General features: G+C 39.1%; 96 protein-coding genes and 2 pseudogenes. 28 read left to right on the top strand and 70 right to left on the bottom strand.

The window, feature by feature from the left end; genetic code table 11:
- Positions 1 to 153: 153 nt before the first annotated feature.
- The 7 genes from ppiC to AN213_RS16340 form a co-directional block, all read right to left on the bottom strand.
- Positions 154 to 432: a peptidylprolyl isomerase PpiC gene (ppiC, locus tag AN213_RS16370; protein WP_055021968.1), complete on the bottom strand. Its 279-nt coding sequence runs from the start codon at positions 430 to 432 to the stop codon at positions 154 to 156.
- A gap of 63 nt (positions 433 to 495) precedes the next feature.
- Positions 496 to 1,128 (bottom strand): lysoplasmalogenase, encoded by a 633-nt coding sequence (locus AN213_RS16365; RefSeq protein ID WP_055199170.1) that lies wholly within the window; start codon positions 1,126 to 1,128, stop codon positions 496 to 498.
- Between the two features lie 58 nt (positions 1,129 to 1,186).
- Entirely contained in the window at positions 1,187 to 1,561 is a 375-nt protein-coding gene (locus tag AN213_RS16360) for a thiol-disulfide oxidoreductase DCC family protein (protein ID WP_236702934.1), read from the bottom strand.
- Positions 1,562 to 1,587: 26 nt separating this feature from the next.
- The gene (locus AN213_RS16355) at positions 1,588 to 2,610 is read right to left on the bottom strand and encodes a zinc-binding dehydrogenase (protein WP_055199168.1); all 1,023 of its coding nucleotides are present in this window, start codon (positions 2,608 to 2,610) and stop codon (positions 1,588 to 1,590) included.
- 13 nt (positions 2,611 to 2,623) lie between these two features.
- Positions 2,624 to 4,030, bottom strand: a complete 1,407-nt coding sequence (locus tag AN213_RS16350) for a TolC family protein (protein WP_055199176.1) — start codon at positions 4,028 to 4,030, stop codon at positions 2,624 to 2,626.
- Positions 4,023 to 7,169, bottom strand: coding sequence for an efflux RND transporter permease subunit (locus tag AN213_RS16345; RefSeq protein ID WP_055199167.1), 3,147 nt, complete (start codon positions 7,167 to 7,169; stop codon positions 4,023 to 4,025). The genes AN213_RS16350 and AN213_RS16345 overlap by 8 nt, the downstream gene beginning before the upstream one ends.
- Positions 7,170 to 7,175: 6 nt before the next feature.
- A complete protein-coding gene (locus AN213_RS16340) occupies positions 7,176 to 8,342 on the bottom strand; it encodes an efflux RND transporter periplasmic adaptor subunit (RefSeq protein ID WP_054563989.1) in 1,167 nt (388 codons plus the stop codon).
- Positions 8,343 to 8,460: 118 nt separating this feature from the next.
- Here AN213_RS16340 and AN213_RS16335 point away from each other — a divergent pair, with 118 nt between their 5' ends.
- Positions 8,461 to 9,405: a LysR family transcriptional regulator gene (locus AN213_RS16335; protein ID WP_055199166.1), complete on the top strand. Its 945-nt coding sequence runs from the start codon at positions 8,461 to 8,463 to the stop codon at positions 9,403 to 9,405.
- Between the two features lie 10 nt (positions 9,406 to 9,415).
- Here AN213_RS16335 and AN213_RS16330 read toward each other — a convergent pair whose 3' ends face one another.
- Complete coding sequence (locus AN213_RS16330) at positions 9,416 to 10,447, bottom strand: GGDEF domain-containing protein (RefSeq protein WP_095209784.1); 1,032 nt, start codon at positions 10,445 to 10,447, stop codon at positions 9,416 to 9,418.
- A gap of 198 nt (positions 10,448 to 10,645) precedes the next feature.
- Positions 10,646 to 11,494, bottom strand: a complete 849-nt coding sequence (locus AN213_RS16325) for a DUF6279 family lipoprotein (RefSeq protein WP_055199165.1) — start codon at positions 11,492 to 11,494, stop codon at positions 10,646 to 10,648.
- A gap of 546 nt (positions 11,495 to 12,040) precedes the next feature.
- Here AN213_RS16325 and AN213_RS16320 point away from each other — a divergent pair.
- Positions 12,041 to 12,763 carry a tetratricopeptide repeat protein gene (locus AN213_RS16320; RefSeq protein WP_054563984.1) on the top strand — a complete coding sequence of 241 codons (723 nt, stop codon included), beginning with the start codon at positions 12,041 to 12,043 and terminating at the stop codon, positions 12,761 to 12,763.
- An 18-nt stretch (positions 12,764 to 12,781) separates the two neighbouring features.
- Here the strand turns inward: AN213_RS16320 and AN213_RS16315 are convergent, their stop codons facing one another.
- The 13 genes from AN213_RS16315 to AN213_RS16255 all read right to left on the bottom strand — a co-directional run bounded on the left by AN213_RS16315 (position 12,782) and on the right by AN213_RS16255 (position 27,033).
- Entirely contained in the window at positions 12,782 to 14,137 is a 1,356-nt protein-coding gene (locus AN213_RS16315) for a coniferyl aldehyde dehydrogenase (RefSeq protein ID WP_095209787.1), read from the bottom strand.
- Between the two features lie 191 nt (positions 14,138 to 14,328).
- The gene (locus tag AN213_RS16310; protein WP_054563997.1) at positions 14,329 to 15,759 is read right to left on the bottom strand and encodes an SLC13 family permease; all 1,431 of its coding nucleotides are present in this window, start codon (positions 15,757 to 15,759) and stop codon (positions 14,329 to 14,331) included.
- Positions 15,760 to 15,816: 57 nt separating this feature from the next.
- Positions 15,817 to 16,776, bottom strand: a complete 960-nt coding sequence (locus tag AN213_RS16305; RefSeq protein ID WP_054563982.1) for a porin — start codon at positions 16,774 to 16,776, stop codon at positions 15,817 to 15,819.
- Between the two features lie 213 nt (positions 16,777 to 16,989).
- Positions 16,990 to 18,360, bottom strand: coding sequence for a sigma-54 dependent transcriptional regulator (locus AN213_RS16300; RefSeq protein ID WP_055199163.1), 1,371 nt, complete (start codon positions 18,358 to 18,360; stop codon positions 16,990 to 16,992).
- Entirely contained in the window at positions 18,357 to 20,096 is a 1,740-nt protein-coding gene (locus tag AN213_RS16295) for an ATP-binding protein (RefSeq protein WP_055199162.1), read from the bottom strand. Before AN213_RS16295 ends, AN213_RS16300 begins: the two co-directional genes overlap by 4 nt.
- Positions 20,097 to 20,119: 23 nt before the next feature.
- Positions 20,120 to 22,102, bottom strand: a complete 1,983-nt coding sequence (locus AN213_RS16290; RefSeq protein ID WP_055199161.1) for a TonB-dependent siderophore receptor — start codon at positions 22,100 to 22,102, stop codon at positions 20,120 to 20,122.
- A gap of 183 nt (positions 22,103 to 22,285) precedes the next feature.
- On the bottom strand, positions 22,286 to 22,555 hold the full coding sequence (locus AN213_RS16285; protein WP_054563978.1) for a CBU_0592 family membrane protein: 270 nt from the start codon (positions 22,553 to 22,555) through the stop codon (positions 22,286 to 22,288).
- 147 nt (positions 22,556 to 22,702) lie between these two features.
- Entirely contained in the window at positions 22,703 to 22,954 is a 252-nt protein-coding gene (locus tag AN213_RS16280) for a hypothetical protein (protein ID WP_054563976.1), read from the bottom strand.
- A gap of 39 nt (positions 22,955 to 22,993) precedes the next feature.
- Positions 22,994 to 23,398 (bottom strand): DUF1761 domain-containing protein, encoded by a 405-nt coding sequence (locus AN213_RS16275; RefSeq protein ID WP_054563975.1) that lies wholly within the window; start codon positions 23,396 to 23,398, stop codon positions 22,994 to 22,996.
- Between the two features lie 152 nt (positions 23,399 to 23,550).
- Positions 23,551 to 24,084 carry a response regulator transcription factor gene (locus AN213_RS16270; RefSeq protein WP_055199160.1) on the bottom strand — a complete coding sequence of 178 codons (534 nt, stop codon included), beginning with the start codon at positions 24,082 to 24,084 and terminating at the stop codon, positions 23,551 to 23,553.
- Complete coding sequence (locus AN213_RS16265; RefSeq protein WP_055199159.1) at positions 24,081 to 25,292, bottom strand: HAMP domain-containing sensor histidine kinase; 1,212 nt, start codon at positions 25,290 to 25,292, stop codon at positions 24,081 to 24,083. The genes AN213_RS16270 and AN213_RS16265 overlap by 4 nt, the downstream gene beginning before the upstream one ends.
- 17 nt (positions 25,293 to 25,309) lie before the next feature.
- Positions 25,310 to 25,714 (bottom strand): DUF4440 domain-containing protein, encoded by a 405-nt coding sequence (locus tag AN213_RS16260; RefSeq protein WP_054563972.1) that lies wholly within the window; start codon positions 25,712 to 25,714, stop codon positions 25,310 to 25,312.
- An 8-nt stretch (positions 25,715 to 25,722) separates the two neighbouring features.
- The gene (locus AN213_RS16255) at positions 25,723 to 27,033 is read right to left on the bottom strand and encodes an amidohydrolase family protein (protein ID WP_055199158.1); all 1,311 of its coding nucleotides are present in this window, start codon (positions 27,031 to 27,033) and stop codon (positions 25,723 to 25,725) included.
- Between the two features lie 151 nt (positions 27,034 to 27,184).
- Between AN213_RS16255 and AN213_RS16250 the strand changes: the two genes are divergently transcribed.
- Together AN213_RS16250 and AN213_RS16245 are read left to right on the top strand one after the other, a co-directional pair.
- A complete protein-coding gene (locus AN213_RS16250) occupies positions 27,185 to 28,258 on the top strand; it encodes a ketoacyl-ACP synthase III (protein WP_055199157.1) in 1,074 nt (357 codons plus the stop codon).
- Between the two features lie 71 nt (positions 28,259 to 28,329).
- Entirely contained in the window at positions 28,330 to 28,716 is a 387-nt protein-coding gene (locus tag AN213_RS16245; protein WP_055199156.1) for a VOC family protein, read from the top strand.
- 1 nt (position 28,717) lies between these two features.
- Here the strand turns inward: AN213_RS16245 and AN213_RS16240 are convergent, their stop codons facing one another.
- Together AN213_RS16240 and AN213_RS16235 are read right to left on the bottom strand one after the other, a co-directional pair.
- Positions 28,718 to 30,079, bottom strand: coding sequence for a M17 family metallopeptidase (locus AN213_RS16240; RefSeq protein ID WP_054563996.1), 1,362 nt, complete (start codon positions 30,077 to 30,079; stop codon positions 28,718 to 28,720).
- An 88-nt stretch (positions 30,080 to 30,167) separates the two neighbouring features.
- Positions 30,168 to 30,578 (bottom strand): hypothetical protein, encoded by a 411-nt coding sequence (locus AN213_RS16235; protein WP_054563995.1) that lies wholly within the window; start codon positions 30,576 to 30,578, stop codon positions 30,168 to 30,170.
- A 106-nt stretch (positions 30,579 to 30,684) separates the two neighbouring features.
- On the opposite strand from AN213_RS16235, the gene AN213_RS20105 reads away from it, so the two are divergent.
- From AN213_RS20105 to AN213_RS16225, 3 genes are all read left to right on the top strand, one after another.
- Positions 30,685 to 30,837 carry an oxidoreductase-like domain-containing protein gene (locus tag AN213_RS20105; protein WP_082401749.1) on the top strand — a complete coding sequence of 51 codons (153 nt, stop codon included), beginning with the start codon at positions 30,685 to 30,687 and terminating at the stop codon, positions 30,835 to 30,837.
- 297 nt (positions 30,838 to 31,134) lie between these two features.
- Positions 31,135 to 33,720, top strand: a complete 2,586-nt coding sequence (locus tag AN213_RS16230; RefSeq protein WP_055199155.1) for a TonB-dependent siderophore receptor — start codon at positions 31,135 to 31,137, stop codon at positions 33,718 to 33,720.
- Positions 33,721 to 33,865: 145 nt separating this feature from the next.
- Positions 33,866 to 35,320: a sulfotransferase gene (locus tag AN213_RS16225; RefSeq protein WP_055199154.1), complete on the top strand. Its 1,455-nt coding sequence runs from the start codon at positions 33,866 to 33,868 to the stop codon at positions 35,318 to 35,320.
- On the opposite strand, the gene AN213_RS16220 is transcribed toward AN213_RS16225, so the two are convergent.
- The 16 genes from AN213_RS16220 to AN213_RS16140 form a co-directional block, all read right to left on the bottom strand.
- Entirely contained in the window at positions 35,283 to 36,185 is a 903-nt protein-coding gene (locus AN213_RS16220; protein WP_055199153.1) for an alpha/beta fold hydrolase, read from the bottom strand. The two genes, AN213_RS16225 and AN213_RS16220, sit on opposite strands and share 38 nt — an antisense overlap.
- 1,030 nt (positions 36,186 to 37,215) lie before the next feature.
- The gene (locus tag AN213_RS16215) at positions 37,216 to 38,874 is read right to left on the bottom strand and encodes a P-loop NTPase fold protein (RefSeq protein ID WP_055199152.1); all 1,659 of its coding nucleotides are present in this window, start codon (positions 38,872 to 38,874) and stop codon (positions 37,216 to 37,218) included.
- 294 nt (positions 38,875 to 39,168) lie between these two features.
- A complete protein-coding gene (locus AN213_RS16210; protein WP_055199151.1) occupies positions 39,169 to 39,843 on the bottom strand; it encodes a hypothetical protein in 675 nt (224 codons plus the stop codon).
- Between the two features lie 497 nt (positions 39,844 to 40,340).
- Positions 40,341 to 40,853 (bottom strand): hypothetical protein, encoded by a 513-nt coding sequence (locus AN213_RS16205; RefSeq protein WP_055199150.1) that lies wholly within the window; start codon positions 40,851 to 40,853, stop codon positions 40,341 to 40,343.
- A 120-nt stretch (positions 40,854 to 40,973) separates the two neighbouring features.
- Positions 40,974 to 41,342 (bottom strand): hypothetical protein, encoded by a 369-nt coding sequence (locus AN213_RS16200; RefSeq protein WP_055199149.1) that lies wholly within the window; start codon positions 41,340 to 41,342, stop codon positions 40,974 to 40,976.
- Between the two features lie 108 nt (positions 41,343 to 41,450).
- A complete protein-coding gene (locus AN213_RS16195) occupies positions 41,451 to 41,810 on the bottom strand; it encodes a hypothetical protein (RefSeq protein ID WP_055199148.1) in 360 nt (119 codons plus the stop codon).
- Between the two features lie 68 nt (positions 41,811 to 41,878).
- Entirely contained in the window at positions 41,879 to 42,559 is a 681-nt protein-coding gene (locus tag AN213_RS16190; RefSeq protein ID WP_055199147.1) for a hypothetical protein, read from the bottom strand.
- Positions 42,560 to 42,701: 142 nt separating this feature from the next.
- Positions 42,702 to 43,040, bottom strand: coding sequence for a hypothetical protein (locus tag AN213_RS16185; RefSeq protein ID WP_055199146.1), 339 nt, complete (start codon positions 43,038 to 43,040; stop codon positions 42,702 to 42,704).
- Between the two features lie 113 nt (positions 43,041 to 43,153).
- The gene (locus AN213_RS16180) at positions 43,154 to 43,537 is read right to left on the bottom strand and encodes a hypothetical protein (RefSeq protein ID WP_063529928.1); all 384 of its coding nucleotides are present in this window, start codon (positions 43,535 to 43,537) and stop codon (positions 43,154 to 43,156) included.
- 563 nt (positions 43,538 to 44,100) lie between these two features.
- The gene (locus tag AN213_RS16170) at positions 44,101 to 44,457 is read right to left on the bottom strand and encodes a hypothetical protein (RefSeq protein ID WP_055199143.1); all 357 of its coding nucleotides are present in this window, start codon (positions 44,455 to 44,457) and stop codon (positions 44,101 to 44,103) included.
- Between the two features lie 118 nt (positions 44,458 to 44,575).
- Positions 44,576 to 46,441 carry an AAA family ATPase gene (locus AN213_RS16165; RefSeq protein ID WP_055199142.1) on the bottom strand — a complete coding sequence of 622 codons (1,866 nt, stop codon included), beginning with the start codon at positions 46,439 to 46,441 and terminating at the stop codon, positions 44,576 to 44,578.
- A gap of 142 nt (positions 46,442 to 46,583) precedes the next feature.
- Entirely contained in the window at positions 46,584 to 47,027 is a 444-nt protein-coding gene (locus AN213_RS16160; RefSeq protein WP_055199141.1) for a hypothetical protein, read from the bottom strand.
- A 120-nt stretch (positions 47,028 to 47,147) separates the two neighbouring features.
- Entirely contained in the window at positions 47,148 to 47,402 is a 255-nt protein-coding gene (locus tag AN213_RS16155; RefSeq protein WP_055199140.1) for a hypothetical protein, read from the bottom strand.
- A 282-nt stretch (positions 47,403 to 47,684) separates the two neighbouring features.
- Complete coding sequence (locus AN213_RS16150; RefSeq protein ID WP_055199139.1) at positions 47,685 to 48,182, bottom strand: hypothetical protein; 498 nt, start codon at positions 48,180 to 48,182, stop codon at positions 47,685 to 47,687.
- A 66-nt stretch (positions 48,183 to 48,248) separates the two neighbouring features.
- Positions 48,249 to 48,671, bottom strand: a complete 423-nt coding sequence (locus AN213_RS20590) for a DUF4262 domain-containing protein (protein ID WP_408002940.1) — start codon at positions 48,669 to 48,671, stop codon at positions 48,249 to 48,251.
- A 353-nt stretch (positions 48,672 to 49,024) separates the two neighbouring features.
- Complete coding sequence (locus AN213_RS16140) at positions 49,025 to 49,483, bottom strand: hypothetical protein (RefSeq protein ID WP_055021640.1); 459 nt, start codon at positions 49,481 to 49,483, stop codon at positions 49,025 to 49,027.
- Positions 49,484 to 49,812: 329 nt separating this feature from the next.
- On the opposite strand from AN213_RS16140, the gene rlmF reads away from it, so the two are divergent.
- Both rlmF and ltaE read left to right on the top strand, forming a co-directional pair.
- Positions 49,813 to 50,718: a 23S rRNA (adenine(1618)-N(6))-methyltransferase RlmF gene (gene rlmF / locus AN213_RS16135; RefSeq protein WP_055199137.1), complete on the top strand. Its 906-nt coding sequence runs from the start codon at positions 49,813 to 49,815 to the stop codon at positions 50,716 to 50,718.
- Between the two features lie 10 nt (positions 50,719 to 50,728).
- Positions 50,729 to 51,736, top strand: a complete 1,008-nt coding sequence (gene ltaE, locus AN213_RS16130) for a low-specificity L-threonine aldolase (protein ID WP_055199136.1) — start codon at positions 50,729 to 50,731, stop codon at positions 51,734 to 51,736.
- On the opposite strand, the gene AN213_RS16125 is transcribed toward ltaE, so the two are convergent.
- The 9 genes from AN213_RS16125 to AN213_RS16085 all read right to left on the bottom strand — a co-directional run bounded on the left by AN213_RS16125 (position 51,719) and on the right by AN213_RS16085 (position 60,858).
- A complete protein-coding gene (locus AN213_RS16125; protein ID WP_054552107.1) occupies positions 51,719 to 52,303 on the bottom strand; it encodes a thymidine kinase in 585 nt (194 codons plus the stop codon). The two genes, ltaE and AN213_RS16125, sit on opposite strands and share 18 nt — an antisense overlap.
- Positions 52,304 to 52,411: 108 nt before the next feature.
- Positions 52,412 to 52,879 carry a methylated-DNA--[protein]-cysteine S-methyltransferase gene (locus AN213_RS16120; protein ID WP_055199174.1) on the bottom strand — a complete coding sequence of 156 codons (468 nt, stop codon included), beginning with the start codon at positions 52,877 to 52,879 and terminating at the stop codon, positions 52,412 to 52,414.
- 2 nt (positions 52,880 to 52,881) lie between these two features.
- Entirely contained in the window at positions 52,882 to 54,231 is a 1,350-nt protein-coding gene (locus tag AN213_RS16115) for a DNA-3-methyladenine glycosylase 2 family protein (protein ID WP_055199135.1), read from the bottom strand.
- 75 nt (positions 54,232 to 54,306) lie between these two features.
- On the bottom strand, positions 54,307 to 54,918 hold the full coding sequence (locus AN213_RS16110) for a superoxide dismutase (RefSeq protein ID WP_055199134.1): 612 nt from the start codon (positions 54,916 to 54,918) through the stop codon (positions 54,307 to 54,309).
- Between the two features lie 15 nt (positions 54,919 to 54,933).
- Entirely contained in the window at positions 54,934 to 55,440 is a 507-nt protein-coding gene (locus AN213_RS16105) for a hypothetical protein (RefSeq protein ID WP_055199133.1), read from the bottom strand.
- A gap of 122 nt (positions 55,441 to 55,562) precedes the next feature.
- Entirely contained in the window at positions 55,563 to 56,048 is a 486-nt protein-coding gene (locus AN213_RS16100) for a GNAT family N-acetyltransferase (protein ID WP_054552102.1), read from the bottom strand.
- A 126-nt stretch (positions 56,049 to 56,174) separates the two neighbouring features.
- Positions 56,175 to 59,285: an efflux RND transporter permease subunit gene (locus AN213_RS16095; protein WP_055199132.1), complete on the bottom strand. Its 3,111-nt coding sequence runs from the start codon at positions 59,283 to 59,285 to the stop codon at positions 56,175 to 56,177.
- A 9-nt stretch (positions 59,286 to 59,294) separates the two neighbouring features.
- Complete coding sequence (locus AN213_RS16090) at positions 59,295 to 60,422, bottom strand: efflux RND transporter periplasmic adaptor subunit (protein WP_095209783.1); 1,128 nt, start codon at positions 60,420 to 60,422, stop codon at positions 59,295 to 59,297.
- Between the two features lie 58 nt (positions 60,423 to 60,480).
- Entirely contained in the window at positions 60,481 to 60,858 is a 378-nt protein-coding gene (locus tag AN213_RS16085) for a hypothetical protein (RefSeq protein ID WP_054563839.1), read from the bottom strand.
- A 169-nt stretch (positions 60,859 to 61,027) separates the two neighbouring features.
- Here AN213_RS16085 and AN213_RS16080 point away from each other — a divergent pair, with 169 nt between their 5' ends.
- The 6 genes from AN213_RS16080 to bfr (AN213_RS16055) all read left to right on the top strand — a co-directional run bounded on the left by AN213_RS16080 (position 61,028) and on the right by bfr (AN213_RS16055) (position 66,873).
- Entirely contained in the window at positions 61,028 to 61,888 is an 861-nt protein-coding gene (locus AN213_RS16080) for a cation diffusion facilitator family transporter (protein ID WP_055199131.1), read from the top strand.
- Positions 61,889 to 61,952: 64 nt separating this feature from the next.
- A complete protein-coding gene (locus AN213_RS16075) occupies positions 61,953 to 63,023 on the top strand; it encodes a PepSY domain-containing protein (protein ID WP_055199172.1) in 1,071 nt (356 codons plus the stop codon).
- A gap of 28 nt (positions 63,024 to 63,051) precedes the next feature.
- Positions 63,052 to 63,387 (top strand): DUF3703 domain-containing protein, encoded by a 336-nt coding sequence (locus AN213_RS16070; protein WP_055199130.1) that lies wholly within the window; start codon positions 63,052 to 63,054, stop codon positions 63,385 to 63,387.
- A gap of 190 nt (positions 63,388 to 63,577) precedes the next feature.
- Complete coding sequence (locus AN213_RS16065; protein ID WP_055199129.1) at positions 63,578 to 65,713, top strand: TonB-dependent receptor; 2,136 nt, start codon at positions 63,578 to 63,580, stop codon at positions 65,711 to 65,713.
- Positions 65,714 to 65,923: 210 nt separating this feature from the next.
- Positions 65,924 to 66,397: a bacterioferritin gene (bfr, locus tag AN213_RS16060; protein ID WP_054552096.1), complete on the top strand. Its 474-nt coding sequence runs from the start codon at positions 65,924 to 65,926 to the stop codon at positions 66,395 to 66,397.
- Between the two features lie 11 nt (positions 66,398 to 66,408).
- Positions 66,409 to 66,873 (top strand): bacterioferritin, encoded by a 465-nt coding sequence (gene bfr, locus AN213_RS16055; protein ID WP_054552095.1) that lies wholly within the window; start codon positions 66,409 to 66,411, stop codon positions 66,871 to 66,873.
- Positions 66,874 to 66,978: 105 nt separating this feature from the next.
- Here the strand turns inward: bfr (AN213_RS16055) and AN213_RS16050 are convergent, their stop codons facing one another.
- On the bottom strand, positions 66,979 to 67,434 hold the full coding sequence (locus AN213_RS16050) for a hypothetical protein (RefSeq protein ID WP_055199128.1): 456 nt from the start codon (positions 67,432 to 67,434) through the stop codon (positions 66,979 to 66,981).
- Positions 67,435 to 67,618: 184 nt separating this feature from the next.
- Here AN213_RS16050 and AN213_RS16045 point away from each other — a divergent pair, with 184 nt between their 5' ends.
- A complete protein-coding gene (locus AN213_RS16045) occupies positions 67,619 to 68,050 on the top strand; it encodes a hypothetical protein (RefSeq protein WP_055199127.1) in 432 nt (143 codons plus the stop codon).
- A gap of 864 nt (positions 68,051 to 68,914) precedes the next feature.
- Here the strand turns inward: AN213_RS16045 and AN213_RS16040 are convergent.
- The 5 genes from AN213_RS16040 to hutH all read right to left on the bottom strand — a co-directional run bounded on the left by AN213_RS16040 (position 68,915) and on the right by hutH (position 74,670).
- The gene (locus tag AN213_RS16040; RefSeq protein WP_054563834.1) at positions 68,915 to 69,472 is read right to left on the bottom strand and encodes a YbhB/YbcL family Raf kinase inhibitor-like protein; all 558 of its coding nucleotides are present in this window, start codon (positions 69,470 to 69,472) and stop codon (positions 68,915 to 68,917) included.
- A gap of 75 nt (positions 69,473 to 69,547) precedes the next feature.
- Positions 69,548 to 70,336, bottom strand: a complete 789-nt coding sequence (locus AN213_RS16035; protein ID WP_235575518.1) for a helix-turn-helix transcriptional regulator — start codon at positions 70,334 to 70,336, stop codon at positions 69,548 to 69,550.
- Between the two features lie 296 nt (positions 70,337 to 70,632).
- Complete coding sequence (locus tag AN213_RS16030) at positions 70,633 to 71,043, bottom strand: GFA family protein (RefSeq protein ID WP_055199126.1); 411 nt, start codon at positions 71,041 to 71,043, stop codon at positions 70,633 to 70,635.
- 121 nt (positions 71,044 to 71,164) lie between these two features.
- Positions 71,165 to 73,165 carry a urocanate hydratase gene (locus AN213_RS16025; RefSeq protein ID WP_055199125.1) on the bottom strand — a complete coding sequence of 667 codons (2,001 nt, stop codon included), beginning with the start codon at positions 73,163 to 73,165 and terminating at the stop codon, positions 71,165 to 71,167.
- Positions 73,166 to 73,176: 11 nt separating this feature from the next.
- Complete coding sequence (gene hutH, locus AN213_RS16020; protein ID WP_055199124.1) at positions 73,177 to 74,670, bottom strand: histidine ammonia-lyase; 1,494 nt, start codon at positions 74,668 to 74,670, stop codon at positions 73,177 to 73,179.
- Positions 74,671 to 74,790: 120 nt separating this feature from the next.
- Here hutH and AN213_RS16015 point away from each other — a divergent pair, with 120 nt between their 5' ends.
- Entirely contained in the window at positions 74,791 to 75,687 is an 897-nt protein-coding gene (locus AN213_RS16015; RefSeq protein WP_055199123.1) for a LysR family transcriptional regulator, read from the top strand.
- On the opposite strand, the gene AN213_RS16010 is transcribed toward AN213_RS16015, so the two are convergent.
- The 9 genes from AN213_RS16010 to AN213_RS15970 form a co-directional block, all read right to left on the bottom strand.
- Positions 75,665 to 76,057 (bottom strand): DoxX-like family protein, encoded by a 393-nt coding sequence (locus AN213_RS16010; RefSeq protein ID WP_055199122.1) that lies wholly within the window; start codon positions 76,055 to 76,057, stop codon positions 75,665 to 75,667. The two genes, AN213_RS16015 and AN213_RS16010, sit on opposite strands and share 23 nt — an antisense overlap.
- A gap of 47 nt (positions 76,058 to 76,104) precedes the next feature.
- Positions 76,105 to 76,521, bottom strand: coding sequence for a DUF805 domain-containing protein (locus AN213_RS16005; RefSeq protein ID WP_082665559.1), 417 nt, complete (start codon positions 76,519 to 76,521; stop codon positions 76,105 to 76,107).
- A 137-nt stretch (positions 76,522 to 76,658) separates the two neighbouring features.
- Complete coding sequence (locus AN213_RS16000; RefSeq protein ID WP_054563822.1) at positions 76,659 to 77,117, bottom strand: hypothetical protein; 459 nt, start codon at positions 77,115 to 77,117, stop codon at positions 76,659 to 76,661.
- Positions 77,118 to 77,132: 15 nt separating this feature from the next.
- Entirely contained in the window at positions 77,133 to 77,375 is a 243-nt protein-coding gene (locus AN213_RS15995; protein WP_054563821.1) for a hypothetical protein, read from the bottom strand.
- A 102-nt stretch (positions 77,376 to 77,477) separates the two neighbouring features.
- Positions 77,478 to 78,005: a DUF4240 domain-containing protein gene (locus AN213_RS15990; RefSeq protein ID WP_054563820.1), complete on the bottom strand. Its 528-nt coding sequence runs from the start codon at positions 78,003 to 78,005 to the stop codon at positions 77,478 to 77,480.
- On the bottom strand, positions 78,002 to 78,196 hold the full coding sequence (locus tag AN213_RS15985) for a YwbE family protein (protein ID WP_036971837.1): 195 nt from the start codon (positions 78,194 to 78,196) through the stop codon (positions 78,002 to 78,004). Before AN213_RS15985 ends, AN213_RS15990 begins: the two co-directional genes overlap by 4 nt.
- Positions 78,197 to 78,255: 59 nt before the next feature.
- Positions 78,256 to 78,702, bottom strand: coding sequence for a hypothetical protein (locus AN213_RS15980; RefSeq protein WP_054563819.1), 447 nt, complete (start codon positions 78,700 to 78,702; stop codon positions 78,256 to 78,258).
- A 2-nt stretch (positions 78,703 to 78,704) separates the two neighbouring features.
- A complete protein-coding gene (locus tag AN213_RS15975; RefSeq protein WP_055199120.1) occupies positions 78,705 to 78,977 on the bottom strand; it encodes a hypothetical protein in 273 nt (90 codons plus the stop codon).
- Entirely contained in the window at positions 78,970 to 79,176 is a 207-nt protein-coding gene (locus AN213_RS15970) for a hypothetical protein (protein ID WP_054563817.1), read from the bottom strand. Before AN213_RS15970 ends, AN213_RS15975 begins: the two co-directional genes overlap by 8 nt.
- 88 nt (positions 79,177 to 79,264) lie before the next feature.
- On the opposite strand from AN213_RS15970, the pseudogene AN213_RS15965 reads away from it, so the two are divergent.
- The 6 genes and pseudogenes from AN213_RS15965 to AN213_RS15940 form a co-directional block, all read left to right on the top strand.
- Positions 79,265 to 79,888: pseudogene (locus tag AN213_RS15965) on the top strand (ion transporter); the annotation flags it as partial.
- A 61-nt stretch (positions 79,889 to 79,949) separates the two neighbouring features.
- The gene (locus AN213_RS15960) at positions 79,950 to 81,077 is read left to right on the top strand and encodes a tyrosine-type recombinase/integrase (RefSeq protein ID WP_055199119.1); all 1,128 of its coding nucleotides are present in this window, start codon (positions 79,950 to 79,952) and stop codon (positions 81,075 to 81,077) included.
- Positions 81,074 to 83,173, top strand: a complete 2,100-nt coding sequence (locus AN213_RS15955) for a hypothetical protein (RefSeq protein ID WP_055199118.1) — start codon at positions 81,074 to 81,076, stop codon at positions 83,171 to 83,173. Before AN213_RS15960 ends, AN213_RS15955 begins: the two co-directional genes overlap by 4 nt.
- 8 nt (positions 83,174 to 83,181) lie before the next feature.
- The gene (locus AN213_RS15950; RefSeq protein ID WP_055199117.1) at positions 83,182 to 85,182 is read left to right on the top strand and encodes a hypothetical protein; all 2,001 of its coding nucleotides are present in this window, start codon (positions 83,182 to 83,184) and stop codon (positions 85,180 to 85,182) included.
- Positions 85,179 to 85,799: a hypothetical protein gene (locus tag AN213_RS15945; protein ID WP_055199116.1), complete on the top strand. Its 621-nt coding sequence runs from the start codon at positions 85,179 to 85,181 to the stop codon at positions 85,797 to 85,799. The genes AN213_RS15950 and AN213_RS15945 overlap by 4 nt, the downstream gene beginning before the upstream one ends.
- Positions 85,800 to 86,062: 263 nt before the next feature.
- Positions 86,063 to 86,869, top strand: coding sequence for an ion transporter (locus tag AN213_RS15940; RefSeq protein ID WP_055199115.1), 807 nt, complete (start codon positions 86,063 to 86,065; stop codon positions 86,867 to 86,869).
- A gap of 361 nt (positions 86,870 to 87,230) precedes the next feature.
- Here the strand turns inward: AN213_RS15940 and AN213_RS15935 are convergent, their stop codons facing one another.
- The 6 genes and pseudogenes from AN213_RS15935 to AN213_RS15910 all read right to left on the bottom strand — a co-directional run bounded on the left by AN213_RS15935 (position 87,231) and on the right by AN213_RS15910 (position 95,771).
- Positions 87,231 to 90,356 carry an AAA family ATPase gene (locus tag AN213_RS15935; protein WP_055199114.1) on the bottom strand — a complete coding sequence of 1,042 codons (3,126 nt, stop codon included), beginning with the start codon at positions 90,354 to 90,356 and terminating at the stop codon, positions 87,231 to 87,233.
- Complete coding sequence (locus AN213_RS15930) at positions 90,337 to 90,915, bottom strand: ABC-three component system middle component 1 (RefSeq protein ID WP_055199113.1); 579 nt, start codon at positions 90,913 to 90,915, stop codon at positions 90,337 to 90,339. The genes AN213_RS15935 and AN213_RS15930 overlap by 20 nt, the downstream gene beginning before the upstream one ends.
- Positions 90,912 to 92,258, bottom strand: a complete 1,347-nt coding sequence (locus AN213_RS15925) for an ABC-three component system protein (protein ID WP_055199112.1) — start codon at positions 92,256 to 92,258, stop codon at positions 90,912 to 90,914. Before AN213_RS15925 ends, AN213_RS15930 begins: the two co-directional genes overlap by 4 nt.
- Complete coding sequence (locus AN213_RS15920) at positions 92,251 to 93,327, bottom strand: ComEC/Rec2 family competence protein (protein WP_055199111.1); 1,077 nt, start codon at positions 93,325 to 93,327, stop codon at positions 92,251 to 92,253. Before AN213_RS15920 ends, AN213_RS15925 begins: the two co-directional genes overlap by 8 nt.
- 660 nt (positions 93,328 to 93,987) lie before the next feature.
- Positions 93,988 to 94,963, bottom strand: a pseudogene (locus tag AN213_RS20435) (transposase).
- A gap of 169 nt (positions 94,964 to 95,132) precedes the next feature.
- On the bottom strand, positions 95,133 to 95,771 hold the full coding sequence (locus AN213_RS15910; protein WP_055199110.1) for a hypothetical protein: 639 nt from the start codon (positions 95,769 to 95,771) through the stop codon (positions 95,133 to 95,135).
- A 606-nt stretch (positions 95,772 to 96,377) separates the two neighbouring features.
- Here AN213_RS15910 and AN213_RS15905 point away from each other — a divergent pair.
- The 5 genes from AN213_RS15905 to nhaA are packed head-to-tail and all read left to right on the top strand — an operon-like array spanning position 96,378 to position 102,025.
- Positions 96,378 to 97,574: a DUF1611 domain-containing protein gene (locus AN213_RS15905; RefSeq protein ID WP_055199109.1), complete on the top strand. Its 1,197-nt coding sequence runs from the start codon at positions 96,378 to 96,380 to the stop codon at positions 97,572 to 97,574.
- Positions 97,571 to 98,629, top strand: coding sequence for an alanine/ornithine racemase family PLP-dependent enzyme (locus AN213_RS15900; protein ID WP_095209782.1), 1,059 nt, complete (start codon positions 97,571 to 97,573; stop codon positions 98,627 to 98,629). Before AN213_RS15905 ends, AN213_RS15900 begins: the two co-directional genes overlap by 4 nt.
- A 36-nt stretch (positions 98,630 to 98,665) precedes the next feature.
- Positions 98,666 to 99,721: an FtsH protease activity modulator HflK gene (gene hflK, locus AN213_RS15895; protein WP_055199108.1), complete on the top strand. Its 1,056-nt coding sequence runs from the start codon at positions 98,666 to 98,668 to the stop codon at positions 99,719 to 99,721.
- Positions 99,718 to 100,716: a protease modulator HflC gene (hflC, locus tag AN213_RS15890; RefSeq protein WP_055199107.1), complete on the top strand. Its 999-nt coding sequence runs from the start codon at positions 99,718 to 99,720 to the stop codon at positions 100,714 to 100,716. Before hflK ends, hflC begins: the two co-directional genes overlap by 4 nt.
- The gene (gene nhaA, locus AN213_RS15885; protein ID WP_055199106.1) at positions 100,703 to 102,025 is read left to right on the top strand and encodes a Na+/H+ antiporter NhaA; all 1,323 of its coding nucleotides are present in this window, start codon (positions 100,703 to 100,705) and stop codon (positions 102,023 to 102,025) included. The genes hflC and nhaA overlap by 14 nt, the downstream gene beginning before the upstream one ends.
- The last annotated feature ends 374 nt before the right edge of the window (positions 102,026 to 102,399 follow it).

Genomic DNA, 102,399 nt, shown 5'->3' with positions numbered 1-102,399 from the left:
GGCTAACCGAACAGTACTTACTGACCCAGAGCCGCCCTTTAGCCCTAAATCATAATTGTCCAAAAATGAGTTAAAACCACAGGCTTCAACTCACTAATAATAAATATTTAGGGCTAACAACATGTCTTACACTATTTAGGCATGCTTTAAACTTTAAGTTCTGTATAGCACTTTGATTACATGCCAACCAAAGCGAGTTTTCACTAGATGTGGCTCTAAGATTTCGCCGCTGAAAGCTACTTTGTCAAACTGTGGCACCATTTGCCCACGTCTGAATTCACCCAAATCGCCGCCTTTTTTACCTGACGGGCAGGTTGAATGCTTTTTAGCCAAAGTCTGAAACTTAGCACCTTTTTTTAGTTGCTTGATGATGTCTTCAGCTTGTTCTTTATGCTTAACAAGAATGTGCAGTGCGTGCGCTGTATTTGCCATGGGAAATCTCGAAAATTAAAACGCGTGTATTTTATCACGGCAATCAACACTGAGCCACTGCGGCTATTTATGTTTAACTGTTGCTTGCAAAAACCCTGTCACCAAACAAAACTGTGCAATGTAATACGTTATCATTATTGCGATATCTGCATGCACTATTTCTAAATAAAAGCGGTTAAGGCCAAGAATAGAGTCTGATATTACAAACACTGCCCCACCTAACACTAAAAAGCCGTTCGATTTATCCGTCATCCAAGTAAGGCTTGCCATTATAGTAAGCACCAGCATGTAGAAAAGCACAGGAATGAGCATGTCATTTAAGTTTGGATAAAATAAGCAAAAAATTATGATGGCCAAAAATAGATAAAGAAGTAAAACGTCTAGTCGCCATTTTTTAATTGGCAACATGGTAATGATATAAAAAGCGTGGCTAACAAAAAATGCCGCTAAACCGCCTATAAACAGTTGCCCCGTATCAAGGGCTAACAACACATCACCTAGTGCTGAAAAACTAAGAGCGAATATTAAAGTGGTAAAAGTGCGATTTTGTAGCTGACTGCGCGCTTTTAACACCATCACAATCAACACACCGATTGGCAACGTTTTAAATAGCGCCATAAAAGGCTGAGGTAATGCTGGCTGGAAAAGCAATAAAGCAATGTAAACCGAACTTAGGATTAGAAAGAGAATGTTCATATTCTTATTATTGTTATTTGTTCCCAATAACGAGAATAGCAAGCTTTACTCTAAATGTTTATAAAAAATGCTGCTTTTGTTTTTCGGTCAGTAACTTACACTGTGTTTGCTTGCCAAAAAACCGATAACGATTACGACCAACCCAATCATACATACGATCGCGAAAACCTTTTGGCAGTAGCTTAAAAACGTTAGCCATAGAGAATGGAAAACCTAATTGAGTTGCGATAAATAACACAGCGTCACTTTGTTTATATAGCTGGTTTTTATCAATCACTAACATTGAGGATAGTGGATCGTCAATTTGATGCGCCTTTAGTAAACGTTCACCTTTATCGCTTTGCATGGGGCATAACTTAAAGGTTATTTGCTTATCAAAGCGAACAATAAACTGAACACAAAAATGGCACAGGTTGCACTGACCATCAAACAAGATGACTGGGCAGTGAGTTTGCAAAATCAACCGCTTACTTGCACTACTTGTTTTCCGGTAAAACCACCAGCAAGTTGTTTATTTAAAGCTGCTGAAACAGCCTCTGCGGAAAAATCAACGGCATGAATTTGTGGCAGTTTAATCTCGCCTCGGGCTGCATTATCGAGTAATAAGTTACCCATAAAGCTTAGCTTTTGCTGTGCACATAAGCTATTTGCAAGCCACGCTCCGCCTAACGATACAATGCCAATATTTGGTGCACGCCTAAACATTAGTTCTTGTTCAAATTTAGGTAATTCATTTAAACAGGCAATATGGCCACAAAAGCGCATTAGCTCAACATTACGAATGGTGGTATCGCCACCAATACAATCAAGCACTGCATCAAAACCTTGCGGACCTAATTCACGGCGAATTTTATCTTCAAGTTTTGGGTCTTTGTAATCAAACACCACATCAGCACCTAATTGCTTAAGTAACTTATGATTGTGTTTGCTGGCAGTGGTAAACACGGTGGCACCACGTTGCTTAGCAAATTGAATAGCGAATTGGCCAACGCCGCCTGCACCTGCATCAATAAACAGTGAATCCCCTTCGCTTAGCTGTAACTTATCAAGAGCAATTAATGCTGTCATACCTGAACAAGGTAAGGTTGCAGCGTCTGCCGGTGATACGTTATCTGGCACAACCGATACCGCATAGTTTGGTACCGTTGTGTATTCAGATAACACGCCTTGATCACCAAGGCTGGCGTGCCATACCACACGTGCCCCCACACCAGGGAATACACCTTTATTGGCTTGAACAACCACCCCAACAGCATCATGGCCTAATACATGAGGGTAATGCCATTTGCAAAAGCCTTGTTTTGCAAAGTTGGCATCACCATGATTTAAGCCCACATATTCAACTTTTATCAAGAGCTCATTGCCTTCAGGGCTCGGTACTGGCACAGAAAGCTCAGATAACGCAATCGCGTCATTTGGCTCAAGCAGTGCAAGCGCGCGCATTGTTGACGGAAGATCTGTAGTTTGTTGAATATGTGACATTTAATACTCTGGGTTAAAGGTTGTTTAGTTCAAAGCTCCAACGACCATTAAATGCTTGATAAGCACTTACTTTGGCCTGTAATGAAGCAATTGTTGAATCAACAGCGTTCTCTTGCGCTATTAAAACATCCTGTCTCGCATCTAACAACTCTAAGTAAGGAATTTGTCCTTCTTGATACATTGCTTGAGCTTGACCAAATGCTTTATTCGCATAATTAAAACGTTGGTCAGCATAACTTAACTGTTGCTGTTGTTTGACTAGCCTTTGTAAAGTAAGTTCACTATCGCTAATGGCTTTTAATACTTTACTTTGATAGTCACTGTAAGCGGCTTCACTTAAAAACTGCTGGGCATCACGCTGAGCTAATAATGCAGGATAGCTGAGTAATGACCATTCAACTTTTGGCGTTACTTGCCATTGTTGCACAGTATCTTCTAAGCCATTACTGGTTAAGCTCACCACACCTGCAAACCCTGCCAGACTAATATCTGGCAGTAATGCTTTTGAGGCGGCAACACTTAGCGAATAAGCCTGACTAAACTGATACAAAGCACTGGTGATATCTGGTCTCAGTGCCATTGCTTCACTGGCTTTATTAAACGACACGCTAAATTCGTGGCTTAATAACTCAGGCTCTTCAATCAGTGTTATATCGCTTGCAAGTCGACCAGTTAGTACCGCAAGGGTTGCGAGGTCACGATATTGCAAATAACTAAGCTCAGGAATAAGCGCTTGTTGCTGCTTTAACTGCGCAAGAGTACGGTTAAGATCAAGCTCATTCGCAACCCCCTCTTCTACTCGCGCTTTGAGCACATCAATACTTTGCTCGAGCGCCTCGATTTGCATTTCAATGATAGCTTGCTTTTGCACATTACCTTGATAGCTTACATAGCCTTGCACCACGGCTGAAACCACTTCAACCTGTAATGCTCTTAACTGCTCTGCTTGGTTTAGTGCACCTGCATTAGCAGCATCGACTAACGCTGTAATACGGCCAAACAAATCAAGCTGCCAATTAACATTAACACCAGCGTTTGATTGGCGCGTAATTGCCCCATCTAAGCTGCTGCGCTCTGCGCCCACGCTTAGGCTGCCCTGCGGATAATAATCCGCGCGGGCTGCACCTAAACGGGCAATGGCTGCATCAAGTTGAAGTTGACTGGTTTTTAGGTCGTGATTCATTGCTAATGCATCAGTCACTAAATTGTTTAACTGCGGCGAATCTAAACGGCGCCACCAGTTATTCTCGCTCGCACCTTCGTTTTGTTCACCAATTTGTGTATCGCTAACAAATTGTGTCAGGCTCACTTGCTGCTCTTGCATATCGACGCTTTGTGCGCAGCCTGCCAGTGCTCCGGCTAACAGCATTGCACTAACTAGTTTGCCGTGTTTAAAGATCGCTTGAAGAGGCTTATGCATCATGTTGCTCCTTCTGCGATTTTTTAGTTACTAACATATAAAACACCGGGGTGAACAATAAGCCAAACACGGTTACACCAATCATGCCTGAGAATACTGCGTTACCCATGGCATGACGCATCTCTGCACCTGCACCAGTTGCTAAAACAAGGGGGACAACACCTGCTGTAAAGGCAATTGACGTCATTAAAATTGGGCGAAGTCTTAAGCGACACGCTTTAATAATGGCTTCAAGGTGAGACAGCCCCGTTTTATGCTGATCTCGTGCAAATTCAACCATCAAGATGGCGTTTTTGCTTGCCAGTGCAACCAATACTATTAATGCGATTTGCGTGAAAATATTGTTGTCATCACCAACAAGCCACACACCTAACAAGGCCGAGAAAATCGTCATAGGTACAATCAAAATAATAGCCAGTGGTAATCTTAAGCTCTCGTATTGCGCAGCAAGTACCATGAACACAAGTAATACAACCAGTGGGAAAACATACACCATAGTATTACCTGCTAATATTTGCTGATAAGTTACTTCTGTCCATTCAAACTCGATACCATTTGGTAATGTATCGGCAAGGATTGCTTCAATCGCATGTTGCGCTTGGTCTGAGCTATAACCTGGCGCAGGGCTACCATTTAGTTCAGCTGTTGGATAACCGTTATAGTGCATTACACGATCTGGGCCTGTTGTTGGTGTGACCGTTAATACAGAACCGAGTGGCACCATCTCACCCATGCGGTTACGTACTTTAAGATTCAAAATTTGCTCAGGATCTTGCCGATAATCAGCATCAGCTTGTGCATTAACCTGATAGGTACGACCAAACAAGTTAAAGTCATTCACGTACACAGAACCTAAGTACACCTGTAAGGCATTAAATACTTCATCAAGTGGAATACCTTGAATAAGTGCTTGCTCGCGGTCAATGTCGATATCCATTTGTGGCACTTGAATTCTAAAGCTCGAGTAAAGGCCCATTAATGCAGGGTCTTGCTGCGCTTTAGCAATGGTTGCTTGTAAGCTATTAAAGAGTGCTTCAAAACCTTTATTAGCACGGTCTTCAATTTGTAGTTTAAAGCCACCCGTAGTACCTAAGCCTTGAATTGGCGGTGGCGGAAATACCGCAACAAACGCTTCATCAATACTAGCAAACTTTTGATTTAACTGAGCCGCAATAGCCATTGCCGACATACTCGGATCTTGACGCTCTTCAAAAGGAGCAAGCGGTGTAAATACAATGCCGCTATTAGGGCTATTTGTGAAACCATTCACCGATAAGCCAGGAAACGATACTGTATTTGCAACACCCGGTACTTGTAATGCAATTTGTTCCATTTCTTGCACAACTTCTTGGGTTCTGTCTAAACTTGCCGCATCGGGTAGCTGTGCCACAGCCACTAAATATTGCTTATCTTGCTGTGGGATAAAGCCGCCTGGTACAGCATCGAACAATTTAACTGTGCCACCAACAAGCGCAACATACGCAACTAATACAATAACACTCATACGAATTAGCTTTTGCACGAGCTTCTCGTAGCCATTAGCGCCTTTATCAAACAAGCGGTTAAAAGGTTTAAATAACCAGTTACCAAATACGCGGTTTAATAACTTAGTTAAACGGTCTGGTTTTGCATCATGACCTTTTAGTAACAGCGCTGATAATGCAGGTGATAGAGTTAACGAGTTAAACGCTGAGATAACCGTCGAAATTGTAATAGTTAAGGCAAATTGCTTATAAAATTGACCAGATAAACCCGTAATGAAAGCTGTAGGAATAAATACGGCACACAGTACGAGTGCAATGGCGATAATTGGCCCTGTTACTTCGGTCATCGCGACACGGGTTGCTTCAAGCGGTGATAAGCCCTGCTCGATATTACGCTCAACGTTTTCAACTACAACAATGGCATCATCAACAACAATACCAATGGCAAGTACCAAGCCGAATAACGATAAGGTATTAATCGACACCCCCAGCCATTGCATTACCGCAAACGTACCAATTAATGATACCGGTACCGCAATAAGCGGGATAACCGATGCACGCCACGTTTGTAAGAATACCACTACAACAATAACCACTAAAGCGATTGCCTCTAGTAGCGTTTTAATAACAGCATCAATTGAGCCGCGTACGAATACAGTTGGGTCATAAACAATGTCGTATTCAACACCTGCCGGAAAGTCTTTTGATAATACTTTCATGGTTTCACGCACTTGATCAGAAAGCTCTATCGCATTAGAACCAGGGCGTTGGAATACAGGCATAGCAAGTGCTGGTTGACCATCTAACATCGCTCTAAGTGCATAAGTGTCCTGGCCTAATTCTAGGCGTGCAACATCACTTAAACGTGTAAGCTGACCTTGCTCACCTACTTTGATGATCACATTTTCAAATTCTTCTTGTGAGCTTAAGCGCCCTTTTACATTCATCAGAATTTGAAATTGATTACTTTTCGAAGTTGGTTGTGCACCTAAACTACCCGCAGCAACCTGTTGGTTCTGCGCGCGTAATGCATTTACTACGTCCATGGCTGTTAAGTCACGTGCCGATAACGCATCAGGGTTAAGCCAAACACGCATTGAGTATTGACCACCACCAAACATACGAACATCACCCACACCCGGAAGACGTGCAATTTGGTCTTTGATATACAAATCAGCATAGTTCGCTAAGTAGGTCGTATCATGCGTTTTTTCTGGTGAATATAAATGCACCACCATGGTTAAATCTGGTGATGATTTTTCAGCTACAACACCTAAACGCTGAACTTCTTGCGGTAAGCGTGGAAGCGCACTGTTAACACGGTTTTGCACTTGGACTTGCGCACGGTCTAAATCAGTCCCTAATGCAAAGGTTACTGTTAAAGTCATACGGCCATCACTGGTCGCTTGCGAAAACATATACAACATGTTTTCAGTACCATTGATTTCTTGCTCAAGCGGCGTTGCTACCGTTTCGGCAATCACTGTTGGGTTTGCACCCGGGTAACTTGCCGTTACTACTACTGTTGGCGGCACCACCTCTGGGTACTCACTCACTGGCAATTGAAATAACGAGATTGCCCCTGCAATGAGAAAGATAAGCGACAGCATCGCTGCAAAGATGGGTCGCTGGATAAAAAAGTGTGAAAATTTCATTTTGACCTACTGTTTAGCAACCAAATCTGAGTGATTATTTGAAAGAGTGAATGCAATTCCATCGCTATTAATAGTGACTGTGTTTGGTGAAATAGGCATACCAGGGCCAACACGCGCCGGGCCATTCACAGCAATCACATCATTTTCATTTAGACCTGACGTAATCGCTCGTAAGCTGCCGTAACGCTCACCCACAGTCACTAATTTATATTCAAGAACATTGCCTTCACCTACGGTAAGTACAAAGCGATTCTTTAAATCAGTACCAATTGCACGTTCTGGCACGATTACTTTTTCGCTCACTTTATTGGCAGCAAGTTTGATACGAGCAAATGAACCTGCACGTAATTGTTGTTCATCGTTTTCAAACACTGCACGTACACGAAGAGTGCCGGTAGTTTCGTTGATTTGGTTATCAATGAAGTTGATTTTGCCATTGTAGTTAAAGCTGGTTTGACCCACTTTTTGCATCACAACAGCTTGTTCACTTTGCGCTGTCACATCAGCAAATGACCGATTCCACGTGCGTTCATCAATATCAAAATAAGCATACATTTGCTGGTTTGAAACAATGCTTGTTAATACACTTTGACCTGCAAGAACGTTGTTACCTTTGGTGATATTCGCGCGCGATACAACGCCATCAATTGGCGAGCGCACTTGCGTAAATGCTAAATCAAGCTCTGCGGCAGTAAGCTCAGCCTGAAGAGCTAACAATTGCGCTTCGCGTTGTCTTAGTGTTGATTTACGAGACTCAGCTTGCTCCGTTGAAATCGCTTTACGCTCAGTTAAGCGATCTGCGCGTTTTGCTTCGCTTTTAGCTTGCTCAAGTGCTGCCTTAGCACTTTCGATTTGCGCTTTTAAGCTATCTACTACGGCAGCAAATGGACGAGCATCAAGGGTGAAAAGCAAATCGCCTTCTTTAACGCTGTCACCTTCTTTAAAGTTAATTTTATCGATAACACCCGAAACACGCGGCATAAGCGCGACTTCTTGTGGTGCTTCTAAACGCGTTGTATAGGTGTGCCAATTTTGTACCGGCTTAACAAGCACTTGTGCTACATCGATTGGTTGTAAATGCTGTTGCTGCGCTGCTTGATTGGCTTCTGTGCCACACCCTGCAAGCGTTAAGCTCGCAATGGTCACTGCCACTGCAAGAATAGATTTGTTCATCACGACTCTCCTGTTAATAGATTGGAGACAATGTTACGGAACTAATTAGCGGATAAAAATGATAGATTTTTAAATTCATTAATGCCAGAATGGCACCAATAAAGTTTGAGGAACTGCTATGGATACCACCAGCCGCTTATTGATGTTGCTTGAAGTGATTGAACGAGGCTCATTTGCTAAAGCTGCTGAGTCTAGAAATATAGACCGCTCAGTCATTTCAAAACAAATTAGCCGTCTTGAAGATGAATTAGGAGTGCGTTTACTTAATCGTACCACGCGCTCTTTTTCGTTGACTGCTGCTGGCGCAGAAATGGTAAAAAAAGCAGCTGAACTCAGAGATTTGTTATCAGATACCGTAAGACTTGCAGAGAATTACCACCAAGAACCCCGTGGTACGTTAAAAATCACCTCATCAAGTATTATCGGTAAGCGTTATATTCAGCCAGTAATTAACGACTTTCAAAAACGCTTTCCACAAGTTGAAGTAGAGCTTCGTTTAGACGACAGACTGATTGATTTAGTATCAGAGGGCTATGATTTAGCGTTTCGTGTTGGCGAACCAAAAGACTCGTCATTCATTGCTCGTAAAATAGCCCGTAACCGTATGTTGCTGTTGGCTTCACCTGAGTTTATTGAAACATACGGTATGCCTAAACATGTTGAAGACTTAAAAGAACTACCTGCAGCTAGCTATTCAAGCCCAAGTAAACGCATTGGCGGTATTCGCTATCGTAATGCCGATGGCGATATTATTGAGCAAAATATCAAAAGCGTCTTTCGAGCGAACGATGCCGAAGTACTTTTGATGAAGGCAATTTCAGGCAATGCATATGTTCTAGCACCGGCATTTATTCTTGATGACGAAGTTAAACGTGGCGATCTCGTACCAATTTTAACCGATATGGAATTACTCGATTACAGCGCGGTGTATGCGGTTTACCCACACAGAGACTTGCCTGTAAGAACACGTTTATTCTTTGATGCTATGCGTGAATACATAGGCAAAGATATTCCAGTATGGGAAGCAAACATTCCTGACTTTGACACTATGTACAAAGGTTAAGTTTAAAACGTTAACTCGCTTTATTTTGTTGGCTTAACTCATACGCCGTTACCACTCTATTTCGACCTTGCTGTTTGGCTTGGTATAGCGCATCGTCAGCACGCTTAATAAAGTTTTTCAGGGTTTGATTTGGCATGTAGCAAGCAACACCAATACTAATGGTCAAATTAATAGCTTGCTCATCAATGTTGTGGATAGTTGTTGCTAAGTGGTCGCGCAGCATATCTGCAAATTCATAGGCACTTTGCGGGTCGCTGTCAGGTAAGAAGATAGCAAACTCCTCACCGCCGATACGAAATACGTAGCCTTTACTAATGCGTTGCCTAAAGAAACTGGTGACTTCAATTAAAATGCGATCGCCCACATCGTGGCCATACTGATCATTAATATTCTTAAAGTAATCAAGGTCGAGCATTAAGATGAACAAGCCGTTTTTGTTTTTTAGTTCAACTTCAAAATAATGGGTCATCGCCAAGCGGTTACCTGCCCCGGTTAAAGGATCAAGTAATGCTAAGTTTTCGAGCCGCTTACCATATTCAGCACGACTATTTTCAAAGGTATGAGACACTGCCCAAATACTTATGTAAGTAAATGAAAAATTAAGTAAAAAGTTGACACTATTGAGAGGTTCAAGACTTGGTTTGGTTAATAGAATAGCCCCTTGCAGTACTGCCACTAGAAGCGACAAAACTTTGCCGTATTGCTTACCTAATAACAGATAAAATAAAACCGGTAGTGAGCACGTCCAAATGAACAACAAACTTTTTATATTACTAAGGTAAGTACCTAACGTGATGAGTAACGTTAAAAACACGCATAAGGTAAGCGACTGCCAAAGATGACCATTGCGTTTTCGGGTATAAAAAAATATATAAAAACAAAACGACGCAAAAACGACTTCTAATGCTCCAAGGACATAAAAGTCATTAATAAAAAGATTGAAAACAGCGAATATTCCAGCCAGCACACCAAGACAAAAGCCCATCCATTTAAGAACGTTATTTCGTAATGCTTGAGTGCCTCTTAGCGCCCCAATATCCATCCAGTTTCTCGTTATTGTTATAGTTGCTTAATTTTAACGCGAAACAATAAATTTAGGAACAAGTTATTAAGTAATCTTGCATATCAATGCAAAATTTTACATAAAAACCCGAAAAAACAATACTTTTTAGTTTTTATTTTTAAATCATAATGTGCGAGGCAGCAGAGGTTTTATACGTCGCTTAGGCACACCTAGTACCTAATCTTCAATCAAGTCACTAACCTCTTCAATTAACTCATCAAACTCATCGCGTACGTTACGACGCTGTTTATCGGTTAATGTAGGTTTTAGCTCCAATAGTAAGTTAACGTAGTTATCGAGATTTTTATCATCGGCGGCAACTAACTCATCGCTCATAAATGCAAAACGGTCATTAATGATAACAGCGAGTTGACTATCAAAATCTGCTGGTTTTTGCTTTTGCATAAATAGCGCTTTTAATGCATCTAAACGCTTTTGCTTGTACTGCATCCACAGTAAGAATGTACTGACTCGAGTATTTGATGAGTTCTCTATCAGTGTTTGTTGCTGTGCAGATAGCTTGGTACCGAACCACTCTTTATAGTTTTCAAGGTTTTCTTCTAAACGTTCTTTTTTATGTTGCTCAGGCGATTTTTCTTCGTGTTCTTTGTACTCATCGTTAATGTTTTCTTGCAGTGCAGCAACAAACTCAACTCGCTGTTCATATGAAAGAGAGTTTGCTAAATCAATAAGTTCAGGCTCGATTTTATCAACCAGCGTTTGCCAATGCTGCTTTGCTTGTACGAAGTGTGCTTTAAGCTCGTTATGATCAACTTGCTTATCTAACATGGACTTTAAGCTTTCAAGATCACGTTTGTATAAAGGGAGTTGTGTTTCTCGATGCCAATCGCGGCTGGTTTTGACGATATGCTTAAATTTATCAGCTTGGTCACTGTTGAGGTCGACATAATCATCAATCCAAAATCCTGATAACCAACCTAAATTATTGTAAGTAAAACTAGGAGAACACCCCGCTACTGTAAACAATAAACTAAATACGATTAGATACTTTGATAGCTTTTTCATTGTAGTTTTTTCAAATCCTGTTTCAAAACAAAGTAAACATACCACCGAGAACAAATATTCAGCAACAGCAATTAAATGAAATTAATTATCATTTAGGTGTTGACGAACGATTAAACCTAAGTAATAATCGTTATCAACAACTTGGTTCGCTAAACTATTCTCACAGCAACATCATACTGTTAAAGGCTTTGATGCTGTTTAACCAAGTTAGTTCAAGACGTAACTCTTGATTGTCATCTGTTTCCTCGACCCAAACATAGACATAAAACGTTACACTTTACTTGCTACATTGCTCATATCGGTGACGGTAGATATGACACGAAAAAGCCCGCTACGGGCTTTTTTTATTTCTTTAATTTTTCTGTAAAATCTGTATCTTAAGCCTACTTGTTAATTGCAAAGCTTGCCGCTGTCTATTAATTGGGCATTTGCAGCTGTTGGGTCTAAACTAAAAGTGATGTTTTGCTCAGTGGCTGTTTGGCAATGCATTATATCAATAGCTCAATGCTTTGTTATTGATACCTAACACACATTTGGAGGCAGACTATGATCAAGCCTAATTTTAAATCACTATTGCTCGCTAGCACGTTAATCTTGTCACCTTTAGCAAATGCCAGTCTTGAAGATGCCCAATTAGCGGCAAATGAAGGTCGTTTTGAAGAAGCGCTTCATGAATTTAATTACCTTGCAGACAGAGGTTATGCCCCTGCAATGTATGAGCTTGCTAAAATGTACGAAGGTGGTTTTGGTGTGCAACGCGACTACCGTAAAGCAGCAGAGTTGTACGAGAAGGCAGTAAAAAAAGTACATGCTGATTCAATGTTTGCATTAGGTGTACTTTATCAAGAAGGTAAAGGTGTCAAACTTGATAAAGAAAAAGCAATTTCATTATATGAAATGGCATCACAAAAAAATCACCCGGCAGCTCAGTTTAATTTAGGGGTTATGTACGCCAATGGCGAAGGGGTAATTCAAGATTACCGCACAGCGCTTAGCTGGTACCAAAAAGCGGCAGCAAATAACTTTACTCTTGCTCAGTTTAATATGGCGTTGATGTATTACGAGGGTTTAGGTGTTCCTAAGAATCTCGAGAAATCATACATTTGGAATACCATTGCTGAATACAACGGCAACATGGATGCAAGCCATAGCCGTAAGCTTGATGAGCGCAATATGATGCCTGCAGAAATTGAAGCTGCAAAAGAAAAAGCAGACGCGATTTATGCAAAAATTCAGGCTGGTTTATACGCACCTGATGGGCGTCTATAACAAGCAGTGTACTTGCGCTTAACGGCGCAAGTACATCCATTTTAATAGTTTGATCAGCAACTTATTTTGCTTTAGCAACAAGCTGGTACGTGGATTAAACTTACCTGATACTAGGGTATTTCTTGCATGGCTAAAGGTTTTAAAGCCCTCAATACCATGATAGTGCCCCATCCCTGACTCACCAATACCACCAAATGGTAACTGATCGGCTGTTACCTGCATCAGTACATCGTTAATTGCCAATGTACCACTTCTGATTGATGAACTTAACTTACTTATTTTGTCTTTGTCATGACCCAAAATATACATGGCAAGAGGTGATGAATCGGCATTGATGGTGTCAATCACCTGTTGCAGTGATTCATAACTCATAATTGGCAGTAAAGGACCAAAGATCTCTTCTTGCATTACCCGCATATCGTCATTTAGTTGCGTTAAAATATGTAACCCCATGCGATGTTTGAGTTCATCAACTTGATGCCCTTCTATTGGCTCGAATACTTGAGCCCCTTTGTCTTTTGCATCCTGCAAAGTTGTAATTAAACGTTGATATTGCCTATCAGAGACAATAGACGTTAGATTCTTACCTTCAACACCTTGTTTAAAATGCTTTTTATACAATTCACTAAGTTGTAAGACTAACTGATGCTCAAGCTTTTTGGGCACAAACACATAATCAGGAGCAACACATATTTGCCCTGCGTTATTTAGCTTGCCGAATAACAGGGTTTTTGCAGCCTCTTTGATATTCACATCATCAAGAATAACAACCGGTGATTTACCACCTAACTCAAGGGTAACTGGGGTGAGGTTTTTACTGGCCGCTTGCATCACTCTACGCCCTACTGATGTTGAGCCAGTAAATAGTAAATGAGCAAAAGGTAAATCGCAAAACGCCGCCGCGGTGTCGGCTTCGCCTTCAACAATAATGCAGTGCTCAGCAAGTGCACCTTCCATTACCTGCTTAATAACAGCATTGGTATGTGGGGTGAATTCGCTCAGTTTTAACATCACACGGTTACCCGCCGCTAATGCGCTAATAGCCGGTACTAATGCTAATTGAATTGGGTAATTCCACGGCGCAATAACGCCCACGACTCCTTTAGGCTGATAATGAATGTGTGCCGATGAAGGCCATAAACTGATACCCACACTGCGTGACTCGTTTCGTGACCATTTGGGTAAGCGCTTGATGATGTCAGTTAATGATTTTACCGTTGGCAATAAGTCACCCAGTACCGTATCGAACTCGGTACGGTAACCAAAGTCTTTACTTGTTGCTGCAACTAAGGCTTGCTCATTTTCAATTAGGCGGGATTTAATCGTTTTTAAAAGCTTTATACGCTGATCAATAGCTAAATAAGGCTCGGCCATAAAAGCATCGTTGAGTTTTATAAATTCACTCTGTAATTGTGCGTGTATATCAGTCAAAACATCATCTCTTGATAAACGATTTTAGCCACTATAACTAGCTATATTTATCTGAGCAACTTAATAAATGTAAAAACAGCGCTCATAGTGAGCGCTGTTATTGGTTGGAATAGATTGAAAACTTAAAGGCTTAACTAAAAACCAAATACCACTGCGGCAATAGTCATAGTAACTACCGTGATCATCGCAATAGCAATTATGTTCAGTGCAAAGCCAGAGCGGATCATATCGCGCATTTGAATTTGCCCAGAGCCGAACACTATTGCATTAGGCGGTGTCGCAACTGGCATCATGAACGCACAGCTACACGCAATAGCCGCAGGAATTACCCATACCAGCGGTGTACCAAATACTGACTCAGCAACTGGGCCTAATAGTGGTAAGAAACCTGCCGCTGTAGCTGTGTTACTAGTGATCTCAGTTAAGAAAGTAATTAAGGTTGCCACTGCTAGAACACTTAACACCAATGGAATTGCACTCGCCCCTTCAATCATGTGAGCAATGTATTCAGCAAGACCAGATGATTTAATTTGCGCAGCCAGTGTTAAACCACCACCGAATAGTAGTAACACGCCCCACGGTACTTTAGCGGCACTTTCCCAATCAAGAATACGCTCACCATCACCTTTGTTTGCCGGTAACACGAACAATAATAATGCTGCAGCAATAGCAATACCGGTATCAGAGATTTTTAAGCCCGATAAGTCGGCAAGTACAGGTCTGAAGATCCAGCATACTGCCGCTAAAACGAACACGGCTGCTACGCCTTTTTCAGCGCGCTGCATTGCACCAAGCTCTTGTAACTGCGATAAGAATAACGATTTAGTATCTTTACTTGCTGCTTTGGCACAATCGGTATCTACTTTATAAGCAAACTTAGTTAACCAAACCCAACATAAAGCCAGCATAACAGTTGCAAGTGGTACACCTACTTTCATCCACTGTGCAAAGCCAATATCAATTTTGTAGCTGTCTGATAAATACGCAGCCATAAGTGCATTAGGTGGGGTACCAATTAAAGTAGCAATACCACCGATACTTGCACCATAAGCGATTGATAATAACAACGCTTTACCAAATTGATCATTTTCAGGGTTAGACTGTTTAACCAACATAGTAATCGACATAGCAATCGGTAACATCATCACAGCAGTTGCTGTATTTGACATCCACATTGATAAAAATGCCGTTACTAACATCATGGCTAAAATTTGTAGGCTTGGCTTAGTACCAGCACGAAGCATGGTATTAAGTGCAATACGCTTATGTAAACCCCAACGCTCCATCGCGATTGAGATCAAAAAGCCGCCTAAGAATAAAAAGATCAAAGGGTGTGCATAAGGTGATGCGACCCCTTTGATTGCTGCAATGCCAGCAAGAGGTGATATAACCAGTGGCAATAATGAAGTAGCAGGAATTGGCACAACTTCACTGACCCACCAAGTAGCCATCCAAAATGCAAGGCCTGCGGTACGTAATGCTGATACACTCATACCCGCTGGTGGATCGATTAAGCAAGTTAATAACATCACTAATGGGCCTAGCAGTAACATTACTGTGCTCATTAATGGGCGTGGCTGTGAGCCATCTTTTGTTTGATTTACTAATGACATACCGACTCCTTAGAACTTGTATTTAAGGCCAATTGCAACGCTGTTGTCTGATTCAAGTTCTAAATCTAAATCAGTATAGAATAAGTATGCTGTGGTTTGTTTATCAAAAACATAGTCTACACCTGCTGTCCATTGTTTACCTTCTTCAGCATGGCGAATTTTTGAGTCGTCTTTAACATATTGCAGCTTAGGTACCCATTTATCGATTGCATAGCTTGCGCTAAGTGCATAGCCATTGCCTTCTTTCGTACCGTCGGTTGATTCACTGCGCTGGAATAAACCCGCTAACTGTAGGTTATCAAGTTTCCATGCTGCAACAACGCGGCTTGCTGTTAACTTATTAAGTGCATCAACATGGCTGATAGCAACATAATAGTCTTTAGATTTTAATGCACGGTCACCATAAATAACCGTTGCCGCAAAACCATCTTCATCGTTGCTACTGTCATCTTTAGGTGCGTAAGTTAGCGCTAGAGATGCGCCACCGTATGTTTTTGAGCTGTAGGTAATGGTATCGCCGATACGGTCTTGACCAGGGATCAGCTGAGCGATATCAGCTTGGGTTTCGTTAAAACCGTCTACTTTACCTTCTGAGTATTTAAAACGGGTGTCGTTACGACCTACAACCACTTCACCAAAATCGCCTGCAAGGCCTAAGTAGGTATTACGAGCTGAAAATGGCTCACTGGTATCGTCATGCTCAAAGCCTTTTACTTGAACTTCGTATTTGAATACTGCTTTTAGCGACTCAGTTAGTTTGTGGCTACCTTTAATACCAATACGAGAAAAAGGTGCTTCGATTTGCGTACCTTCATCTGCATAGCGCATAACGCCTGTATCTGTGTTTGCTATTTGAACTTCTGCTTTACCGTATACCGCGTAGTCTGCTGCCATTGCTGAGCCTGCTGTGCTAGCTAAAATCACAGCCGCTGCTACGCGTGTTTTTGTATGAGTGAATATTGTTGTCATTATGCGCCCCTTATTAGGTTCAAATTGTTGTTCCTAACTATTAAGGCAAGTTGGTTGCCAACTTAGTTAATTTTAAAAAAGCTCTTAAATAACAGTAAATTAACTTTATTGACGTAAAAGGAGCAGTTTTTTATGGGTGGATATCCACACATTTTTAAAAATATGCTGTCACCAGTTCCACCCATTGGGAAGACTTTAATATGAGAGGGTTGCTTAGTCTTTGAACATTTCGCGATTAATACCGTACTTGGTCATCTTGTCATAAAGGGTTTTACGAGCAATTTGTAATGTAGCCATAGTCTCTTTTATGCTGCCGTTATTACGCTCGAGCGCTTCTTCGATAAGTGATTGCTCATAAAAACTAATTTTCTCGGCAAGGCTTAAGTCTTGAGCAAGCTCGTTGTCACTATTTGCATCGCTGTACGAGGCAAAGGCCAGATCAGAGCCTAGCAATACCGCACGTTCAGCCTGATTTCTAAGCTCTCGCACATTACCCGGCCAATCGTAGGCAAGAAGTCGTTGTTTTGCTTCACTACTTAGTGGTGCAGGTGGTTTATGAAAACGTGTTGCCGCTATCGAGCTAAAATGTTTAAACAACAGTGGAATATCGGCCTTTCTGTCTCGTAATGCCGGAATACTCACTTTAACTAAGTTTAATCGGTAATATAAATCGGCTCTAAACTCCCCTGCTTCGACTAGTGTCATTAAGTCTACTTTGGTGGCAGCAACAATACGCACGTCTAAATCAATGGCGTGGTTATCACCTACAGGCGTTACTTTACGCTCTTCAAGCACCCTTAATAACTTTACTTGTAAACTTGCAGGCGTTGACTCTATTTCATCTAAAAAGACAGTACCGCCTTTAGCAAATTCAAACTTACCTTGGCGAGATTGCGTAGCACCTGTATATGCGCCACTGGCTGCACCAAAAAGTTCGCTTTCGATAAGCTGTTCAGGGATTGCGCCGCAGTTTATGGCAACAAAATTAGCCGCTGATCTGTTACTTTGATCGTGCAAGTAACGGGCAACTAATTCTTTACCTGTGCCAGTTTCACCTTCTATTAAAACATCAGCGGGAGTGTCGATAACCGCATTGAGTAAATGCATCATTTGTTGCATTTGCTCAGTTTCACCTAAAATTCGCACACCGGGCGCAGAGGTTTTTTCTACTGCGATTTTTAAGGCGCGGTTTTCCATCACTAAAGCACGTTTTTCTGAAGCGCGGGCGATACAATCTAACAATTGCTCTGTGAGTGGCTTTTCGAATAAATCATAAGCGCCAAGTTGCATGGCTTTAACGGCAACAGATACATCGGCAAAGCCGGTAAGAAAAATAACCGGTAGCTCACTATCAAAGGCCTTAACTTGTTCTAAAAATGCCAAACCGTCCATTTTTGGCATGTTTATGTCACTTAAAACAATCCCTTCAAAACGACGACTCAATTTTGAAAGTGCCGCAGTTGGTTCACTAAAATACTGAACTTGATAACCTTCAATCTCAAGGAGTTGCTTTAATGAATCGCGTATCACCGCTTCGTCATCAATAACGATTACCTGATTACAGGTCGCTGCAACTACACTCATGATGGTTCCTTATTTGTTTGTAAGGTTATTATAAATTGTGCGCCGCCTTCAGGGCGGTTATGCGCAGATAATCGACCGTTAAATGAGTCGATAATTTGCCGTGAAATAGATAAACCTAAACCTAAACCGTTGCTGGTTTTAGTACTGTAAAATGGCTCAAAGATGTTACCCAATGCATGTTGATCAATACCTGGTCCTGTATCAAGAATTGATAGCTTCACTCGGTCGTCGAATAGTTCGAGATCAAAACTTAATTCACGCTTTTCAGACTCACTCATTGCTTGGCTAGCATTGGTGATCACGTTAACCAAGACTTGTTCAAACTTAACGCTATCGACCCACACTGTTATATTTGCATCAATATCAGCAGCTTTAACCTCGATATCGTCTTGCTTTAACTGGGCGCTTGCGATCATTAACGCATTTTTTAACATGCTCGCTAAGCTTTGCTGCCTAAGTTGGGTTTGTGCGGGTTTACTAAAATGCTTAAGCTGAGCGACAATTTTGTGAACACGCTCTATTAGAGATTGCACCAGCACTAAATTTTCGCTGGCTTGCTCAATACTGCCTTTAATAAGCAACCTCTTTGCACTTACTAAATAAGTGTTCATGGCACTTAAGGGCTGATTGATTTCATGGTTAATGCCCGCACTTAATTGACCTATCGTCGCAAGCTTAGCTGTTTGGATCAGTGCTTTTTGCGCTTTTTCGAGCGCTTGGGTTCGTTCAATTACTTCTTGCTCAAGGCTATGTCTTGAAAACAAGAGCTTTTTGTAGCCCGCAAAGCGCACCATCGCCATATGAATAAGCACAACAGCAATAGCATAAAACACACTAAACCAAAGCAGTCGAGGTATTTGCGCAAGCTCCACATTAGTTACATCCACCAGCACACTGGCTTTGGCGTTTATAATGTCTATTGTTTCTGTGGCACTAATAAAGCGCGCTTGCTTGCCATTAAGCTGAATATTTTGCTGTGCGGTTTGTTCACTTAAAGACTTATGATTATGATTAAGTAAACTCGGTTTATGAGACAAGTAGCGGCGCGACTTAACCAAAGCAGCCATTTGTTCGTCGTTAAGCGATTCAAGTGACTTTAATCGCCAGTCCTCAACGTCTGACATCACAATAACACTATCTTCTAGTGCAATATAAAAGTGAGTGCTGTCTGATGCATTAAGTAGCTGGCGGTCTTGTTCAAACTTTTTCGCATTCACTTTTAAAGTGACAACGGCAATAACGTTACCTTTATCAATAACCGGCTCTGAAAAGTAAATGCCCCGCTCACTTGAGCGCATACCTAAAGCAAAATAAGCTACTTTTTCACCTTGCTTGGCTAAATAAAAATAAGGTCGAAAAGCAAAGTTACTGCCCAAAAAGGTGTAATCAACTTGCCAGTTACTACTTGCCACCACCGAGCCTGTTAAATCCATTAAATAGACGTCAGATGCACCACTAGCACGTTGGATATCTTCTAAATAATAATTAACAGCCTGCTCGCCTATACCTTGCTTAACCACAAAAGATTTAACTAAATCATTGGCACTGACTAAGGTCGGAATTGTTTTAAATCGGGCTAATTCGCTTGAAAAGTAATGACTTAACTGAGTAGCTTGAACACGGCTTTGTTGCTCTGCTTGTTGATAGTCGTGAGCGCGTCCAACGTAAAAAACTAACACAAGCAACAATAAAAGCATTGCACCTGCAATAACTAACTTTTTACTTAATGACGACATTCAAACCTTTGCGAGCAGCGCAACTAGAAATTGAACTGGTAGTGTAACGATAAATCTTCTGTTGTACCAGCGACAGCGCCATTGTCCATTCGTGGATCAAACACGTTATATTTTTTGCCTAACAGGTTTTCTGCTTTCAGCATAAGTTGGCTGTTAGCGTTTAACTGCCACTTTAAGCTGCCACCTAATAAGCTATAGGCAGACTGTTTGAAGTGAGCACCGGTAACCGAACTTACCTCAACTTTATCACGCCACAATAAGTTTAAACTCACTTGCCAGCTGTCAGATAAGTTATAACTACTCACTAAGCTTGCAAAACGCTTAAAGCTCGCATTAATTGGGTCTTCAAAGTATTGCGTGTAAGTGCCCGTTACAGAAAACTCTTTACTTGATTGCCAAGTACCATCAAGCTCGATACCACTGTTTTGAGTGTTAAATGAGTTTGCAAAAGTAAACAAGGCTTCATTAGATTGCGTTGGCTCAATGTTTATAAAATCATTGAGTTCATTATAAAAAAGCACCGCATTTGCTTGTAACTCTGAGGTTTGATAATGCCAAACAAGCTCAGTGGTTTTTACCGATTCAGAGCGAAGTGACGGGTTACCTACGGTGACATCATCATTTGAAAAAAGCTCATTAGTAACGGGTGTTCTGAACGATTCGCCATATTGCACTTTTACGGTATGCTCTGGGTTTATTACATAAACGCCCGCAAGGCGAGGCGAAAGTTTACTGTCGATGTCTTTCACATCGTCATAGCGTGCCCCTACAAATAAAGTAAGTGAATCTGAATAAGGTATTTTTAACTGCCCGTAGGCGCTATATGTTTCGAAGGTATATTTAAGTGATGCAAATTCAGGAAAGTCCATCACCGTCACAATACCTTGCTGATAATAAGCGGGGTCAATAATGACTAACATCGACTCATCATCATAGTAATTAGTACGTACTCCAGCTTCGACTTGTTTAGCCTCTGCGTATTCTATACCCGCCGCAAGCTGCCATTGATTTTCAAATTGATAACTCAATTCAGTCTCAAATTTGCTATCGGTCGTTTGCCATGCTGGGCCAAGTAAAAAGTCAGGTATATCGTCAAAAGCAGCGATTAAACCAGCACTAGAGATATTATGTTTAGTGTACGAGTAACTAGAATCCAGCTTTAACTTGTCGTTATTAATCCAGTTATATTTAATGCCAACAAAAGTGTTATCACTGGTGTGTTGATTTTGTGTTGAATAGCCAGCAAGGTTTAAAAATTCATCAAGGGATGTTTCGTTGTAACGAGCACGTAATTGCAGCTTTTTGTAATCAACACCTGCTTCTAGGTAAAGCGCCTCAAGAGGATCTTTTACTCCTTGCGGGTAGCTTTCGCCGTCTTTTTGATCATACGAAAAACTCGTAAAGAGTGATGTATCATCACTTAAAGAGGCATTGAACTGCCCTGTTGCCCCGTAGCGACCATTATTGCCAACCACAAGTTGCAGAGTATTTCGCTCTTTAGAGGTAACAATATTCATCACCCCTAAAAACGCATTACTGCCATACAGTGCCGAGCCTGGACCGCGAATAAACTCTATTTTTTCGATGATTTCAATAGGAATATAAGGCATGTAAACAGAGGCTTTACCAAATGATGATTCATTAACTCGCTCACCATTGATCATCACCAGTACATTACCGCTATCAAGATATACACCTCGAGCATGATCTTTAGGCACAGCACCCACCCAATCTCCACGGGTTGATTGCATACCTGGCACAAAGTTCATTACCTCATAGGCGTTATCAACACCAAGCGCTTGAATTTGTTTACGGCTAAATACACTCATGGTTGAAGGAACAGATGACAAGGTTTCGCTGGTTTTACTAGCAATATCGACTTGCACATTAAGCAAATCTTCAAAACTTAAAGAGAATAAGTCTTGCTCGTCAGTCGCGTTTGCAACCAATGGAATGGTTGAGGCAACTGCAATTGAAAAAAGTGCTGAACATCTTAAAAGCTTCACGCTGCGAGATACCTGTACTAATAGCCTATGCTGCAAAAGCAACACCTTGTTTACACTATTAATACAAAAGATTGGCAAGCTTGCAATGTTTTTATAGTTTTAGTTGAAGAGTTCTCGAAAGTGGATACAAAAAAACCCACTTTCAGCTAAAAATGGGTTTTAATTTTATTGAGCTAAGCTTAATTAAGCTGTTTCAACATTAGCAGTACGCTTTGCCTTGATGTACTTATATAAACCAATAAGTGACGCCGCTATCCAGAAAATTTCGATAACAAAACTAGCAAGGTTAAAGTTATAACAAAGACTAATTAGTAACAGAATCGCGCCTGTTAAGTTCATCATGTTATACACAAGGCCGGTTGGCGATGCTTTATTCAGTTGTAATAAAAAGAAAGCACCAACCACTAAGAATGTGCCTGTCATGCCAATAATATCAAATAAAAGTGCTATCACGTGCGTGAGTCCATTTTGTTCATGTGTTTATACCCATACAACTGGCCCAATCCATGGGGAGGGTTGTTTTCATTCATTGAAACAGCAAACCGGTCAATAGTATCAGAGCATGAGGGATAAACGAGGATAAATGTCCGTATTTTAATTCTATTTATGGGTCACCTTACCACCGATAATTTTTAGAGCAGGTGCGCCGCGGATCATGGTTTCACGGGCGAATTGACGTTGGCAGTCAGGGCAGATACCTGTTTCATTGGTAAAGTCTTGGCTAATACGTTCAACAAAACACTTAACCAACGCCCCTTTTCCGCCTTTGCGGTATTTAAATAACTGGGTTTTACATTGTGAGCAAAAAATATCGACTGTTTTGGTCGGGCCTTTTTTGTTTGGTTTTGCCATTACAACTACATTGCTAAAATAAAACCTTACCTTAACATGTTAAGGCCAGAGCCCCAAAACTAAGCCGATAACAGAAAACTGTAATATTGAATAACTTGCATTAACTAAGAACAATTTTAATGGGCGTTGTTCAAAAATATAGCCAATACCTAAGGCACAGCTAACCCAGCACAAGCCAATAATAAACCCTGTGCCAACAGCTACTCCCACATTGACATTTGCGCCAATAAATAACGATAAACTAAATGCAATTAAACAACATAAAACAAAGCTGCCGCCAAACACCATAACCGGATTGATGCTCTGAAGGTCAAGCTCTGTTAAACCACAACTTTCCATCCAAATACGTTTAAAAAGCCAAGGTGAATACCACACAGCACCCAATAAGAAAGATGCAAGGGCAGCAAAAAAGATCGCGAAGTAATTAAGTTCTGAAAAATGCATACGCCAGACTCATACAACTAACAGGTTTAATTTGACTTTAGTTAAGGATCAGCGATGCAGCAAATCAAAAAGGCTGAGTTTTGTACCTATTAATATCTAAACCATACTTTTGCATTAAACACTGCATTATTTCAGTTTAATAAACAATCAATTTAGTGTTGTACGGGTTTTTTCTGTAATTTACGTTGTAGGGTTCTTCTGTGCATATTCAGTTGGCGCGCAGTTTCAGAGATATTACCATTGTTGCTATGCAATACATGTTGAATATGCTCCCACTCAAGACGCTCTGGCGACATTATTTGGCTTGGCTCTGGGTTTACCGATGAGGCACCAGCTTCAACATCACCCAAGATTGTTTTTAATAATGAATTGAAATCGACAGGCTTTGGTAAGTAGTCATCAGCACCTAAACGTATCGCTTCTACTGCACTGGCAATACTGGCAAACCCCGTGAGCAATACGATACGCGCTGAAGGAAATTGTTCTCTTAAAGGTTTAATTAGCGCAAGGCCGTTATCATCACCGAGTTTTAAATCCACCAGAAAGTGGCTTGCCTCAAAAGTGGTTGTTTTTTGTAAAGCTTGCTCAGCGTTATGAGCGAGCTCACATGTAAAGCCTTGTTTTGTAAAGCGCCTCGCAAGCGTGCTGGCTAGGTTTACATCGTCTTCAATAATTAAAAGTTTCATACAATTTTTAAACTAACCATCGCAATAGCGCCTTGCTGCGGGTGATTACTGAGTGTTAATGAGCCATTCAAACGCTCTAAGGTTACATTAGAAAGCATAACTGCCATTCCCATTCCATCGCTACTTGGCATGAGCTGACCGCCTAATGATGCCATTTGTTGCTCGCTAAATCCTTGACCGAAATCACGTAACGACAATGAAAGTATTTGCTGATCGATTTGCCATTTAGCTTCGATGTTGTGTTGCTGATTATGGTTATTTGCCGATACGGCGTTTTGCAACAAGTTTAAAATAGCCGGTAACAGCATGGCATCACTTAAAATCGAACAATCAGGGGCGTCATTTAGCCATTGTAGGTTTTGCTCTGGAAAATGCAGTGTCATCGCATCTTGAATCGTGTTTTGCAGTGTTTTAGCACTAATCACTTGTTGTGTTTCACCGGTTCTTAGTGCATTTGAAAGTGACCTAAAATGAGCAAGTTGCTCTTTACACTGTGCTAATGGCTTAGCCATTTCTTGCACAATAGGGTCATCAGCTTGTTGCTCTTTTAGCTCTTCAAATAATAGCTGTAAGTTTGCTATCGGCGTTGCAAGTTGATGCGTTACTTGTGCGGCAGCGCCATCAAGCGTTAATAATTGCTCATGCCTTAATTGTTGCTCGCGGGTACGGGAAATAGTAGCTTCTCTGGCTCTTAACGTGCTGTTTAATGTGCCAATTACAAAGGCAATAACGATGGCGCTGATAACAAAGTTAATCCACATACCAATAAAATGATGAGTCATCTGCATTTGGTGCATGGTGTGTTCTGGCATTTTTATCAGTAAAAAACTATAAGCGGCGATTGCCAGCACAGCTGTATAAGCAAGCCCTTTCGCATTAACAGTCACCGCCGCTATCATTATCGGTAACAGTAATAACGAAACAAATGCATTTGTTGCTCCACCACTTAAGGAGAGCAAAATAGTTAAAAACAATAAGTCGGCTGTCAACTGCATCAACACAGCTGCAGGCTTGGCTTTCGTGACATTTCGGTAAGCGAATATACTTAACAGCTGAAAGATTGCTTCAATACAAATTACAGCAAGCAAAGGCAGTAAGGGGATTTGGTATTCAAAAAGAAAATATACCGCAATAACAGCAACAAACTGCACGGCGATTGCGGCGCTTCTTAAAATTAGTAGGCGACTGATCGCCGGATCGGTTTGCATAACGGACTCTTTAAAGCTTAATCATCGTCCATTGAAATTGTAAAAACAGCACAAGGCGTTCCTTGATGAAACACCATTTGCCATTGTTTACCATTAAAACGCCACAGTGACATACGAACTGAGTAGTTAAACTCTGAGCGAGCTGAACGTCTAAAGGCCGCTTGATAGCTTAGCTGTGCAATATCATCACTGAGCATTCGGCCTTTAAAATGTTGATTATAAAACTGCGGTACCACCTCAGTTGGCAGGCGGGTTAAAACTTGGAACTTATTAAATGACGTGCCATCAGCGGCTATTTCAATAAAATCATCATCAAGTAATGCATCAAGCGCTTCAGCAGATTGCCGTACCTCTGGCTCAAGAAGCTGCCGCTCTGCATCAATTAAATGATTAAATAACGTCTCTTTAATTTTACCGCCCATAGTAACCCTTACTGTTTGAGCACTTTACCGCCCTTCATAACAAACTGAACCTGACTAAGTTCACTAATGTTATCAAGCACATTCATATTCACGCTGATAATATCTGCTTGTTTACCAACACTCAAGTCACCGAGGTTATCACTTTGACCTAATAGTTTAGCAGCTTCAACGGTGGCTGATTTAATTGCTTGCTTTGGTGTCATGCCGTATTTAACTAATAACTCAAACTCTTTAGCATTATCACCATGCTTAGATACGCCTGAATCTGTACCAAAGGCTATTTTAACCTTGTTTTTTAACGCTAATTTAAACGATGCTTCCATTTTTGGCGCTACTACTTCGACCTTATCAGCAATTGCTTTTGGCATATTAGGGTTATTTAGCACCTCTTCTTTTACTGTTGCGCCAGCGAGTAAGGTTGGAACTAAATACGCGTCTTGCTTTTTGAAAAGCTTAACCGTGTCTTTATCTAAAAAAGAGCCATGTTCGATTGAATCAACACCCGCTCTAAGTGCTGCTTTTATACCTTCTGTGCCATGAGCATGAGCGGTCACTTTGCGGCCTAAATGATGGGCTGTGTTTACAATGGCACTGAGTTCTTCATCAGTAAATTGCTGATTAACCCCTGCCGCTGTATTACTTAAAACACCACCTGTCGCGGTTATTTTAATCACATCGGCACCGCTTTTAATTACATCGCGCACTGCACGAGTACAATCGGCTGCGCCATCACACACACCTAAGCCACCCCCTTCTGTCGCTTTGGTAATATCACGGCGATAGCCATGCATATCACCGTGACCTCCGGTCGGTGTGATCATATCTCCCGCAGCAAAAATGTGAGGGCCAACAATATCGCCACGTTCAACCGCACGCTTTAATGGAAAGATAACTTGATAGCTGCTACCTAGGTCACGCACAGAGGTAAAACCTGCATCAACCGTACGTTGTAAGTACTTTAGAGAGCGAAGAGCGTAATCGGCTTCGTATTCAGTTGCCCATTGGTGTGGGTTACGTTTTGCATCTCGTTCAAAGGTAACATGAACGTGCATATCAATCAGACCCGGCAATACCATCTGATTTTTTAAATCAATAACATCTGCATCACTGAGGTTTAATTGCTGCTTTGTTAGAAAACCAGCTTTTATTGCGGTAATTTTACTGTCTTCAATAACAAGCGTTTGCTGCTCTTTGACATTTTGATCAGTGCCTACCAGCATCTTTCCAGCATAAATAATGGTTGTTTGTGCATTAACCGCAAACGAAGATAATAAAGACAGTACCGATAATGTGCTTATTTTTAGGTTTATTTTTTTCATAATCGCCTCTTTTTTATACTAGGTTTAACTTAAATACTGAGTAAATGCCATTATTTACGACATAGCGCAGCAATGAACTAGTGTTAACAAGTGAATTTTGATATAACTTCGGAAAAATTTAACAAGTCTGACCACATAAAGAGAACACATTATGTCTTATGCCCAAATTACTGGCTGGGGTAAATGTATACCACCAGCAAGCATCAGCAATGATGAAATTAGCAATATTGTTGATACCAATGATGAATGGATCACAACACGTACAGGCATCAAATCTCGCCGTGTCAGCCATGTTTCTACTGCCGATTTAGCTACCGTTGCCGCAAAGCAAGCGCTTGCTTGTGCTGGTGTTGATGGTAAAGACATTGATCTTGTGCTTCTTGCGACTTGTACACCATCAACTATGGTGGCAAATACGGCCTCTTTAGTGCAGAAAAATATTGGTGCGGTTGGCGCAGCAGCAATGGATACTAACGCTGCATGTTCAGGCTTTTTATATGCATTACAAGCAGCAACGGCACAAATTCGCGCAGGTATGATCAAAAAAGCGGTCGTTATTGCTGCTGAGCGCATGACTTGGTACATCAACTGGGCGCGTCGCGACAGTGCTGTATTATTTGGTGATGGTGCAGGTGCGGTTGTATTAGAAGCTTCAGATACACCATCTGGTTTACTTGCAACTAAAACCGGGTGTGATAGTGAAGATCGCGATATCTTACACATCGAAAACTTTGGTAGCGATTTAAATAAGTACGAGCCAATTGGCCCGTCTAACTTATTATTCGAAGGTCGCGAGATCTTCAAACGTGCTGTTAAAGGTATGAGTGAAGCTTGTGACGACGTACTGAATCAAGCACAGTTAGAGCTTGATGACATTGACGTATTAGTTCCTCACCAAGCAAATTTACGTATTATCCAAGCGATTCAGCAACGCTTGAAAGTAGCTGATGAAAAAGTAATGGTAAACATTGCCGACTATGGTAATACGTCTGCTGCAACAATTGCGATTGCAATTTGTGAAGCTGTTGAGCAAGGCCTTATCAAGCCAAACTCAAACATTATGTCAGCAGCCTTTGGCGCTGGTTTAACTTGGGCGGCGAGTTACATTAAATGGGGCGAGCGCGTGACACCTATTGCAGTGTCTGATGCAGCTTTAACTGAATGTGATAAAACAGGCCTTGAACTTGTTGCACCAGCTGTTGCAGCATGTAAAGCGGCAGAGTAATTCTCGACACTCTTTAGTAGAAAAGCGCGGCTTAGTCCGCGTTTTTTTATGAGCAAAAAATGGACTATATAATGGAATTATTAGGCATACATCACGCTGCAATCATTTGTAGCAACTATGAAAAATCAAAGCATTTTTATAATGAAGTATTAAAACTGCCGATTATCCACGAACTATACCGTGCTGAACGTGACTCGTATAAATTAGATTTAGCACTTCCTGATGGTAGCCAATTAGAATTATTTTCGTTTCCTGGAGCACCACAAAGACCAAGCTATCCCGAGGCACAAGGGCTACGCCATTTGGCGTTTAAAGTTGCTGATATTGCAAAATCTAAGCAGTACTTAGAACAACAAGGCATTTCGGTTGAAGAAATAAGAGTGGATGAAATCACCGGGAAGCAATTTACATTTTTTGCCGATCCCGATGATTTACCTTTAGAGCTTTACCAACTCTAGATTATTGGAAGCGATCTTGTAGGTAATTAAACACAGCGCGAATACCCAATGCTTCACCACCTGTAGGGCGACCCGGTAATGCACGTAGATTCCAAGCCATGACATCAAAGTGAACCCAAGGAGTGCTTGGCTCAATAAACTCTTTTAAGTAAAGAGCTGCAGTGATCGCACCACCAAAAGGAGTGGAAGCACAGTTAGCAATATCAGCTACGTCACTTTTTAATAATGCTTTATATTGATCAAATAACGGAAGTTGCCATACAGGATCATGGCAGCTTTCGCCTGCATCCATCAATTTGTTAGCAACATCACGGTTATTTGCAAAAAAGCCCGGTAATTCAGTACCTAGGGCTACACGACAAGCACCAGTAAGGGTAGCAAAGTCAACGATAAGATCAGGGTTATCGTTTTGTGCTTCAGCAAGTGCATCACACAGCACTAAACGACCTTCAGCGTCCGTGTTATCAATTTCTACTGTGATCCCTTTGCGAGTTTTGATCACATCACCCGGTCTAAATGCATTTCGAGAAACCGCATTTTCAACTGCAGGTACCAATACGCGTAAACGAATTGGTAGGTTGGCAGCCATAATTAACTGCGCAAGACCAATAACATGCGCGGCACCGCCCATGTCTTTTTTCATATTTCGCATGCCTGAGCTTGGTTTTAAATCTAAACCACCAGAATCAAAACAAACACCCTTACCAACTAATGTAATTTGTGGAGCATCTTTTGCGCCCCAACGTAAATCAAGTAAGCGAGGCTTATTCTCAGACGCACGACCAACCATATGAATTGTTGGGTAGTTTTGCTCTAATAATTCATCACCAACCCACTCGCTAAACTCACCATCAAAGGTGTCGGCTAAATCAGCCATTACTTGTGATAGGTGTTGCGGCATCATATCTGCAGCAGGCGTATTAACTAAATCACGCACTAAATTAATGGCACTTGCATGCTGCGATAAACGCTTAACTAAGCTTTCATCTTTAATGGCTAGAGTGGCACGTGGCGATGGTTTTTCTTTATATTCACTAAACTCGTAACCACCTAACACAAAACCCAGCGCTACTTGTTCTACAAACTTGTCATCACCTTGAATTTGATAACAACCTGCTGGCAGTTTTGTTGATAAGTCACCCGCTAACCAAAAGTCTTGTAAATCATTAACTAAACAATACACATGCTCAAGTGAACCGGTTTCACTATCAGCAATTAAGGCCATGCCTTTGTTTTTAAAATCACAATTTGTTAGCCAATTTTGTAAGGCTTGCGGCTGCTCGGTTAACCACGTTGATAGGTCAGCTTTAGCAATAAATGACAGGGGAATTCCCGTAGAAGAATGACGAATTAATGAACTCATTAAACGACTCGATATAAAGAAAAGGTATTTAAGCATACCAATATCTTGATACAAAAGGTATAGGCAAAATCAGATAAGCAAAACCTAATCAGTCTTTGTTTTGCTTCTCTTTTTCTTCTTTTTCTACTTGTTGATCAATCTCTTTAATCGACTTATTGATATTGAATGAGCTAGGTAGCACATCAACACCAACCCATTGACCCAGTTTTACAACCAAAGGAATTGTCACTGGGGCAAAAGGTAATACAGCAAATACGCCCAAACCGAGTCCTTTTAATATATCTAAAAATTGCTCATTGGCAGTATGCAATTCTTCTTTAGTAGCTTGGCCTTGGGTGTATCGCCTATAGATATGAAGCATCTCTTTTGTTTCTTGCTTTTCTTGGGCTAGTGCGATTTTAAGTGCTACCATAGCGCGCTTGAAGCGTAGAGTCTGACGCTTTTTGGTAATTTTAGCCACTCTGAATGGGGCTCGATGAATAACTTTGTATAATCGCATTTGGTTATTTTCACACAGCATGTGAAGTTCACAAAGCATAATTTACTTATATTAGTTTTTGTTTTATTCTCAATACTCTATTCGTAATTATTTTTCAGTATTAAACATGAACACACCTATACAACAGGCTGAGCCAAAACCCCAAAAGCCGGCCCCAGATGAATGTTGTGGTGGTGGTAGTTGTTGCCCATGTGTTTGGGATGAATACCGAGAAAAATTAAAGCAATGGCAATTAAACAACATTCCGCAACAAGCCTAATAGACCGTTCCAAATCCAATTTCGCTTAAAAACCAATCAAAAAATTCCTTTTTTAAAATATTTTTAGATATTTTATATACTTTCTTACGCTTAAAAGAAAAAATAAGAATAAATTATCCCCTTTGATTTCATATACATAATTAAAAAAACAATAATAACGTGCAAATAAAAACGCCAAAAACAACATCGCATTAACAATTTGCAAAATAAATTTACAGGCTGTATAAGAGATTTACACCAAGTTTATTATTTAACTTCGGTGACATAATCATAAATATTCTAACTGGGGAAGTCGGAATGAAATTCAAAAATAATGCGCTACAACAAGCAATTAAATTTGCTTTAGCGACAACAACAGCTGGCCTGTTTGTGTCGGGTTCAGTTGTTGCTGCAGAGCAAGCAGCAGAAGAAACGAAAGTTAACAAAAACGTGGAAAAAATTGCCGTGGTAGGTACTCGTTCAGCACCACGTTCAATCGGCGATTCACCAGTACCGATTGATATCATCGGTGGTGAAGAGCTAGATAAAGGCGGCAACACCGATATGCTAGAGCTTTTAAAAGGCTCGGTTCCTTCTTTTAACGTTCACCAAAACCCAATTAGTGATGCAGCGTCACTTGTACGCCCTGCTAACTTACGTGGTCTTCCTTCTGACAGCACATTAATACTTGTTAATGGTAAACGTCGTCATCGCGCATCAGTTATTGCCTTCTTAGGTGGTGGTATCAATGATGGTGCTCAAGGTGCTGATATCTCAGTTATTCCAAGTATTGCCCTAAAGCAAGTAGAAGTACTTCGTGACGGTGCTGCGGCACAATACGGTTCTGATGCAATCGCTGGTGTAATGAACTTTGTATTAAAAGATGCCTCTGAAGGTGGTTCATTCGAAATTCGTCAAGGCGAATACTACGAAGGTGATGGCGATACAACACAAATTTCAGGTAACGTGGGTCTACCATTTACCGATAGTGGTTTTGCTAACTTAAGCTTCCAATATAAAACAGCTGATGCAACTAGCCGTTCAGTACAACGCCCTGATGCGGCGGCACTTAACGCAGCAGGTGTACCTGAAGTATCTTCTTTAGCACAAATTTGGGGTGCACCTGAAGTTGATGATGATATTACAATCTTTGGTAACATTGGTCTTGAGTTAAGCAACTCATCTGAATTCTACATGTTTGGTAACTACTCTGAGCGTGACGTACGTGGTGGTTTCTACTATCGTAACCCACACACTCGCCCAGGTGTTTACTCAAATGACGGCGGTGAAACACTGCTTGTTGGTGATTTAACTGGCGATATGAGCGGTAACTGTCCTGACGATATCATGATTGATGATAACGTTTTAGATAACCCAGATTACATCAATGGTGTTGCTAACAACCCAGACTGTTTTGCATTTAACGAAATGCTCCCGGGCGGTTTTACACCTAACTTCGGTGGTAACATCACAGATACTGCATTAACAATTGGTACTAAAGGTGAAATTACTTCTGGTTTCCTTGAAGGTGCTTACTATGACTTAAGCGGTACAGTTGGTTACAACGAATCTCGTTACTTCATCTATGACACAATTAATGCGTCATTAGGTCCAGAAAGCCCGCGCGATTTCAGCCCTGGTAAATACTCACAGTTAGAGAAAAACTTTAATGCAGATTTATCAAAAGGTTTTGACTTTGGCTTAGCTTACGATGTAAACGTTGCCGGTGGTCTAGAATGGCACGAAGAAACATTCACAGTTGTTTCTGGTGACGAAGCGTCTTTCACAGCTGGCCCACTAACAGAACAAGGTTTTGGTATCGGTTCAAATGGTTTCCCTGGTTTCAAACCATCTGATGCGGGCGAGTATACACGTCGTAACTATGCTGCATACGTTGATGTTGAAGCACCATTCACAGAAGACTTCCTAATGGGCTTAGCACTACGTTATGAAGATTATGATTCATTTGGTTCAACAACTAACTACAAGTTAACTGGTCAATACCACTTAACTGAAGACTTAAACATTCGTGGTTCAATCAGTACAGGTTTCCGTGCACCAACTGTTGGTCAAGCAAATGTAAGTAACGTTCAAACAAACCTAAGCAGCGGTGTACTTGTTGACTCAGCACTTTTACCACCAACAAACCCAATTGCTGTGCAATTAGGTGGTACAGAGCTTGAACCTGAAGAATCACAAAGCTATACATTTGGTGCAGTTTGGACACTTGGTGACTTATTCTTCACAGTTGACTACTACAACATCCAAGTTGATGACCGTATCAGTCAATCAGATAAAATTGAGTTAAGCCAAGCTGATAAAGACACACTTGAAGCAGCAGGCGTACCAAACGTACAAAACTTAGCGCAAGTAAGCTTCTTCACGAATGACTTCGATACAACAACGCAAGGTGTTGATGCTGTAGCTAACTACTCAACTGATTTGTTAGGCGGTAGCTCAACATTCAGCTTAGCGTACAACTGGAACGACACTGAAGTAACTAAGTCAACAGACATTACTGGTGAGTTTAAAGTAAGTCGTTTAGAAAATGACTTACCAAATCACCGTGCAACGCTTAGCTGGGCACAACAGTGGGAGAATTTCTCTGCATTTACACGTGTTAACTACTATGGCGAATACCAAGGCGTACACGTAGATTACGATGCAACAGCGAAAACAGCTGATGCTGCAGTAACGATTGATGCAGAAGTAACTTACTTCCTAACTGAAGAGCTTAGCTTCTCTGTTGGTGCGACCAACTTATTCGACCAAGAAGCAGAGAAACTTGATTTCTATGACAGTACTGACATCCCTAATAACAACTGGGGTGGTAAATACTACGAAACGTCGCCATATGGTATCAACGGCGGCTTCTATTACGTGAAAGCTACGTATACTTTCTAAATAGAACAGCTTTCTAGGTTGAACAATCAACCTAGAAAGTCGATACCCCGGATTTATTCTGGATATTTATAGTTAACCAAGGCGAAAGACATTTCGCCTTTTTCGTTTTATAGTAAATAAAAATAACAAATAACCCGCCATTCCTATGCTGTTAGAAAAAGCGAATCAACTACTGAATGAAAACAAGCTTAAAGAGGCCGAGTTTCATTTTAAAACCATTCTCGATTCAGATCCTGAAAACGGCGAAGCGTTATTTGGATTGGGCCGTATTGCACTGCGTTTAGAACGTTATGATGCTGCTGTTTACCTTCTACAAAGAGCCTGTGAACGATTACCTCATATGCTTGAACCGCTCCATGCTCTTGCCGATGCTTTTAATGGCGTGCATTCACCACAAGATGCCTTAACCGTACTCGAATATGCAAAATCAATTGCCAGCCACAACCCTGAGCCACACTACTATCTTGCCCAACATTATTTAACCTATGGCGAGTTAGGCAAAGCCTACGGTATTTTAAAGCATGCCCTTGGTATGGGAAATTACCCTGTAAAGGCGTACATTTTATTTGAGTTAGTGCAGTTTGGTCGTTTTAACAATGAACAAAATTACATAAATGAGCTACACCAATTTTTAACTTTGACCAATAACCTGCGCTTAAAAATGGTGTGTTATTATGCACTGGGTAAAAGCTACGATCAGTTAAATGATACAGAACAAGCTTTTAACTACTTTAGCCTAGCTAATAAGCTACAAACAAAACTCACGCAGTTTAAAACCCGTGACTTAGTGCCTTTTTATCAGCGCATCATAGAGCAAAATACAGCTGAACTAATTGATGCCAGAGACAAAACATTCACCGGCACAATTACACCCATTTTTATTATTGGTATGCCAAGAAGTGGCTCAACGCTGGTAGAGCAAATGCTGGCAAGCCATGATGATTTTGCCAGCCTTGGCGAAGATGCCAGTATCAGCAATCAGGTTGTTGCATACCTTGAACAACAAACACAGCTCCCTTACCCAGATTGCTTAGCAGAGCTAAACCAAGGGCTAATTAACAATGCCCGTAATATTTATATTGAACGAATAAAGCAAGCGCCAGTTGTGCGCCCCTTTATGATCAATAAGCTACCTGCTAACTATCAGTCACTTGGATTGATTTACTTACTCTTTCCTAACGCCAAGTTTATTAATATGCAGCGCGAGTATAATGCAATTGCTTGGTCAGTTTTTAGCAACTATTTTGCTGAAAACGAACCTTATTTTTGTTCACTCCCAGAGTTTAAACAGTATTATGATTTGTATCAGCAGTTAATGGAGCATTGGCAAAACGTGATGCCAGAGGCGGTTTTTGATTTAAGCTATGAAGCACTTATCAGTGACAGCGAACAAACACTAACAGCCCTGTGTAAGTTCTTAAACATTGAGTACAGTACACAGTTTTTAGATTTTTATAAGTCAAAAAAACCGGTGACAACGCTCAGCAAAACGGCTGTAAGACAGCCGTTAACTGATAAAGCATTAGAGAAATACAAACGCTACGAGAGCGCAATGCACACGCTTATGCGTGAGTCTCAAACCAGTTCAACAAGTCAATAAACTGATCAAAACGCGCCTGTGGGTGAGTAAGCATATTTATGTGATCATAATCGACCTTATGGCCAAACTTACGCCCATAAATGGTCATCGTTTGCTTGCCGATGCCCGACTCTTCCATAAACTTTTCAATATCAATCGGCTGGCATAGGGCTTTATCTTTAACACCTGCCACATGCATAATGGGCGGTAGTGCCTTATCAGCTAATGCGTTGGCGTAATCAAAGCCATCGTCAGTATCGACCCAAGGTTTACGCTTAGCCCACTGCATACTTTGATAATGTGACTTACGGGTTTCATCATCACTGCCCCATTTCAGTTTTTTAGCCGGCACAAAACCATGCTTACGGGCAACTAATGGCGCCAAACCATACCAAATCAAATTACCTTGAATATACTTGCTTGGGTGATGGTTATACAAAGACCGTTTAGAACCAAAATAACCGCAGGCTTTCACATCATCAATCAACTCAGGAAAACGGGCAAACACACTGTTCATTAACACCCCGCCCCATGAGTGTGCCACCCAATAACGCGCAGGCTCGCCTTCAAGCTGCTTAATTTTATCTAAAAATGCAGGGATATCTTCTAAAATAGCCTCGGTTTGACCATACTTTGCATGCTTTGAAATCGCAGGTTTACTCTCACCACGACCACGTAAATCTGCCACATAGCAAACATAGCCATGCTCAGCTAAAAATGGCGCTAAACCTTTATTGCTGTGGGTATAAAAGATTTTGCCATTTTCAACGGCACCATGCATAAAAAACACCGCAGGGCCTTTCGCATCAGTCTTACTAATACGGCGTAAATGTAAGGTTTGGCTTTCGGCGAGTTTAATAAACACCGATTCTTGTTTAATCGTCACTTTTGACCTTTTTATTCTTATAGACTCATCGTACCAGTGTTAAATTACGCCAGTCTCTTCTGCAAAGCAAGTTTTTGGCGTGGCGATTGCCATTCAAAATGAGAATCTCAGGCACGATGAGATTTTGATAAAATAGTAACACCAATGCAGAGCCATTTTTCATTAATGTTAGACGTTCGACTTGCAGGAGCCTTTGGCTAAATGATCACTAACGAAAAGCTATGAAATTGTGCTGAAAAAGTTTGTTTGATGATTTCTATGGTTTCGGGGCTGATGTCTTTATTGATAAAGACACAAAATATATGTAAGTAATACCAAAACGAAACGTGAGGGCATGCCTAACCAACAAACATTTTCCGTAAGCTTCAGTTATAAGTTCTAGCAATCACAATGCACAATAAAGTAGGCATTATATGATTTATTGCTTGCTTTATTAGGCATAAATTAGGTTTATTAATATCTTTAAGATATCAAAGTTTAGTATTTCTTTTACTAACCAGTAACGATGATTTCTGACGAAAAACTTTCTCTAGTAGGCTTAAAGACCTTCATCAATATTCTGAAAAAATGGAGCATTGAACCGAAAAATAAAAATGTTATTTAGGCTTAGATATTCAAAAAATACTGAATGAGAAAGCTTCTGGATTTAAAAATAAACCTACCGGAGCTTTCTTGAATTCGAACTTCACATATCATCCAAATATACAAATCATTACGAATTATTTTCAGTTAAGAACATCAAGCAAATATCCTTTGGACTATGGAACCAAGAGTTTAGAGGTGCGACTTGTGCGCACAAAGTTGTTGATAAAGGTCGATCCGTAACAAAACGCTCAAGAAGGAACCTCAATGTTTAGCTACCTCTGAAAATAGATCTTTAGAGCATTTACGTTAACTCGTTCTGGGGTAGTTATTTTTATAACCCATCTTTGGACAAAAACTTGTTACGATCTTCAATATGCATAATGTGTCAAATAACCTTTCTAACTCAAAATATTCAAGTTACCAATCAAACCCCAACCCTGAAACCTTAACTTGCGGACAACAAATTATAAATTCTTGTAAGTAATCCCTTACGTAAGCACGGAGTCATCGAATTTAACTGTGACTTCAGTAGAATTGGTAATTGCTCTCTATTGTCATTGCCAAAAAAGTGGTCGAGGCTACTGACTCGATGAACCTCCATACAGAAATCCCAAAATAGCTCTAGGTCATGATTATCCCATTTGCTAATAGCCTCAAGCCAATCTTCCGCCTTTAAAGTCAGTGGTTCCTGACAATTAGTTGCATGCGTATATGCTTTACTGTCAACTTCGATCCATTTTGAACTAACTATCTCTTCGATAAGTTGAGTATGATTATCTTTATTCTCTTTTTCCTTGAAATATACTCTCAACTCGTCGATATGTTTTGGTAAACCAGAATTACAAGTAAAAGTATGAAAATGTCGTTCTTCTGATGGTGTTATGTGCTCAAGCCTTTCTTGAGATATGTTGACAATATTAGACAGTCGTTGGTCGTTAGATGCACCTAATGAGTATAAATAGGCAAGAAAGTTAACAGCGCTATACCATAAACTCAGCGATGGGTTAGTTTCATTCGATACATAATCAATCAAAGCTGATATTTTTACTTCAAGCTCTTCATCAGAATACCGACTTAACCTTTTCGCATGAATGAAATCTGATAATTCATTGGTTTTTGGGTGAAGATTATGTAGGTCAGAATCTCGCAATGGTCTCGATAAACAGCCAAGTGTAAACTCAATAAATGAAGTGCTTTCATTATGAAATATGTATTGCTTATAAAATGGATGGCGTTCATCTTGTTCATCAGGCATATATATAATATTGATTTGCTTAACTATTTCATCCAAACCTTGATCTTGTTGATGATGTAAAAAAGAGAGGAATAGCATTTTATGGAAAAGCGTTTGCTTAGAACTCTCGACATCAATTTCATCCTCCATAGTGTCTAGCATTCTAGATACCTGTTTCATCCTGTCACTTAGCCTTATAAGTACCCGTAAGTTCAAAGGATGTATCTCGTCTAACCGTTTAATCATAAAACGTTGAATGTCAGGGGAAACATCTAAAGTTCCGAAAGCAATATCGAATGCATTTTCACTAGAGATCTCATACTTAAATTTCCAGCAAATTACCTTTTCGATAAGAGATTTACTGACTGATGACTTCGAATCATTCATAACCACTATTGCTTTAATGCTGCTTGCGGAATTGCACATGTCATATAGCTCCCCAAGTATAAGGGATGCTAGAGAGCGGTCTTCAATACGTTCAAGGTCATCAACGATAATTGTCACATCGTTAATTTTTGAAATTATGGATTGTTTCACTAAGCCAGATAGTGACTCAATCAATTGATTGGATTTTGTAGCATCACCAAATGCACTAACAGCTTTTGAGAATATACTCACTGTATTTGCTGCAGTGTCTGATTCAGACTTGCTAGCTAAAGATAAGTATTTTCCTATTAGCTTCTCGTGAAACTGCTGTAACGATTGGATACCTAAAACCGATATTAGTAAGCAATCCTGATCTGAGCGTGTGCTGTATTCATTAGTTATAAAATGAGTTTTGCCAACTCCCCAAGCACCATCCAACAGAACAATTGGCGCAAGAGAACAGTTCTCAAACACATCATTAATTTGCTTTGCTAAGTTACTCATTTATTGCCTTAAACCCAATATCTCATGTAGATTTGATTTAGCAAACCACATTACAAAAACTAGGTCAAATGATGGTTGAAATAACTTCCACAGTGAGCTAGCTGAGCTCATTTTGGGGCAAAGGCGAGTTATATTTATAACTCGTCGATGGATAAAAACTCGTTAGAGACGAAGGACAACTCGGTGCCAGAAGCCGCCGTTGGAAACGCCTCACTAAGAGGCAAATAATAGTTGGTTAAAATAAGCGACGAAGGAGCAATAACCAACTGTTATTTGTCCTGTTTAAGTGACTTGTTAGCTCTCGAAACCAACCAAATCGCTTAACAATCTTCGGTTCTCATCGGAAAAATTGGAGCATTCAAGGTTATATTTTTTATCGATCGCATCAATAACCCTAGAGTGAGCCCATGACGAGAAACAATAAGCACCATTAAAGTAAATAAATAATGGTCCCATACAACCACCACTACCACATGACCATGCATCCACTAAGTATAAATCTGGGCTTTGACCTCCAGTAATGCTTACATCAATTGCTTTGATTGTTGAAGGGTCAACTGTATCACCTGAGTCAGATTTTACTTTTTGTCCATTTTCTTTAAATACATTTATCACTTCTTGCTTAGAGAAGTATAAATATTCTTTATTTTTTAGATAAATAGCTCTTTCGTCTTTACTTACTAAAGACAAATACTCCTGTTCTAAAAATTTTAATTTTCCTTTATTTTTAGATAGCAATACTTTCAATGACTTGATAGTACTACCTAAGTCATTGTTATTCTGTATCGATGAATTAATCTCTTCCTTAAGTTCAGCTATTTCAATATTTGCTTTTTTTAATTCATCTTCTTTGGAAAACCTGGGGTGAACTGTATGAAAATATGCCGCAATTAAGAAGAACAAAGAAAGCAGTGGTACTGCTGCAAAAAAATAATCTAATACCCCTTTTGATTCATCAATCCATTTCATACTAAATCCAAACCTCGATATAGATAGAGAGCTAACATGTTTATAGCGAGCAAATCGCGCGTTTTTCTGAATGATTCATTTGTAGCAAAATTCTTAACTAATTGCCATTACTACTAAAATGCAGCAGTTCTAGCTTTTGTCTCAGGACAAAATGAGTGATTGGGTCGCTTTCCTGACTATGAAAACAATATACTTTGACGAAATAGAAAAGCTAATTTGAATGACCGCTGGTTCGCTCAAAGCCGCCCTAAGAGCATTTAAATTAATTCGTTTTGGGGCAAGACCAATTTGCAAAATATGCAATTTGCTAACTCGAAAAGGGGCAAAGGCGAGTTATATTTATAACTCATCACTGGACAAAAACACGTTAGAGTATTTAATCAGTAACGCCCGCATAATGGGCAATAACACGTAGGCTAAAATTGGAGCGAAGCGACTGAGCCTATGTGTTATTGTCCCAGCGAGCCCGCGAGCGAGTTAATGCGATTGTTATGCATCTACTTGCGTTTATACAACAACCCCAACGAGCCTTTTTTCCATGGCTCGGAGTAAAAATCTCCAACTTTTAACGCTGTATAATTTTTCTTAGATACATCGAGTTTAAGAGTTTTTCCGTTATCTACTGTTTTTATGAAGACATAGTAACTCGTTCCAGCTTTTGTGCTTTCATAAGTGTCTAGCTTTACAACAGAGCCGCTTAACTGAAAATCAGATTGGGGGCCAATGAAATTATTGAACCCTAGAACAAAGCCTCCACTCATAAGGAGGAGCATTGCAGCAACAACAGTCGTTAGTATAATTCCTTTCAATTCTCCAGATTCGCGGCGAAGGTTTGGGATTCTTTTAAAGTAAACGTAGAAGCAAATAATAACGATAGGAACTGACAAATACTTAAACGCCCATACAAATGACGAATTTAATACTGTTTCGTACATCAGCAGGGGAACTATCGAGATGACCATAAATAGGCCGAATGACTTATCTCCGTGCTTTTTTAAAAAATACTCCAATCTCAAATTCCTTTTATGCATAACGCCCTAATAATGGGCAAAAAATTGTTGGCTAAAATGTTGAGGAACGTAAACAGCCAACTGTTTTTTGTCCTTATTTATTAGCTTGTTATAAAGCATTTATACCAAGCTTATTACTGGCTTATCTGTGCTTAGAACATTTAAACACTCATTGCTGCCTTTAATCAAATACTCACTTAACGTAGTGTCTTTGGATAAGAAGCCAGCGCGATTACTTTCTTGAGCTAACCAACCAGAATCATGTATTTGTAAAATCCAATTACTAGTTATTTGATTGCTTACCCAAAATTCTAATAAATCACCTTCATCAAGACACCTAAATCCGATTGGCTGATGAAAACATACTTCAATTCGTAAATTAGAATCAGCGACAACTACTACTTTTAAATAGTCTAAATCGTAGTTGATTGATTCAATATATGTTTGATTACCACTATAACTTGTGAACTCAATAGTTGAGGCTTTCATCAAAACTTCCGTGCTTTATAACGCCGCGCACAGCGGCTGGCAAAACTGGCGTTTTTTGTGCGTACAGCACAAAAAGTGACAGGTTTGACAGTCCGTTGCTGCGCCTTGTTATGCGCATGTTGCCTTATAGTCGCCGTACTCATCCTGCACCACGCCATAGTTTACAAAATTGAGATTACCTATACCTAAGACTTCTGCAATCTCATTTAGTGAGGATACCTCGAAAACTTTTACAGGCTCATCCCACTCTCCGTTTGCAGGTGGAAAGCTATAAACATCTTGGTAATCTTCACTACCTTTATCTATCGCTTCCCAAACACTCACGGAATATTGCAGGCCACTTCCAGAAACTGAAAGCCAACGAATACAATCTTCCTCTTTCTGAAATGAACCTAGAAAAGCTTCAACTTGCTTTCCTCGATTTATTGCAGACTCCACTTCTTTATGTGTTAGATATCTTCGACTCATCTCGATTTCTCAAGGCGCATAACGCCCGGCTCACCGAGCAAATTTTTGTGGCGGCTTGTTCTATTGTGTTACTCACAAAGGTAGATCACGTCTACCTGGTCACCGCAGAAAAATGCAGAGTCATCTTTCTTTGAAAACTCGATACCTTTTTCTGTGGTAATAACCAATTTTTGTGAATCTTGCCATTCTGCGCTAACTTGCGCACCCTCTTTACTGAGGTAGAAAACTGAGCCTCCACCAGAACCCCACATCATTAGCGCAGAAGTATGGATATATTTACCATCACGAAACTCCTCAGTAACCGTAAATACTTTCTGGTTATCAGGTGCAACAAGTTCAACTAATTTATTGACGCGAAAATCATGTTTTGGCTTCTTACGTCTTTTCTTCGTTTTCCTTTCAGTTGATATTTCTTCGAGAAACGAATCTAGGGCGATTTTTCGATTCTTTATATCGTCTTTAGTAGCCCCTAGATCCTCCCAAAGCTTTAAATCACTTCCACTAGTTATGATCGAACGGACTTTTTCATACACACTCTGCTCTAGAGTCTTTGTCTCCCATTGAGCTTGAGCTAGGGCAAACCAAGAGTTATTTGAATCTTCGTGGTCTTCGAAGTATTCAGAAAACGATTCCTTAACTTCTGAGCTAGCGTACTTTGGACTCGCGCCATTGTTATAGATGTCAAAAAAACCTTCGTAAACATCAGCAAACGAATCACTATCTTCGACATTTACACCCCATACACCCACTACGATTTATCTCCGAGTTTCGTTAGCAATAGAACGCTTTGCTAAGGGGCAATTAACAGTTGGATATACTTGCGCGAAGCGCCAAGCCAACTGCTAATTGTCCCAGTGAGTGTACGAACTAACTTTAGCAACTTGTTATATTTCATAGCATTGCCTTTGATATTGTTGCTATTGCAGCTTTTTGCTGCGGATCAGTTGCCTCTTCGAATATTTTTACTAAATATGGGGCCACATGCTTTTTTTCTTCATTGGACATTACAAACGAATCGTCAAACCAAATTTGATTATCGCTATCAAGCATAAGCGTAAAAGCATCATTATCACTCTTTACGATCAGTCCAATCACTTCGGCCTCTACAAAGGTTCCCTCATAGATTAAGTTGCTTTTTATCGCTGAAACTCTTGGGTTCATCTCACTCTTAGCCATCGTGGAGCTAACAAAAAACAATGAAATTACTAGAATCCAAATCTTCGACGTCACCGACACACCTTGATTGAAATATAACGCCGCAATATGGGGCGCGAAAAATCTTGGCTATAACAGGAACAAAGTGACGCAGCCAAGCTTTTTGCGTCCCATTCATTATTGCTTTGTTATGTTTCGTGCATATTTTCACAAAAACTCTCAGTATATTTAAACCCTTTACTTACTTGAGCTGAATCACCTAACGTAAATAACGCACCATCTTCAATGATTACATCAAATTTTATAGTTAAGTTTTGAGCTAAGGTAACACCTAAATTTTTTGCCCGCTTCCTAATTTGAGCAAAATCAGCTTTAAAATGGCAAGTTAACTCACCACAGCAGTATGTATGATTTTTTAAAAAGCTTAATTTCACCGTTACCAGAGAGTTTAAATTACTTAATGAAGTAACTTGCACCCCATAATTATTTTCGAAATCTTTGCCCGTAAAATAGTTTACGAATAAGTCATTAATGGTTGCGACTTCAGGTTGCATAATTTTTTCAAGAAACATAACGCCCGCATAAAATGCGGATAATGCTTGGCTATAATTAGCGAAGATGAGCGCCAGCCAAGCGTTTGACGTCATTTTTGATGCGCTTGTTAGGTACACTTTGAGCTTTCTACAACTCTGTAACTGATGTTCTCTCGCTGTTTAGCCATTGATTCAATGCAAATCACCATATCTTTTTTTACAGTAGTCATACAGCCAACACTCTTAAGCCTATCGGAGGTGTCTGGAAAATACACTGTATATGGGAAAAAGGGCGCTACTCGTTGTATTGTTTCAGCTTTGTATACAACATTGACAGCAACAGCCGTAAAATGGCTTATAGTCACCTCTGAAATCGAGCTTTCAAAATTCTTTGAACCATATACGATTGCAGAACACATCACAATGACTACTAGGATTGAAGTAATCAATCGTAACTTAGCTTTCGGCTTGAATCTTACACGGTATGTTGTGTTCAATGCTTATGTACCTAACGCCTTAATAAACTGCGGAAAATAGCAGGCTAAACTAAGCGAAGAATGAGCGCAAGCCTGCTGTTTTGCATCCACTGTTTCATTAAATTGTTATACTTCGTTTTCAAATAATACTGATTTATCTATTGGTAGCGATGTACATTTCAAATTGGCTGTTACGTAAGGCCAGTGAACTCTTTTCGCATGGATCACAAACCCTCGCTTCATAGCATACTTGGTCAAGGTAAAAGAACCTGGGCAGAGTTCACCGGATCTGCGCAACAGTTTAAATCTCAATATCTCATACGATTCATTAGTATTACCATCAACTCGAACAAGAAATGATTCTTTGCCTAACTTTGTTTCAGAAAATCCATTAGCCCCACTCTCAGGGTAGCCATCAATCGGTTTATATGAGCTACAACCAACTATTCCCAAAGATAAAGCTAATATTGCAGTTCTTAGCAAGGTAACTCCATAGATGTATAACGCCTCGTTAAGAGGCAAATAATATGTTGGCTAAAATAAGCGACGCAGGAGCAAAAGCCAACTGTTATTTGTCCTACTTTAACGACTTGTTATATTTTTAATCCCATTCGCCTTGTTTATAGCTTTCAATACTCGCTATTGTTGTTAGCTCTCCCATGACTTGAACAACATGTTCTGGTGTAGATATTTCTGGCTTACCTTTATAGTCACCACAAACATTTTCATTAATGGATTCCCATTGAAGCAATACGGCATCTTTTACGTCTTTGATTGCTATAGCCTGTTTCTTAATAGCTTTAACCCAATATGCATTTACAGACGAGTTTCTTATATTTAAAGATGTAGATTGAACATTAAAGCCACTGTTTCTTAATATCCTTTTCATATCATGCTCGGAATATGGAACTGCGTACTTCTCAGGATGTAGTAGCGGGTAAAGTTCAATAATTACAACATGTCCATCTGCTTTTGATGCTTTAGCTGCAGTATGAATAATCTTGGAGAAATCATCCGGGTTACATTCGTGTAGTACATTTGAAATAACAACTAGATCATAATAAGAAGTGAGAATATTTTCCTCAAGCTCAATAACCTCAACATTATCTGAGCCTTGCTCTATTAATTTGAAGAGTTCTGCTCTTACTTTCTCAAACGGTTCCCAGAAAGACCATTTTATATTGTTTTTTACATCTGGTATTTTACTTACTTCATAAAAGGTTCTTCCATAACCAGCCCCTAAATCAAGTATTTCCAAGTTTCTATCACCAGCCCTGTTAATTTTATCTTTGATAAAGTCAGCTAACTTGTCATTTTGCAAATCAGGCTTAGTTGATTTTTTATGCCCTACTGCGCCGTAATTAAACACCTGAGAAAAGCTTTTCATAACAGACTCAGATAGAGCCAAACTATTAGATTGGGATAGCCTAAGTAAATTATTATCATACCCATCGAATAGCTTGTAAGTCATACTGACTTTTTCAAAATCCGTATTGAGGTCTACTATCTTTCTTGAAAAGCTTGGTAACACAGCTTTAGATCTTTTTTCAAAGCCAATTTCTAACTCTGGTTTTTTACATTTAGGTTCATCAAGCTCTATATACCAGCACTGGTCGATCAGCTTTGAAAATATTACATGCGGGTGGTGGGTGGTTATTATGCTTTGCGGCACTTTTTCTTTGATTTTTTCACACAAAAATGAAATGTACTGTGGATGTAAATAACTCTCAACTTCATCGACAAGAAGAATGTTAATTGTGTGATGATATATAAAGCATAGATAAAAGAATAAAGCACGTTGCCCTTGGCTCCATGAAGGGTTAGGGAAAATCTGTCCGTCAAAATACTTTAAATGTAATTCTAAGTTTTTAGTCTCATCGTTATATCTATAATATAGATGCCCATTAGTTATCTCCTCTAAACCTTTTGTAACTTCACATTTTCCGCCACATTTATACAGTTTATTGGGATCTATCTTTGCGCAAAAATTTTGGCGGTATTCTCTTTCAGATAACCAACTTTCTTTATTAAAATTAGTACCATGTTTCTTGAATAAATGACTACTAATAAAACTTAGTAAGGCTTTTCTACATACATTTTCAATATTGCTTGTACGATCTTTTGTTCTTCGCCCATCGTTTAAAGGTATATAAGTAAACTTTTTTAAAACATAATCCAAATCATTGAGTAAAAATATATTGTCACAATTATACCTCATATCTTCTAAAGCAACCGCAATAGAAGACCTCCTTGGTGTAAAACCATCCTGCGAATTCTTTTCAGTAATTTTATTATGTTCTTTTATACTTCGATCTATATGGTTAATTATGTGTGATTTACCTGATCGATTCTTGCCTGCTAGAACAATTAATTTCGACTCTTCGTTATTAATTGGTTTTTTTAAATTTAATAAAATAGGTTCTTGTTCACTTTGCGTCCCTACACTTATTTTCTCAATAAAATTCATTTTACTTCTAAACCTATATAATTTGCTCGATGCTCGAACTTTAAAAATATAACGCCTCAGTTAAAAGGCAAAATTTAGTTTGCTATAATGTGAAGCGGAGCGAAACCAGCCAACTGAATTTTGTCCGCTTTTAAACTGTTTGTTAGAGTTTCTGAAACTCGTTTTCGAACTCTTTTTGAGAGCCGTGAAAAGGAACTTCTTCAACACGGTGACTTATTGCTTCACCATTTTCGTCAAAATCTAAGAATATATAGTGAATCATATGCATTTCAATTTCTTGGGCTTTACCATCAACATAAACGGTACGTTTATGGCTTGAGCCCTCAACAAGTGAATCAGAGTGCATGAACATAACATTCAGATTGGAATGCTGGTGTTGAAACGAATAACTGGCATTAACCTTAATTAGTTTAACCTCAACATTTTTAAGCTCAGGGAACGTTGATTTAATATAATCACCAGCTTTTATGGCGAGCATATGTTGATTGATTTCAGCTACACCTTTCCATTTTATATTGTCTGATGCATTTGTAGCGAAAGAAGCAACTAATGCTAAATAAAAAATAAATATCCAGAAATTTTTCACAAATCTTCCTTGAAACTCTAACGCCCTAATAATGGGCAAAAAATTGTTTGCTAAAATGTTGAAGAACGAAAACAGCAAACTGTTTTTTGTCCTTATTTATTAGCTTGTTATGTTGCGATTTTACAACTTCCATTTTTTATTGATTGCCTCGGTAATAGCTCCTTGAGGATCAATACCTAATTGTTCTAGTTTACTGCGCAAAACCTCAATATGAAACCAAGGACAAGATGGATCATCACATGGTACATCGGGGTCACCTTCATGCTCATGTACTAGGTGAAAACAAAGCCAATGCATTTGCTCAAAGACTTCATAATCGTCTGAGTACTTTTCTACGGGTTTATTGCAGTGTATGCATATTTTAGGATTGCTCATGATGATTACTGCAAACTTTCCTTAGCTACATAACAATTTTATAGTGCGCACATCGCACATCTTCCTGCCGATGTTACGCGCATGTATTAATCAATCTATTAGTAACAAATAACGTAAGGCATTGCCAACTCGTATTTTTAATTAATCCTAAAGGGTTTCAGAAAAAGAAAATGCGCTCGATGCTCATTTTCTTGAATATGGGAGCGAAAAAACTACGTTTTATATTTATACAGCAACCTATATTAGTACCACACAAAACGTCTCATCTGCATTTTAATTCATCTAGTCATGTGGTGACTTACACAGTTCATGATGCCTAAGGCGGTTACCAAACAACGAAGTGAGTCTATCTGTACCACCTGTTTTTTCATAAAACTCTTGTACTGTTATTTCTTTTTGTTCGTAGCTCATTAGCTGCCAAAAACCGTAAAAGCCTCTAAACCAAAAATAATAGAACACAGCTCCTACGCCTAATAAAAGATATACCGCTTTACCTGCTTTTTGTTTGTATTTTATGGCGCAATAAAAAAAACAAATACAACTTAATACAGCGACAATGGAAAACCCTAAAAAAGGTGTCACTACAGAGTTGGCATTATCCCAAAGCGAGCTTAGACAGGTTGAATGCCAATTTAACTGCATAGAAAAAATTAACGTAATTTTAAAAAGTAAGTACATTAAAACAGTTGTAAATACAGCATATAAGATACCACTATCCTTGCTTTGTTCTTTATTCAAACCTTTCACTTTCAAGTTATAAAAACCTTTTGAAACCATCATGAATTCAGCTAACAAAGGTGAATGAACCTACCTCGCTCAAATGTTAACTAAACGACCTTTTAAAAATTACCACGCACTCTTTGTTGCTAGGCAAGGCTGAAGTGTTAAAAAGCTCTGGTTTGCATCAGCATCCCAAGGCCAAAAACCACTAGTAGTAGGGTACACCAACTGTAATGCTTCAAATTTGTCATTATTATACCAACAAGCTGAAAGCATAAACTCTTGTTTATTTTCTTGTGATACCTCACAGAAAGTAACATCAAAACCTTCTAAGAACCCCTCATAGAATTCACCAATTGAGAATTTCTCACCATTTTTTAAACGTCCTGCATAATTATTTACTATTGAGTGAGCTAGTTTGCTGTTTAAACCGATTATAATAAGTTCGGGTGCATCATATGTTTTACTGATACCTGTTGAATATGTAAAGTTGGGGCTCTCACCTTCAGGATCAAAAACTGATGTTACATAACACCCATATTGCTCAATAACTTGTAGGATTTTTTCTCTGCTTCATTCATAGTTTAAACTAATTCCTTATTCATAAAGCATTATTTAACGTAACGGCTGCTTCGTATTTATAACATCAAACAACTGTCGCTATTCTCTATTAGTCTTTACACTCAAAACCTTTAGAGTCGACTTTGGCGACGTTGTCTTTATTGTCACACTCTTTAATTGCCATCTCTGTGTGATTGTGCTCATTGTATTGTTTAGCAATTACGCCAAGGCTTAGCACGATTACTTAAGCTATCACTATTTTTTTAATTTTAGACATAAACATTCCTTTGAAAATAAAATATTTAAATACAAACAGTTGCGCTTGCTATTTTTGATAAAACTTAATCAATTAGCGCCATCGAATTTAAATTGAAGTTATAAATAGAAAATGACTCACCTTCTTCTTTTAACGTGACGGTTATTTGTGCGTCTCCATTAGTGTATGAAGCTGGAATTAAATAAGTAACATAAGTACCAGAACCACCTCCAGTGACAGCTTTAGAGCTAACATTTATAAATTCAAATTCACCTAGTTCTTTTAATTCACCCAACTTTGAGAATGCACGCATGATTTTAGAAATATCTTCATCTGTGGCATTTTCAATTGATGATGGGGTCATATAGTTTTTGAGAGTCTGAGGGTCCCATTGAGAGATATCTGTAATTGCTGAATTTAGGTAAGGAATAGCAGTTTCTTTGTAAGCAGAGGATTTATTCGCAGTCCAAATTGCTAAAAGTACAAATAAGCTAATTAACACTAAAAATGTTATACCAATTCCTTTAAGTATCTTTTTAACCATGATTTTTATTATTTTTCCTTGATTGAATCACTTACGAATTTATCAGCTTTAAATGTCTTATGGTAGTACCAATGTGACCCAATTTGTGTCAAAAATTTTTTAAACACAAATTTTAGTTGCTTGTATCATCGCCAAAATGCCCGTTCTTTGGCTCTTAACCTCAAGTAGCCCATACTTTAAGTAAATCCACTCAATCAGTTTTCAACTTATTTTTGCTCACCATGTATTAATGCTACTTAGCATAAATATATCCACCGCAAACTAACTCAGAGCTAAGATTTATTTGGTACAATCAGTCTTTGATATGGCTAACAGATAGGTTTTCCTCAATGCATCCGCGAAATCGCCACTTGAATGGCTACGACTTTACTTTGCTATGCAAAGATACTCCTGCCCTAACAACTTATATAACGCAAACGCCAGCGGGCACTGATACCATTGATTTCACCAATGCACTAGCGGTTAAAACCCTCAACCAAGCGTTATTAAAAAGCCATTATAAAATCGATTTTTGGGATTTGCCCGACAACTACCTTTGCCCACCGGTTCCTGGCAGAGTGGATTACATTCACCACTTGGCCGATTTATTAGCAAACGATAACCAAGGTCATATTCCGACGGGAAAGCAAGTAAAAGTGCTTGATGTAGGCACGGGTGCGAATTTGATTTACCCGCTTACTGGTAATCACGAATATGGCTGGCACTTCACCGGTTCAGATATTGATGCCTTGTCTGTTAAAATTGCCAAACAAATCGTGCAATTCAACCGCCTCAAAATTAATGTTAAGCAGCAAAACAACGCCGATAAAATGTTTACGGGCGTGATATCGAATAAAGATGTTTTTCACCTAACTTTATGCAACCCACCGTTTCATGCCAGCGAGCAACAGGCGAAAGCGGGTACTGAGCGTAAATGGAAAAACCTAAACAAAGCGCCACAAAAAGCGCTTAATTTTGGTGGCCGTCAAAACGAGCTTTGGTGTGAAGGCGGTGAGCGCGAATTTATCAGTAAAATGTGTATTGAGAGCCAAGAGTTTGCAGAGCAATGTATTTGGTTTACATCGCTTGTTTCAAAGTCTGACACTTTGCCGCATATAAAAAAGTTGCTTAGTACACTTGATGTGAAAGAAGTAAGAGTTATAAAAATGGCACAAGGCCAAAAAATTAGTCGCTTTATTGCTTGGAGCTATTTTGACCAAGCCGACCGCGAAGCCATTCTTAACGAACTAGTATAAGGATAATAAGATGATCGACTTTCGTTCAGACACAGTTACAAAACCAACAGCAGCCATGCGCGCGGTCATGAATGACGCCCCAGTAGGCGACGATGTATATGGTGACGACCCAAGCGTTAATCAGCTTGAACAATATGCTGTTGAGCGCCATGGCTTTGAGAGCGCCCTTTATTGTAGCTCAGGCACGCAAGCAAACTTACTTGCATTGATGGCACATTGTGAACGTGGCGACGAATACATTTGTGGGCAACAAGCACATAACTACAAATTTGAGGGTGGCGGTGCTGCTGTATTGGGTTCTATTCAGCCTCAACCAATTGAAAATAATGCCGATGGCAGCTTAGATTTAAACAAAGTTGTGGCTGCAATTAAAGCTGATGACTTTCACTTTGCTAAAACCAAACTACTTAGCTTAGAAAACACCATTGGTGGCAAAGTTCTCCCGCTAAGTTATCTAAAAGAAGCCAGAGAGTGTGTTGATAAACATAACCTTGCTCTGCACTTAGACGGTGCCCGCGTGTATAACGCGGCGGTTAAGTTAGGTGTTGATATCACTGAGATCACTCAGTATTTTGATTCAGTGTCTATTTGCTTATCAAAAGGACTCGGTGCGCCTGTTGGCTCACTATTACTAGGTAGCAAAGCACTGATTGATAAAGCGCGCCGCTGGCGTAAAGTACTTGGTGGTGGTATGCGCCAAGCGGGTATGCTTGCAGCCGCTGGCCAGTATGCACTTGAGCATCACGTAGCAAGGCTTGCTGAGGATCACGATAACGCGGCGTATTTAGCTGAACAGTTAAACACGTTAGCTGGTTTTGATACGTCAACTTTTCAAATCGATACCAATATTGTTTACGCAAATGTTGCCGAACATATCGATTTAAAAGCAGTGGCACATGCGTTAAAAGAGCAAAAAATGCTGTTTTCACCAGGTAAACCACTGCGATTAGTGACCCATTTAGGCGTCACTAAGCAAGATATTGATAGCTTTATCTCGGCATTAGCGGCCGAGATTTAACGCTTCTTTATAATGTTTGCGGCACACCGATACATATCGGTCGTTGCCGCCAATTTCTACCTGATTACCGTCTGCAATCGCATTGCCATGCTCATCGGTACGCAGTACATGGTTAGCTTTACGACCACAGTGACACACTGTTTTCAACTCAATTAGTTTGTCAGCCCAGGCAAGTAGGTATTGTGAACCACTAAATAGCTCGCCTCTGAAATCGTTACGTAAGCCATAACACAGCACCGGAATACCAAGTTCATCAACCACATCTGTTAATTGCATTACTTGGTCTTTTGATAAAAACTGACACTCATCAACTAAAATACAATGGCGCTTTTGCTCTGCATTTAATGATTTGATTAGCTCAAATACATCTTTCTCAGCATCAAAAATATGCGCATCTGCCTGTAAACCAATACGTGAAGACACCTTGCCAACACCTGCTCTATCATCAATAGCCGCTGTTAAAATAACCGGTTCCATACCACGTTCGCGGTAGTTAAATGCAGATTGTAAAAGTGTGGTAGATTTGCCTGCATTCATTGCAGAATAATAAAAGTACAGCTGTGCCATGATGTTGCCCAAATTTTAAAGTCGCAATATGCTACCCTAATCGCGCGACGACATCATCTATTACCTTACTCTTATTACCTCAATCGTTGTCCCAGTAAAATTGCTGTTTTATAACAAGCCTTCGTGTTTCAGTAACCACTCTTTTCTTTCAAGGCCACCCGCATAGCCTGTGAGTTTACCGTTTGCGCCAATAATTCGATGGCACGGCACAATAATGCTAATGGGGTTTTTAGCATTTGCAGCGCCCACCGCACGCACCGCTTTTGGGTTATTAATGGCAATTGCTATATCTTGGTAGCTTTTGCTTTGACCAAACTCAACATCCATCAGCGCACGCCAAACTTGCTTTTGAAAGTGAGTACCTTGGGTATCAAGGGGTACTGTAAAACGTGTACGCTCACCGTTAAAGTATTCATTAAGCTCACTTATACACATTAAAATGGGTGTAAGAGTGTGCTCATCAACAACCTCTGTTTGCATTGCAACCACCGGGTAAAAGCCAACGTAACTGATGCCTTTTGATGTACTTTGAATGGTAATATCGCCAATGGGGCTTGGCATAATAACTTGTTGCATACTCATAATTGTTGCCATAGTTGAAAAGTTAAATAAGAGCGAAATGGCGCACAATGCTCGCTATTAAATTCGCTTATTCTAGCGAGGGCTTTTTTAACCCCTAAGTCGCCTGCTAGTAAAATATCGGGATGGCTTTGACCGCGTAGTTTGGCGTAATTAACTGTCCACGGGCCAATACCTTTGAGCTCAAGCCAATTATCAAGCTCTTGATTATCTGGGTTTTGCTGACAATAAGCACTTAAACGCCTTAGCGCATCTTTGCGTGATTGTGGCATTTTAAAAAAATCGAGTTCAGAATTGGCAACCCATTCAGGGCTTGGAAAATAGTGGTTATTACTTTGCTGATTAAACTCACTTACAAGCTGTGTAACGAGATTGTGAGCCGCAGTAACACTCACTTGCTGACCAAGTACCGCACGTATGCCCGCTTCATAGTCTGACCAAATTCCCGGCAAACGCAGCCCAACACAAAGTGGCATCGCACCTTTAAGCTCTGCATCTAAATGCTGTTCAATAGTGTGCGTGTCGGCGTCTAAATCAAGCACACGGCGAATGTTATGGATCACTTGCTGTAAATAACGAGTGTTATCGATATCAATAACCACTTTAAAATGATTTTTATGCTCAACAAAATGCGCTGTGAATTGCCCTTGGCAATATTTATCTTTAAAAGTGCGACCATAGCTCGTTGCGCTCAACCATTCTAGGCCACTAATTAAACGGCGCTGAAAAAAGTCATGGAGTGCTTGCCAGTTATAAGGCGGCCTAAATGCCAGTGTTAGAGTTAATGTTGAGGCTGGTTTTTTATCAGACTTACGTAACTTTGAAGGGGCAATATTTAACTGCTTTAAAAAAGCATCGTTAAAACGGCGAATACTATTAAAACCAGAAGCAAATGCGATATCTGCCACTGATAAATCTGTTTGTTGTAATAGCTGCTTGGCAAAATTGCATTGGTTAAATAATCGATATTGGGTGATCGAGAGTCCAAAATGTTGGTTAAACAAACGGCGTAAATAGCGGCTCGACACCCCTAGCCTGTCTGCTAAAACCTCACAGTCGTAGGCCTCACCTTTATCAATCAGTTGTTTGGCACGTAATGCAGTGGTTTTAGTACCTAGCCAAGCTGGGCTATTCGGTGCACTATCTGGGCGGCAGCGAATACAGGGTCGAAAACCATCTTGCGCAGCCAAGTGCGCGTATTGGTAGTATTCAACGTTCTTTTCTTGTGCCGTTGGTGCAGGGCAAATGGGTCTGCAATAAATGCCAGTACTTTTCACCGCCACAAAGAACACCCCATCAAAGCGTGGGTCGCGGCTTTGCCTTGCAGTTTGCCATTGTTGGCTAGTCATAATTTTTCTCGTTACACGCTAATACCGTTAGCTTAACTTAATATTATTTTTTGACTAGCCAGTTTCGGACCTTAACTATTTAACTGCGGCTAAATATCGGCGCTCAACTTCCGGCCAATTGATCACTTCGTAAAATGCCACAATATATTCAGGGCGACGATTTTGATACTTCAAGTAATACGCATGCTCCCACACATCAAGCCCTAAAATAGGCGTGTGATTTTGCATCAGTGGGCTATCTTGATTGAGGCTACTTTCAACGACCAATTGGTTATTTTCATCAACACATAACCAAGCCCAGCCACTGCCAAAGCGACTTACTGCGGCATTAGTAAATTGCTCTTTAAATGCGTCAAAGCTACCAAATGTATCAACTATTGCAGTGTTTAACTCTGCACTAGGCGTACCACCGCCATTAGGAGACATAACTTGCCAAAATAATGAGTGATTATGATGGCCACCCACATGCTCTTGCACTGCTTTTTGTAAAGACTCAGGCATTGATGAAATAGTGCGTAGTAGTGTTTCCGCATCTTGTTCAGAGTAATGACTGCCCTCTAGTGCAGCATTCGCTTTATTGATATAGGTTTGATGATGCAAGGTGTGATGTATTTCCATGGTTTTCGCATCAATGTGCGGTTCAAGTGCATCATAGTCATAAGCTAAATCGGGTAATGTAAAAGGCATACTGATTCCTTATCGTTAATGTAATAACTGCGTTTTGTGGGGATGGTCAGCTAATAGCTGATTAATACGGTTAATGAGTGTCGGAAATGCCGATGCCATGCTGGCAAACTTAACCAGCTCATAATAGGTTTTATGATGGTGGTGCAGCACCAAGGTGCGAACTTGCTGCTCTGGATGATTTAAAAGCACGCTTAATCGTTGATGAGCATGGCAAAGCCAGGTGCAGGCTTTATCGGGTTTTTGCATGACTTTAAAAGTGTCGGCAAGATTCAAAGTGGCAACAACAAATGCTGCAATACAATGCTCTAACGAGCGAGTTACCGACTGGTTGATTGGGATACTAGAAAATTGCGCTAGAAGTGTTTCGGCACAGCTACTCGCAACCATGTAATGATCACGCGCAGTTATAAGCTCGCCAGATTCAAATGCTAAGTTGCCTTGATAAATTGCACTTTGCCAAGGGGCCAGCGCGTCATCAATGCTGTTCGATGTTAACGGTGTGTGGCGTGTTGTTTGAGTCATAAAAATCACCTGCACTTATACCAATCATTCTATGTGTATTTAAACTACACACAGAAAAGACCAAATGCAAATGATTTTTATTTATATTGCCATTTACTAACTTTGAGCCATAGCAACATTACTTATTGATGCGCAAAGTCGATAAGCTCTTGGCCTGTTAGGCGGTAAATAATCCATTCGTTTTGCGGTTTAGCACCAATGCTGTCGTAAAAATCAATGGCTGGTTTATTCCAATCAAGTACCACCCACTCAAAACGACCACAGTCTTTTTCGAGTGCTTGCTTAGCAAGATATTGCATAATTTGCTTACCAGCGCCTTTACCACGGCTGTCAGCACTGACGTAAAGATCTTCTAAATACAAACCATTTTTACCAAGCCAGGTTGAGTAATTATAAAAATACACAGCAAAACCAATTGGTGTGTCGCCCTCTAAACAAATAACACTATGCGCCGTTGCACCTTCACTGAACAACGTTTTTAAAATAGCTTGCTCGTCTGTTTTAACTGCGTCGGGTTCTTTTTCGTAGATAGCAAGTTCGGTAATAAAATGTAGGATTGTTGCAGCATCACTCGCGACTGCCGGACGAATTGTAATTGCGTTACTCACTCTGTATTCCTTTTTTACATCATTATTGTAACGCCCAGTTTATAAGGGCTTAAGCATGGTGTAAACGCCCTTTACAGAAATACACGGCATTAAGAAGGGGCTACTAAAAGTTAGCCCCATTATGCTTTATTTACTCATCGACTTATAAAGTACCGGAAGTACAAATAAAGTTAAGAAGGTTGCACTGACCAAGCCGCCAACAATAACCGTTGCAAGGGGCTTTTGTATTTCGGCGCCTATTCCTGTGCTTAGGAGCATTGGAATTAGTCCAAGCATTGAAGTAAGCGCGGTCATCAGTACGGGTCTTAGCCGTGAAACAGCGCCTTCAAATACTGCTTTATCTTTGCTATCTCCTGCACTAATCCTTTGATTAATGCTTTCGACCATCACCACACCATTCAATACCGCAACCCCAAATAGTGTGATAAACCCTACTGAACTGGGTACAGATAAGTATTGTCCTGACACATACAATGCAATCACCCCACCAATCACTGCCAAAGGAACATTGACAAGAATCAGCACCACTTGCGAAAGGTTACTAAAAGCAAAATAAAGTAATAACGCAATGAGTAACAAGGCTAAAGGCACTACTATCATCAGCCGCTGTTGTGCCCGTTGTTGGTTTTCGAACTGACCGCCAATCGCCACACTGTAACCACTAGGTAGCTGCATTTTATCGGCAATGGTAGCGCGAATATCTGCAACTACAGAGCCCATATCTCGCCCCTGTACATTCGCTTGAATAACCACCCGTCTTTGAACATCATCACGACGGACTTGTGGAGCACCAGACTCAATTTGTACATCGGCTACATCCCCCACCCTTACAACGGCACCCGTGGGGGTTTGCAATCTAAGATCAGCAATCACATTTGGGTTTTGCCGAAAGCTTTTTGCTATACGCACATAAATATCATAGCGCTCATTAGCATTAATGATTTGCCCTGCAGATTGCCCGCCAATACCGTGCTGAACTACATCCATCAAATCAGCCACCGATAAACCAAAACGCGACAGCGCTAAACGGTTAGGTTTAACTATCAGCTGTGCTTCGCCGCCTATTTGCTCCATCGCGACATCTTTAGCGCCAGGTATTTGCTGAACTAACTGCTCAATTTGTTGGCCTTTTTCAGTTAAAACGGCTAAGTCACTACCGAATAACTTAATGGCCAATTGCGCTTTAACACCGGATAAAAGCTCATCTACTCGGGTTGCTATAGGCTGTGAAAAGTTAAACAAAAGCCCCGGAAATTGCTCAAGCTTAGCTTCCATTAGCTGCTGTAATTCGACCCGCGTTTTCGCGTTTACCCATTGCTCATGAGGTTTTAAGCCTAAATAGATTTCAATGTTGTTAACTGGTTCAGGATCTCCCCCCACTTCAGCCCTACCGATTCGGCTCAGCGCATATTCTACCTCACTAAATTCAAGCAACATGGCTTCAAGCTTAGGCGCCACTGAGATTGCCGTATCGAGACTTGCTGATGGAGCAAGTGTCACACGTAGGTTAATAGTGCCTTCTTCAAGCTCTGGCACAAATTCCGTACCCAGCCTAGGTAGCATAACGGCCGCTACAATCAGTAATAACCCTGCTATAGCTAAAACGCTACGTTTGGCCTGCAATGCTTTTTGTAAAGCCCGTTGATAAAGCATATCAATAGGTTTTAACAAAATACTTTGCTTTACTGTCACGCCTTTAGCAAATAAGTACACACACAGAGCTGGCACCACAACCAAGGCAACGATCACAGCGCTAATAATCGCAAGCATAATACTCACTGCCATTGGCTGAAATAACTTAGCCTCAACGCCTTCAAAGCTAAACAGCGGTAAAAATACCGTTAGAATAATCAAAGAGGCAAAAAAGATAGGCCGTGCCACTTCTTTTGCAGCAATAGCCACCAGCTGCGCAGAAGGCTTATGTTGATTATGCTTCATCCCTAAGTGCCTAAATACATTCTCAACCATCACAACTGAGCCATCTACCAGCATGCCGATGGCAACAGCAATCCCACCCAACGACATTAAGTTTGCCGACAAGCCAAGCCATGCCATTACACTCAGTGCTAAGCCAATCGAAATAGGGATCGACAACAACACCAAAAATGTTGCTCTTAAATCCAACAAAAATAGCGCTAATACAATGATAATAAATACAAAAGCTAGAAGCAGTGCATCAATAACCGTTTGTACCGCTTGGCTAATAAGCTCTGCTTGGTCGTAAATGGCTTTAAATTCAACCCCTTTTGGCAGTGCTTGATTTATCATCTCGATACGCGCGTTAATGCCATCAATCGTTTGCTTGGTATTTGCCCCCATTCTTTTCAGCACGATACCTGTTACAACTTCACCACGATTGACTATTTCGCCTTGATCATTGCGTTTAGATAAAGTGACAGCACCTTGGCGAATTTCACTACCAAGCTCAACAGTTGCAACATCAGCCACTTTAACGACTGTACCATCAATGGTTTTGATAGGTGTTTGCGCAATCTCAGCAAGCCCTTTTTCGCCTGGGGTAAACCAACCTGTACCACGAATAACAAGCTGCTCTTGACCACGGTTCATGTACCAGCCACCCACATTACTGTTGTTAGCATCTAGAGCTTCACTAACATCTTGCTGTGTTAGGTCATAAGCAAGTAACTTATTGGGGTTTATGTTCACTTGATACTGCTTAACCTTACCGCCAAATGACAGAATATCGGTAACACCATCAATAGGTAATATAAGTAATTTAACCACCCAATCATTTAAACTACGCAATGCCATGCTATCTATGTTGGCATCTGGCTTTGCTTCAAGTAAATACTGATAGACTTGTCCAAGCCCTGATGTATTGGGGCCCATGGTTGGCATACCCACACCAGCTGGGATCAACTCTTTAGCAGACTGCAAACGCTCAAAAACCAGTTGCCTAGCAAAGTAAATATCGACGCCTTCTTTAAATACCACAGTGACACCCGATAACCCCGTTTTAGAAATAGAACGCACCTGCTCTACATCGGGAAGTGCATACATCACTGCTTCTATCGGGTATGTGATCAGTTGCTCTACTTCTTCAGCCGCAAGCCCTGGTGCTTCGGTATTCACCGCCACTTGCACATTCGTCACATCAGGAAAAGCATCTAAATTAAGTTTTGGGATCATAAATGCACTCACTGCAATCGCTGCAAGTAAGGCCAATACCACCAGTAGACGGTTCTTTATCACCGCCTCAATTAATAAATTAAACATGCGTCACCTCTAGTGGTTATGCGGATCAAATCCGCCTTTAGCTAGCTGCGATGCAATAAAAAAAGCACCTTGGGTGACAACTTCAAGCCCGGCTTTAATACCTAACACTTCGCGATAATCACCAAAACTTCTGCCAAGGGTTACTTCTTGGGCAGCAAAGCCGCCATCGTCATCAACAACAAACAATTGCCAGTCACCATCTGTACTGCGTGTTAATGCGTTTTCAGGTACGGCAAGAACCACTTGCTCTGTTTCAAAATGAAAATACACATCCGCAAACATGCCTGGGTGCAAACTATGCTGCGTGTTTTTTACCTCGAGCCTAACAGTTCGTGAACGTGTTTGTTCATCAATGGTATGTGCTTCTTGAATAACCCTTGCTTGATAGCGATTACCGTTAACTTCTAACAGCGCCGTAGAGCCATTACTGATAGTACGGTCTTGATTAGCTGAAAGCTGAGCAGCAACCCAAAGTGCAGATTCATCGGCTATTAGCATTAGCTCAATCCCCGAATCAACTCGCTGACCTTGAGCAAAGTTATCGGTTAAAACAGCTCCCGATGTTTGTGCAAACAAGGTATATTCACCGAGTTTTTCTGGGCTTATGGTGAGTGTTTGTGCAATAGCTTGTTTTGATAAACCAAAGGCAACTAACCGGCTATAAGCCACTTCATACTCGGCTTTGGCAGTTAAAATTTGCTTTTCGCTGACTGTGCCCGGGGTCATTTTAGTAACGCGTTGCCACTCGGCTTCTGCTAATCTAAATTCAGTTTGCTGGCTGGCCACTTCGCCACTAAATAAAGTAACTAAAGAGTCTCCTTTATTTACATGCTGCCCTAATAAGGCATGGCGTTTTACAACGATAGAATCAACACGCGGTGACACCACATAACTGGCATAGCCATTGGCTTTAATTTCGCCCGGTGCATACAAGGTTTGCTTGTGTTTTTTCAGTACAAGGCGCTCAACCTTGATATTAGCGAGTTGCTGTTGCTGCTCAGTTAAACTGACTTCATTAGCATGTTCAGCTTGCTCATTTTCTTGGTGGTTATGCGCTTGTTCTGTCGCATAAATATTTGTCACAATCATATAGCATACGCACAGCAATGCGTAACGCATAAAATTTCTTAAATACATATAGTGTCTCTTACTTAAAATGGGCTAAGCCCAAATAAAATCTAAAAAGGGTTTTGGATTAAGTAAGAGCTAAAATAGGTGGGCGATGAAGCGGTGCTAAGTCAGCCGATTTGAAGTTGAAAACAAGTGATTCAATTTTAGTAAAGTAGATATCAGTAGGTTCAGACAATTGCAGCGAATCGACAAACGCTGGGCTGTGACAAACATGGCAATGGCCTTTTTCGGCTGAGTCAGACAACTGTTTGCTAAGCTCGGCATGCTCTGATTGATGTAACAGGTGATCGCCATTGGCTGCGCAATGGGCTTCAAGGTCAATTTCTTCTGATAGCAGTACCGAGGTGTGATTAAACGCAGCATTATGATCGGCCACATCAAAGCTATCCAGCAATGGCTGGAGCAATAATACGCTAATCAAAATAATAAATGCAGCTTTCACATTGAGCCTAAAAATTAGAACTAAAAATGGTACAACGGCGCTAAATTAACAAATCCACCGGCATTTGAACAGTAAATTATAATCCGCACACGAACAAATCATTACAAACATTTCAATACCACGGCACGCATGGTATAAAAATAAAGCAAATCAATAACTCGGTATTTTTATGGGACACGGACACCACCATCATCACGATACAAATAACCAAAGCACCCGCCAACTCATGCTGGCAGTTGCAATCAATGTGTTATTAACTGTCGCTCAGGTGATTGGCGGCCTCGTTTCTGGCAGTTTATCGTTAATTGCTGACGCACTGCATAATTTAAGTGATGCCTCGTCGTTATTCATTGCCCTAATTGCCCGAAAAATTGGTGCCAAACCTGCCAACGATCGTTATCAATACGGCTACAAACGCGCTGAAATTTTAGCAACCTTATTTAACAGCTTAAGTTTAATTGTGATTGGTGGTTACCTAATTGTTGAAGCCATCTCCAACTATTTAAACCCAGAGCCTATTGATGGTTGGATCATCATTTGGGTTGCAGGGTTTGCACTGGTTGTTGACCTAGTCACCGCCCTTTTAACTTACAAAGCAGGCGCAAAAGACAGTATGAATATTCGTGCTGCGTTTATACATAATGTGTCTGATGCATTAGCTTCTGTGGTGGTGGTTATAGCAGCTACCTTAATCATTCTTTATCAATGGTATATTGTTGATTTAATTGCCACTATGCTGATTTCTGTGTATGTCATTTACCATGGTGTTTTGCTGTTAATAGCGAGCAGTAAAATTTTGATGCAGGCAGCCCCTGATAATTTTGCTTTAACAGAAGCTATTAATGAGCTTAAAGCCCAATTTGCCATCACTAATATTGATTACCTTAAAACATGGCAAATAGATGATCATCACGTTCATTGCGAGCTCAAGTTTAGTGCCAAGCACAACATCAATAACGACGAAATACGTCACTTTTTGCATGATAACTTTGCAATTGAAAGCTGCACCATAGAACAAGTTTTAGTGTAAATGTTACGCGTTATCATTTACCATTCAGTTTTGTTTTAACAGTAAACTGAAGGAACTAACCTTGTTGAAGTTGTGGTTACGTCGTACGCATTTATTGCTTGCCTTAGTAAGCGGTTTATTTTTAATTTGTTTAAGTTTGACCGGTGCGTTGCTTATTTACGCAAAAGATATTCAATACCTTACTCAAAGCGACAAATGGACTGTAAAGCCAGCGGCTTCAGCACTTGATTTTGATAGCCTCATAAAACATGTTTCAGCTTCCACCAAACAACCCGTTACCCTGTTAATGCCTGAACAGCGAAGTGATCTCGCCTGGCAATTACAGTTGGCAAACAACCGCTATGTCAGTGTTAATCCATACAACGGTCAAGTGTTACATGAGTACGATTACTACACTACGATTTATGGTTTTACCATGGCTTTGCACCGCTGGCTGCTTTATGAAGATGGCGATAAAAACCGCCCGCTAAGAAACTGGGTATCGGTGTGTGCGCTTATTCTTATTATTGAAATTCTGCTCGGCTTTTATATTTGGGTTAAACCAAAAAATCGTATCAAACGCTTGGCTATTAAACGTAAAGCAAAATTTAGAGTGCTGATGTATCAGCTACATACCGTTCTGGGTGTGTATTTTTTAATTCCACTTATTTTAATTGCTTACACAGGTATGGCGTTTAACTGGAAACCACAAACCAAAGCCGTATTAGAATTTGTGATGCAAGGCACAGTTGAAGATAGACCAAAACCGCCAGCAGTTGTTCCCCCTTTAACGGATACGCCTTTTCAAGTGCAAAAAGCGTTTGATAACGCACAAAGTGTATTTCCTGATGGTAAGTTATTTAGAATTTATTTACCGAAAAAGCCAACTGATAACATTGGTTTTAGAATAGAGAACCCAGGTGAAAGCCATGCCTATAGTTGGGTATGGGCAAACCCATATTCAGCAGATATTGTTGCAAGCTATGATGCCAGCCAAAGTTCTTGGACCACCCAAACATGGAACTTTAAATATAAGTTTCATATTGGTGATTTTGCAGGCCCTATTGTGCAATTACTGTGGTTACTATTTGCTTTGTCACCGTTATTTTTCACGATTTCAGGTGTTTACTTTTGGTACAAACGGCATTACAAATAAACGACTTTTACTAAACATACCATTCGTCATGAATATTGAGCTCAAAAATGCCTTTAACACCGAAATAATATTGGCTAAAACTAGTTATAAGAAAGCAGGTTACACAACCGCTTTTTATCACCTAGAGCGGGCTCATATACTGGGTCAAAGCTATATCATTGCGCATACTTACTCACATTGGTGGATGTGTAAAATTGGCTTTAAAACCCATAATGCCAAGGAAATAATTGGTCAGTTTGCTCGCATGGCAGCTTCAATTGTATTTTCGCGTATTTGGGTCCCACTCGGTAATACCGGCGGCACTAATGTTAGCCCTTTCAAACCAATGCCTATTCCAGACGACTTAAAACGTTTTTTAAACTAGCGCCAGCTAAAACACAGCTACTGTCCTGCTATTCCTAATCGCTATTTGCTTAATAACTAATTCAAATAAGTAGGTACAAAACAACACAACAATTTATTGCAAATAATTATCATTAGCCTTGCCTTTACACTTCTTTACATTTAGACTGCCGCACAATCACATAATAAATACCGATTTAACAAGGATAAACATGTTAAAAACTTCACTGACTCTGGTCGCTATTGCAATTAGCAGCCAGGCATTTGCTGATGATGCCATCAATAAAAAACTCACCGCAGAAGAAATGGAACACGTTGTTGTGTCAGGCAGCCGTGTATTTGAAAGCATTGATGAAGTACCCGCTTCTGTCACGATTATTAGCCAAAAGCAAATTGAAGAGCATTTAAAAGTTAATCCAGAGCTACAAAGCTTACTTGCGCAAATGGTACCAGGCCTTGCTCCAGATACAGGTAGCTCGAGTAATACAGGTCAGAGTTTACGTGGCCGTGCACCACTTGTGATGATTGATGGTGTGCCGCAATCTACACCACTCAGAAACGGCTCTTTAGGAGTTAAAACACTCGACCCAAGTGCCATTGCGCGTATCGAAGTGATCAAAGGTGCTACCTCTGTTTATGGTAATGGTGCATCGGGCGGTATTATTAACTACATCACAAAGCAGGCTACAAGTGATGGTCAGCCAGAAGGTGAGATCAGCCTATCGTCACGTTTTAGTGCAGTTAAGTTAGAAGAAAGCGCCGGTGCGCGAGTCTCTGCTGCGGTTAATGGCCGAGCAGATAAACTCAGCTATTTATTTACCGCAAGTTACGAAGAAAATGGCGTTCAACGTGACGCCGAAGGCGATATTCTTGGCTTACAATATGGTTTATCTGATGCAGTAACCGAAAACTACTTCACCAAACTTGGTTATGACTTTGACGATGAGAAGCAACTGCAATTTAGCTATAACTACTTTAGCTCTCAACAAAAAACCGATTTAGGTGACGTTGTTGGTAACCTAAACGATGGCGAAAAAACGTATGCCATTCATGTACCTAAAGAGCTGCAAAAGCAAGGCAAACCACAAGGCCCAGACGGTAACGAAAACATTACCTTAAAATACACAGACTACGCCCTGTTTGCTAATACCCAAATGACGCTCGACCTTTACATGCAAGACATCGAGAATGTGTTTTTCTTTTCTACAAACTTAGCTAACCCAGACGAAGGCTACGAAGGCGGCCAATCAATTATTCGTTCTGAAAAGAAAGGGGCACGCGCTACCTTCAATACCCTTGTTGATTTTGACAATGTTGAAGCGACCTTCATTTATGGCCTAGATGCACTGAATGATGTGACGTCTCAGCCACTTGTTGATGGTCGTGTTTGGGTACCAGAAATGGATATGGAAAGCCTTGCTGGCTTTTTACAAACAAAATGGGTAATCGATAATGATTTAGTAATTAAAGCGGGTGTGCGCCAAGAGAGCATTGATTTAACCGTTGATGATTACAATACCTTAAAGCTTTGCCGTTCAGAAACCCAGTGCTCTGTGCCACTTAGCGTAAAAGGCGACACCATTGATTACGATGCAACCACCTATAATGTAGGTGTTAAATACAATTTACTTGAGGCTTTCAGCCCATTTGCCAATTATTCACAAGGGTCTGATATCTCAGATATTGGCCGCCTACTACGTTCAGCAACGGTGAATGATATTGGTCTAATTCAAACAGAAGCATCAATCATCGATAACTATGAAATTGGTTTTACCTCACAGTTTGATAACTTACGTTTTGAATTTGCAGCTTACCGCAGTACATCAGAGTTTGGCACCACGAATAGCTTTAATGAAGTAACCGGTGTTTATGAGCCGGTACGTGCACCGCAAGAGATTTGGGGTTACGAAACATTAGTTGATTATAAAATTAACCCAACTCTAAAACTGGTTGCAACTTACAGCTATGTTGAAGGTAAAAACACCGAAGACGACATTTACTTAGGTTCGCGCCAAATAAGCCCACCAAAAGGCACTGCTAACTTAAACTGGCAGCCTAATGATGAGTTATCACTTACGGTGAGTTATTTATATGTGGGTTCACGCAAACGCTTTGAACCAAATGCAGACGGCGACTATGTTGGCGACCAAGGGCCAATTAGCAGTTACAACCTATTTAACCTAAGCGGTCGTTATAACTTTAGCGAGAACTGGCAAGCGTTTATGGGCGTAGAAAACCTATTTAACAATGATTACTACCCTGCCCGTGCCCAGTCATACACCTACGGTGGCTATAACATTAAAGGTTTAGGTACCACTGTTACACTTGGTGCAACCTATAGTTTCTAAGTTAAATTTTGTTTAGAACAACAAGCCCTTCTTAGTAAGGGCTTTTTTTATTTAAGAATAGAAACGATAAATTGTTCATTTATCAACCATTAACGCAAACTTAAACGAGAATCACACTCAATAGTAAACAACTGATTTACAAAGGAAAAAGTTTGCAATCTTGTTTTTATATACTACAATTACCGCAACTTGGAATTCGAGGACAGCATTATGAAAGGTAACCAAAAAGTCATCGATAGTTTTAACAAACTACTCGCAAACGAATTAGCCGCTATAGATCAATACTTTATTCATTCTCGTATGTATGATGATTGGGGCCTAAATAAGCTGTATGAGCGTCTTAACCACGAAATGGAAGAAGAAAAAGATCACGCTGATTGGTTGATCAAACGTATTCTGTTTTTAGAAGGCGTACCAAACATGACTAAGCGTCGTGATCTATTAATTGGCTCAGACGTGAAAAGCATGATGCAAAACGATTTAACACTTGAACTAGAAGTGGTTGATTGTGTTAAAGAAGCAATTGCTATCTGTGAACAAGAAAAAGACTATCAATCACGCGAAGTGCTTGAAAAGCTATTGTTTGATACAGAAGAAGATCATGTTTACTGGTTAGAACAACAGCTTGGTCTAATCGACAAAATTGGTAGCCAAAACTACCATCAATCTCAAATGGGCGAATAGAGGCTAATTGTATGAAAGGCGATAAAAGCGTCATTGCTGCACTTAATAAAGTATTAGCGAATGAATTAGTAGGTATTAACCAATACTTTTTACACGCTCGTATGTTTAAAGATTTTGGCTTTTCAAAACTAGACAAAGCTGATTACAAAGTATCTATTCAAAAAATGAAAAACGCCGACCGTTTAATTGAGCGTATTTTGTTTTTAGAAGGTTTACCAAACCTACAAGATTTAGGTCGCCTACGTATTGGTGAAAACTCTGAAGAAATGATCGAGGCTAACATGAGCTTTGAACTTGATTCTCTACCTGATCTTAAAGCGGCAATTAAACTTGCTGAAGAGAAAAAAGATTACATCAGCCGTGAAGCGCTAGATAACATCTTAAATGAGCAAGAAGAACAGATTGATTGGCTTGAAACACAGCAGCAGTTAATCAAAACCGCAGGGCTTGAGAATTACCTGCAATCTCAAATGTAATTTGCTAAAACTTAAAAAAGCAGCCTAGGCTGCTTTTTTTATGTCTACGGATATGACAAGTTGCCTTCGAATTTGGCTTTTAAAATTCATTAGTTAGATGGAATTTCATTGCTTCTCGAACACACATGAGACTTCAGGTTTATTCAGCGTGTAAGTAATACTGCCGTTCTCTTTAAAACGCAGATCTTCAGTTGTTGAACCGTTGTCGTCTTCATTATCACAGCGAAAGTATCGCTTGGTTCTAACAATGCCATCTACAAAGTATTTTAACTTCGAACTGACAACGCAAAAGTTAGGTATCTTCTTTACCTGCGTGCCGTTGTGTAAGTCACTAAAATCGATTAACGTCCCTAAGGTAAAGCCTTGCGTTGGTTCTTTTATCAATGAAAAAGATGCGTTTTGACAAACCGCATCACTGCCTTCTTTTGTTTTGTAATCACCTTGTTTGTCTTTTATCAGAGCCAAAAACTGTGTTTTATTGCTCGGCTTTACATCCAGCAGAGCGCTGGCAATTGACGAGGTCGATAGTAAAAAAGCCACTAAACAAAAGTAATATCTCATTGAAAATCCATAAACTTATAGACACTTTACTAGCATAGCATGCTGATTAAGGTTGGTGAATTTATAACGTATTAGTTAATACGATTAAAAAATGCTTTTGGTTCTATTTTATGAACTTTGCATAGGCAACCAACCAGTTTATATGCTATAAATTTTAATGATGATAATTTTTGGAGGGAATCAAATGAAAATAGTCAAACTCATCGCTTTAACCACATTTTTGGCCTTAACCAGTACTCAAAGTCTAGCTAGTGATGACGATTGGAAAACAATCGCAGAGAAAAAGGTCAGCTACAAAAGCGAAACCGATACCGTTAACCCTATCACCAGCAGCCACTACAGCCATATTAAAGTTAAGTGCACCCATGGCACTGTGAATCTTAAGAAAATTAAAGTCGTTATGAACAACGGTGAAGAAAAAGTATTTGATAACCTAGGTGTTTTAACCAAAGGAATGTCATCACGTAGCTTAAATTTGCCAGACAAAAACGACGCTAAACTCGATAAAATCAAACTTGAATATGAATCAGTAGGCAGCACAGCCCTTAGTATGGCAGGCGTAACCGAAAAAGCCGAAGTTGAAATTCTCGCAAAAAAAGCAAAGAAAGAAGATTAAAGTTGCGAGATGCGAGATGCGAGATGCGAGATGCGAGTCAGGATGTTAGAGCCTATACAGTTTCACAAACAGCGGCGTCTTTCCGTCGCGACTATTTAAAAACAAACGCGCGAAACAAGTTTCACGCCTACTTTAGAAAACATTAGGCACTAGGATTTAGGCTCTAGGACGCGATGTAAAATCGCTGCTACTTGTTCGGTGTTGAAACGTATCCTAGAAACTTGTAACTCGCTAGCTTTACCCTTTTAACGCGCGAAACAAGTTTCACGCCTACTGTAGGATACATTAGGCACTGGGATTCAGGCTCTGGGACGCGATGTAAAATCGCTGCTACTTGTTCGGCGTTAAAACGCCTCCTACAAGCTTTACCCTCGAAACTGGCTAACCTTACCCTTTTAACGCGCTAAAGCACGACCTACATGAAAACGCGCTAAACAAATTTCACGCCTTCGAGTGCCCTTGTAGGTCGCCATTTATGGCGACAAAAACCATGGAAATTTTCACGTAGGAACGGCTTCAGCCGTGAACCTTAGATGTTCGGCGTTAAAACGCCTCCTACAAGCTTGTAACTCGCTAACTTTACCCTTTTAACGCGCTAAAGCACGACCTACANCGCGCGAAACAAGTTTCACGCCTACGATTGAAAACATTAGGTGCTAGGATTCAGGCTCTGGGACGCGATGTAAAATCGCTGCTACTTGTTCGGCGTTGAAACGCCTCCTACAAACTTGTAACTCGCTAACTTTACCCTTTTAACGCGCTAAAGCACGACCTACAAACTTGTATCTCGCTAACTTTACTCTCGTATCTCGCTAACTTTACTCTCGTATCTCGCTAACTTTACTCTTTCAGCTCGCTACTCTCTCAACGCTTATAAAGCGCTTCAATTGTTGCTGAATCAAGCGAATAGGCATTAATCATATAGCCTGCCAACGCGCCTGATGCGTTCTCTGGTAATTCAAGCTTTTGTGATAACGCATGTAGTGTAAATTGATATCTGTGAGCGCCATGGCCTTCTGGAGGGCAAGCGCCGCCAAAGCCTTTGAAACCATAATCATTTGTGATCTGCACACTGCCTTTTGGCATTGCGTTCTTCTCTGCACTGCCTGCACCGCTTGCTAAACTTGATACCGACTTAGGGATATTCACAACTTGCCAATGCCACCAGCCACTGCCTGTAGGCGCATCAGGATCATAAACGGTCAATGCGAATGCTTCAGTTCCTTTAGGTGCATTTTGCCACGCGAGTTGTGGAGAAAGGTTATCGCCATTGCAACCAAACCCTTTAAACTCTTGCGCACTCTCCATAAAGTCACCATGGGCAATGTCTTTGCTTGTTAGAGTAAATGTCTCAGCGAATGTGGTGCCAGATAAACATAGCAGAAATAACGGTGTAGCAATTTTCAATGTTGATGATTTCATAACACTCTCCGACTAATAAGAATAATCATAATACCTAGCAAAGACAGATCAAATTAGTACTAAAACTGTCAATTATTAGCCTGCTTCGCTCATTATTGTTTTACGAAGGGCTGTTGGAGTCGTATTAAACAAAAGTTTAAACTTATCGGTGAATCTAGATTGCGACGAAAAACCACATTGCTGTGCAATGGTGCCAATAGACTGTGAGCTACTTTGAATCAGGTGTAGTCCATGGCTTAAACGCGCGTTATCTTTAATTAACTGAAAACTACTGTCTTCTGCGGTTAACTTTCTTCTGAGTGTCGATTCGCTCATCGCTAACGTAGCTGCAATACTGCTTGCATCCCAATCACGCGTTAAATCACTAGCGATGATAGTATGTACTTTGTGAGTCAGTGTTGGCGGCTCAATAATTGCCCCTAAATCTTTGAAGCCCTGAGAAAATAGCACTTGCAGCAGCTCTTGTCTTCTAATTGGCCATAATTGTGGTGGTGTTACTGCAGCCCATTCAATAAATTGTTTTAAGGTCATTTTAAACAGTGGATCAACTTGCCCTTTAATAAACTTTTTCTTTGCGCCGGCTCGATATTTCAAACACTCAAAGTCGGTGTAATCAAATTCAATCAATAGCGCAATATAGCCAAAGTTTTGTGGAATATTGCGCATTGCAACCTGTGGTGTATTTGCCATAAAAACAAAATCACCTGCATAGCAGTTAACTTCTTCTGTATCTATTAGCGTTTTGCTACCAGATAATACAACGACAAGTAACGGGTTTGCGATAGGCACATTAACAATGTGCTGTTCATCATTAGCGCAGTAAATCGAAAACGGTAAAGACGGATATTGCTTTACTGTGCTCAAACCTATCTCTATCAATTCATTCATAATTTACAGTGTTTTTTATTGGACTCGAAGGAACGGATTGGACCGTGATTCTTAGTTATTCGGCGTTAAAACGCCTCCTACAAACTTGTAACTCGCTAACTTTACTCTCGTACCTCACTAACTTTACCCTCGTATCACGCTAACTTTACTCTCGTATCACGCTAACTTTACTCTCGTACCTCGCTACCTTTACTCTCGTACCTAACTAACTTTACTCTCGTATCTCGCTACCTTTACTCTCGTACCTCGCAAACTTTCCCCTTTAATCGGGCTTAATCGCGACCAAAACCAATCAACTTTTTGCCATTTAAACCTTTTTTATGCCATTCGGTTTGCTCTTCGCAGAAAATTTGCGCGTCTAATTCTTTACTTGGCTCTTCATTTAAACTGCCTGCGGGTACAAGTAGGTATTTACTGTCTTGTGATTCAAATGGCAGCGCTGAGCCACAGGTTTTACAAAACGCCCTAGATAATGCACGACCAGGGTAATTAAACCGCGTGATGTGATTTTGGCCTTTAACCCATTCGATAGCATCAGGTGAGGTAAACAAATTTGCAGCGTGAGCAGTGCCAGTTAGTTTGCGGCATTGTTCGCAATGACAGAAGAAAAAACACCTAAAGTTATCAGCGACTTTAAAACTCACTTCACCGCAGCAGCATCCACCAGTAAGTGTTTTAGTCATATCTATCTCCTTATTCGCTAAGCTAAAAATTTATTCCCTAAACGATGCGCTATTTAATAATTTTTGGCAATAAAAAAGGCCATGTTGCGTTTACAACATGGCCTTTTTGCATTGACACAACTTAGAAATCTAAGTTTGATAAAACTTCATCATCAACGTTATTAGACAAGGTCACTTTAAGTTTAGGGGTACGAGCCATTTCACGTTTAATCGCAAAATTAGCTTCTTCGTTACGCGCCCAACTACGACGAGCAATACCGTTGTTTACATCAAATAATAGCATAGATTTCAAACGACGCTCGGCTGCTTCACTACCATCTAGTAGCATACCAAAACCACCGTTGATCACTTCGCCCCAGCCTACACCGCCACCATTGTGAATAGATACCCAAGTAGCACCACGGAAACCATCACCAATTACATTGTGAATCGCCATGTCTGCTGTGAAGCGGCTACCATCATAGATGTTTGATGTTTCACGGAAAGGTGAATCCGTACCACTTACGTCATGGTGGTCACGGCCAAGTACAACCGGACCAATTTCACCACGATTAATGGCATCATTAAAGGCTTTAGCTATTTCAGCTCGGCCTTGTGCGTCTGCATAAAGAATACGAGCTTGCGAACCAACAACCAGTTTGTTTTGCTTCGCATCTTTGATCCACGTGATGTTGTCTTGCATTTGCTGTTGGATCTCTTCAGGCGAGTCCGCCATGATTTTATTTAAAACGTCTGCAGCAATCGCATCTGTTTTATCAAGATCTTCTGGTTTACCTGACGTACATACCCAGCGGAACGGGCCAAAACCGTAGTCAAAACACATTGGGCCAAGAATATCTTGTACGTACGATGGGTATTTAAAATCAATACCGTTTTCAGCCATTACATCGCCACCAGCGCGTGATGCTTCTAGCAAGAACGCATTACCGTAATCAAAGAAGTAAGTACCTTTTGCCGTGTGCTTGTTAACAGCATCGGCGTGGCGTTTAAGCGTCGCTTGTACTTTTTCTTTAAATACTTCTGGCTCTTCACGAATTAAACGATTTGACTCTTCATAGCTGATATCAACCGGATAGTAACCGCCTGACCAAGGGTTATGAAGTGAAGTTTGGTCTGAACCTAAGTGAATGAAAATATCTTCTGCTAAAAAGCTTTCCCATACATCAACCACGTTACCGATAAAGGCAATTGAAACCACTTCTTCATTTTGCTGTGCCGTACGTACACGCTCAACAAGCTCTGGCATGTTATCAATTAGCTCATCAACCCAACCTTGCTGATGACGCTTAATAGCCGCCTTAGGGTTAACCTCGGCACATACGGTGATACAGTTAGCAATGTTACCCGCTTTAGGCTGAGCACCACTCATACCGCCTAAACCAGCAGTTAAGAAGATCTTACCTTTTGGTGATTCGCCTTTTTCCAGTACTTTACGGAATGCATTCATTACCGTAATGGTTGTACCGTGAACAATACCTTGTGGGCCAATGTACATAAATGAACCCGCAGTCATTTGACCGTATTGAGTTACACCCAGTGCATTGAATTTTTCCCAGTCATCCGGCTTTGAATAGTTCGGGATCATCATACCGTTTGTTACAACCACACGCGGTGCTTCAACTGATGATGGAAATAACCCCATAGGGTGACCCGAGTACATGTGTAGCGTTTGGTCTTCTTCCATTTCGCTTAAGTACTTCATAGTTAATAAGTACTGCGCCCAGTTTTGGAATACCGCACCGTTACCACCGTAAGTGATTAGCTCTTCAGGATGCTGTGCTACTGCAGGATCAAGGTTATTGTCGATCATTAACATGATAGCGGCAGCTTGTTCGCATTTAGCCGGGTAATCGCTAATTGAGCGCGCTTTAAGTTCATAATTAGGCTTAAAGCGATACATATAAATACGGCCAAATTGCTTAAGCTCAACGGCAAATTCAGCAGCTAATTCTTTGTGCCATTCTTTAGGGAAATAACGCAATGCGTTGCGAATAGCTAATTGCTTTTCGTCAGCCGATAAAATGTCTTTACGTTTTGGAGCACGGTTTGCATCACTTGGATACGGTTTTGGCTCTGGTAATACGCTTGGGATACCTTGCTTAATTTGTTCTTGAAAAGTCATTATTTGCTCCCTTAGTTAACTTTAAACGCTTGCGATTTAACAAGTTCTACCATGGCATCAATGTCTGGCTTAAGTAAGCGGTCTTCTTCTAGTTTGGTAACTTTGCTGCGAATGAGCGCAAAGTTTTCTTCAATGATGTCTGAACACTTGTTAGGACGTCTAAATTCGATTGCTTGCGCTGCATACATCAGCTCAATAGCAAAGATTTTATCAAGGTTACCTAAAATCTGGTTTAACTTACGACCAGAGATACTACCCATAGATACGTGATCTTCTTGGCCCATTGATGTTGGTACGCTGTCTGCTGATGGCGGGAAACACAATGATTTATTTTCTGTTACCAGTGCCGCAGTTACATACTGCGGAATCATCATGCCAGAGTTTAAGCCACCCGATGTCGTTAACAAACGCGGTAAGCCGTGTAAGCCCTCAAGCAATAAATAACAACGACGATCAGCAATGTTACCAAGCTCTGCCGCTGCGATTGATGCGTAATCTAATACCATAGCAAGTGGTTGGCCGTGGAAACCACCACCCGAAATTGCTTCTTCTTCACTGATCACAATTGGGTTATCTGTTACAGAGTTCATTTCTGTTTCAGCAAGCTCTTTTAAGTGGTAGTACGCGTTACGTGATGCACCATGAACTTGTGGAATACAACGCAATGAGTAAGGGTCTTGAACACGGTCACAATCAGTGTGTGAAGCCATGTTTTCAGAGCCTGCAAAAAAGCTACGCATGCGCGCTGCAACTTCAACGTTACCTTTAAAAGCACGAATTGCGTGTAATTCTTCACGAAACGGCGATTCGCTACCCTGCATACCTTCAATACTCATAGCACCTGCGATATCAGCAAGGTCTAATAAGTAACGCATTTTAGTAAGCGCAGTAATGGCATGCGATAAAATAAATTGAGTACCGTTAATTAATGCTAGGCCTTCTTTAGCATGTAAATCTAAAGGCGCTAAACCGTGCTCTTTTAATACGTCTGCTGCTGGCTTGATTGTGTCTTTTACCCAAAACTCACCTTCACCTAAAAGAGGTAAGAATAAGTGTGATAACGGTGCTAAGTCACCTGATGCGCCAACTGAGCCTTGCTCTGGTACAACAGGGATAATATCAAGTTCAATAAACTTAAGCATACGCTCAACAACGGTTAAACGAATACCTGAAAAACCTTGGCTTAATGCGTGTACTTTGGTGATTAGCATCAGCTTTGAAATAGGTTTAGCGATTGGCTCACCCACACCAACAGCGTGTGTGATCAATAAGTTCTTTTGTAATAGGTTAGTTTCTTCTGGAGAAATTTGTGTATCACACAATGGACCAAAGCCCGTATTGATACCATAAATGGCTTTATCTGAGGCAGCCATTTTGTCTACGTTTTGGCGGCTTTTATTAATTTTATCAATTGCTTCTTGGCAAAGCTCTGCCTGTAACGTACCGGCTGCAATAGCATTAACGCTGTCTAACGTTAATTGGTCAACACCATACTTAAATGTCATTTATAACTCCTAAAGAACAGGATTAAGTTTTATTTAGATGGAGTCTAGCTTGCTCTAGTTGTTTTACAAATGCATAATTATCGTTATTCATTCCAGATTTATCGAACTAAAAGAAGAGCTATGCAAGTTCATGACGTAGACCTGCGCTTATTGCGCGTTTTTGTAGCAATTGTTGAGTGTGGCGGGCTTTCAGCCGCAGAGTCACGTTTGAATATTGGTCGCTCAACCATCAGTGCGCATTTATCTGATTTAGAAATAAGGCTTGGCATTAAATTATGTAAACGTGGCCGCAGTGGTTTTGAAATTACAGACGCTGGTGCCATCACTTATCAGGCATCGATTGAACTGCTTCAGCAATGCGAAGCCTTTGCTAATACCGTAGCAAGCTCTAAAAACGAGTTATCGGGGCGTTTAAGTATTGCCATGATAGATACCATGGTCAGCGACCCACGTTGTGTCATTCCCCGCGTAATCGCAAAGTTAAAAGGCAAAGGCAAAAACATTCAGTTCGATATTAATGTGTGCGAGGCACGAGAGGTAGAAACCGCAGTAGCCAATGGCCGTTCATTAGTGGGAATTGGTGTTAGCCGCCATCATATTCGCGGGTTAGATTACACCGCACTACACAACGAAACTAACTTTTTGTATTGCGCAGTCGGTCATCCATTATTTAAGTGTGAAGACAAACAAATAAATGAGCTCATTAAAGAAGCCGAAGTCATCACCAGTAACTACATGCGCGATAAAGAAAGCCGAAACGACGGTTTAAACTATCAAAATAGTGCTGTTGCTTATCACGATGAAGGTATCGCACATTTGATTTTATCGGGTGAGTTTATTGGTTATTTACCCGACCACTACGCACAGTTCTGGGTTGATAAAGGTATTTTCAAAGCTATTCAACCGAGTAAATATCACTACGATATTCCTGTGGTATTGATCACCTCAAAAACAAATTCCAGCTCGCCTTTAGCAAATGCCATGATTGATGAAATTAAGCGTTGTTACGCGATTTAGTTTTAAGTTCTTTAATTAGCACGAGACTAAACGCGATCATGGCAAGGTTTGTAGTTACAGGATTAAACGCTTCGACTAACAGTGCAGGTTGTAAAACAGCTACAAACAGCATTAGCCCAACTAAAGCAGCTATATTGAGAATATTGATTAAGATTGAACGATAGAAAATAAAAAACAGCACGGCAAATATAATTTCACCAATGCCAGCTGCTCGGGTAATAAGTGTTGAAATTTCAGCATTAAAACCAAAACTGGCTGTCATTTTTAGTTCAAGGGGGGCTATGTGAATAAGTTTTGGCATCAGCCCATGATAAAGCCAACTAAAGCTGATAATAAATCGAGCTATTTGAATCGTAGTGAAATGCTTCATTGGGTAAGTTTACTGTGTGCTCTGATATTCAGAGCACACAGTATAGCTTATAAGCTAGTAGGTTGACCGAAACGGTTCTCAGCTTCATCACCTGCTAAAAAGCCATTTTCAATTAACGCCCAGATACCACCAATAACTGGAACTAAGCCAATCAGTACCCACCAACCTGATTTATTACGGTCATGCCAGCGCTTTACTTGAACCGCAAGCGAAACCCACATAAGTGGGATGTAAAAGATCAGTGTGATCACAGAGATTGCTGTTTCATTACCACCTGTTAATAATGCAACTACGAACATAAAAACAAATGAAGCTACAATAATACCTAAGAAAGAATACCAATAGGTCTTACGAGGAATACGACCTTTAAAAGAAAACAAAATTTCTTTCATACTTAAAGTGGTTGTTTCTGTTGATGCTGTAGCAAGGTTTGATTCTGGGGCTTGATATACGTTTTCTGACACTGTCATTTCCTTTGATATGTGTTGTAGCAAACAAATTAATCTAGTCTGCTGATTTATGTTGTTAATAGTGCTGAATTAAGCATGAATAAGATAACACAAAATGATTGGATTTGGGTACTAAGAAATTAAGCAAGCAACTAACCACCGCTCCATTTTTGTTTTAACGAAGCAACTTCATTTACCGCTTTTATATTTAAATTGTTTAACTGTTGATAATTTGTATATTTTACAAACTTTGGGCCGAGCCAACCATCTTCATGTGTAAAAGCCATTGACCAAGCAAAGTTTTTTGGGAAAACATGAAAGTCTTGGCGATGCAAGTTTCCTTGTGGTTTTTTATTTGTGACATAGATACTATCTTCGCCTGGTTTAAAGTAGTCAGGCATGATGTAGTAGTTTAGTGCCTGATGAGAGCTAAAGTCAGTCAATGCTTCATCATTGCTTGTAAACTCTTTGAGCTCATCCCACAGATAGCTTTTCCCTTTAACAAATTCGGAAAATGATGTTAGATGCGGACAAAAACATTTTAACCATTGAAATGCGACTTTAGCGGCATCATCTCCGTGAAGCTCTGATTTGATATCTAAATTTTCCATTCGCATAGCGTGTCCTTAACTTTTTGCAAAGGGGTCTGAAAGTAACTCTGCTTTAAAATAACTTATCGCATCTTCAACATCAGAGAATGTTTTTTGCTGAAACTTAACCCCTCGTTCGAAGTAAAAGACCTCAATATGACTCTTTGCGTCGTAAATACAATGCCCTTCAATTCTTGGTAAAGTATCAATCGCATAGGTTTCTCTTTTAATGCCTTTTTTTATTAAATACTGCTTTAGCTCAATAAGCTCCTGACGCATGTTAGCATTCACTTTATTAATATTATTTAATAACTTACTGAGTTGTCATGGTAAAAGCAAGTAACCTAAAGACATAAAAAAAGCACCCTTAGGTGCTTTTAATTAACTCGGTTGTTGCCAATATTTAGCATATAAATTTGGGTAGGTTTGCTTTAAAAACTTTGCTTTATCTTTAAAACGTTTACCTTTTGGTTGCTCAAGGCCTGATGGTACAAAGGGTAATTCGTCATCATTACGTTCTTCGTAAAGCATACCGGCAATTAAATCGTACTCATCTAAATACGGGTAAGGCTGTTCGTTTAAATGATAAACCGGCGTACACTCGGCAATTGAGTCCGGGTTTTCAAGCGCCTTTAAAAAAGCCTGTTCACCACGTGAAATAAGCCAACATAAAAACTCAGAAAAACCATAATCATCGTTACAACCGGCCATTACATAAGCGGCACCAAATAAGTCCCAGGTATAGGCTTTACGCATACGTAGGTTAAACTGCTTATCAAATTCCATCAGCTGTTCGTCAGATAAATCAGTCAGCTTTGCTTTTAATGCGTTACAAACAGACTCAGGCTCGGCAGTTTTGTCTTCGGCGGTCACGAGTTGCCAAAATTCACTTTCGCTTAAAACACTCATGATAAAATCTCTTTCACGCGCCCAACTTGACCATCATCAAGTTGAACTTTAATACCATGCGGGTGGTTTGGTGATTTAGTTAATATACGTGACACCACACCTTGAGTTAACTGACCTGTTCGTTGATCTTGTTTTAAAACAATGTTGACTTCGCAGCCAATTGAAATTTGTGAACGCGTAGGCACTGCCATTGCTATATCTCTTTCAATAATTTTTGCCGATTATAGCCATTTGCGGCTGGCTTACCAAATTAAACCTGTTTGATTGGGCTGTTTTTAAGCAGCGCCTTTGGCAATATCTCATTTAAACGTTTAGTGATTGCTTCAGCTTTGCCTTTTATTTGAAAGTCATAACCTTGGCCGTTGCCATCTAATATGACGGCTAAATAGTTATCAGCAACTTTCAGTTGCGTAATACGGCTTAATTCAAGAGTCTCTTCTTTATCGCCATAATAAACCTGCTTAACCGTTAAGCTCGTGTCTGTTGCCGTGATTGTTTTACTAAGCGCTGTTTTGGCTGCAAATTTTTCTGTTGAGCGGTAGGCCTGCACCATAAAACCGATAGCAAATATAAAACCGGTAAAGCTTGAAATAGGTAATGAGTCTGATTGCAAGCTGTACACACCTATACAAATAAATAACATAGCAAGGGCTAGATTTAAGCTAACCATCTGTTTAGGGGTTAAATTTACGTACATTATTATTCCTTTAAAAACGCAATTGCTTTTGCATTGATAGCTAAATCTATAGCGCTCAATTCTTTGATAATTAAACTGGAAATTAACTGGGTTTGCTCAGCGGTTATCGGCAGCTCTTTACAATAACAACTTACTTTTAGTGATTGCGGTAGCTTTTTCAGGTCAGCAGTATGCGTTAACCATGAAAATTCCTGTACTTGTTCTTTTGCTTGTTCGCACGCTTGTGTCAAAGCAACTCGAATAGCCTTATCTAGACGTTTTTCAGTTTTAGTCATGTTCTGCTTGTTGTTTTTTAAATTCTTCGTAGCTGTCTTGCTGGCGCTTTACGCACTCATGGTACTCTTTATCTGCCATATGATTGCATTCACTTAAACGCGCCGATTGAATTTCATGATAACGGGCATCTGAGCTACAAGCTGATAAAAGTATTGCAAGGGTCGCAATCACGGCCAATTTTAAGGCATTTAAAAACATTAAATTTCCTTTATGTAGTTATACATTGGTGCTGCGTTTTCCTGTATATTGCGTGGGTTTAAATATTATTACCAAAGGGTTCTATATGATGTTGTCGCAGTTACAACAGCTGTTTCAGCGTATCGATAAAAGTAAAATTTTTCAATCATTTGTTATTGCTGTCATTGTTATTTCAGCGCTAACAGTGGGTGCACACACCTACTCTTTACATTCAACTGCTGAGCTTGCCTTACATTGGATGGACTTAGGTATCACGGTATTCTTTTTAGTTGAGCTCGTGATACGGTTTATCGCCAGTCGTGGTTTTAAAGACTTTTTCACCAAAGGTTGGAATATTTTCGATTTTATAATCGTGGTGGGAAGCCTTTACCCTGCAGCTGGCTCTACGATTTTTATCGCTCGATTACTGCGTATTTTCCGCGTGTTGCGACTTGTATCTATGATCCCAGAGCTTAGACTGCTAGTTAACTCGCTTTTAAAAGCCATTCCACAAATGGGCTATATTGCCCTGCTCATGTTCGTGATCTTCTATATTTATGCCGCCATGGGTAGCATGCTGTTTGCTGACATCAACCCAGTACTGTGGGGTGATGTGTCTATTTCTATGCTCACCCTGTTCAGAATCGCCACGTTCGAGGATTGGACCGATTATATACCTTTGTCTTTTAATGTGACTTTTATTGACATAATGATTCTTTATAGCCTATTTTTTTAGTACAGGCTTGTCAACAAAATTACAAGCTGTATAGATAATAAATAAAGGGGTGAAGACAGTGAGAGTCGTACAGGTAAAAGGGATTAAATACGCTGGGGGAGAAATCAATCTAAGTACAGTTGTTGATGATAAAGATATCCCCTTATTCGCACCTTCCCTATTTTTACTTCACGTCGCTAGAAACGGGAGAATCTCTGATAATAAGGCTACGACCAAAGCTTATGCCCAAGTCCTGAAAGATTTCTTTGATGTCTTAAAGGCTTCTGACGACCTCAGCTATGCAGACGTGACAGACGCTCATATGACGGCCTACCTCAATGCCTACAGAGGACAAAAAAAAGGCAATAAAAAAAGTACGATAGAATATCATGCCACCGTTTTGAGCAAGTTTTATTCTTACATGAAGAAGATTGGTATTACGGATGCTTTTGATTATTTGTCTTTTACCTACGATAACAGTGAAACACAGCGGAACGTTAAAGATCTTCTTATGGGAGAGATACTCACTATCTACATGGATGAAAACGAATTTGAAGACAAAATTTTAGCTCAAGTTAAGGCTCAAAACCCATTCATAAGAGAAAGAGACGAGTTAGCATTAAAGCTTGGTTATTATGCTGGGTTTAGAACCCACGAATTAGTTTCTCACAACAATTTAAGTACCGCAATTTTAAGACGCAAGTTCCCAGAAAAAGACAAGCACCTTATAAGAGCTGATGAGCTAGAAATCATAGGTAAGGGCAATAAAGTGCGAAAAGCTCACATATCGCCTAAACTTGTATCTGCCATCAATAATTTTTTATGGGGTAGAGGTAAGAATCTTAAAGAAAGTTTAATGGCTAAAGCTAATGGAGAGTCTCTATCTGATTTAAATTATGCCAGTAGGCTATTTACACGCATAAAATTAGCTAATTTGGCTGAAACAAATAGCGATAAGGACGCTTGGAAAGCTAGAGTTTACCATTCTCTGAGAAAGTGTTATGCAACTAATAGTGTTGGCTTTTGTTACGATGAAAATAAAGATCCTATGGTGTTTGTTCCCCAGTGGTTAGGCCACAGTTCTGTAGAAACAACAAAAATCTACATATTCTATGACTTTGTGATAACAAATCGTTTCGGTGTCGTGGATACACTTTCGTTAAAAAATACAGCATATGCTAAAAAATATTTTGGTAAATCAAGATGAAATTAATATCGGATAGTAGTGAAAGAAACGAAAAGCATCAAATTGTAATTAACGGCAAAGTTAAGTGGGAATTGCCTGCTGACATGTGTAACCATAACTTTTTGTTACTTTATTGGGACTACACGAAGAGTAGACTATTCTTGAACTTATCGTATGCTAGAAGGCAAAATTTAGCTGGTAAATTAACTAATTTCCTTGACTTCACAGTTGAGTTAATCAAGAAGTATGGTGAAGTACCCCATGACATCTTTGCACGATATACCAATCACCTCAAGAATACCACTAAGCAAACAGGTAATGGGTTAATAAGTAGCGTTACCAGTGTACTTTACGTTTTAAAATTGTATGGCGGTCAAAAAGAAAAGAAAAGTGATTCTGAATACTGGTTACCAGAATTCTACGTGATGATTACTAAAACTCCATCATTTACTTGGGAAGAAACCCAACCCAGGGACTCTTTATCGACTAAGTTTGATTTAGGGTTTACTAGTAAAGAAATGATTGATTCTCTTTTATTGCTAAGTTCCTACATTATTAATACGTTTGATGAAAAGCGTAAGCTATTATTACAAAATAAAAAATTAGAAGAAGCAGCATTAGAGTCGTTTAAAATAAGCTCATTTAGCTATCCAACATACGCCCTATCAGCAGATTTAAAAAACAAAGTCGCGAAAGTTTCTAGAAGGCTTTATGGAGAACTTGCAAGAACTATACTTGCACTGAATGATGATTGGCTAATTGAAAGGTTTATGCATGAAAACCCTTGTCCAGATGTATTTTTATCCAATGAACCTGACGTCAGGATTAGGCGCAAAGAATGGCTCAATAAGCTCGTAAACAAAAGCACAGGAGATATGAAAACCTTAGTTGCAATTAATAAAAAGAAGTATCGGCTACAAACTATAAAATCGTATTGTATGAATGATTTATATGGGTTGAGTCATGAAGCTGTATTTGCTATGCAATGTATTTTAGCGTGCCACAGAATTCAAACATCCGGTGTAGAAAGAATGAGCTTCAATGATGTTATCTCAAATAATAAAGGGGTCCAGTTTAAATACTACAAAGGTCGAGGTAAAAAGAGATTTGCCACCGATGTACTTAAAAAGGGAAGCCAGCCATACAAAGCAACACAAATATATTTAGAACACTTCAAACAGCAGCATCCAGGCGATAATCCAAAGCTTATTCAGTACCATAAAGTACGAGGAACTACGGATAATTTAGGACAAATTGGAAAACATAAAGCAAACCGTTTAAATCACTTCTTTATAGATTTGCTTGATGAGAGCACTGAACTGCATAAACACATGAAAATGAACCTTGGAAAGGACTCAGTGCCAATTTTAGCTTTACTAAAAAAAATTGTAGAAAATAACTTAAGTGCAGCTGAAAACTCTATTAATTATCGCATCTCCGAGGATAAAGGCTTTATTTCTTTGAGTATTGATTCAATAGCAAGAGCACGCGTTGAAGCTGATGATGCTAAACATAGAGCCCCTGCGCTTAAAGAAAGCTCAGAATATCGCAAACCCGTTTATCAAGAAAAAGCAGAAAAAGAGGTCGAGGCTTTGCTGACCGCACATAATCTTGAAACTAAACAAAACATATATAACGCTCGCTCACGTAGCCCTGAGAAACTCGAATCTATGAGACGTTTTGCTGCACAAGTAGGTGATACAATGGAACAAGATGCACGAGCTGTTGAAAAGCTATTTAATAAAACTAAAGTGCTTGACCTTAAGGCTGTTACAAAATTGCTAGGCATCGAAGGGACGATCAATGAGCAAGAAGATTTGTATGACATTGTAAATAAGGAATTAGGTAATGTGGTAGGTGACATAGGAGATATAAATGTTGAAGGTAAAAGGATCGTGATCGAAACACCACTAACAGCAGCCCTCATTACATCAAAAATAAGTCATATAAACAGTGAAATACCAAGATTAAAGCTTGATAGCGAAAAGAAAGCATTGAAAGCTCAAATGCATCGAGCATACCTCAGCACGCTGCTAGCTGAGTTTTCTAGTTCGATTATCAAGGAAGGAAAGTTAATGTCTAGAAGATATAAATTTCCATTTTCACCGATGGTATAGGTTAAGTAATGTTTAATACATATATTGAAAAAGCTGATGTTCCTGATACACCTTTATTAAACGACCAGTCGCAAGATGTATTCTATTTATTTTCTTACCCTAAAGACCTCGAAGGAAAAAGTGAAGTTCATGAAATTGATTTTACAGATGCTCGACACAAGGTTTCAAAAGAAGACTTCAGTCTTCTTAAAGCTTTATGGATTGAGATGTCCGGAGGTGTTGACCCAGTAACACGCGAAATCACTGGGAAACTGAATACAATCAGGGCATATGCCTCTAACTTAATGAGACTGTTCGTGTGGAAAGAGTCTCATTATCCTGATACACCATTGCGACAATGGACTGAATCTCATTGTCGAGAATTTATCATAGATGTGTTATTCAATCGTATTGACTTTTATACGGAAGGCAGTAATGCAGAAAGAAATAACACCACAAAAGGAATGTTGGGTAGAGGTCCTATTATCAGTGCTTGTGACATGTTACGGAAGTCTCAACGACTCTATGCGTTGGGTTTAGTGCATGATGGCTTGCAAACATCATTACCTGCAAGCTTCATTCAGGATAGTGTTGAAGAACACCTTGAAGATAACGGAATCAGCTATGCAAAGTGGATTGACGGTGATGGTTGGAAATCAATTCCATTTGCAGCAAACATGTTTAATTTGGCACACGCGATTAATGTTATAGAAAGTAAAGAATGTCGTATTTTGAGAGCTTTTTTCAAGCATCAACAAAGTGAGTTATGTGTATCTCACAACACATTATTTTTCTCTGGTAGATATGACAAACCAAGTTCTTATGATGACTTCTGTGCATCTAAATATATTTCTCCTTCACCTACTGGAAAGAGAAAGAGAAAGAGAAAGAAGGATTTTATTCTTAGATACAGCACGTTGAAGCGCTCATTAGAAAAGGCATCTGGTAAGGTTGTTAACACTTTTCCGTTCACTTGGGAGGAAATCACAAAAATATACCGAAAAGTTTTTAACGCTTGTTTAACGATAGTTTTATCGCTTACAGGGGCGCGATTGAGTGAGATAAGAAACTTTTTTGCAGACGATTATCAAGAAAATAATGATGGTGTCTGGACTTTTAAAAGCGATATAGTTAAAACCAACCATGGAGTTCCGGCGTTAAGGAGCATGGGCGGCTTAGTCGCAAAGGCTGCAAATGTAATGTGTGACATGTCCTATACCCCAAAGCGTAATCGCTTAGACGGAAAGCGTATGCCAATTTTTTCTATGACACACCAGCCTAGATTCTCTAAAGACGCTGAAGTAAAAGCCGCAAGTAACAACTCCTTAAGAGCTAGTCTTCAAGCTAATTTTTCTGATGCAATTGATGAATTTGGTGAGGAATTAACAACACTATGTGAAAAAGTTCACCCACATATGTTCCGTCATTCATTTGCTGAATTTGCAATTCGTCGCTTTGATGGTCGTGTCTTTGAAGCCATAAGACAGCATTTCAAGCATTCCTATCAAAGTAAATTCACAAAAGAGTATGTTGGTGGAAAGGATAGAGAATCGATAAAGAATGGAGCTGAACGTCGCTATATCAGGGAACTAATTGAGCGTATGGCTTTGGATACAGATGATATATTTTCTGGAAGCCTCGCTTTGGCAATTCAGCGAAAAGTAAAAGAGTCTATGGTGATTGAGCCTTCTGAATTAGAGACAGTTTTAGCTGAGTTTGAAGAAAAAATTAAGAGTATTGCTGTTCATGAGTACGGTATCTGCATGGTGCTTGCAGAGACGCAATCTTTATCAAAGTGCTTAGACAAAAAAACAGGCTTAGTAAATATTGAAAATGGTTGTTTCGATCTTTGCTCAGGCTGTGTTCACTCAATTAGTAGTGCTATTAGTCATAAAGAAGAAATCATTCGCATTGTTCTAGCGCATAAAGACTTTCTAAATAACTTCCCTTTTAAAACTGCTGCACACAAAGTGAGCGAAACTACGGTCAGAAATGGTGAAAAAATCTTAAGGCAATTGGATCGAAAATGATTAACCTAAACGACTTTGCTATCGACGATAGAGATGAAACATTACTGGATAATACTGAACTACCAGATTACCCTGGTGATACAAACTGGATGGAATCGTTAACAACTATACAAAGTGCGATCGTGAATAAAGTGACCGTAAGATTTATTGAGGCTAGAGATACGATCATTGCAGCTGAAAAACCAAAAACTTTGAAGATAAGTGAACGAACAATTAAACCCGCCAAACTTGCAAAAATGGCAGGGTTTGATAAGTCAAACCTCCGAAATGACCGAATGGATATGAAGTCCTTCGAAGATTATCTTGAACACTACAACGCTACACTTCATGCTATCTGGCAACAACGTTGTAATACCTGCAATTCAGGGCGTCGACTATCAAAAAAGGAACTTGAAGTAAAAAAAGGTGAGTTTGAATTAAAGTATGAACAAGAGTTAAACAAAAACTTAGTTGAATACTTTCAAGCCGCTTTGCACTCTGAGGTTGCTCAAAACCAGGTTGAAACATCACAGAAGCTACGAGAGCTAAAAATAGATTATGAAAAAGCGCAACAAACAATATCAAACTTGCGTTCTCAATTACGAGAAATGACGCTGCAGGTAAACAGGAAAAATTAAAGGTTAACCCATTTGCGAGTTTAAAAAAAAGAAAACTACATTACTTGTTGGAGAAAACCTACCTAATTTTCATTTTGTTTAATCTAGAATGAAATTTATTGATAAAAACTCAATCCTCTCTCAGAGCGTAAAAGATAGGCTTCTTCTAAAAAAATTATTAAAATTACGTTCGAACACTTAAAAATCATTGCTAGCCCAATGTAGTACATTGCTTGTATATGATTTAGCTAAAATTTACTACCTTCAAAAAAGTTGAAAACTCGATGTACGAAAATATAAAAGTAAAGCTGAATAGGCTTAAGAGCAACAAAGCATTTGAGCTATCAGTTGTAGCCGTAATTATAATTTCCGCACTTGAGATAGGAGCAAAAACTTTTAAGCTACCTGACAGCGCTATCTCAATAACTCATATTTTAGATATATTTATAACTTTATTTTTCCTCTTTGAAATTTCAGTACGATTTATCGCCGATGATGATAAACGAAACTTCTTTAAGAAGGGCTGGAATATATTCGACACATTAGTTGTCCTTATAAGCTTGATACCAATTAATGATAGTGAAATGGCACTTCTAGCGAGATTAATTCGTGTATTTAGAGTACTAAGAATGGTTTCAGTCGTCCCCGAGTTACGAGTTCTAATTAACTCATTAATCAAAGCTCTCCCCCAACTTGGGTATGTCATATTATTAATGTTTATTATTTTCTATATATATGCGGCAATAGGTAGTTTTATATTTAACGAGATCAATCCTAAGTTATGGGGTGATATTGCGATATCTATGCTAACCCTTTTTAGAATAATGACTTTCGAAGATTGGACTGATATTCAATATGAAACGATGGAAGTTTATCCAATGTCATGGATATTCTACTTATCTTTTATATTTTTCACAGCATTCGCTTTCTTAAATATGGTTATTGGTATCGTAGTAAATGTAATGGAAGACGAACACGCAAAAATGCGCCAAGAAAAACAAGAGGCCTCTAATAAACCAACTATTGAAGATTTACATAAAGAAATTAATGAATTGAAGCGAATGATTAGTCGTAATTTTCCAGAGTCTTAACAAATTGAGAAAGTCTAACTGATCTTCCCCCCTGAATAATTTGACATTTGATACGAATAGGCAAGCTATATGTCTCCGAATTCAGGGGAAGATCAAGTTTAACTAATTGCTATCTAGACTCACTTGTTCTGTTTTGGGTAACTTCCGTAGTTCGCGCAAAGTTGACTATATAGCAATTACGATGAGTAGTTTTTGGAGCAGAGGCAAGTCAATTAAAAGCAAATTTTGGACAATTGTGAGTTACAGACTGAGGACGGTTTTGTGCCAATTCAGACACTGGAACTTTTACATTCCTGTGTCTGAATTGAAGTATAAGCAGATTTCGTGGCTAAAAAGAAACGATACAAGCCTCAAACTTCATTTATTGTTCGACTGCGACCTTACCAAATGATTCCAATTTTAAAAACTTTGACTTAAATAAATGAGGGGGGATTTTCTTTTTTAATAATCCATGAAAATTCTCGTCATGTGTTGAAATAATGAGCTGCTTATCAAATTTAAATGCAATATTTCTGAATAAATCAATCACACTTAAAACATTAATCGAATCCATAGACTGGACGGGATCATCAATAAAAATACAGTGTGTATCATTGCCATCGTAGTCTTTAGTATTTAAAGCCTTAGCTAAAAATATACTTAAACTCAGAACATTGATTTGAGCTGAACTAAAAAAAAGTGATGGGGCAATAATTTCATTACCTTCATTATCTTTAACTTTGATATGTAATTCAGGTTTAGAATTTGAAGCGACATAACTAAATTCAATTTTTTTGAATTCAGGGTGAGGATCTATCGTCTTGTATATTTCGTTGATAACGTCTAAATAAAAATAGTCATCTATGTAAGCTTTTATTCTATCGTCAATTAACTTTATATCTGCTTTCAAAGTTTTTTGTAACTTTTCTAATGAGCTAATTTTTATAGATAGTAGTTCTATTTCATTTTGTAATTTAACCGATTCACTTAACTTCAATGCTTCATCAGCAGAGCTCTCTATCATCTTCAAAAAATTAAGTCGCTCATTAATCTTTTGAATACCATGCTCTATCGTTAGGTGTTGTTCTTTTGCATCCTGATATCTTTGCTCCACATCAAAAACGGCAATGTCAACTATTTCAGGAAATATATTAGAATATTTTTTAAGTTTTTCAGATTCAGATTTTACAGTTTTCTCTGCCTGTTCAATCATTATTTGCTGTTCATCGACTGTTAACTTTTTAAAAGCATCAGGCAATTTATCTTCGTTAGTTTTTATTTTTTCAGACAATTTCTGAATATTATTTTTTGTAGTTTGAACATTAATTGCATAATTTAATTTTAACTCACTAAATTTTTCTCTTAAAATATCAACACCTAAAGCATGGTTAACATTTTCAATCCGGCATATTTCAATAAATTGTTGGTATATCTTAGAGTCTTCAATCCTTTTTATTTTTTGATAAATTAATGTTTCTTCATTACTTAACGATTTGAATGAATTATCTAGCTTTTGTATGGTTTCTAAATTTTTCTGTATTTTATCATTTGTGAAAGTAAGAACACGTTCCTTATCTTCAATTGATTTACGTAAATAAGAACTATACTCAGCTTGATTCATAGCTAGGCTGCTTTTTAGTAACGACTCATATTCATTATTAGAATACTTAATCTCACTGTCCAACTGAGATTTATCATTGTTCAATGATTCGATATCGGCATTTAACTTAGCTATTAAATCTAAACATTTTTGAATTTTTATATTTTTAGATTCATCGTACTTAGACGAAATAGCGTCATTCTCTGTTTTTAAACCTTTTATTTTAGATTCGATTTCCGACTGAGATTGTATTAGCGCACTCGAAATCGAATCAAGAGCTTTATTATTCTTAACTTCAGCTTTGAGTGTTTCAAAATTTTGATGTGAATGAGAACATAAAGGGCAATTATTGGTTTGTGTCTTTTCAATTATTTGACTACCTAATTGAATCAATTCAGAAATAGCACTTGAGTGTTGTTCTATTGTAGCTATTTCATTTTTCTTAGCTGTAAGGTCAAGATTTAGCGTATCAATTCGTAAAATATTTTTTTTAAATTCAGCATGTAATTGATTTAATAATTTAACGTCAATACTCTCTATTTCTTCTGCAACTGGGTAATGAATATCGAAGTTATTAAAATAATTTAGTTGAATTTTCAACTTTTCTAAATCTAGGTTTTTATTATTAAGTTCTTTTACAAGTTTTTCATTTTTGTTTTTAAGACCCAGCAAGTTTTTTTCTAATTCCGTTTTGCGGGAAAAAAGAGCTTGGCTGTTTTTTTCTTTTTCTAGTAATGAATCAGATTCAAGCTTAGTCTGATGCAGTGACTTTTCAGCTTCTGAAACTTGCACTGTAAGCAATTGTTTTTCACTTTCCTTTAGCTCAAAATCTTTTTTTAATTTTTTGTTTTTCGATAATAAATCATTTTTATTCGATAACTTTTTAAAGAAATTATCTTCATCATTACAAATTTCTGATATTTTATCGTAACGGTTATCTAGTGTAGATGAATTCAACTCAAGCTTTTTTAATTCATCTTTTTGGTCAATTAACTGCTGTTTAATACTAAATAAATTAATTCGTCCTCTAGCATTTTGAATTCGTTCAATTGACAATTTAACAAATTCAAAACTCTCAATAAAATCTAAATATGCTATTTTAAGCAAGCTTTTCTGTGTAGAGTCTTGGGCTAAAGAGTCTAATAAACTTCTAACTTCCAACTTCAAAAGCTTATATTTACCTTTATCAAAATCGCTTTGGATAGGCGTTATACTTAGATCTAATTTGCTGCATTGAGAAATTAGTTCCTGTAATTTAGTTAAAATTGTCTGATCAGCATTAACTTCTAATAATGCCTTATCTGCCTTCTGCTTTTCATCATTCTCTTTTGCAACGGCTGTATTAACATCATCTAATATTTTCTGGATTTTTTTTCGTTTGTCGGTCAACTCGGATAGTTCATTTACATGATTTTTAGCAAACTTTTCATATCTTGCAGCAGGTTCAGTTTCACGTAAAAAGGCATCTATTGCTTCTTGAGATAACATTAAATCACGAAAATATTTTTTATCCTCTGGCGTGTCAGAATCTTTAAATAAATAGTCCCTTTTCTTACCTCTTTTATTCTTAATAACCCTACTAGTGATAACTTCATCGTCACTAGTAATCAGATCAATCTTTGTATCTAATGAACTAGGTGCTTTAGAGTTTCTTAAAATATAGGAACCCTTTTTAGATAACTTATCGTTTTTAACACGAACTTTGTCATCTCGTATATAACGTGTCACATTATTAGTAATACAAAAATCGACAGCATCGTAAAAGGATGTTTTACCAAAACCATTTGGAGCATAAATAGAAACTACATTAGCAACATCACTTTTATTGCCATATGAAAAATCAAATATTCCATCTTTTTTTTCTAAATAAGATTTAAATGCTTGAATATTAACTTGTTTGATTTTCATTTATTGAAATCCTTTTTAATTCTTTTTCAATCCAAACTTTACGTTGTTTCATTGAATCAACTGCGCTATCTATAGGGATATCAATATCCAAAACTCGATTTGCGCTATCTGACAGCTTTACTTCACCTTTACCATTCGAGCTGGTGTTTTGGGTTAAAACTATTTTACTCGATAAAATTCTTTCATTAAGTAACCGAGTAACTTCATCATCAGTTAATTTTCGTTTAAAATCGTCAATCACAATTTTACGAATGGCAAATTTATCATTTTCAATTTTGTATTTAATCGCTCTGCTCAGAGGCTTAGTACAAATAAAAATCAAATAGCAGTTCCACTTGGAAAAACTGTCATTTAATTTACTAATAAATTCAATCGCGATTTCATTAGTAATTCGTTCCCAATGTTCAACTAAAGCTGCTTCTTCGTTTAAATTTATACAAATACATGTAAGCCTTGAATGAGATGTAATTGAATATACAAAACTATAAAAATCAAATTTATTAGAAGTTAAAAATTCGCTGTTAATTTCTAATTTTTCAGGTGTAAATGATGAAATCATTTTTTCTCCACACAACTTAAATACATTGAATAACTATCAATAAGTTGATTTTTTATTTGTTCGAGATGTGTAAAAGTTAAATTGTCAAATTCATGTTCTTTGTCACTCAAGCTAAATTTATTCAATTTAGCAAAATGTAATATTGATATATCTTTCGTTTTTTTAGAGTAGATATGAGCTATTGAATCTGGATCGTCTATTCCACTCGCAATAATATGTGGTAACTTTTCAGGATCTCGATATTGATTTAGCTGATCTGGTACGTCCGGTCTATCATGCCCATGATGTATAAGCATTAAGTATCCTTTATTAACTAAATCGCCACAATCAAACAAGACTATTTCCTTTAGTTTATCTTTCCAACTATTATCAATAAAATATAAAAATTTAAAGTTTTTAGTTAGGTAATTTACAAATTCTTCATCCCACTGAAATTGAGGATCAAGTAATTCGTAGACTTGTAAAAACTCTATAATAGAGACCCATAAATCCTTGTTTTCAATTGATTTTGGATCTTTATTTAACTCACTTATTAACTCTCTATTTTTATTAATTAAGCTATGAGGAGTAAACGAGGCATGTTCGATTTTATCTTTTGAAAGGTGAGTAAATAGTTTTGCTAACTTTTCTTTATTTTTTGGGTTAAAAAAAGATAGAGATTGGAAAGCTTCAGATGTTAACTCGCTTAGAGAACCAAGATAAGGAGGACAAATGGGTAATAAATCATTTTCGTCTAGGATTTTCTGGATATTTTGAATAGGTACTGAGTAAATACGATTCACATACTCGTCGGGTTTGTAAACTCGATATTCTATTGCTGCCAAATAAATTTTATCACTCACAATATCAAATAGCCCACCTCCAGAAAAACCTTCTAGCCCAGTTATTTCAACGCTATCATCAGCTTTACATTCAAGTTTATTAGAACTTACGCTACTAACAGTTGCTGCATAACTTTCAATCCAGTCTATGCGAGGCTTTTCTTCATTTCTGTGATCGGCTGAAAATTTAGGAAAACCCCATAATTGTAATCTTTCATCAAACTGACAATTAGTATTTTTTATTAATATGTCCGAACCTAAATATTCAACTTTCAATATCGCTAGATCAACATCTTGATGATAGTAGAAATCAAAAAGAGCTATTTTAGTATCAGCTGTAGTATAGACCTCAATATCATCCTTTGATTTAAAACCTTTAGAAATGTCGTTTTTATCAATTTGAATTACGTGCTTAGCAGTAACTACATAACTAAATTCTTTAGTCATTGGCTGCAAAATAACACCACTACCATCGTCAATCACTACTGTGTTTTTTATTATTAAATCTTGAGGGTTAACCATAATTAAAAAATGTACCTTGATCAGATAACTTAAATCCTTGATCTTCTAAATCTATTTTCTCTTGCGGGTTATTGAATATTTTAGGAATAACTAATTCGGGGTAATTAAAATGAATAGTTGCGTTAGGCTTCGCTTGATAAATTCGCGCTAAAGTTAATTTATTTGGTAAACCATGTTTGGCCGAATTCGTTGACACCACAAAGTTTTCGCATTCAACTAAATTCAAAAATTCGCTACTAGTGTTGTATTGGCTGCCATGATGAGAAAGCTTTACAAAATCAAATTGATTAGTAACCCCCTTTGCAAAAAACTGCTTCAAAGTGTCAACAACAACATGATCATGCGCGTCACCCAATAGCATAATTCTTTGCGACTGATATTCAAAAATAAAAGCAATTGAGCTGCCGTTGTGAATAGATTTGTCTTCTTTGAACTCATCGTTCTCTAAGAGCTCGACAAAACTTTTTGAATAATCAGTATCAGAGGCTGACGTTAAATTAGAACTAGTTTCTTTCTTCCATTTTACGAGTAATTTTCTTAATTTGCCTTCAGTTGGTGACAATATAGAGAAAGTCGCTCCAAACCGTTCTATTTCTTGACCTTCCAAGATTAGCTCTTGATGCCAGATTGCTTTATTTTCTAAAATTGATTCAAAAGTAACACCTTGACTAATACTGGTTAAATTAGAATCATTATCTGTATTTGGCGATGTTCTTACAAAATTTGAGTTATCTGGTTGTTTACCAAAATGTGCAAAAATTAATTTTCCGGAATTAAACCAAACTTCCTGTGTTAGTTCATTTAATAACTCATTTTGCTTAAACCCCGCTAATATGCCAGCAATGTGATCATCATCAACATGGGTTAAAATGAGTAAGTCAATTTTATGTCCTTGTGATTTAATTTTAGTTAACTCACTTTTTAATACTCCCGAACGATTCGCTCTTCGATAAGTGTTAGTTGTACCGCCATCCACTAAAATATTACGCGAGATATCGCCTTCAAAAACACCTTGGATTAATATGCAATCCCCATGTTCAGCTTGCAATATCTTTGTTGTAAAACTCATGTTCAATTCCCTTTTATAACATTTGATTTATGTGCCAATTTTGCAATTGAATAATATCACTAATTATGGGGCTAAATTATAATAGTTTTGTATCGTAAGTCGCTAATAAATATGCATTATAAAAGAAATTAACTCAAGCTATTTTCGATATTGTTCAATTAGCTTAATTCCTTAACTGAGCCCCAAAAAAAAATAATGATAATCAGCCTACAAGTGTTCAATAAAATTAAAGGCCTAAAATAGTAGGTGTGACTTAAATAAATGTGTCAATGTGAGATGAGATGCGTATTAATGCATCTTGCCTTTCATCTAAATAATCATACCAGTCATAAATTCCTGCAACACCAGCTTCAGAAAGTAGACTTCGACATGTTCGACGAAGACTATCTACGGTAAAGTGTGCGACAAGCATTTCTATTGTTTAAAAAGCTTTTGAATAGCGGCATTAATTGTATAAGGGCAAATATGCCCCAAAAATTCAAAGGATAGCCACTTTAAACAAGCTCTTAATTAAAATTGTCGCTAGATGTTATCAAAACCATGTCTAATATGGATAAGGAATTGCTTAAATTACTCGCTTTTTACTCAACTTCTCACCCTTTAAGCGTGCGTATCCCTGCCATTTCGAAAGCATAAAAAGAATTGGATGAAATCAGGTTTTTACCAGCTTAATAACATTGTGCAATTTGAGATGCTGAGTCTTAGCTTATGTTGTTGTCGCTCGCAATACAAATCCAGTGCATACTCTTTGCCTACCACACCATGAAACATTTTTTCAAACTGAGTAGTCAGTATTAGCCAGTTGTCTTTCTTGATATTCAATCGCTCAAGAATGGAGGTTTGATTGCTGTCGATGAAGCCTCTTTTGTCAGTTCGAATATACTTGCTTGTCAGTTCAACCAACTCCAAATAGCTTCTAAGTTCAAACTGTAGGCCTTTGGGCATATGTTTTCGAGGATTACCTGAAAAGCGTGCAAGTTGTTTTGGCTGTTTACCCTCCGTGGCTTGATTACAGCTTATCTCAATACAGGTTTGGGTCTGACTCTTCTGGTATCTTTGCCATTTTTGCTCTGATTGGGTTTAAATCTACATACGCCATACAAGACATTAATGCGGCCCCATTCAGTAACGCCTGGCTTTTAAAGCGCCCTTCCCAGAATCTGCCAGTACAACTATCTTTTTTGTTCGCTTCTCGTGCTACCCTTTCGTTCAATACCCGCATAAACCAGCTAATGCTGCACAATCGGTGTCGATATCCTCTTATCTCTTTGTCTAGAAAGAATATTTGACCTTCTTCTAGGCGCTCATTATGCAGATATTTATGACCTATAATCGAGCCTTTAACCCCCTTGTGCCAACGTATGAGTACAGCTCAACCACTGAGTCTTTGAGCTTTTTTATCATCTATATACAACACCACATGGGTATGATTGCTCATCACCACAAAAGCACATACATCAATGCAAAAAACCTGCGCTAACAACAACCGCTCTCCTACCCACCCTAGGCGATGTTCATACGAATTACCCGTAAATTTATCTTCACCGCACAAAAATGCACGGCAAACACAGCTTGAAACACAATGATAATACCGAGTATCCGACAAACTGATTTGCCGCTTCTTTGCGAATCCCATCGTTCACTCCTTGAACTTTGAATTTGAAGAACTAAAAGCTTAGACAAACCACCCCAACATGCAAATTGGAGTGGGTGTCCACGTTGAATTAACCTGCGCAAAATAGGATGCTAAAATTAGCGACGTAGGAGCGCAGGCCAGTTGTTTTGTCCTTTGTTTGATGACTTTGCTAGGGCTTTTTAGCTACAGGTTTTATCTCGACGGCTTCCAACATTTTATTAAGAAACATCGTTGAAATATCAGATGTAGGGTGCCCAGGTATAGGGCTTTCAACTTTTTTGGAGCCTAACGAACTAACTTGATTATAAGAAAAAGCACCTTCAACGAGACTTTGCCTCACTTCAGTTTGATAACCATCATGAGAATAATTCTCAGCGGCGATTTGAACTCTTTGAAAGCCAAGCTTGAAGTGCCTAGCTTTCGATACTTCATTAAGGTGATGTCTATGCAAAGCCATAAAAACACCGAAATTCATTACTGATAAGCCAACAAACACAATTAATAGTGTTTTATTCTTTTCTACTACCTCTCCAATCTGAATTACATAGCTAATTTTTTCATTTGGTGTGTTTCTCGAGTCTTCCTTTGCAGTGTCAACTTTTGCTATTGAGCCTAACCCTGACAATATTAAAATCATCATGAATACACTGGCTAAAATTAAGATACCGTATAAGGCCCTATTCTGGGCAATTCTTGCATCCCGATTATGTTCATCTATAGCCTCGTTGAGGCTATTAATTGCAATATCAATTTCATTTTCATTTTCATTTTCATTTTCATTTTCATTTTCAATTTTAGTTTCTGACATCTAAATTCCTTGAAGCCCTAACATGTTTGTAGCGAGAGAATCGCGCGTTTTTCTACCACAGCGCCGCTAACTTTTCTGAATGAATCATTTGTAACAAACTTCTTAACTATTTGCCATTACTACTAAAATGCAGTAGTTATATTGCTCAGGACAAAAAATGTGCGATTGGGCTGTTTTCCTGACTATGTTAGCAATAGTGAACGGCTGAGGTTCGCTCTGTCGAGGCGTTCACCTAAGCACGTCTTGGGGCAAAGGCGAGTTATGATTGTAACTCGTCAATGGACAAAAATGAGTTAGATCCGGCAAGCGGCTCTGTACCATTAACAAACATAGGTTAAAAATGCCCTTCTATGTCTGCTTTTGAAAGTAAGCCGTTCGCTGGGCACTAACCCACTCTAACAAACAACTCGAATTATCACTTTTAATTCATAAGATTAAATTTTAAATATAATTAAATTTGACTTTTAACTATCTTCTGTTCAAAAAATAGACTAATGTAAACACACCCCCAACTAACTTAGTGGGGACTACTTGTACCTCTTCCGATTTGGCGCTTCGGCATGCACAAATTGCCCTCTAAGTAATTTCTACATTAGAGGTGTTATCATGAATAAAAAGTCACTCAAGGCAGAAGTACCTTTATCTCAGCAGTCCCCCGAATACAATAACGAGCAAAATCAAGTTAAAGAGCCTCAACTTAACTCTTTCATGGAGCTAAATGTTGTTCCAACTGCGATTATTTATTGTGAAGCTAATTTCACGAAAAGTGATGGTAAAACAGCGAATGGGCTTATAAGACAATCATCTAAGTTTAGAATACTCTCCGTCATTGATAGCGAAATGGCTGGTTTAGACTCTGGGTATGTTTTAGATAATAAAAGAAATAGCATCCCGATTTACTCAAGCTTAAATGAAGCATTTGAAATGGCAAATGAACCTGTCAACTTTTTCATTTACGGTTTAGCGCATTCAAATGGTTTACTATCCACTATAGACCGTCAAGTTATGTTAGAAGCCATTACATGTGGTATGAATATAGTCAATGGATTGCATCAATACTTAAACGACGACCCTGAATTCATAGCTGCAAGCAAAAAATATGGTGTTTCACTTTATGACATCAGAAAACCCGTAAATAGAAGCAAGCTACAAGTTTTTAGAAATATTCTTAAGGAAGTTCCCTGCCCGAGAGTCGCTATAATGGGAACGGACTGTGCAATAGGAAAACGCACCACAGCAGTAACATTAAGTAATGCGCTGACAAGATATGGCTTAAAAGTCGTCTTCATTGCAACAGGTCAAACCGGTATAATTCAAGGTAGCCCCTATGGTTTAGTTATGGATTCTATACCTGCTCAATTTTGCCCTGGAGAACTTGAAGCTGTCATCCATCGTGCTTATAAAATTGAACAGCCCGATATCATCATAATTGAAGGTCAAGGCGCTTTAAGTCATCCTGCATTTTCAACCAGTGCAATGATCTTAAGAGGAAGTGCACCTCATGCTGTCATATTGCAACACGCCCCGCATAGGAAAGAGCGGGTCGATTTTAAGGGTATGCCAATGCCTAAGCTTTCATCTGAAATAGAGTTGATTGAAAGCTTTGCGAAAACAAAGGTTATCGGCATATGTATTAACCATGAAGAAATGGATGAAATGGATCTCGAAGAATATACATATCGTTACTCTAAAGATTTCTCGGTCCCCGTAACTGATGCATTAAGCTGCTCAAGTATGTTTTTAATTGAAATGATATTAATAGAATTTCCTCATCTCAGAATAAAAATACCTACGCTACAATGAGTAATCCTCGGCTGCAAATTGACGGTAACAAAATAGCAGAAAATGCAGCGCTGTTAATAAAAATGCTGAAACCTTTAGCAATCGATGTTGTAGCTGTAACTAAAGTATTTATGGGTCATCCTGTTATTGCCCGGCTCTTAATAGATGCAGGTGCAACTATCCTAGCCGATTCAAGAATTGAAAATATTGAAAGAATGCGACGAGCCGGTATTTCAGTACCCATAATGTTGATAAGACCTCCGATGTTGAGTCAATTAGAACGGGTTTTGCTTAACTGTAATATAAGCCTGAATACAGAGATTTCTACCATACAAGCGCTTTCTGCATCCGCAAAAAAGCTCGGAGTATTCCACCAAGTCATAATCATGGTAGAGCTTGGCGATCTAAGAGAAGGGGTTATGCCACATCATCTTATTGAGATAATCAAAGAAACATGCTCATTATCAAATATCAGTTTACAAGGCATTGGTGCTAATTTGGCATGTAGATATGGTATCGCACCCGACAACCATAATATGACATATTTGGCCAAATTAGCATCTGATATAGAAACGCACTTTAAAATTAAGCTAGACATTATTTCAGGCGGAAATTCAGCAAATTTATTATGGGCGTTTAGTTCAGACAATGTCGAACGTGTAAATCAATTGCGTTTGGGTGAGTCTATTTATTTTGGAGTAGAAGCGCTCAAAAAACGCCGTATTAGCGGCGCACATACTGATACAGTAAAACTCATTGCTGAAGTGATTGAATCTAATCAAAAACCATCCACTCCTTGGGGCAAGCGTCATAAAAATGCTTTTGGAGAGCAAGATGACATTATTGATAGAGGTGATGTTGCCCAAGCAATACTTGCCTTAGGTAGGCAGGATGTTGACCCTCATGGATTAATCTCTCCAGAGGGATTAACAATCATATCGGCTAGCAGTGATCATATTGTTATTGAAAGCAATAACACGCCTTTGGAAATAGGACAGGAAATTGAATTTAAAATTGACTATGTAGGGTTATTGTCCGCAATGACCTCACCGTTCGTAAAAAAGTATTTTACTTAGCAAAACTAAAGCTATTCAACTTGGAGTACTTTTACAATGAAGCAATTATCAACCAATCACAGCCCTTGGGGTGGTGGAAATAAATCACCACCAAATCTAAATAAACTCTTTAAGGTGTTTTTCAATACTAAAAACAACACTCCAGATAATAAACCAGTTACTTTTGTGCTTATTTTATCTCTATTTATCGTTTTATTAAGTATATGGAGTTCAATTTACACCGTGCCTAGTGATTCCGTCGCTGTTATCCAACGATTCGGAAAGTTCTCACACATTGAACAGCCAGGTCTGCACTTTAAACTACCTTTAAATATTGATACATCAACCATCGTCGCAGTTAAACGGCAACTAAAACAAGAGTTCGGGTTTTCAACCAGTAATAATGTTCGGCGCAATCAACCTTCACGACACTCTCTAGGTTTAAAAGAAACACAGATGGTAACTGGTGATTTAAACGCAGCACTTGTTGAATGGGTGGTTCAATATCGTATTGATGCACCGACTAAATTTCTGTTCGAAGTTAGAGAGCCCTCTGAGACATTAAGATATGTCTCCGAATCGGTTATGCGAGAAGTCGTCGGTGATAGAACCGTTGATGAAGTCATCACGATAGGCAGGCAAGAGATAGAGTCTGAAGCATTAAGCAAAATGCAGGCTCTTTCTACAAAATATGCAATGGGTATTAGAATTGACCAAGTCCAACTGAAAAATATAAATCCACCACAACCTGTCCAAGCCTCTTTTAACGAAGTAAATCAAGCTCAGCAAGAAAAAGAAAAGTTTATCAATGAAGCGCGTCGTGATTATAACAAAGTGATCCCACTAGCTTTGGGTGAAAAAGACCAAAGGATAAGAGAAGCTGATGGTTATAGATTAAAGCGCATAAATGAGGCCAAGGGCGATGCAGCACGCTTTCAGGCGCTCTACATTGAATATCTAAAGGCGCCAGAAGTCACTGTAAAAAGGATATATCTAGAGACAATGGAACAAGTACTCCCAAATATTCAGTCAAAAATTATTCTTAATCAAACTGAACATAATGTATTGCCACTACTGCACTTTAGTAATTCAAAACCAGGAGAGAAAAAGTGAAGAACCTACTAAGATTTTCAACAATTTTTATAGCCTTGGTTGTGTTTATCTTTGCAAGAAATAGCCTATACACTGTCAGTGAGGTCGAACAAGTAATTATCACTCAGTTTGGTAAGCCTATTGGTGAACCAATAACCAATGCTGGTCTAAAAATAAAGATCCCATTTGTTCAACAGATAAATGTTATGGATAAGCGTGTTTTAGAATGGGATGGCAGGCCATCAGATATGCCTACAAAAGATAAACTTTATATTTCAGTAGATTTGTTTGCAAGATGGCGAATTGTTGATCCCTTACAGTATTTTCTTAGATTGAAAGATGAGCACAGTGCCCAGTCTAGGTTAGATGATATTTTAGGAAGTGAAACTCGAAATGCCGTTGCAAAACATGAACTCATTGAAATTATAAGAACCAATAAAGAGCGAATCGCATCAAGGGAAGGATTATTAAGTACCTTTGAAGAAGAGCTAAAAATTGGTACTTTGGTACCAATAAAGAAAGGTCGAAAATTTGTAGAGCAAGAGATATTCGATTCTGCTTCACAGAAAGTGTCAGTATTTGGGATCGAACTGTTAGATATCCGATTCAAAAGAATTAACTACAATGCTAGTGTTCGTCCAAAGATCTATGAGCGCATGATAAGTGAAAGAAGGCAAATAGCAGAGCGTTTCTTATCAGAGGGTAATGGCGAAGCTGCCAGAATTCGGGGAGATAGGGTTAGAGACTTAAATAAAATTCAGTCAGAAGCTTATCAGCAAGTAGAAGAGATCAGAGGAAAAGCTGATGCCTTAGCTGCACAAATTTATGCACAAGCCTACAATCAAGCACCTGAAGCTATCGCCTTTTATGCATTTACCCGCACAATGGCGTCTTACCCATCCATTATTTCTGAAGATACAACACTTGTTCTTTCATCAAATAATGAGCTTTTTAAATTTCTAGATAAAACGAACTTAAGTAACTCTGTGAATACGCCTCAGAATGCAAACCACTAGAGGTCAGCAAACTCAAGGTGAAAAACTACCAAAAGTACACATTGATTGGTTCGTACAACCTGTTACTCGATTTATAAAGATTGAGACTGCATCAGGTGGCGCCCTTTTGATTGCAACACTCATAGCAGTAATTTTTGCGAATTCTAGTTTTAGCGAGCCGTTTTTTCAATTTTGGGCAACACCTGTTGGTTTCAGCTTTGGTGAAATTGAGCTTAAGCGTTCTATACATAAATGGATAAACGATGGCGCCATGACCATATTTTTCTTTTTAGTCGCACTAGAACTAAAAAGAGAACTTATTTTAGGTGAGTTGAGAAGCCCCAAATTGGCTATGCTCTCTATTTCTGCTGCCATTGGTGGCATGATTGTTCCTGTATTGATTTTTGTGGTACTACAATTTGATACCCCATCCTTAAATGGTTGGGGGGTGGTTATGTCGACCGATACAGCTTTTGTTTTAGGGTGTTTAGCATTACTTACTAAAAGCATTCCAAAGGTATTAAGGGTATTTATGCTGTCCCTTGCAGTGGTCGATGATATTGGTGCGATTTTAGCTGTCGCAATTGGTTATAGCAGCACAATTGACTGGATATACATTGGTTTTGCTGTTGTTGGTTTAATAACTGTGAAAGCAATGGCTCATGTGGGCATTAGAAGCTTTTTGATATATTTGGCAATTGGTGGGGTGATATGGTTAGCTATCGATTCGTCAGGCTTTCACCCTACTATTGCAGGCGTAATCCTCGGGCTTATGACTCCAACAGTAAAATGGGTTGATAACGAACGTTTACACAGCATAATAACATGTATTACTTCATACCCTTTATCACAAATCAGTGAAGGTAGTGTTCCATACAAACAAGCTTTAAAAACGGCTGAAGCAGCAGCAAGAGAAGCACTATCCCCTGTTGAACGGCTAGAGAATATTCTGCACCCATGGGTTGGTTTTGTAATTATGCCGCTTTTTGCATTATCAAATGCTGGCATTATTATAAAAGAAGCTAATACTTTTGATTTTCTAGCAATTACTATATTTATAAGCTTAGTGCTAGGTAAACCTCTTGGAATAATTTTATTTAGTTGGTTTGCTGTCAAAACACGTATTGCAGTCTTACCAGAAAGCTTGAATTGGCACATGCTATTTGGTGGAAGTTTATTAGCAGGGATTAGTTTTACTATGGCATTGTTTATAGCCGATTTAGCATTACAAGCAACCTATGTAACAACTGCAAAACTCGCCATAATTATAGCGTCAATCACATCAGCCTTTATTGGCTGCTTGTTTTTAAAGTTTAGGACACGCTTGTGACGAGCAAAACAAACGTTGTTATTTTAACAGTTAAGTTGTCTAGGACAAAATTCTCAGTTCTCTATACCTGATGAAATTAGTGCTTCTGAGATGAACCTCAAATTAGTAAGTTTTTAGCCTTTTACAAGAAAGCTTCAAATCTGAGCGCAGAGATTTACCACATTACTTTTATTTCATTAAGAATTTTTATGAAACTAAATTAAGCGATTTTTTTAAGATTTAAATGGCTACTTTTTACTTAAAGTTGACCTTTTTAGCATTCACGTTTACTCACAGTGTGGCAAAGGCGAGTTATATTTATAACCCGCCTCTGGATAATTATGAGTTAGGGCTAAAGGGCGGCTCTGGGTCAGTAAGTACTGTTCGGTTAGCCA

Source organism: Pseudoalteromonas sp. P1-8 (assembly GCF_001399985.1).
Taxonomy (GTDB): Bacteria; Pseudomonadota; Gammaproteobacteria; order Enterobacterales; family Alteromonadaceae; genus Pseudoalteromonas.
The sequence above is the reverse complement of the archived record's forward strand: the minus strand, read 5'-3'. Positions and strand labels throughout refer to the sequence as shown.

What these genes read in the sequence shown, in the direction of transcription:
- AN213_RS15985 (WP_036971837.1), bottom strand. Translation starts at nt 78,196, where the DNA reads ATGGCAGTGCCTACGCGTTCACAAATTTCAATTGGCTGCGAAGTCAAC.
- AN213_RS16155 (WP_055199140.1), bottom strand. Translation starts at nt 47,402, where the DNA reads ATGAGCAATCCTAAAATATGCATACACTGCAATAAACCCGTAGAAAAG.
- AN213_RS16090 (WP_095209783.1), bottom strand. Translation starts at nt 60,422, where the DNA reads ATGTATTTAAGAAATTTTATGCGTTACGCATTGCTGTGCGTATGCTAT.
- AN213_RS15940 (WP_055199115.1), top strand. Translation starts at nt 86,063, where the DNA reads ATGTACGAAAATATAAAAGTAAAGCTGAATAGGCTTAAGAGCAACAAA.
- bfr (WP_054552096.1), top strand. Translation starts at nt 65,924, where the DNA reads ATGAAAGGTAACCAAAAAGTCATCGATAGTTTTAACAAACTACTCGCA.
- nhaA (WP_055199106.1), top strand. Translation starts at nt 100,703, where the DNA reads ATGCAAACCACTAGAGGTCAGCAAACTCAAGGTGAAAAACTACCAAAA.
- AN213_RS16240 (WP_054563996.1), bottom strand. Translation starts at nt 30,079, where the DNA reads ATGAGTTCATTAATTCGTCATTCTTCTACGGGAATTCCCCTGTCATTT.
- ltaE (WP_055199136.1), top strand. Translation starts at nt 50,729, where the DNA reads ATGATCGACTTTCGTTCAGACACAGTTACAAAACCAACAGCAGCCATG.
- AN213_RS16250 (WP_055199157.1), top strand. Translation starts at nt 27,185, where the DNA reads ATGTCTTATGCCCAAATTACTGGCTGGGGTAAATGTATACCACCAGCA.
- AN213_RS15950 (WP_055199117.1), top strand. Translation starts at nt 83,182, where the DNA reads ATGTTTAATACATATATTGAAAAAGCTGATGTTCCTGATACACCTTTA.
- AN213_RS16230 (WP_055199155.1), top strand. Translation starts at nt 31,135, where the DNA reads ATGAAATTCAAAAATAATGCGCTACAACAAGCAATTAAATTTGCTTTA.
- AN213_RS16210 (WP_055199151.1), bottom strand. Translation starts at nt 39,843, where the DNA reads ATGAAATGGATTGATGAATCAAAAGGGGTATTAGATTATTTTTTTGCA.
- AN213_RS16330 (WP_095209784.1), bottom strand. Translation starts at nt 10,447, where the DNA reads ATGGATATTGGGGCGCTAAGAGGCACTCAAGCATTACGAAATAACGTT.
- AN213_RS16025 (WP_055199125.1), bottom strand. Translation starts at nt 73,165, where the DNA reads ATGACTTTTCAAGAACAAATTAAGCAAGGTATCCCAAGCGTATTACCA.
- AN213_RS16215 (WP_055199152.1), bottom strand. Translation starts at nt 38,874, where the DNA reads ATGAGTAACTTAGCAAAGCAAATTAATGATGTGTTTGAGAACTGTTCT.
- bfr (WP_054552095.1), top strand. Translation starts at nt 66,409, where the DNA reads ATGAAAGGCGATAAAAGCGTCATTGCTGCACTTAATAAAGTATTAGCG.
- AN213_RS16235 (WP_054563995.1), bottom strand. Translation starts at nt 30,578, where the DNA reads ATGCGATTATACAAAGTTATTCATCGAGCCCCATTCAGAGTGGCTAAA.
- AN213_RS16015 (WP_055199123.1), top strand. Translation starts at nt 74,791, where the DNA reads ATGCAAGTTCATGACGTAGACCTGCGCTTATTGCGCGTTTTTGTAGCA.
- AN213_RS15930 (WP_055199113.1), bottom strand. Translation starts at nt 90,915, where the DNA reads ATGATTTCATCATTTACACCTGAAAAATTAGAAATTAACAGCGAATTT.
- AN213_RS16030 (WP_055199126.1), bottom strand. Translation starts at nt 71,043, where the DNA reads ATGACTAAAACACTTACTGGTGGATGCTGCTGCGGTGAAGTGAGTTTT.
- hutH (WP_055199124.1), bottom strand. Translation starts at nt 74,670, where the DNA reads ATGACATTTAAGTATGGTGTTGACCAATTAACGTTAGACAGCGTTAAT.
- AN213_RS16280 (WP_054563976.1), bottom strand. Translation starts at nt 22,954, where the DNA reads ATGGCAAAACCAAACAAAAAAGGCCCGACCAAAACAGTCGATATTTTT.
- AN213_RS16355 (WP_055199168.1), bottom strand. Translation starts at nt 2,610, where the DNA reads ATGTCACATATTCAACAAACTACAGATCTTCCGTCAACAATGCGCGCG.
- AN213_RS15955 (WP_055199118.1), top strand. Translation starts at nt 81,074, where the DNA reads ATGAAATTAATATCGGATAGTAGTGAAAGAAACGAAAAGCATCAAATT.
- AN213_RS16045 (WP_055199127.1), top strand. Translation starts at nt 67,619, where the DNA reads ATGAAAATAGTCAAACTCATCGCTTTAACCACATTTTTGGCCTTAACC.
- AN213_RS16010 (WP_055199122.1), bottom strand. Translation starts at nt 76,057, where the DNA reads ATGAAGCATTTCACTACGATTCAAATAGCTCGATTTATTATCAGCTTT.
- AN213_RS16305 (WP_054563982.1), bottom strand. Translation starts at nt 16,776, where the DNA reads ATGACAACAATATTCACTCATACAAAAACACGCGTAGCAGCGGCTGTG.
- AN213_RS16180 (WP_063529928.1), bottom strand. Translation starts at nt 43,537, where the DNA reads ATGTTTCTTGAAAAAATTATGCAACCTGAAGTCGCAACCATTAATGAC.
- AN213_RS16315 (WP_095209787.1), bottom strand. Translation starts at nt 14,137, where the DNA reads ATGGCCGAGCCTTATTTAGCTATTGATCAGCGTATAAAGCTTTTAAAA.
- AN213_RS16265 (WP_055199159.1), bottom strand. Translation starts at nt 25,292, where the DNA reads ATGCAAACCGATCCGGCGATCAGTCGCCTACTAATTTTAAGAAGCGCC.
- AN213_RS16125 (WP_054552107.1), bottom strand. Translation starts at nt 52,303, where the DNA reads ATGGCACAGCTGTACTTTTATTATTCTGCAATGAATGCAGGCAAATCT.
- AN213_RS15920 (WP_055199111.1), bottom strand. Translation starts at nt 93,327, where the DNA reads ATGAGTTTTACAACAAAGATATTGCAAGCTGAACATGGGGATTGCATA.
- AN213_RS16365 (WP_055199170.1), bottom strand. Translation starts at nt 1,128, where the DNA reads ATGAACATTCTCTTTCTAATCCTAAGTTCGGTTTACATTGCTTTATTG.
- AN213_RS16320 (WP_054563984.1), top strand. Translation starts at nt 12,041, where the DNA reads ATGATCAAGCCTAATTTTAAATCACTATTGCTCGCTAGCACGTTAATC.
- AN213_RS16275 (WP_054563975.1), bottom strand. Translation starts at nt 23,398, where the DNA reads ATGCATTTTTCAGAACTTAATTACTTCGCGATCTTTTTTGCTGCCCTT.
- AN213_RS16115 (WP_055199135.1), bottom strand. Translation starts at nt 54,231, where the DNA reads ATGACTAGCCAACAATGGCAAACTGCAAGGCAAAGCCGCGACCCACGC.
- AN213_RS16225 (WP_055199154.1), top strand. Translation starts at nt 33,866, where the DNA reads ATGCTGTTAGAAAAAGCGAATCAACTACTGAATGAAAACAAGCTTAAA.
- AN213_RS15900 (WP_095209782.1), top strand. Translation starts at nt 97,571, where the DNA reads ATGAGTAATCCTCGGCTGCAAATTGACGGTAACAAAATAGCAGAAAAT.
- AN213_RS15990 (WP_054563820.1), bottom strand. Translation starts at nt 78,005, where the DNA reads ATGAGTGTTTTAAGCGAAAGTGAATTTTGGCAACTCGTGACCGCCGAA.
- AN213_RS16065 (WP_055199129.1), top strand. Translation starts at nt 63,578, where the DNA reads ATGTTAAAAACTTCACTGACTCTGGTCGCTATTGCAATTAGCAGCCAG.
- AN213_RS16040 (WP_054563834.1), bottom strand. Translation starts at nt 69,472, where the DNA reads ATGAAATCATCAACATTGAAAATTGCTACACCGTTATTTCTGCTATGT.
- AN213_RS16105 (WP_055199133.1), bottom strand. Translation starts at nt 55,440, where the DNA reads ATGACTCAAACAACACGCCACACACCGTTAACATCGAACAGCATTGAT.
- AN213_RS16340 (WP_054563989.1), bottom strand. Translation starts at nt 8,342, where the DNA reads ATGAACAAATCTATTCTTGCAGTGGCAGTGACCATTGCGAGCTTAACG.
- AN213_RS16295 (WP_055199162.1), bottom strand. Translation starts at nt 20,096, where the DNA reads ATGTCGTCATTAAGTAAAAAGTTAGTTATTGCAGGTGCAATGCTTTTA.
- AN213_RS16150 (WP_055199139.1), bottom strand. Translation starts at nt 48,182, where the DNA reads ATGATGGTTTCAAAAGGTTTTTATAACTTGAAAGTGAAAGGTTTGAAT.
- AN213_RS16120 (WP_055199174.1), bottom strand. Translation starts at nt 52,879, where the DNA reads ATGCAACAAGTTATTATGCCAAGCCCCATTGGCGATATTACCATTCAA.
- AN213_RS16255 (WP_055199158.1), bottom strand. Translation starts at nt 27,033, where the DNA reads ATGAAAAAAATAAACCTAAAAATAAGCACATTATCGGTACTGTCTTTA.
- AN213_RS16270 (WP_055199160.1), bottom strand. Translation starts at nt 24,084, where the DNA reads ATGAAACTTTTAATTATTGAAGACGATGTAAACCTAGCCAGCACGCTT.
- AN213_RS16310 (WP_054563997.1), bottom strand. Translation starts at nt 15,759, where the DNA reads ATGAGCACAGTAATGTTACTGCTAGGCCCATTAGTGATGTTATTAACT.
- AN213_RS15910 (WP_055199110.1), bottom strand. Translation starts at nt 95,771, where the DNA reads ATGTCAGAAACTAAAATTGAAAATGAAAATGAAAATGAAAATGAAAAT.
- rlmF (WP_055199137.1), top strand. Translation starts at nt 49,813, where the DNA reads ATGCATCCGCGAAATCGCCACTTGAATGGCTACGACTTTACTTTGCTA.
- AN213_RS20105 (WP_082401749.1), top strand. Translation starts at nt 30,685, where the DNA reads ATGAACACACCTATACAACAGGCTGAGCCAAAACCCCAAAAGCCGGCC.
- AN213_RS16300 (WP_055199163.1), bottom strand. Translation starts at nt 18,360, where the DNA reads ATGAGTGTAGTTGCAGCGACCTGTAATCAGGTAATCGTTATTGATGAC.
- AN213_RS16140 (WP_055021640.1), bottom strand. Translation starts at nt 49,483, where the DNA reads ATGGTTAAAAAGATACTTAAAGGAATTGGTATAACATTTTTAGTGTTA.
- AN213_RS15925 (WP_055199112.1), bottom strand. Translation starts at nt 92,258, where the DNA reads ATGGTTAACCCTCAAGATTTAATAATAAAAAACACAGTAGTGATTGAC.
- AN213_RS16245 (WP_055199156.1), top strand. Translation starts at nt 28,330, where the DNA reads ATGGAATTATTAGGCATACATCACGCTGCAATCATTTGTAGCAACTAT.
- AN213_RS16335 (WP_055199166.1), top strand. Translation starts at nt 8,461, where the DNA reads ATGGATACCACCAGCCGCTTATTGATGTTGCTTGAAGTGATTGAACGA.
- AN213_RS15995 (WP_054563821.1), bottom strand. Translation starts at nt 77,375, where the DNA reads ATGCGTCAGGAGCTTATTGAGCTAAAGCAGTATTTAATAAAAAAAGGC.
- AN213_RS16195 (WP_055199148.1), bottom strand. Translation starts at nt 41,810, where the DNA reads ATGAGTCGAAGATATCTAACACATAAAGAAGTGGAGTCTGCAATAAAT.
- AN213_RS16165 (WP_055199142.1), bottom strand. Translation starts at nt 46,441, where the DNA reads ATGAATTTTATTGAGAAAATAAGTGTAGGGACGCAAAGTGAACAAGAA.
- AN213_RS16095 (WP_055199132.1), bottom strand. Translation starts at nt 59,285, where the DNA reads ATGTTTAATTTATTAATTGAGGCGGTGATAAAGAACCGTCTACTGGTG.
- AN213_RS15935 (WP_055199114.1), bottom strand. Translation starts at nt 90,356, where the DNA reads ATGAAAATCAAACAAGTTAATATTCAAGCATTTAAATCTTATTTAGAA.
- AN213_RS16050 (WP_055199128.1), bottom strand. Translation starts at nt 67,434, where the DNA reads ATGAGATATTACTTTTGTTTAGTGGCTTTTTTACTATCGACCTCGTCA.
- hflK (WP_055199108.1), top strand. Translation starts at nt 98,666, where the DNA reads ATGAAGCAATTATCAACCAATCACAGCCCTTGGGGTGGTGGAAATAAA.
- AN213_RS16200 (WP_055199149.1), bottom strand. Translation starts at nt 41,342, where the DNA reads ATGAAAGCCTCAACTATTGAGTTCACAAGTTATAGTGGTAATCAAACA.
- AN213_RS16260 (WP_054563972.1), bottom strand. Translation starts at nt 25,714, where the DNA reads ATGGGCGGTAAAATTAAAGAGACGTTATTTAATCATTTAATTGATGCA.
- AN213_RS16000 (WP_054563822.1), bottom strand. Translation starts at nt 77,117, where the DNA reads ATGGAAAATTTAGATATCAAATCAGAGCTTCACGGAGATGATGCCGCT.
- AN213_RS15975 (WP_055199120.1), bottom strand. Translation starts at nt 78,977, where the DNA reads ATGACTAAAACTGAAAAACGTCTAGATAAGGCTATTCGAGTTGCTTTG.
- AN213_RS15970 (WP_054563817.1), bottom strand. Translation starts at nt 79,176, where the DNA reads ATGTTTTTAAATGCCTTAAAATTGGCCGTGATTGCGACCCTTGCAATA.
- AN213_RS16325 (WP_055199165.1), bottom strand. Translation starts at nt 11,494, where the DNA reads ATGAAAAAGCTATCAAAGTATCTAATCGTATTTAGTTTATTGTTTACA.
- AN213_RS15905 (WP_055199109.1), top strand. Translation starts at nt 96,378, where the DNA reads ATGAATAAAAAGTCACTCAAGGCAGAAGTACCTTTATCTCAGCAGTCC.
- AN213_RS16080 (WP_055199131.1), top strand. Translation starts at nt 61,028, where the DNA reads ATGGGACACGGACACCACCATCATCACGATACAAATAACCAAAGCACC.
- AN213_RS15980 (WP_054563819.1), bottom strand. Translation starts at nt 78,702, where the DNA reads ATGTACGTAAATTTAACCCCTAAACAGATGGTTAGCTTAAATCTAGCC.
- AN213_RS16070 (WP_055199130.1), top strand. Translation starts at nt 63,052, where the DNA reads ATGAATATTGAGCTCAAAAATGCCTTTAACACCGAAATAATATTGGCT.
- AN213_RS16110 (WP_055199134.1), bottom strand. Translation starts at nt 54,918, where the DNA reads ATGCCTTTTACATTACCCGATTTAGCTTATGACTATGATGCACTTGAA.
- AN213_RS15945 (WP_055199116.1), top strand. Translation starts at nt 85,179, where the DNA reads ATGATTAACCTAAACGACTTTGCTATCGACGATAGAGATGAAACATTA.
- AN213_RS16350 (WP_055199176.1), bottom strand. Translation starts at nt 4,030, where the DNA reads ATGCATAAGCCTCTTCAAGCGATCTTTAAACACGGCAAACTAGTTAGT.
- ppiC (WP_055021968.1), bottom strand. Translation starts at nt 432, where the DNA reads ATGGCAAATACAGCGCACGCACTGCACATTCTTGTTAAGCATAAAGAA.
- AN213_RS16345 (WP_055199167.1), bottom strand. Translation starts at nt 7,169, where the DNA reads ATGAAATTTTCACACTTTTTTATCCAGCGACCCATCTTTGCAGCGATG.